Genomic DNA, 115,343 nt, shown 5'->3' with positions numbered 1-115,343 from the left:
TCACCTCCCAATCGTTGCCCTTCAACAATGCCTCCATATTATCGTGGTAGACACCATAGACCATCTCTGAAACGATGTGCTCAGCAGGGCTGTCCGCTAGTCTGTTGATCCATTCTTCGGCAGTCTGCGCTTCTGGATAGGAACAGGCGGATTCAAATAACGGGAAATCCAGTGCATTGTGAAAAAAGTTGTGACGGAAAAAAAACATCAGCTCACGAGTGAAATGAGGTGACAATAACTTTCGGGCATCTTCAAAATAGGTCCCCAGCAGCTCATCAATTTCGATTTTATATTCCGCTGCCAGATCTGCCAGCTGATCCTCACAGGCCAACATTCCCATGGAAACAATAAACTCAATAGCCTCGTTATACGCAAAACGGATATTTTTCATCAGTGTCTCTTGCAAAGAATAGTTCATTTGTTCCTCCTGTTTAAACTCTTTGTTATAAAAATTGAATATTAATTATTAATGATCAACATTTAATATTTACTTAATGTTAAAATAAGCTAAAAACAGGAGTTTGTAAAGTAGGAATTATGTTCGGATGAGAATTGTATGGATGGTGAGCCTTTCAGTTTACGGGTGGAACGCCAAATAACTGCCTCACCGGAAGCCCTAAACAGGACTTTGATGAGCCAGTTCGACCGCTGAATTGCGGCTTTTGGAAGAATTTTAATGGAGGAGACCGGAAATAGTTATGCTAGAGTTACCAGAATATACACCCGGCGTGACAAGGACTATAGTACATTATTGCAGCTTGAACTACTTGAAATGGTCATCCCATTAGAGCAAAAGCAAGATCCCCATGATGATAAAAAATGATCCAATCCACAAGAGTACGGCTCCGGTGAAGCGTCTGGAGCTAAGATAGGCCTCGCTCGGTTCGGCATCCCCCTTCATCTTCCAGCCTTCATTCATCCGCCAGAAGGCGTCGGGATTTCTACGAACAAATAAACCTCCTGCATTCAGTAACAATCCCATCAGTATGGTGAAAACTCCGTTAAATATTTCGATGATAATCAGCTCCTTAGTTAGTGTTATTTCCTCTGGAGATCGATAGTCCTTTAATAAACTACGTACATATTGAGTCATCCGTTGCGGAGAATGCGGCCTTTTCTATGAACAGATCGTGATTTGAGGTAGAATGAAGGGAATATGCGGATTAACGAAATACCTGCTGAGGGAGAGTCCTTTGTGTTCAAAATTATGCTGATTGAAGACGATATTACGCTGTTCGGGGAGATCCGGGAGCGTCTGGCCCAATGGTCGTATGAGGTGTACGGGGTTACGGACTTCGGTAAGGTCCTGCAGGAGTTCTCTGAGGTGAAGCCCGACCTGGTGGTGATTGATATCCAGCTGCCGCGCTTCGATGGCTTTCACTGGTGCCGGATTCTGCGCAGCCACTCCAAGGTGCCGATTATTTTCCTCTCCTCCCGGGACCATCCGAGCGATATGGTGATGTCCATGCAGCTGGGTGCCGATGATTTCATTCAGAAGCCCTTCCATTTCGAAGTGCTGATTGCTAAGATTCAGGCCATTCTGCGCCGTGTCTATAATTACAGCATGGAAGGCACAGAGCTGAAGACCTGGCGCGGAGCGGCGATTGAGTTCGTGAAGAATACGGTTACGGGGAGCGGGGGAACGGCGGTGCTCACGAAGAATGAGATGCTGATTCTCAAAATCCTGCTGGAGCGCAAAAACACCATTGTAGAGCGTGAGGAGATCATCACCAGCCTGTGGGACAATGAGCATTTTGTCAGCGATAATACGCTGACTGTGAATGTGAACCGGCTGCGCAAAAAGCTGGAGCCGCTCGGCCTGGATGCCTATATTGAGACCAAGGTCGGTCAAGGGTATATGGCGACAGAAGAGGCGGAACAATGATAAGGAAATATCTGAGCGAGAAACGGAGCTGGCTGCTCCTGCTGGCCGCCTTCCAGCTGATTATTATGTTCGTAGCCTACATTGACTCTGCCATCCCGCTGCTGCCGATCCTGTACATTGTACTCCTGAATACGCTGCTCTGTCTGGCCTTCGTTTTCCTGCGCTATTCCCGTGAGACCCGGTTCTATAAGAGCCTTGCCTCTTGGGATCAGATCTATGAGCTGCAGGCGGTCCTCGAGCCGGGTAGTCCGATGGAGCGGCTGGTCCATGAGGCGGTAAGCGCCCAGACGGACCGCTACAAGCGCGAATCCTCCATGAATGTCCAGCTGCTGGAATCGGAGAAGGACGAGCTGCTCAGCTGGATACATGAGGTTAAGACTCCGCTGACTGCTATGCAGCTCATGATAGAACGCCTGCCGGATGAGACTCTGCAGAGACAGATGATGTACGAATGGCTGCGTATCCACCATCTGCTTGACCAGCAGCTGCATCAGAAGCGCATTCCCTTCATCCGTAATGATCTGTTCATTGAGAAGGTCGGTCTTGCTCCTATTCTTAATAAAGAGATCCGGGCACTGAAATCCTGGTGCATCTCCAAACGCATCGGGTTCGACATGGAGCTTGAAGCTGAAACGGTACTGACAGACGGCAAATGGCTGGCCTTCATGCTTCGGCAGCTCTTGACCAATGCTGTGAAATACAGCGAAGCCTCCGATATCGTCATCCGGAGCCGTGAAGAGGGCGGCCATGTTGTGCTTATGATTGAAGACAGCGGCCAGGGGATTGATCCCAGGGATCTGCCGCGGATCTACGATAAGGGCTTCACCTCATCGCGCTTCCGCCAGGAGGGGGCAGCTACCGGCATGGGGCTGTACCTGACCCGGCAGGTTGCGGAGCCGCTGCTGATCAGACTTCACGCTGCTTCCGTGCTTGGGCAGGGGAGTGTATTTACGCTGACCTTTCCAAGGGAAAATGACTTTCAGCGCCTGACAGGCATGTGACAATAGTGTCACATGCCTATTCCGTTTGTTCGGCGAAGCGCAGGAAAATGATCATCCACCCGCTTATGATAGAAATATAGAAAAGGAGTGGGGAACAGATGCTTATTATGCAGGCTAACAAAATCTATAAAACCTATGGCAACAAATTCAATAAACAGGAAGTTCTGAGGGGCATTGATCTTCAGGTGGACAAGGGTGAGTTCGTAGGAATCATGGGACCCTCGGGTTCAGGCAAAACGACGCTGCTGAACGTTCTCTCCTCGATTGACCGGGTAAGCAAAGGCACGATCGAAATTGAGGGCAAGGAATTCACGGGGATGAAGGAGAAGCAGCTCGCCGAGTTCCGCAAGCATCATCTCGGGTTTATTTTCCAGGATTATAATCTGCTCGACACCTTGACGGTCAAGGAGAATATCATGCTGCCGCTGTCGATTACAGGCATCTCCAAGAAGGAGGCGCATCAGAAATTCGACCAAGTGGCCGGTGAGCTGGGAATCCATGAGCTGAAGGACAAATATCCGGCGGAAATCTCCGGCGGGCAGAAGCAGCGTACGTCGGCGGCGCGGGCGTTCGTGCATGATCCGAGCATTATTTTTGCCGATGAGCCTACAGGAGCCCTGGATTCCAAATCTGCGTCCGATCTGCTGAACAAGCTGGCCGCCATGAACAGCAAGCGTGAAGCTACCATTGTCATGGTTACGCATGATGCCGTTGCCGCAAGCTACTGCAGCCGCGTGGTCTTCATCCGGGACGGGCAAATCTACACTCAGCTGAACAAGGGGGAGGAATCGCGGCAATCCTTTTTGGGTGATATTATCAGCACGCAGGGCGTACTTGGTGGTGTCGCGCAATGAGTCTGAATTATATTATCCTGCGGAACCTTAAAAAGAATGTTAAGAACTATTATCTCTACGTCTTCGCCCTTATTTTCAGTGTGGCCCTGTACTTCTCCTTCGTGACTCTTCAGTTCGATCCTTCTATGGATGAGGTCAAAGGCTCCGTCAAAGGCGGGGCTGCCATCGGCGCATCCTCCGTCCTGCTGGTTGCGATTGTAGCCATCTTCCTGCTCTATGCGAACACGATCTTCATCAAGCGCCGAAGTAAGGAGATCGGGCTGTTCCAGCTGATCGGACTGACCAAGAGCCGAATCTTCGTGCTGCTGAGTGCGGAGAATCTGATTCTGTATTTCGGGTCGATGTTCGCTGGAATCGGCGCAGGGTTCGTGATGTCAAGGCTGATCCTGATGATTCTGTTCAAAATCCTGGAGGTTGACCAGCTGGCAGCTCTTCACTTCTCACCCGAGGCCTTGCAGCGGACGGTGCTGGTGTTTGCCGCCGTGTACGTACTGATTATGATCATGAATTACACCTTCATCCGTGCCCAGAGCATTCTGTCGCTGTTCAAGGCAACGGCCACTTCCCAGACACGTATTCAGCGAATGTCGCTGTGGGAGGTTGTGATCGGCGTCCTTGGAATCGGCAGTATTTTCGGGGGATATTATATCTCCGGTGAGCTGTTCAGCGGCAAATTCACGGGCATGAACGGATTGATGTATGCGATGATTGCCATCCTCACACTGGTGATTATCGGAACCTATCTGTTCTACAAAGGCTCGGTCAGCTTCCTCTTCAATCTCATCCGCCGCAGCAAAAAAGGCTACCTGTCCATTCGGGAGGTATTATCGCTCTCTTCCATTATGTTCCGAATGAAATCGAACGCCCTGCTGCTGACGGTCATCACTACAGTATCTGCGCTGGCCATCGGCCTGCTCTCCCTAAGCTATATCTCTTATTATTCGGTGGGGGCCTCTGCCAGAGAGAGTTCACCGCATGATTACGGTTTTCTGCAGAAGGCGGATGAGACGGCATTCCGGAAGGTGCTGGATCAGGCTGGCATTGGGTATGCTACTCTGGAAATTCCAACGGTCCAGGTAGAAGTCGATCTTAAGAATGTTTTGGATACTAGAAATACCCCGGGTAATGAAACCATTCTCTCAGCAACTGTGATCAGTGACAGCAGTCTGAAGGACATGGATTTGCAGCCGGGCGAGGTAGAGATTAAAGGGTATACGACTACAAAGCAAACTATGCTGAGGCTCAAGAAGGAGGGGGAGCTCTATTTCTCCACCAAGGATGGTGTGATGAAGCAGCAGCTCGCGGGTTTATCAGAGGAGACTGTGCTGCCGTTCTATTTTGGCGGGGGAGTCTTGGGGGTGTTCGTGGTGGATGATTCTGTCTTCCAGGAATTACTCCAGCATAAAGACCCGGATGAGCAAAAAAGAGTGAAAGGCGGAGGAATCTACTACGGTATCAATCTTACGGGATCTTCGCAGGCCAAGCAGGCGTATGAGATGTATAAGCAGCAAAAGCCAGAGCTGCAAAGCTTCTCACAATATGAGTTTGAGTTCAACCAGCGGACCAATATGGGCCTCATTATGTTCATTGTCGGCTTCTTGGGCCTGACGTTCCTGATTACCTCCGGCTGTATTCTCTATTTCAAGCAGATGGATGAAGGCGAGGAGGAGCGGGAAGGATATACGATCCTGCGCAAGCTGGGCTTCACTCAAGGAGATCTTCTGCGCGGCATCCAGTTCAAGCAGCTGTTCAATTTCGGTATACCGCTGATTGTCGGCCTGTGCCACAGTTATTTTGCGGTAAAATCCGGCTGGTTCCTGTTTGGAACCGAGATGCTGACCCCGATGTTCGTAGTGATGGGACTATATACCGTGCTGTATTCGATCTTCGGCCTCCTGTCGGTCCTGTATTACAAGCGGGTGATCCGGGAGTCACTGTAATTATATGCAACGATGAGGATGGCCTTCGGGCTGTCCTTTTCTATTTTGCTGTCCGGCTCTTGCCTTACGCAAAACAGGCAGCGATAATGGTATAATAAGACTGAATTGGAGGCTGGACTGGCTGAAGCTTTCTACTGAATCCTTACACCGACAAGGACTCTCCTCGGGATAAGCAGTCTATTCTCGACATTCGGGCCAAGACGACTGAGGGCGAAATTATCAATGTAGAGATGCAGCTGTTCAACAAATACGACACCGAGAAAAGGACCCTTTACTATTGGAGCAAACAAAAGTAGCAGACTATCAGATTATAGACAGAAGAGGTGGGGGCGTGTCAGTTACAGTTGGGGAGATTAAATCGATTAACCGTTATCCGGTGAAATCCTTTGCGGGGGAGGCGCTGGAGTCCTGTAAGGTTGTAACTTACGGAGTGGAGGGGGACCGGTATTGTTCCTTTTATGATATGACCAAAAAAGACTGGTCGCAGTATATCACTGCCCGGAAGATTCCCAAAATGATGTCCTATAAGGCTGAATATACGGGGGAAGATATTCGCGTGACGGCTGCAGATGGCCGGGTATTCGGCTGGAATCAGGAGCTGCTGGATGAAATTCAAAGTCTGACTTCCACAGAAATTACCATGTCTGAGTTCATGGCACCACACCCGGAAGAGAAGCACCCGGAGCTGTTATCGGTAGATGGAGCGAGTATTCTGCTGGTGACGGATAAGAGCCTGAAGAAGCTGGAAGCCCTGTGGGGCAAGCCGGTCGATCAGCGCCGCTTCCGGGGCAACTTCCTCGTGGAAGTGACTGAGGACTCGCTCGGGGAGGAAGAGTGGCTCGGCCGCCGTCTGTCGATAGGCAGTACAGTGCTGCAAGTGGATAGCTATTGTGAGCGCTGCGTGATGATTACCACGAACCCGGATACCCTCGAACGGGACAGCTCCCTGCTTAAGCAAGTCTACAAAGAGCTGAAGCAGCAGTTCGGCGTCTATGCTTCCGTCATCACTCCGGGAGAGGTCCGGCTCGGTGATCAGATTGTGATGCTGGATAACTAAGCTGGACAGACGTCCTACGTTCCTGTCAAAGGTGAGCGGTCACCTACATAATGACTTTTGCGACTATAATGTTGTAAGTTTTACAACTTTGATATCTCAGCAGCGGCACCGTTGGGAGAATTGTTGCACAGATTGCAGGAATTGTCCGGAATAGCTGCCTTATGCGAAGGAATTGCTGCATTTTATGCAATATTCTCGGGTTAGCGGGTGTTCGATCCGGGGAATGTTGCAATTAGTGCAGGATTGCAGGATATGTAATTACGGACAGTTAAAGGGGGTGAGCGAGATACTGGAACTATCCATGGAACATGCGGATGAGCTGGTGAAGGTGACACATGCATTGTCTACGGAGCTTAGGTTAAGAATGCTTGCGCTGCTCAACACCCGGAGAATGAATGTGGCGGAGCTGGCGGAGGCGCTTGAGATCCCGGTATCGACAGCGGCCTCCAATGTGAAGGTGCTGGAGCAGGCCGGGCTAATCGTGACTGAGCTGCTGCCTGCTTCACGCGGTGCGATGAAGGTCTGCAGCCGGATCTATGATGATATCAAGATCATCATCAATGCCCCGCAGCGCCGCCTGCAAGCCGATCAAGGCGAATATTGCTATGAGATATCCATGCCGATCGGCAATTTCACAGCCTGTGAAGTGGCACCTACCTGCGGGATGGTCAGTGAGAACGGACCGATTATTACGGAGGATTCACCGGCGGGATTTTTTCATCCGGACAGAGTGCAAGCCCAATTACTCTGGCTGCGCAAAGGTTATCTCGAATACCGCTATCCGCTGGAGATTCCGCAAGGAGCGGTGCTTCACCGGATTCAGTTCTCCATGGAGATCTGCTCGGAGGCACCGAATTACGAGAATGAGTGGCCTTCGGATATCACACTGTGGATTAACCAGGTGGAGGTGGGGACCTGGACCTCGCCCGGTGACTTCGGCGGCAGACGCGGGAAGCTGAATCCCTCGTGGTGGATCGATACGGGTACCCAGTTCGGCGCACTCAAGACCTGGAGCGTAGACAACATCCGCAGCACGATCGACCATCAGGAGCTATCCGCTGTTAATCTGGAGCAACTGCAGCTCACAGGCCAGAACCACGTGGATCTGCGGCTGGGCGTGAAGGAGGATGCCAGGTACAAGGGCGGAATGAACTTGTTCGGCAAGAAGTTCGGCGACCATGAGCAGGACCTGGTGATGAAGATTTTTTATAGTGTGAAGGCCTAACGGGAACACGAATTGGGCTTATTGTGAAGAACCTGCTGCTTCCGGTGGGTTCTTTTTCGTTTTTGATTAGAAATTGGCGATGGCGCAGGCATTTTGTTCTGATAAGCATTGTGCATTGACATTTCGGCGGATTCTGCAATAATCGATACATAATTATTGTATTAAAACAAAATTATAGTTTATAAGGAGCGTGCGCATTTCCATGACAACCCGGCATTATATCAAGGATTATCCGCGGCCGCAGTTCTTACGTGACGCCTGGCAGAGTCTGAATGGGGAATGGGATTTCCGGTATGACGATGACAACACGGGGGAACAGGAGAGATGGCATGAGGAGCTGCACGGCGAGCTGAAGATTCAGGTTCCGTTCACGTACGAAACGGAGGCGAGCGGAATCGGCGAGACTGTGTTCCATCCGTATGTGTGGTATGAGCGGGAGGTACAACTACCTGACAGCTTGGGCAACAAGCGGGTGCTGCTGAATTTCCAGGCGGTGGATTATATCGCAAAGGTGTGGGTGAACGGCAGCTATGCCGGGGGCCACCAAGGCGGGTACGCGGCTTTTACACTGGATATTACCGATGATCTCAACACGGGAGCCGGAGCAGTGAACCGTCTGACGGTCAAGGCAGAGGATAGCCAGAGCTGTACACAACCACGGGGCAAGCAGCGCTGGGTGGATGAGAATTTCGAGTGCTTCTATGTGCAGACCACGGGAATCTGGCAAAGTGTGTGGCTGGAGTATGTATCCCCTTCGTATCTTAAGTCTGTCAAAATCACCCCGGATCTCGATAACCGCTCGGTACATTTTGAATACAATACCCATGGAGCGAGCCTTGATCTCCGGTTGGAGACGCGGATCAGCACCGGGGAGAAGACCTTCAAGCAGGTCTCGCTGCAGGCAGACCGGGCCTCACTACAGCTGGATGTCGAGCTGACGCATGAAGCGAACGGGCCATGGAAGCTCCAGTCCTGGTCGCCTGCCGCACCGGTGCTGTACGAGGTAGAGTTCGTTCTGTACCAGGCGGAGCAGGTAATAGACCGGATCTACTCTTACTTCGGACTCCGCAAAATCTCCATCGAACAGGGCAAGGTGCTGCTCAACAATACGCCAGTATATCAGAAGCTGATTCTGGACCAAGGCTATTGGCCGGACAGCCATCTGACCCCGCCTTCGGAGGAGGCGCTGATTGCTGACATTGACGCGATTCTCGCAATGGGCTACAACGGGGTCCGCAAGCATATGAAGATTGAGGATGCGCGATTCCTGTACTGGTGTGATGTGAAGGGGCTGCTGGTCTGGTCGGAGATGGCGGCCACCTATGAGTTCAATGATGAAGCAGTGGAGCAGTTCACGAAGGAGTGGACAGAGATTGTCCGGCAGCAATATAATCATCCCTCGGTGATCACCTGGGTGCCTTTTAATGAATCCTGGGGCATTCCGCAGGTCTACACGATCAAGCGTCAGCAGCAATTCACTGAGGGCATCTATCATCTGACCAAAGCGATGGACCCGGATCGTCCAGTGATCGTCAATGACGGCTGGGAGCATACCATCAGCGATATTATTACCCTCCATGACTATGAGGAGAGCGGTGCTGCGCTGCTTGCGCGTTATGCAGATTCGGACAGTGTGCTTGGCGGCAGTTCCTCGTTCAATAACTGGAAATACGCAATGGCCCAGGGATACGAATACCGGGGTCAGCCTGTCATAGTCAGTGAATTCGGGGGCATTGCCTTCGACACCGGCGAAGGGTGGGGCTATGGGGAGCAGGTGAGCAGCACTGGGGCGTTTATTGAACGATTCCGCAGCATCACACAGGCGATCAAGGATACCCCGTACATCTGCGGGTACTGCTACACTCAGATTACGGATGTCCAGCAGGAAGTGAACGGACTATTGACGGCGGACCGGACACCGAAGATTTCGCTCGAAGAGATTCGTAAGATCAACCGCTAGCAAGGTCTATCCGCAGAGCGGAGATTAAGTGACCAGCTCCGGGACCGGACAGAACCCGGGGTTCGCAGCGCACAGAGCTGTGGTGAAGTCCGGCCGGGTTAACCTCAGCACAGCGAAATAACTACGGATGACATGGTTCAGCTCAGGGCTGCCATTCTGAAAGGACAGGGATTTCAAAGTCTGTACATGGGTGTAATAGTATTTGGTCTTCTGCTTAGGCAGCTTGTAGACGGTTGGCGGAACATACGTTGTGATGTCAAAAAGATTGGCATAGCGGTAGCTGCTGCGCACATACCGGCTGAAGGCCTTGGAGAAATCCGGGTCCCCGACACGCGGAGACCCGTAGGTATACAGCCGCGGAGCGGTGAAGGCAGAATTGGCGGCAACATCCAGCGCACATAGGGTGGCCAGTGCCCCGCCAAGGCTATGGCCTGTTACATATAGCGTCTTCTCCGGGGTCAGAGTACCAAGCACAGAGAGAATGGCATCCCGAGCGGATGCATAGATATCGGTGAAGCCCCGATGGGTCATGCAGGGCTCTTGAATGTATTTGAATTTCTTTTGCGCGGCATTCATGTTCGAGAGCCAGTCATTGGTGGAGATGCTTCCGCGCCAGGCTATAATGATCTCCTGCGGAGATTCCAGAATGAAGCCGAACAGCTCCCAGACATTGCCCATCGATTTCGCCTGGAAGCTGTGCACGGCCGTGAAGCCATCCGGCACCACGAACGCACCCTCCACATTGGCAAATTGGGTATAGGTCTGTCCGCAGACAGCCGCCAGCACAATCGCCCATTCTTCTTCATTTCTACTGTTACGCATTCCGCATCCCGCCCTTCTTTTCTATCTGTGTATGATTAGAAGGCGGGATTGGTGCAGCCCTAACTCCACCTCAAGCATAAATAAGCCCGGTTCAGGAGATATCTCCCGAACCGGGCTTTGTCCATTTACTCGCTCAGTTCCGTCTCTTCCACCGGGCGGTCCGGCAATTGCGTCACATAACTGTCGGACATGCGCAGCAGCTCCAGCGCCCGGGTAAATTCATCCTCCGTCGATTGAAGCAGATCCATTCCGTCACCGGACAGGGTGTAATGCTGGCCGTCCTCGAACCCGCTGCCTGACAGAAACAGCTCTTCATTATTAACGAAGGACCCCGTAGGGAGATAATAGCGCTGCGGCAGCAGGTTGTATGCTGTCTGATTAAGCAAATCCTGTCCGAAGTGGATATGATAGTCCAGCGGGACCCCGAGCAGATTCGCAACGGTCGGCAGAATGTCTACCTGGCCGCCTAATTGCTCCTTCAGTGCCGGTGTCGTAACACCGGTGGCTGAGATGATCAGCGGAACATTAATCAGATCACGCTCAGTATAATCATGCTCCAGGATTTCCTGCAGCAGGACTTTATCCCCATCCTTCAGTGAGAAGATCGGAAGCCCCCGGTGATCGCCGTAGAGGACTACTACGCTGTTATCCCACACACCGCTGCTCTTCAGCTCGTCGATGAATTGGCCCAGAGCATAATCCGCATAGTTCTCGGCCCGGATGTAGTCGCCGACCAGCGTTCCCTCGTAACGCTCCGGCAAGGTCATCTTGTATTTGCTCTCCGGGATGGAGAACGGATTATGTGACGACATTGAGATGACATGGGCATAGAAGGGCTGTTCACGCTGATCCATCCGCGCAAGCTCCGCAGAGGTCTTCCTGTACAGGACTTCATCCGAGGAGCCGTAGAAGACCGCATCCTCTTCGCCGAAGTAGGCTTTGTCGTAATATTGATTGAAGCCCAGTGCCTTGTACAGCTCCCCGCGGTTCCAGAACTCTACATTATTGGTATGAAAAGTTGCGGTGTCGTAGCCCTGGGCCTCCAGCAGCTTCGGCAGACTGGGCAGAACCTTCGGAGCATACTTATCTGTGGCCGGACCGTCCGGCGGCACATAAAAGGAAGTGTTGACGATGAATTCGGCATCTGAAGTATTGCCCTGGCCTACCTGCTGAAAGAACCGGGGGAAGTAGTAGCTCTCGCCAGCCAGCTTATTCAGGTTAGGCGTAATTTCGGTTCCGTCCACCGACAGGTTGATCAGGAAGGTCTGCAGAGATTCCATTTGCAGGATGATCAGATTCTTGCCCTTGGCAGCCCCGAACAGGACCCGATCCGCCTTCTGCTGGATGCCCTTCGTCATGTCGATGCCGGCCTGGGAGATCTGTGCAGGGTCCATAGGCTCTTCTGCGGGTTCACGCAGCAGGGCGTAGGCTTCATAATTGAGAATGCCCATTTGCTCTGCCTTGACGTTCTCATTCATACTGGCTTTGTTGGGGAAAATATTCATCATGCACAGCATAAGCGAGATGCAGAACAGGACAGCCACCGCCTTGCGGTTGCTGGGGCGGGACATGGAATGCTTCCAGGCGAGTGCTTTTTTGCGTCTGAGCATGATCAGGCTGATGAAAATGATGTCTACGAAGATAAGCATATATTGCGGATGCACGACGGCGAATATACTTTTTTTGACGGCGCCTACCTGCTTGACCTGACCGAAGACTTGGGACGTAGCAATCATTCCAAAATGATTATGATAGACGATGAGAGAGAAGAACAGGACGGTAATGAGCAGATTGACGATCAGATAGATGGCGACCTTATGCTTGGTGGCGAACCATTCGATGAGGCAGAACAGCAGCAGCACGAACGGGATTTCCTTCAGCCAGGTGGTCCAGGTCGGACCGTCCTCGAACAGGTAATACCAGGCGAAATAACTCTTCACGAGCATAATCAGCGAGAAGAACAGAATCGACCTTTTTCGTAGAGAACGTGATTCCTTGTAAGGCATTGCGTATGCGCATCCTTTTCTATATAATCCATTAATTTTATTACAAGGCCGAGTTCAAAATCAATCGGATTTAAGGGCAGTTTGGTGAAAAATAAAGGTGAAAATTCGCCGCATATACGTTATTCTCTAAGAAGCATCCGGGAAGTTGAACCGTTGATAAACGAAGCAGGAGGAACAATGATGACAAAAGAATTCTCGCGCCAATATACAGACAGTGTGAGGCAGGAACTATTGAACAGACTAGGCCTGAAGCAGGTGTATTTCAAGGGACAGCAGGGCGAGGACCTGTTATATGAAGCAACGGGCTTTGACCGCGGTACCTCGCATAAGTTCTGTGTTAGAACGCGGAAGGGCACCATTGACGAATGGGTAGGCGGGAAGTGGATGAAGGTCCGCAGCTTCTCGATCGCCAGCAAACAGGAGGGCTTAGAATGAGCAGCAATTCTCACTTACAGATACAGCCTTTGACAGAGATCAAGCATCTGAAGATCCATGGCAGAACGACCGGAGCGCTGAGCCCTCTGACGTTATTCTGGACGGGCAGTGCGATAGAGGTGAACCTCCAGGCCTCTGAGCTGTGGCTTGAAGTAGAGTCCGGCTACGATCATCACGAGTCCTGGATCAGTATATTGATCAACTCCGTTCCCGTCAGCAGACAGATGGTGAATGCCGGAAGGCACTGGGTCTGCATATTCAGAGGAATGAATCCTGAGCGGGTGAAGAATATCCGGATTGTAAAAGAGGTTCAGGCGATGAGCGGCGACCCAGGCGCCTATCTCCAGTTCCATGCGTTCCGCACAGACGGCAGCTTCCTGCCTGTTGAAGCGAAGCCTTACCGGCTGGAGTTCATCGGTGACAGTATTACATCAGGTGAGGGCGTCATTGGTGCCACAAGTGAAGAGGACTGGATTCCCGCCTGGTTCAGCGGCGTTCATAACTACACAGCGATAACTGCCGAGGCCGTGCAGGCCGAATTCCGGGTGATCTCACAGAGCGGATGGGGCGTGCTCTCCAGTTGGGACAACAATCCTGGAGGCAATATCCCTGACATCTACGAGCAGGTCTGTGGTCTGCTGACAGGTCCCCGTAATGAGGCACTTGGGGCACATCAGGTGAATGATTTTGCTGCCTGGCAACCGGATGTGGTTGTAGTTAACCTGGGCACCAACGATGACGGCGCGTTCAACTCCCCGGAGTGGCTGGAGGAGGACACCGGGCGCATCTATAAGCAGCGGCTAAATGAAGATGGAAGCTATCATGAGGAGGATCTGGCCGCCTTCGAGGCCGCGGTTACGAGGTTCTTGGCGAAGCTGAGAAGCTATAACCCCGGGGCGCATCTTCTCTGGGTGTATGGGATGCTGGGCCTCTCCCTGATGCCGTCGATCTACCGTGCGGTGGATGAGTACATGAAGTCCACGGGCGACAAGAATGTGTCGGTGTTCCAGCTGCCGAATACGACCAGCGAGACAGCAGGAGCGCGGACCCATCCGGGGCTGCCTGCCCATCAGCAGACTGCAGGGGAGTTAAGCGGCTATATCCGGGGACTTTTGTCAGGGTCATGAGTTAGGAGGCAATCCATTGAATGCTTATGTGTTATTATCGTTAGCCATTGTGAGCGAGGTCTTCGGCAGCTCTATGCTGAAGGCATCGAACGGGTTCAAAAAGCTGCTTCCCTCCATTGCGGTGGTCGCCGGTATGGGCCTGGCGTTCTTCAATCTGTCGCTGGCGCTGAAGGAGATTCCTCTCGGGACAGCTTATGCCATCTGGTCTGGCGTAGGAACGGCGTTAACCGCACTGGTTGGCGTACTGGTCTATAAGGAACGGCTGAATGTGCGGAAAATAGCAGGCTTAATTCTCATCATTGGCGGTGTGGTTCTGCTGAAGCTGTCAACGGGGGTGTAGAGATGAGAGGTTACTTCGCGCTAAGCATCGCTATTATTTCGGAAATCTTCGGTACGACTATGCTTAAGCTCTCCGATGGATTCAGCAGTGTTCTGCCGTCGATCGGGGTAGTGCTTGGAATGGGGCTGGCTTTTTACTGCTTATCGATTAGTCTTCGCACCATACCTCTAAGCCTGGCTTATGCCATCTGGTCTGGCGTGGGAACGGCGCTGACGGCACTGATCGGCATCCTGATCTGGAATGATCCGTTCAATCTGCTCACCGGCATCAGTCTGCTGATCATCATCGGGGGGCTGGTGCTGCTGAATTCACCGGATAAGGCCGGCCGGGAGAGCACCCCTGAAGCGGGCGGGAAGGAGTTACCCGAATGAGGAAAATGTACCTGATAGCTGCCGCATGGCTCACCTTGCTGATACTGGCGGCATGCAGTAATGGGGCAGACAGCGGATCAGGCGGGAAGATTGCCGGTACCAGCCTCAGTGAGGGTCCGGCTGAGGAGGCTGCTCTTCCTGCACCTGCTGCCAGATCGGATCAGCCGCAGAGCAGCAGCCAGCCCTACCTGGGCAAAGTCTATAAGGTTGTAGTAGATCCGGGGCACGGCGGGGATGATCCCGGGGCAGTCTCTGTCAGCGGACGTATGGAGAAGGATTTCAATCTGGGCCTGTCAGAGAAAATCGCAGCCAATGTGGAGCAGGACCCGCAGCTTGAGATCCTGCTTACCCGGACCGGAGATGCTTTTATCTCCTCACAAGAGCTGTTCCGGCCCCAGTTCGCCAATAATTTGCCCGCAGACCTGTTCATCTCCATTCATGGCAATACCTATGAGGATGCATCGGCATCGGGTACAGAAACCTTTTATTATCATGAAGAATCCTTGGCTTGGGCCGAGACAATACATAAGCATGTCATTCAAGCTACCGGCCTTAAAGACCGCGGCGTGAAAAAAGGGAATTTCTTCGTCCTGCGCGATACGGTAATGCCGTCGGTGCTGCTGGAGCTGGGCTACCTGACGAATCCCGGCGACGAGGCGAAGATGTGGACCTCCGGGTTCCAGGAGAGCGTGGCCTCCGCTGTTGTAGATGGGATTAGGGAGTATCTGGGGCTGGAATGATGGATCACTATGATGTCATAATGCATAAGGAGAAGCCTATGAACCGGATTTTAATTCTCGGATCAGGAGGATCAGGCAAGTCTACCCTGGCCCGTCAGCTTGGTGCTCTTCTACATCGGAGAGCAGACTGGGGCGTGCGGATGTCATTATTTTTCTGGATTTACCCCGGATGTTATGTATGTACCGGATTGTGAAGCGTCGTGTCATGTACCGTAACCAGACCCGCCCGGATATGAACGAAGGCTGCCCGGAGAAGCTGGATTGGGCTAAGGAGTTGCTTCATCATTTCGCAGAATGCTGATCAGCGCCGCACATACAATCCCTTGCGGTCCAGCTGCAGCTCACTTGAGATCAGAAGCAGGATCAGTTCCTCGATTGCAGATAGAGTGGCTATTAAGCATACAGTCATTGTCCAGATCGCCTGATTCACATAGGGAAGCAGCAACGGTGTAAGGAATAGCAGCAATCCGGCCAGCTTGTTCCCGTAGGTATGAATGCTGCCGTAGGTGCTGAATTTGCGCAGCGCGGTCAGGATGGAGGCTCCCCGGATAACGGCAATCAGCACGATCCACAGGAGAAGGCCGAAGGTCAGACCAAGGAACGGATATAAGGTATAGAGTGCAGTGCCTGCCAGCGTCATATCGGCCACGGAATCGAGCTTGGCACCGAGGCTGCTAACTGTACCGGACATTCGGGCAATAGGGCCATCCAGCAGATCGGTAATTCCGCACAGGAGGTAGACTACAGTGAAGCCCGTGCCCAGCGGCGCCAGGTACAGCAGCAGAAGAGCCAGCCCGATCCGGCTGAGCGTGATGCAGTTGGGGACAAGCTTCATGGCAACCTCCCTTTTTAACCGCGTAATAGGGACTTCCTGTCTCGCTTATTCGTATATATTCTATGCTTCATTATGCCTCTAAATTAGCGGATTGTCTTGAATGATTATGGATTTGGGAATTATTCATGCGGCTATGAAAGTATCCGTTAATATGGTGCAGGAACTGTCGGATGCTGTCCCGGTACAGCTGTTAATCTGATGGTGAGGAAAGGGAGGTACACAATGAATCTGCTGGAAGATATGAATGCTGCACTCTTCTACATTGAAGAGCACCTGGACGACGAGATCGATGTAAAAGTGGCTGCGGGCTACGCGTTATGCTCGGAGTATCATTTTACACGGATGTTCTCCTTCCTGGCCGGTATCCCGCTCTCCGAATATATCCGCCGCAGACGTCTCACGCTGGCTGCCTTCAAGCTGCAGGGGAGCCAGCACCGGATAATTGATGTTGCCTTGGAGTATGGATATACTTCGCCGGATGCATTCACCAAAGCCTTTCAGCAGCTTCACGGCGTAACGCCTTCAGAAGCAAGAACGGCAGGGACACCCCTGAAGGCCTTTCCTCGAATGACTTTTCAGTTGACCATCAGAGGAGGCAGTGAAATGAATTACCGTATTGAGGAGAAAGAGGCTTTCCGGATCGTTGGACTCAAGAAACGGGTAGCCATCCAGTTCAGCGGGGTGAACCCGGAGATCGCTGCCATGTGGCAGAGTCTGAGCATGGAGATGATAGGCGAGCTGAAGGGGCTGTCGAATATCATTCCGGCGGGAATGATCAGCGCATCGGTGAATTTCTCGGAAGGACGGATGGAGGAACGCGGGGAGCTGGATCATTATATTGGTGTTGCCACCACTCTGGAAGCTCCGCCATCCTACGCCAAGCTTGAGGTTCCTGTGTCTACGTGGGCTGTATTTGAAGCAGTGGGGCCATTCCCGGACACACTTCAGAATATCTGGGGCCGGATCTATTCCGAGTGGTTCCCTTCTTCCAATTATGAGCAGGTCGAGGGGCCGGAGCTTCTGTGGAATGAAGGCAAGGATACCGGTTCGCCAACTTTTAAAAGTGAAATATGGATTCCGGTGCGGGAAGCAGGGCGCTCTTAACGGTGCAGGTATCCAGCAGGACCGGGCGCCGCTTGGGTAGAGGTGAAAAATTGGCGGTAGGCATGATATACTAGGCTGGCGGACACAGGTGACTGTGGCCCCGGCTTTTTTGCCAAGTAAGAATTTATATATGTTTTGGGGTCCCTGCAAAGTACCTGAGTCATCATCGAAGCTAAAGCCTCACTTTGTGGGGGTATTTTGCCAGGAGAAGGGCAGGTATACATAACAGGTAATTAACTGAGAGGAAGGATTAGAATGATTGAATTACAGTCTAGTGAGTATAGTAGAATCAAGCATCTTCTAGCGCATAGAGAAGGAGAATTCATCTTTGTATTTGTTCATGGGGTCATAGATCTTGATCAGCCAGGCAGAATATTTGTGAATAACTTAGATCAGCCGACTGCGGGGCTTGTCACAAGCCGAGGCGGAAAATATTATCTGTTCGGGCAGGAAGATGATGAGCAGTTCAATCGAAGCCTGCTTGATTTCTTAGCCAATCCGGCCAATCACGCGAATTTCTATGATTTGTACTTCTCCTCCAGTCAATGGCTAGCGCTGCTGAAAGAACCTTTGAAAGACAACACAGTGGAGCTCAGTAGAACTCATTATAAGATGAACAGTAACGCTAAAGCGCCTGCTGACATTCAGGAGGATTCTGGAGAATTTGTTTTAACTAGAATTGATGAGCAGTTGTTTGAACGCTACATTCAGGAGATGGATGATAGTTACCGGTTACTGTGGACTTCGGCTGAGACCTATCTGGACAGGGCCTTTGGTTATTGTTATTTGAATGAGAGCGGATTTGTAAGCGCTTGTAATACTTTTTATGTGGGTGGCGGCTATATTGAACCGGATATCATCACGCACAAGGAATACCGTAATCAAGGGTTGGCGTTCAGACTGTGTCAAGAATTCATAGCGCTTGGCCGTCAGCGGCAGCTAACAACATATTGGGATTGTGATACCGGCAATACTGGCTCCAATCATCTGGCCGCTAAGTTAGGTCTGGTGAAGGTAGGCGAAGTTCCTATTCTGTGGTGGCATGAGAGTAAGGAAGTCATTGCGAAATATTTAGCCACCTACAACTATACTACCTAAGGAACGAGGAGACAGACAATTCATGGGAGGAACGAATGTATGGGATGCGGAGTGGGAGGTTAGCGAAGAACAGGCGCGGACGCTGATCGGCAGACAATTCCCTCAGCTGTCTTCGAAGCAAGTGAAGCGACTAGGCTGGGGCTGGGACAATACGGTTTTTCTCATCGGTGACGAGTACGTGTTCCGGTTTCCAAGAAGGACGTTTGCAGTTGGCGCGATTCGTATGGAGGGGAAGCTGCTGCCGAAGCTGGAGGCCTATTTGACTATCCCCTATCCGAAACCGTTGTTTTATGGCGAAGCAAGTGACGAATACCCGGCACCATTTCTTGGCTATGCTCACGTGCCAGGCGATTTCCCCATCGGTTTGACGGAAGAAAGCCGGGCTTTATCGGCAGAGACGCTGGCGAAATTTTTGCGGAGATTGCATGAGTTCCCGGTGCAGGCGGCGCTGAAGTGCGGAGTTCAGCAAGATCATCGAAGCTTGACGGACATAGCATCGCGCAAAGTGAAATTGGAGGGCTTTCTATCGAAGGTGGTTGGACACTTGTCGCCGGAGGAGTCCGGTGTGATCGAAGCGTATATTAGCAGGCTGCAAAAGGACCGTGTCGAGGCGGTGAATGTACTGCTGCATGGCGATCTTCATTTCAAAAATATGCTTGTGAATGAGAACGGAATCGTCTCCGGCATCATTGATTGGGGAGATCTGAGCGTAGGCCATCCGGCTTGCGATTTGAGCGTTGCTTATAGCTTTTTACCACCTTACGCCCGCGGCGTGTTTTTCGAAACGTACGGAGGAGCGGACGAGGAAACGAAGCTGCTGGCGCGGCTGATCGCGGTATACATCCCCATGCTGATCCTAATGCAAGCGGTCGATGACGGAAATGAAGCGATTGCGGCAGAGGCGAAATCCAACATCATGCGGGCACTGTCGGATTAGGCTCATTATTTCGTTGCGGCTAGAATTTACCATAGCTCTTTGAAGATAGACATTGTGGAGGTGACCACCCTGAGGCCTATATATTACTTGCTGCTGGCCGTACTGCTCATAGCTGGCTGTAGCACGAATAAGGATGCACAACCCGCTCCGGAACAGCCGGAGGTATTGGGAGAGATGCCTGAGGACATGCCTGCTGATTTCGATTTTTTCGTCCGGTACGGGTATGGGGAGGTCACCAAGAATGAGATTAATACGTATCAGGATACCGTGGTAAAAGATCTGATTATGAACGGAACAGCCACAGCGGATATTACACTGACCGAAGATGAAATGCGTAGCATTTATGAGCGGATGAGAGGCATCGGCATCATGGGGAAGCTTGCGCTTGTGCCCCTCAAGCAGGGCTGTGCGGTGGTTCCTTACCAGGAAGATAGCTGGAGGATCACTGTCAACGGGTTCACACGGAATTGGTCCTGGTCCGGCGGGAAATGTGAGCTTACGGAAGATGCAGAGCAGCTGCTGGAGCTGCGGACCTTCATCGCGGAGATCGTAGCCGGTAAAGAAGAGTACCAGGCATTGCCCGAAGCTGAAGGCGGCTATGACTAAGGAGAACAGCATATAGAGTGTACGACTGCAAGCGTACTCCGCAAGTCCGATCCCAAGGGATCGGATTTTTGGTTTAATGGGATAGGGAAACAGCAACCGGATAGTGGAGGAGGGGGTTTAAATTCAGTTTAAATATGCCGGTTACTATCCTTATAGATTCAGCAATCAAGGAGGAATGAAGCATGAAGCAGACACAATCAGCAGGGCAGAGCAGCAGCTACGCCATTGAAGCGCAGGGATTGGTCAAAATCTACGGGAGCAACCGGGCCGTGGATGGGGTGGATCTCAAGGTAGGCACAGGAATGATCTATGGGGTGCTGGGTCCCAATGGTGCCGGGAAGACAACCGTAATTCGCATGCTGGCGACCCTACTGCGGCCTGACGCAGGTTCGGCGCGTATCTTCGGACATGATGTGGCAAAAGAACCGCAGATCGTGCGTCAGTTAATCGGAGTGACGGGTCAATATGCATCGGTGGATGAATCGCTTAGCGCAACGGAGAATCTGGTGATCTTCTCCAGGCTTCATGGCCTGGGGCGTGCGGAGTCGCGCAGCAAGGCCTCTGAGCTGCTGGAGGAATTCGGCTTGACGGAAGCAGCGAAGCGCCCGCTGAAGAATTTCTCCGGAGGGATGCGCCGGCGGCTGGATCTGGCGGCCAGTCTAATTGCGCAACCGCCGCTCATTTTCCTGGATGAGCCGACAACGGGACTTGATCCCCGGACGCGCAATCAGATGTGGGAGACGATCCGCAGGCTGGTGAATACGGGATCAACGGTCCTGCTGACGACCCAATATCTTGAAGAAGCGGATCAACTGGCGGACAGGATTGCCGTGATTGATACCGGTAAGGTGGTTGCAGAGGGAACCGTTGATGAACTCAAGAGCTCGGTTGGCAGCTCCTCGCTTCACCTGAAGGTGGTCCAACCGCAGCAGTTGCTGAAGGCGCAGCAGATTGTGGAGCAGGTGCTTCAGGTACGCTCTAACCTGTCCGCAGAAGCAGCCAAAATTATTGCACCGATGGGGAACGTGGACCGGGTAACCGATCTGCTGATCGCCCTTCGCGAGGCCAGCATACCGCTGCTTGAGATGAGTGTGCAGAAGCCGACGCTGGATGAAGTATTCTTGACCTTAACCGGTCATGGCGTCAAGGAAGATGCGGGGCTTGTCACGGATAGCGCACAGAAGAAGGGGGTACTAGCATGAGTACTTTAATCAAGCCGGGTGTAGACCGTAATTTAAAAAACCATACCAGCTTCGGCCAAGTGGTACGTAATTCCTTAACGATGGCCTACAGAGGACTGCTCAAGATCCGGCGTACACCGGAGCAATTGTTTGACGTCACGTTTCAGCCGATTATATTCACCTTGATGTTCACATATATCTTCGGCGGGGCGATTGCCGGTGATGTGGCAAGTTATCTGCCGGTAATCATTCCGGGAATCTTGGTGCAGACCGTAATTACGACCTCTGTCGTCACCGGTGTCCAGCTGCGGGAGGATATGGAGAAAGGGGTGTTCGACCGCTTCAAATCGCTGCCGATTGCCCGGATTGCACCTCTCGCAGGAGCACTGTTAGCAGATACTATACGCTACACGATTGCTACGGTACTCACCTTCGTAATGGGCTACATTATGGGCTTGCGGCCGGAAGGCGGCATCGGCGGGGTTGCCCTGGCGGCGGTTCTGGTCATCGGATGCTCCTGGGCCATCAGCTGGATCTTTGCCTTTTTCGGTGTAATCGCCCGCACGGCATCCAGTGTACAGGGGATTTCAATGATCGTGTTATTCCCGCTAACGTTCCTCTCGAATGCCTTCGTGCCGGTTGAAACGATGCCGAAATGGCTTCAGTGGTTCGTGAATAACAATCCGATCTCGCATCTGGTCACTGCTGTCCGTGAACTGGTCAACCATGGAACGGTAGGCAGTGATCTGGTCTACTCCCTGATCGGAGCCGCTGTGATTGTGGCGGTCTTCGCTCCAATTACCGTGCGTGCGTATATGCGCCGGACGTAAGCCTGGTTTAGTAAGACGTCAACGAATGCAGGGATGCATCGGTTGGCGTTTTTTTGTTGTATAGAAAATTATAGTTTCCTGCTGCTGTGGAAAAGGTGAGTGTAAATTTGTGGATAAGAGTTCTTTGAATGATTTGTAGAATAAATAAGATGCTGAATATAATTTAGTGAAAACCCTGTGCTTCAAATAGATAACGGCAGCATTTTTAAACACTGTGTGCCTTGCCCCATAGTTGCATCCCGGATAATCAAGTTCCCTTGTTCCATATACATTTTGTACACCTCCAAGACTCCAGATCAGCATAACTTCATCTTAACATGCCATGATTTCTACGAGAATGGAGAGCATTGTTTTATGGAAATTGTACAAGGGTTAAGAGCACTAGCAGCGATAGATTCAGCAACAGCCCCAGTATAGATAATTTGTTCCGCTTAACAATTCCAAGCACGCTGATGCAAATAGCGATCAGCAGAAGGAAGTATACCAGGTAGAGGGAAGTATCGGCGTAGAGCGTCAAGACCTTGTACCCTACGTCATTTACAAACTCATCATCATACAGATTCTTATATCTGCTGTTAGCATAAATGAATACACTGGTGATACAAACTGAGGAGAATAACACAGGAATAGCCGTTAGACCTCTTGTCTTTTTCTCATATCTGCCTGCTGTAATGGACCATACTCCATAGATGACAAATCCCGCAAGCAGGCAGATGAAGTACATCTGATAGAACATCAGCCCTTCCTCCCGGTCCCCGGTTCCGCCTCCATCCGGTCCTGAAGCATATAATAATAAGTTTGTAATGACCAGCATGAAATTCAGGAGTGCGTATTTAACAGTACTGATTCCTATTCCCTTAAGTTCTCTCATCTTACCTCCGCTAACTTGGGTTACTCTTCAGATGTCTCATTGTCGGTTTGTTTATTAATAGTGACTTCATTTCTATCGATTTCTACTTGATATTTAATCACTTTGCCTTGTTCAAATTTTTCACTAACCTCTTTACTTACAGAATAGTTCTTTTTCGGATTGAGCGTAATCTTGAAACTATGTTTTCCATTCTTGATCCTGAACTTTGCGACTTCTCCAAATTTGATATTACTATCAATTTGAGCATTAATGAGTGTGTCATTTTTTTCATCTACAGTCACAACTACACTTTTCAAAAATAATGGACTGTTGTTAGTAATTGTGAAATTATACGCCTCATTATCTGCTGCCGCGAGATTATTGGAAGGTTCGCCTTCGCACCCGGATAATAAGGTGACTGAAAGTATTAAGAGTATAGTTGGAATTCTGAACGGTTTAAAAGTCATAGGTATCTTCTCCAAATCTGTAATTTATAAATCTGCCGACATCTCTCTAACCAATATAATACAAAATATAGGATATAGTAAGTTTATGATCCAAAATATTACTTTCCAGAAAATCGAACTCTATGAAAAATTGCTTCCATACATGAATGAACAGCTGAGGACAGCCTATTTCAGTCTTTTGACCACAACGCCTCAGTTGTATCCTTATCTGGTTCAAGTAGAGCAGGTAGAGAGGTTGAACGGCTTCCGCAGCTTTGACTTTCAGATTACGCTGAGAGCCTTCCCTACGGTGGGACCGCATATCAGCGTGGGCGAGGATCTGTTTACCTATAGAATCTCATCATCACAAGTTAAGCTAGTAGAATACAAACACCTAAAGGGACCGGAGCGGCATCATTTTCCGCCAAATTACCTGGATATTTTAAGGTGAAATACAAATGAAGCAGGCTTTTTTCAGAAACCTTCTGGAGTTGTGGCGCGTTAGCCTTTATAATATGACGAGAATATAGAATAAAGGAAAAGGTGTAACTTCATGAGCATATTAAATGTAGAAAAGCTTAGTCACGGCTTCGGCGACCGGGCCATCTTCACGGATGTCTCTTTCCGTCTGCTGAAAGGTGAGCATATCGGTCTGATCGGCGCCAATGGTGAAGGGAAATCGACCTTCATGAACATCATTACCGGTAAGCTGCAGCCGGACGAAGGCAAGGTGGAATGGGCGAAGCGGATGCGCGCCGGTTATCTGGATCAGCATGCGGTGCTTCAGCAGGGGCAATCCATCCGGGATGTGCTGCGCGGGGCCTTCCAATATCTGTTCGATATGGAACAAGAGATGAACGACATGTACGGCAGGATGGGAGATGTGACCCCTGAGGAACTGGAGCAACTGCTGGAGGATGTCGGAACGATTCAGGACATGCTGACCAGCCAGGACTTCTATATGATCGATGCCAAAATCGATGAAACCGCACGCGGGCTCGGTCTGACCGATATCGGTCTGGACAAGGATGTCAACGACCTCAGCGGCGGTCAGCGGACCAAGGTGCTGCTGGCGAAGCTGCTGCTGGAGAAGCCGGATATTCTGTTGCTCGATGAGCCTACGAACTATCTGGATGAACAGCATATCAACTGGCTGAAGCGCTACCTGCTGGATTATGAGAATGCCTTCATCCTGATCTCGCATGACATTCCGTTCCTTAATAGTGTGATCAACCTGATCTACCATATGGAGAACCAGTCACTGTCGCGTTACGTGGGCGATTACGAGTATTTCCAGCAGGTGTACGAAGCGAAGAAGTCGCAGCTGGAATCCGCGTTCAAGCGCCAACAGCAGGAGATATCAGAACTAAAGGACTTCGTTGCCCGCAACAAGGCCAGCGTAGCTACCCGCAATATGGCGATGTCCCGGCAGAAGAAGCTGGATAAGATGGAAGTCATCGAGATTGCCAAGGAGAAGCCGAAGCCGCAGTTCAATTTCAAGCAGGGGCGGACCTCCGGCAAAATGGTTTTTGAGACCAAGGATCTGGTCATCGGATATGATTCCCCATTGTCGCGTCCGCTGGACCTCAGTATGGAGCGGGGGCAGAAGATTGCCCTCGTCGGTGCGAACGGTATTGGTAAAACCACGCTGTTGCGCAGCATTCTCGGACAGATTCAGCCTATCTCAGGCACAGCCCGTCTTGGCGATCTGCTGGAGATCGGGTATTTCGAACAGGAAATGAAGGAATCGAATTACAACACCTGTATCGAGGAGATCTGGAACGAATTCCCGTCCTACTCCCAATTCGAGATTCGTGCAGCGCTGGCGAAGTGTGGTCTGACCACCAAGCATATTGAGAGTAAAATTGCTGTCCTGAGCGGCGGCGAGAAGGCCAAGGTACGTCTGTGCAAGCTGATTAACCGGGAGAGCAATTTGCTGGTACTCGATGAGCCTACCAACCATCTCGATGTCGATGCGAAGGAAGAGTTGCAGCGTGCGCTCAAAGCCTATAAAGGCAGCATTCTGCTGATCTCCCATGAGCCTGAATTCTACCGGGATATCGTGACCGATACCTGGAACTGCGAATCATGGACGACTAAAGTCTTCTAGAGAACCGAACCGGCAATAACGCCGGTGTTGAGCTTGACCCGTAGGAGGGGCACTTTGCAAAAAGTGACTCTTACGGGTCATTCGTATTACAGTGGAGTAAGAATGCAGGGGGATCCTATGAACGCAGTGAATGAGGAGACAGTCGTGAAGCCATCCAAACGCAGTCTGGTCAATATTATTATTGACGGCATTTCTGGTATTTTTCTTCCCATAGTTAATATATTGAGCGCGGCAGGAATCATGAAGGGGCTGCTCGCGGGTGCGGTTGCACTGGAGCTCGTCAGCAAGACGGAAGGGACCTACACGGTGCTGAATGCCATGGCGGACAGCCTGTTCCATTACCTTCCGCTGCTGCTGGCGTTTACGGCAGCCCGTAAATTCGGGGCCAATCCTTTTACGGCGGTCGTGATAGGCGGGGTTATGCTGTATCCCAGTCTGACTACATTATTCGCGAACAACGAAATCATTGAGTTTATGGGCATGAGCATTAGGCCGGTGAATTATCCTGCAAGCGCTATTCCCATCATTCTGGCGGTAGGCCTGCTGGTCTATGTCGAGCGATTCTGTGTCAAAATATTGCCGGAGGTCATCAGCGGCTTCTTCACTCCGCTGATCTCTGTGGTTGTGGTCTCGTCGGTGACGCTGCTGGTATTCGGACCGATGGGGGCGCTGGCCGGGGATGCCCTGGCAGACGGGTACCGTACAGTGTACAATTTCAGTTCAGTCGGCGCTGGAATGGTGCTGGGGGCGGTCATTCAGCCGATGGTGATCTTCGGACTGCACTGGAGTCTGGTGCCGCTGGCGATCAACAATATCAGCACAGGCGGATCAGACACGATCCTCGCGCTGATGGGTCCTGCTGCCTTCGCCCAGGCGGGAGCCGCGCTGGCGGTGTTTATCAAAGCCAAAGACAAGCAGTTCCGTACCCTAAGCCTGTCGGCATCCATATCGGCCTTGTTCGGTGTAACGGAGCCTGCCATGTTCGGGGTCAATCTGCCGCTGCGTAAGCCGATGATTATTGTCTGCTGCGCAGGCTCGATTGGCGGCGGGATGGTCGGGATGTTCGGCTCGTCTGCGATTTCATTCGCTTTTCCGGGGCTGGCGACGCTGCCTGCTTATCTGGGGGACGGATTCGGCGGCTTCCTGATCGCATGTACCACCGGATTCCTGATTGCCCTGATAGCCACGCTGTGTGTGAAGCTTGGACCCGAGCCGGCCATCGAACCCCTTGCCAAATCCTAGCTAAGGAGGATTACATATGAGAGCCATTAGAAGAACTAAGACGGTGGAGGGGACTTCCATTCCCGGAATCATCCATAACGGAGGAAGTTACTTCTATATTAATGTAGATGTGTACGAAGACGGCATGGTCAACTGCTGGGAGCTTATAGATCTTAAGGGCTTATCCGGCAAAATACAATCGGGCTGGCTGACGCCGGCAGCCCCGGCAGGAGAGCAGCTGTCCATTCATGGTCTGGGGGCGTATACCGTGGAGTCGGCGAAGTGGACTTATAATGAAGCAAGCTATTATCAGCATATTCAGGATACGGTGGCCCGTCTGAATCCTGAGCTTACGAATATCTATGACATTTCGGAGCGGGAGCAGGAGCGCAATGAGGCGCGCCGGATTGCCCATTCACCTTCCGCTACGGAATTCTATGTCAACAGCGAAATGTTCTACCAGACGACGGAGGGCAAAAGTGTCCATCTGTTCATGAAGTATGGCGGTAAGAATTATTTAGCCGATGTCGTGGTGTACATGGACGGGCGGGTAGCCATTTATAACCTGCCGGATGAAGTGGAGTACAAGCTGGAGGAGCTGGATGCTCTTGTTGCAGATAAGACCTTTTTCACGACAATTGATACTCCTGTAACGGTACACATTCTGCAATTGGGCGAGGTTATGTTAGGCGAAGCCCTATACTCTGCCGATGTGGAAGAGAAGCTCAAAGAGCTGCACAACCTCCACAAGAAGCTAAACGGCGAACAAACGGCCCATGAAGCGTGCCGGGCAGCCTATTATGCTTATCTGGAGAATCCAGGTGAATACTACCGGGAGCAGCTTAGAATCAAATATGAGCTAGTGCCGGAGCATGAACGGATGTATCTGGGCGATATGGATTCGAAGGATTGGGATTACCAGCGAATTCTGTATCATCCTGAAGAGACAAGGGAAGTATGAACGGATTAAAGTAAAGAGATAGAGGTGGCAGGATGGAGACAATCAGCTTTCATTATGGACGGCATATTTCCAAGGTGGCGCGGGCCCTATATTTCCACTCGTGGAAATCTATATTGGCCATTGGAGTTCAAGCGGTATTTATAGCGGTGTGTATGATTCTGTATATTCAGAACCAATCGGTCATTCTGCTCGGCATATCGATCACGCTGATTCTGACCATGGGGATGTCGATCGTGATGCGAACCTTGCTTTTACCGAAGATTTTGTCGGCAGATACAAGGTACAATAAGGAATTTGAATATCTTTTCGATGCAGAGGGAATCAATTTCAGTCCGGAAAAGGATGCGTCCGTGATGACATGGGACTCCTTCACCCGGGTATGGGAGAACCAGAGTTATTATCTGCTGTTCCATGGGCCACAGGAGTATTGGTTCGTTGCGAAGCAATCGTTCGAGGATGCTGCACAGGAGAATAAGTTCAGAGCGTATGTGTCAGATCACCGTAAGATTGTCAGTGGCGTGATTTGGTGACAAGTAGAAACGGCCTTGCCGTCCTTTTAACGGACGGTACCGTTTCAGTGAGAAATAGAAGGACATGCTACCCGCGCATGTCCTTTTCTGTACCTGGAAGCGTGGGAGCGGATGACTAGCCGCAGCTATACCCGCCAAAAGCTTGTGCAATCCGCCTTGTCGGCGATATTGAACTCGATTAACTGTCTCAGCAGGCCGTAATCCACCGGATTCGTCCATTTCATGCGGATCAGCAGCTTGGTGTGATCTACTCCGCCTTGCTTTAGGACCTCCTCGAAATGATCCATGCCCGCTTTTTCCGGGGCGACGGCCATATGCCCTTTGGCTACACTGAAGCCGATAATGTACGTTCCGTGATCGGTGAACATCGGCTGGTTCCAGGCGATTCTAGGTTCAAGTTGCGGGAATTCCTGCAATACCCAAGCGAGTACTTCCTCCACCGTAGCCCGGTGCACCGGATCATCAATCTTCGCCAGATACTCTGCAAACACATCCATGGTTCATCCTCCTGATCTCTGTGAGCCCTTATGCCATCCATGATATCTTCTAGCTGCTGGATAGTCAAAAATTTTAATGAATAAATTTGATTAAGGGGTTAACGGAGTAGGAGATCAATGATTTGCAAAAATAGAGAATGAATGAGGGAGCATCCTTTGGGGGACAGTCCTCTTTCATTGTTGTTTAGAAATTTGCTGCAAGAAGTGCAACAATGCTGTCTATTATAAGCGCCCCATACTGAAATCCTGCATAAAAGGCAACAAAACCAGCTCTAGTTTGCTCTGAATACTGGAATTCCTGCAAAAGATGCAATAATGTACCAAATAAAGTAATTATTCTTAAGGAATCTTGCAAGAAGTGCAACAATGTTGCTCAATACAAGCGGTCGATGGGAGAATAAACACTTAGACTCAGAACATGTTGCTAAAAAAGCACATGGGCCGGTTAAATGTCGTCAGACCCTCATCCCTTCCTCATTCCAGCATTTCCCTGTATGATAGAAGAAGCTTGTTGTTCTTAAGGATAATTAGAAGGGGGTTATAGGATGGATAAGATGATCGTGTTAAAGGGTAAACGTCCTGCTGAATTGCTGGCCACTATAAGCGTGATTGCCCTGATGTTATTCTGGATATGGTATATCCTTGAGTTTGACCGAACTACTCCGCTGGAGCATTTTTTGGTCTATCTCGTCGTCGGAATCGCAATCGCCGTTGCGGGAATTATGATATATCGTTTGTTTACCTTTAGCAGGGCGTTCAACATTGAAATAAGGCCGGAAGCTCTACAGATCAAGGATATAGAGATTGAAGCCTCTACTGTTAAGCGGATTTACATCAAAGGCTACTTCATGCCCGTGATCGCAGTTAAGCCCAGAGCCTATCTGCTGGTTGCTTATAAATATTGTTTTCACTTCCCCGAGCAGGAAGACCAGGGGATACGGGCGCTAACGGAATGGGCAGAGCATCATCAGATCGAAGTGGTACATAAGAAGTTTATGAGATGGTTGTAGTTAACTAAGGGACGGAGAACAGGAGGAGCTGCTCACATGAAAGTCGCCGGATTCAGTCACATCACCCTTCTGGTACAGGATCTTCAGTCTTCATTGAAATTCTATGAAGGGATTCTTGGGATGAGCGTTAGACACCGCGGGAGGTCGGATGCCTATTTGGAGTGGGGCAGCGCCTGGGTATGTCTGGTGGAACGGACGGAGGCCGGGCAGCAGCCGGGAGGATATCCCGGGATGGATCACGTAGCTTTTTATATCGCAGAGGATGATTTCAAGGAAGCTGTCGGCATCTTGCAGAAGCATCACGTTGAGATCGTCAGAGGACCTGTTGAGCGGGGAACCGGCTGGTCGGTGAATTTCCTGGACCCGGACGGAATTCAGCTGGAGCTGCATACTTCCACTCTGGATGAACGGATGAAGGTCTGGCGTTAGGCGGAGCACAGTCAACATAATAATCAGAATCGGGGATGCGGGATGAATAAACCTTTTCATGAAATGCTGACATCGGAAAATGAGCTGAGAGAGCTTCTGGGCTATCCGAGTGAAGTGGTGAAGCGCAAATCGATCCATTATCTGGATCATCACTGCCGTGATTATATAGCGATGTCCCCTCTATTATTCTTGTCCACAGCAGATGAACACGGGTCTTGCGATGTCTCTCCGCGCGGGGATGCGCCCGGTTCGGTGCTGGTGCTGGATGAAGGGCATCTGGTCATTCCGGAGCGGCCGGGGAACCGCAGATTGGACTCTTTGCTGAATATCCTGGCTAATCCGCAGATTGGTCTGATTTTTATTATCCCGGGACTGGAAGAGACCCTGCGGGTTAACGGGCAAGCTTATATCATTAAGGATGAGCCTATCCTGGATCGGATGCGAGCCAGAGGCAAGCGGCCTGCGCTGGGAATTGGAGTGAAGGTGGAGGAATGTTATATGCACTGTGCCAAGGCCTTCAAAAGATCGCAGGTCTGGGACCCCGGCACATGGCCTGCTGAAGCCCTGCTCCCATCTGCTCCGGCCATCATTGCGGCGCATGTGAATACAGCGGAGTTCACGGAGGATGTGGTGCGGCGCGGTATAGAGGAGAGCTACGAGAAGCGGCTGTATTAAGAAGGGGAGGGAATAGCGGGAATGGATACAGAGCGGCTGATACGGATTTTTGACAGGCAGGCCACGGACTATGACCGTAAAAGAGAAGATCCGAAGCAGCGGCGCTGGCGCCAGAAGCTAATCGGTTCTGCTAGGGGTGAGGTGCTGGAGCTTGCCGTCGGAGCCGGGGCGAACTTCCCGTTCTATCCTCATGGCGTCAAGATCACAGCTGCGGACTTCAGTGGAGCTATGGTTGAGAAGGCCAGACGGGCCGCCGGACAGTACCGCCTGGATGCCGAGTGTATATGTGCGGATATCGAAGATATGAGCTTTGCTGCGCATTCGTTCGATACCATTGTCTCCACGCTGTCCTTATGCAGCTATAAGAACCCGCTGAACCTGCTGGAGAAGCTTAACCGCTGGTGTAAGCCGGACGGCACAATCCTGCTCCTGGAGCATGGAATTGGTTCTAATATCATGGTCTCTACGCTGCAACGGGCGCTGAATCCGCTGCTCTATCGAATATACGGCTGCCATCAGACCCGGGATATTCTCGGACTGGTCCGGGAGTCGGGGCTGCAAATCACTAGAGTGGAGAGCTATTCGCTGAATATGGTGCATTTGATCTGGGCGGGGCCGCAGCAGCTTTAAAATCTGTTGGAAGCGATTGCTGTATTCACACAACTAGAGCTGTCCTCCAGCCATTCCATGGCTAGGAAGACAGCTCTTTAGGCTAGAATCAGACGGCTGTCCAGCCCCCGTCCACATATAGCGTCTGGCCTGTCGTGTAGCTGGAAGCATCCGAGGCGAAGTAGAGGACAGCGCCGTTCAATTCATCGGGGTTGCCGGGACGTCCCATGGGGCATAGCATATTATACTGCTCCAGGAAGTGGTCCTGATAGAGCGCGCGGGTCATCCCGCTGGGGAACAGGCTGGGTCCGATCGCATTTACTGTGATTCCGTATGAAGCAAGGGTCGCGCCCATGCCGCGGGTCAGATTCACGACTGCGCCTTTGGAGGCATTATAGGCATGCAGAGCGGCCAGCTTGCTGCCCTTCACACCACAGATGGAAGCAAGGTTGATAATGCGGCCTTGCTGGCGTTCTTTCATGGCCGGGATCACCGCTTTGGACATGAGGAAAATACTTTTCACATTGGTACCCATCACCCGGTCCCATTCCGCTTCGTCCAGTTCCTCGACAGAGCCTGCGGAGGCGACTCCGGCATTATTCACCAGGATATCTAGCTGTCCGAAATGCTCCAGAATGCTTGCTACCGCCGATTCAATCTCTGTTCCGCGGGTTACGTCACATTGGACCGGAAGCACCCGGCGGCCCTGGGCTTCAATCTGTTGCCGCGCCGGTTCCAGCTTGTCTACTCTTACATCCAGCAGGGCGACGTCCGCGCCTTGCCCGGCCAGAGCTTGAGCCAATTCTGCGCCTATCCCCCCGGCTGCTCCTGTCACCACCGCTACTTTTCCACTCAAATCAAATGGATTTCTCACTGGCACACCTCCATTAATTCCACCAGTCCCAGCGCAAGTTGGAGTAAGGAAGGAACTGTACAGGATCTACAGCAGTCAGGACCTCACCGCGTTCAAGGACGGTATTGCTGACCGTGTAGATGCCGCCCAGCATACGAACGACTTCCAGTTCAGCCCAAGGGTCATGCGGAGAGTCATGCAGGTGAATCTCTACTTCTGCCGCTGTGCGCACGCTGACATCCATAGAGGCTGTCTGCCGGATCAGCAGCGGTCCAAGATCGAAGCCTCGGCCATCCGGAGACTTGGAATACTTCATGTTGAAGACAGGCAGTCCGTCACCATAATGCTCGGAGATGATGCGCTGTCCGTTCCCGGCATTCATTTTCCCGCTAAGCGCGGCCTCTACATGGAAGAATTCAGTGCCCCGCCGGGAGACGCTGCCTGCCACATGCTGATCCTCCTTCTGCAGGCTGATGTCGGCCATCTTCTTGGGGAAGCCGTAAATCTCACGCCCCAGGCCCATCGCGATATCATCGCTGATCGGCATGGAGAGGCAGTAGGTGCCCGGTTGCCCATTGTAGGCTGCCAGGACGAAGACCGCGGCTTCCCGGTAAGGCTCGCAGAAGCTGGTGCGGGGATAGTTAGCTACAAAAGCGTGCACAAGCGGCCTTGGACCCGGCGTAAGCGGGGCGGGCAGAATGCTGCGGATCACTTCGGGCGAAGTCTCCCAATAGACGGTTAGGGTCTCGGCATTATAGAAGGTCGTAGGTGTATTGATTCTTTTGGTAATTTCATTCACATCTTTTACGAAGCTGCTCATCTGAATCTCCTCCTGTGTTATAGGGTCACGAATAATGTAACATGACTATTCCAGTGATTATATATATGGAAAATATAAAAATAAATGGGAATCTTGTGCGCGGCGCACTATAATAAGCAGGGGGTGAGAGCGATGAGTGTTACCTTTGAACAGATTAGCAGACATTTTAGTAAGCACGCCGTACATATCCAGTGGAACAAAGCATTAACGACTGCCTATTCAGATACGATGCTGATCACGAAGAGCCTGACGCATTTTGCACCTGAATATATCTATGTGGGCTACCAGTCCGGATTACCGGATGATGCTGAGGGGGTGGATCAAGCCAGCCTGATGCTAATTAATGACATGGTGGAGCCAGCATCAGGCCAGCAGCAGATATATAGCGGACAGAACCGTATGGAATTCGGGGCGGAGGAAGATGTGTTTGAGCTCTATAATCAGATCCGGGAGCTGTTCCTGGAAGAAGCTGAACGGGAGCAGGCTAAGAGCAGGATGCTTGCGGCCTGTGTCGCCGGCAAAGGATTGGATGTAATCGTGTGTGCTGCGGCAGAGCTGATGGGCAATCCGGTGATTATCATCGATGTAAGCTATAAGGTTCTGGCTGCTTCGGATTGTAGCGGGGTTACCGACCCCATCTGGAGCGATAATCTGCACAAAGGCTATTGCTCCTATGATTTCATTGCTGCCGTCCACCAACTGAAGAGCGTGCAGACCGGCATAGAGTCGCTGGAGGCTTATGAAGTGGAATGCAGCGGAAGCCAGGTGACCAAGCTGGTCGCCAAGATTAGGATCGGCAGCAAGCCTGTCGGAAATGTAATTGTGCTGGGCGACAGACGCCCGATTGAACAGAGGGATCATGAGCTGGCGGGTTTTACGGCCGGGCTGGTGGCGGCGGAGCTGGCGAAGAACAGCTTTTACCGGAACTCCAGCCAGGCGGAATATGAAGAGCTAATCTATGGATTACTGGAGAATGAAGAGAACGGACCGCTGCTTATTCAGGAGAGTCTGCGGAGCGGTATGCATCTGCCCAAGGGCAGATTGTCCGTTCTGGTGCTGGATCTTGCGGGGTATGATGCTTCGGTTTCCGGCAAACACACCGGTTATTTAAGAGATCAGCTGCACCTGCATTTCGGGGAGGAGCGGCTGATCTTTTACCATGAGCATATGGTGGGGGTGAGTGATGGTGAGTGTGTATCTTCCAGGTCAAAAGAGGTTGATCCAAGCTTGCGCGAATTTCTCGTCAGCCATCAGATCCGCCTGGGGATCAGCCGGGAATTCAGCGATCTCACGGACTGCCGCAAATATTATCTGCAGGCGCTCAAGGCGCTGGAGATCGGGCGAATTGTCTGGCCTGCGGAGCCGCGTGTGCTATATGCTGATGTGCAGCTGTATGACCTGTTATCCCCGCATGCGCAGCATGATTCCCGGGATGTCAGCCATCCGGCGCTCACAGTCCTGCGTGAATTCGATGAGAAGCATCATGCGGACTTGTACCATACCCTCTATACCTATTTGAAGAACAACCAGCAGCTGCAAAAGACCGCCGACGAACTATTCGTACACCGCAACACTTTGCGGTACCGCTTACGCCAGATCGACGAACTGATCCAGCTTGATTTGAGCCAGATCGATCATGTCCTGAGGCTGTATATGTCCTATCAGATGACGGATTATCTGGAAAAGCTCAGTGGGAGAGGGAGCCCTTGTTGTTCCTGATTCAGGCGTGTTACTTACCCATATTACGGGAATGCATCTTTTTGAATTTTATTTGGAGCAAATGATAAAATATAACAAAATATTAGAAGAATATGCTAAAATAGTTCTATCTTAAAAAAGAGGTGGAAAATAATGATACATCAGATTAGTGGCGGAACATCATCTCTAGAACTCTATGAGGATTATCTAGTAATTAAGCCAAGTAACATACAAAAATTAGGAGGGCATACTCAAACAATTCCATTGGATTCTGTGGTAACAATCAGCATAGTTAAGCCTTTTCTAAAAGTGCCTTATTTACAAGTTATTACACCGGGTCTTCAAACATCCAAATCTGATAATACAAAAGGAGCAAGTGCAAACGTTGTATTGATTCAGCCTGGAAAAATGAAAACCGCCGAAAAAATTCGTGAATATATAGCAAGCTATAAATCTGAGAGAAGCAATCGCCAAGCGCCGCCTGCATCTACTGGTTCGATTGATGATCTGAGACAGCTTGCAGAGCTTCGAGATTCTGGTATCATAACTCCAGAAGAATTTGAAGCCAAGAAAAAACAGATACTTGGTCTATAAAAACAACATTCCTTAACAAGGTACCTCTTTTAATAATGGTACCTTGTTTTTATTTAACTCGATGATAAAACAAACAAAGATTTCGACTCCGGATTAACCACACCATTTATTACGCATCAGCTTCATACACACCAGAGGCTCTTCCTCCACTTCCCTGCAAGGCTCACACCCCTCAAACCCGAACTTTCGCACCGTTGCCATCGAAGCAGCGTTCTGCGGATGGGTCAGGATATAGATACAGTCCACGTCAAGCTGTGTGAAGCACGTATTGAGAAGAATGGGCAGGGTCTCCGACATATAACCCAGTCCCCAATAGTCCTTCCAGATGTCATACCCAATCTCCACTTGCTTCCGCTCTGCGTCCCAATAATGATAGCCGCAAGTGCCAATGAAGGCCTGGGTCTCCCGGTCAAACATCCCATAGCGGTGATGGCCTTTGCCCTCAGGCTGGGAGTAATGCTCAATGATCTCCACAGCTTCGTTGTAATCACAGGGCGGCTCACTGAAGTATCTGCACATGTCCGGGTCCGAGAATTGCCGGTAGACAGCAGCGATGTCGGACTGATTCAGTAGGCGGAAGTGTAGACGTCCGGTTGTAAAAGGTTCGGATAGATTCATTTATGTTCACTCCTATTTATGACAAACTGGCACATACCGTAATTATGTGTATTTGAAATGATATTGTCTATGTAGCAAACTCTTTAATAGACAAATGTATATATGTGGAATAATATGTTATTATATGGATAATAAGGAGGGTTTGAAGTGGGAGAGTTGAAACTAGATAACATAGATAACCTTGATTCACTTGCAAACATGTTAAGACTAACCTTTGCGAATGAAGATTGGCACAATATGATTGGAGTTGCTGAAAGGCTCTACGAAGCGTCTAGTGTTTTGTACTACTATCAGCTTACGCAGTCATCCCGCAAATCATCTCAAGACAGGCCCTTAATCTACTACCTTGGATATTCACAGTTATGTAAGGGCGTAGCTTATCAGAAGCTGAAACGATATTCAGAATCATGAGATTGCATCCTGAAATATAAAGATCTTTCATGGGTCAAGGGCGTAGAGGAGAAAGACAAGTTTATTATACAAGATTTTAGTGTATTTGCCTAGGAAACAAATACACCATTGACTTGATGGAAGGCAAAGAGGAAGTGCTGAAAGAGTATGTTCAGTATTTAAAACAGTATCCTAGAGAAATAATTGCCGGAATGGTCACAATATTCGAAAGTGCTATTAAAAACAATTTATCCATTGAGTGGGCTCTAACAGATTTGTCAGACGAGTTGAACGCTATAGAGACTTATCCGGATAATAAAATAACAGCAAGATATTTGATGAGATATTTGTGCTTATTTTCACTATATAAATTTTATCAGGAAGATTATAAGGATGCGATTGATAAGAACCTGGAAGCTCTGGCTTCAAGTGTAGTTCTTGGAGATAACATATCAATAAAAAAATTGATAGCTCTTTTTGAGTCGTTTAGAGAATTTGCTAATAGTGAGCAGGTTAAACGGTATCAAAAGCAAATGAAAAAATTTCTAGAATGCTGATGATTTAAAGAGACAATTAACAGCTCGCCTTGCAGAGATGCAGGGTTTTTTGCATGAAGTGGATTGTTAATGTATGGTAAAATATAAGCACTACGTCAACTTATTGAAAGGGGTGTACCTATGAGGCCAACCAGATGGACAAGAAGCCTGGCAGCCGCGCTTGCCTCCGCACTATTATTGACAAGTACCGGGATTACCGTTCTTGGCGCTTTCCCGCAGAAGATTGAGGCAGCGGCGGTGAAGCCTACAACAGCCTTTATTTTATTTGAACAGAGATTGCAAAAGCCGTCTTCACTTGGCCTGGCCCAGGCTACGCTGGTTAACCGGATCGGCCAGATGACGCAGACAGAGGCGAATCTGGCTGTGCTGCATCTGGAGAATGCACTGAAGGCTTACCTGCCTGTGGCAACCAAACGTATGAATGCGCCTGTCGTCCAACTGAATATCAAGAACATATATACGACGGGTATGTCTATGGCGCTGGCACGCTCCAAGGTGAAACAGGCCGAGGTCCGAATGGTCCTTCAGGATCTGGAGGGCATGGGCTACAAGCTGGTGGAGGATGGTGGATTCGTGCCTGCCATTCCTTATAAGAGCTTCAAAGTCTTCAAACCTTATGTCAGTAAGGATCTGCAGGTCTATATTGACCTGATGGCGACAGAGTCGGAGCAGCCGATGGTAGCTGCCGAAAAGTTGATGGTGGACTGGTACCAGGTCATTGAGCGGGCCGTGCAATATGAGGATTTTGTGCAGATATATAAGACTTCTAACCGTGCTGCGGTGATGACGGAAGCGCTGGAACGCGCCAAGAGAATTGTGTTCAACGGCACGCCCAAGACACCGCTGTTCGACAAGAAGACACAGGTCATTCTTGAAAAGGCAGCGATCGCTTATGAAAATACACTGTCGGAGGCTGGCCCGGAGAGAATTGAGGGCAGCAGACTGCTGACCCAGCTTGATGATTTCCTGCTGCTTGTAATGAAGAACGGTGATAAGCGCACACAGGCTGTTATTGATTATCTGAAAGCGATGTAAGAGGGACGAACCCTATATACTGTAGTAGAGGAACCGGGCTGCTTACCCATGCAGCTACGGTTTTTTTTTGGTTATTTAGGAAATTGTGATTTACGTCTGCCAGTGGATAAGAGCTCTTTACGGAGGAGGGGACTGGTATGTAATCGGAAAACCGATTAGAATCGGCACCCGCGAGTTGTGAGGACCAAATGTAATCGAAAAACCGATTACAATTTAATGCTCCTCATGGCTACTGCTCCCTCCAGCTAGCAAATTGGCAAATATAAGTGAGGTAAAACTTAAGATGATCAAAGGACAAGTAACCTATCATCCAAGGGTAATTTATGTGTGTGGTCTGGCTGATTAGACCCTGAGTACATATGATCCTATAGGCCTGAAGCATCATTAATCACAGAAAAGGAAAACGATTACAATTATAATGTAAGCGTTATCTAATGATCTTGTTCATTTATACGCAAAAGGAGGAAGACGGCTTGAGTGTCCCGAAGGTTTCCTTTAACATGCTTGTCTTTATCGGTTTTAGCCTTCAGTATGCATTGATGCATCTCTTGTCTGCAGGTGAGGTGATTGTGATTTCATCCGCTGAGCTTATCATTTATATGCTGCTTACCTTTGCCGGGCTCGGCAGGTTCTTTCGGCGCAGGAGGAGGGTTCTGAATGAGAGGGGCTGCGGAAGCACCGGACTTTTTTTCAGCGTGTTATGGACGGTGTCACTTTGCTCCCAGTTCCGTAAGGAGAACTACCCGGATGCGCTGACTATTATTAATTCACTGGGCGTGTCAGCGGCCGGGCTGATTCTGCTTACTGAGATTATTATTCTGTTCAAGGTGTAAGCCAGCTGTACATGAAGAAGCCCCTGTCCTAGGTGAAGGATAGGGGCTTCTTCATGTAACAACGGATAGAATTAATAGATATAATCATGCTTCATCAAGTAGGTGAGAATGAGCTCGGTGGACTGATCCTCGCTATGCTGCTCGGTATCCACAATTATCTCGGGCCGGAGCGGTTCCTCATAGGGGGCAGTCAGGCCGGTGAAATGCGGAATCTCTCCGGAAAGCGCTCTACGGTATAAGCCTTTGACATCCCGTCTTGCACATTCCTCGAAGGAGCATTTGACGTAGATTTCCACGAAAGGCTGGATGCTCTGCCGGATTTGCTCCCTCATGTCCCGGTAAGGGGAGATGAAGGAGGCCAGGACGATGATATCGTTGCGGGTCAGGAGCTGCGCCAGATAGGCTGCGGTTCTTACATTCAGCGACCGGTCTTCTTTAGAGAAGCCTAACCCGCGGAACAGTTGATTCCTCAAAACATCACCGTCGAGCAGTTCTGTCCTCACGTTCATTTGCTGCAATCTCTGACTCAGGCAGCGGCAGAGTGTGGTTTTTCCAGAGCCGGACAGGCCGGTGAACCATAGTGTTACTCCGGTATGCAATGTGCAGCCCCACCTTCCATGTCAAACGATTAGGTTACCAGTTGTAATCTGTCTCATAGCCCATGGGGAAGAGCAGATGGCCTGCCACCTCTTTGAAGCAAGTCTTCACCTCTTCATTGAACTCGGTCCGCCAGTTCCCGGTTGTGCCGGTGCGGAAGGTATAGGAGGCCTTAGGGTTAATGTTCTGCACCATAGCGTCCAGAATTGTGTCTAGCGGTAATGGCAGCGGCTTGTCAGCCCAGAGATAATGAATCAGCTGCTCCATCGTCCGGCGGCGTGAGCTGTGGCTGTCTACCAAATGTTCAAAGGCGATCTGTAAACAGTCCGCTTCCCCGCTCCATCCGGTGAACTGCCCATACCAAGCGGCAATACTCGGGTAATGAAGCTCTGGTATTCCCTGGATTAAAGCAAGAAATTGCTGATTCCTGTCCGGCAGAGAGAGCAGATAGGGGCGCAGCGGATGATTAGGGTATTTGTCTGTTATGAAATACGTATACGAGATTACAATATCTCTTAGGTCACGGTTTAGGAATATCGGCTTGATCTTCAGCTCCCGAAGCATACCTGACCACCGGGGTGAATAGTACACATGCCCTGCTGTGAAATGTCCGCTGCGGACGAACTGCAGCCGCTGGTAGTGTAGGCCGGAATCTTCCGGATAGCCTTCATAGAATTCATGAGGGTTCTGCGTCATTCCCGGAATGCCTTCTAAGATCTGCTTCATCAGATGGGTACCGCTCTTGGGGACCGAGTTCAAAAATACTATAGGATATTCACCCGAAGGAACGAATGTATTCATATTCTTGTGCGTTCCTTTCTCTTAAATAGCTGCTAGTCATACTCCTCTGTTTATCATATGAAGCTCCGACTATTACTGACTAGACATTGTACATAAAAGAGTAAGGGAATCTATCTGCTTTGTATAATTTGCTAGATTAGCTATTGCTGAAAAATATGTATGTCCAAGCGGTGCTCCTGCTGAATTTACAAGTCCTGATAAACAATATTTATGAGTTCAATCTTTAAGGTCTGAATCGCCTCTTCCCGCGGCAGCATAATGAACCGGGATAAATATTCGATGTCCACCGAGAACAGGCTTAGGATATCCTCCATGGACGCTTTATCGCCGCTTTGCGCCTTTTTTACAGTCTCGATGAAAGGGTAAGATTTTCCTTCAGGACTTCCAGTCCCTTGCGCTTCCATTTACTAACCCCCTGTTGAGTCATTTGCAGCTCGGCTGCTACTTCTTGTTCGGGCATTCCTTCTATGACTGTTTTTTGGATGATATATCTGCATTTCTCCCAAGGCAGCATATCCAGAAGCTCATCGACGAACAACTCAGATACGACCATACTTTCAAAGCTGTTGTCGTAGACCTCATTATCGTAGAGCGGATTACTTTCCCGTATCAGCTGAATACGCGTCTTATACTGAATTCTCCATGCTGAGCGTTTTAATAATTTCCTGCAGGTTTCAACTAGCTCGTCATCACAGGTAACCATGAATTTTCCTCCCCATGTTCAATAGTACCTTCATTCTCGGGTCTAGCGGAGCCTGTTCCCCCAGGCCTGACCTAACTCTTCGCTGATCCCCTCACATAACAAGTAAAATATTCCATAGATTCCACAACTGATAAAAACAAATATTTACATGATTACTATATTTCTAGCGAAAGTTGTAAAAATTATTTCCGGATTACCTAGTATTACGAGAACAAAGAACAATAGATTGTCGAATTATCCATTTAGGAGGCGATGGCGATGAGTGACTATGTAACACCTCAGATGATGAGCACCCTGATGAGCGTGCTGATTATTCCACTGCTGGGGCTGCTGGCGAGGTCTGTAATTGCTTATATTAAGCGGGAAATTGCCGGGCTTGAGCAGAGAATCGAGAGTGAGGCATTGAACAGCCTGCTTCAGCGGGCGGGGGATGCTGTTGAATCCGCCGTGATTGCCGTCAATCAGACGTTCGTGGAGACGCTCAAGCAACAAGGTGACTTCGACACGGAGGCGATGAAGAAATCTTTTCTGCTGGCCAAAGAGAAGGCATTAGCGATCCTCGGAGAATCCGCACGGAAGGAGCTGAGTCTTGTGATCGGGGACCTCGAAGCCTGGCTCGAAACGAAAATCGAAGTTTGTGTGAACCGGAATAAACAGTTGTAAAATCCCGTCCGCGGTTCCCTTTGATTAGTAAAGGAGGGCCAGGCTTCACCATGATCAGTATGCTCATTACTAAAAAGTTAGGGGATGTATGATGAAACATTCAAAAAGGAAATGCAAGCTTATGCAGCAAGGACGGTTGGGCATAATCAGCAGATGGCTGTGTCTCTCGCTTCTAATTCTGATGCTGGCGCCGGGCGCTGTATTCGGGTCGGGGAAAATAGTCCATAACATTCTTCCAGGGCCTGAAGCGGACACTGCCTCTGCAGCAGTGTATGAGGCAGAGCCGCCTATACCGCAGCCGCAGCTTCATCGGGGGGTAACGGTTAAGGATTCGGTCTATAGCTCCGTCTATCAATCGGTGTATGAGATAGACCCTACCTTGGGAGTCATCCTAAATCATGGAGCCTATCAGATGAGTCTGATGGCGCTCAGTAATGTCGAGGGGTCGATGAGCCCGGTATCGCCGCTGCTGCAGCAGATCCGGTTGTCGCAAGCCTCGGGTGTAGTTCCAGGGGGGCGCGGCTTCATGCTTCCGCAGGTAGTGGCGGTCAAGGATCTGGCGGGTAATCCGCTGCCGGGTATTCCCGTTACCTTCACCGTCTCGGAGGACAGTACAATTACTGCGGTCATGCGCGGGCTTAACAGTACTGGAATTACAGTGGTGTCGGATGCAAACGGATATGCATCTGCGGCTAACAACTATACAGGTTATATAGGCGAAGGCTATCAGGTCTATTCGAAGGGAACCGGGGTCATTAAGACCATGGAGGTAAAAGCTGCCGTTCCCGGTCTTCAGCCGGTTACCTTCAAGGTAGAGGTCGGTGCCGTAGGCTCTAACCTGATCGATACGACGCCACCTTCCATTAAGGCCACAGCGGTTACGGATAACGGTACTCCTTACATTGCCGGGACCTGGACCAGTCAATCCGTGATTGTACATTATACGGCAGAGGATACGTTGTCAGCGATCAAATCACTGACCCCGGATCAGAAATTCACCGCTGAAGGAGCAGGCCAGACAGCAACGGGCAAGGCTGTTGACAGTGCGGCTACCAGTGATGAGGATAAGAACCATTATTCCATCGCAACCTTCGGTCCCATCCATATTGATAAAAGCGCTCCGGTTACAGAAGTAGCAGTAACAGGCGCTGAATCCGGCAGCTGGAGCCGGGGGAAGGTAGCACTGCATTTTACCGCTGATGATCCATATTCCGGTGTGGATGCTGTGTATTACAAGCTGGGTGAGAATGCAGCAGTGAGAACTTCCGGCTCCAGCGCGGCGCTGGAGCTGGAACAGGAAGGAGCGACTACCGTCAGCTACTGGGCAGTGGACAGAACCGGGAATGCAGAAGCTCCCCGCACGGTAGTGGTGCAAATTGACAAGAGTGGTCCGCTGATCGCCAGTATTCTCAGTCCTGAAGCGAATGAGAAGGGCTGGAACAGCACGGATGTTACGGTCTCTATTACCGCATCAGATGTCCATTCCGGAGTGAAGGAGATCCACTATAGACTCGGAGCGGATGGCGAAGTACAGATTGCGGCGGGCAGCACGGCTGCTTTTGACGTCTCGGTGGAGGGAATTATCCCTCTGGAGTTCTGGGCCGTTGATCATGCAGGCAACCTGACCGCTATACAGAAGACCGAAGTGAAGATTGACAAGACGGTCCCGGTCATTACCGTTCCGGCGAATATTATAATGGAGGCGAAGGCGGTACGTACCCCTGCCGATATTGGAAAAGCCTCCGTTCGGGATATCTCGATTGCGGATATTCTCCTGACGAATGATGCACCTGCAGACTATCCAATCGGGACAACTACCGTAAAATGGACGGCGGTGGACCCGGTAGGACTGACTTCCTCACAGGTTCAGAGAATTACTGTAAAAGACACTACAAAGCCGGTACTAACCGTGCAGGGAGATATGGTTGTGGAAGCTACAGCGGTTAAGACGCCGCTTGTGGTCACCGGAGCGTCGGCTACGGATATTTTCCCGGTTATTGTGGTGAGTGACGCGCCGAAGGAATTCCCCATTGGTCCGACTACCGTTACTTGGACGGCGACCGATGCCAACAGCAATGTGACTACAGCAACACAGAAGGTCACCGTAGTAGACAGAACTAAGCCGTTACTGACGGTTCCAGCGGACATTACAAAAGAAGCTGTAGGCCGAAGAACTGTGGCAGATCCGGGGAAGGCCGCCGCCACAGATATTTTTAAGGTGAATGTTACGAATAACGCGCCTGAGGATTACCCGGTGGGCGTAACCAAGGTAAGCTGGACGGCTAAGGATGAGAATGGAAATATCTCTACAGCAGATCAGCTGATCCGCATTACCGATACCACCAAGCCTGTACTGACAATTCCGAAGGATATTACCGTAGAAGCTACGGCTAGACGGACGAAGGTGAATATTGGGCAAGCCGAAGCCAGCGATCTGTTCGATGTGCTGCTAACCAAGGATGCCCCGGCGGATTATCCGGTGGGTGTAACCATGGTTACCTGGACCGCCACAGATGAACATGGCAACGTCACCGAGAAAGTGCAGAAGATTACAGTTACAGATACAACGCCTCCACAGTTAACTGTGCCTGGAGACATCACCGCCGAGGCAACCGGCATTAAGACTCCAGTGGAGCTGGGGGAAGCGTCTGCCAAGGATATTTTCAGTGTTACTGTAACCAATAACGCCCCGGAACGCTTCATCTTCGGGACAACAGTCGTTACCTGGACGGCTACAGATGAGAATGGCAATACCACCAAGACCACGCAGACCGTTAAGATCGTAGACACGACGAAGCCGCTGGTCACACTGCCAGGAGGGATAACGGCAGAAGCTACGGGAGCAAAAACGAAGGTAGACATCGGCCAGCCGGTGGTTACAGAAATTTTTGCCGTGACAATCAAGAATGATGCTCCGGCGGAATTCCCGCTTGGAACCACCAAAGTGACATGGACGATAACGGACGAGCATGGCAATGCAACTAAGGGAACGCAAGAGGTCAAGATCGTAGATACGACCAAACCGGTCATTACAGCACCGGAGGATCTAACGGTAGAGGCCACAGCGGTCAGATCCAAGGTCGCTCTGGGCGAGCCGGTGGTCTTCGATCTGTTCGAGACTGAGATTATTAACGATGCTCCGGCTGATTTCCCGGTCGGCACCACGCTGGTTACCTGGATGGCCAGTGATCCAAGCGGAAATGTGGCAATTGCGAAGCAGAAGGTGACGGTTGTAGATACGACTGCGCCTAAGCTGTCTGTCCCGGCAGACGTCAAGGCAGAGGCTACAGGAATCAGAACTCCGGTTGTGACTGGAGAGGCCACGGCTACGGATATTTTTCCGGTTACTATAACGAGCAATGCTCCCGAGAATTATGCCGTGGGCGTTACCGAGGTGATCTGGACGGCGAAGGATGCCAACGGTCTGGTAACTAGCGGCAAGCAAAAGGTGACTGTAGTGGATACCACCTTGCCGATTCTGACGGTTCCGCAGGATATCAGTGTGGAAGCTACCGCAGTGAACACTCCGGTTCAAATCGGCAAGGCTACGGCAACGGATCTGTTCCCGGTCACGGTGGTCAGCAATGCTCCGGCCAGCTACCCGCTGGGTAAGACCATTGTCACCTGGAAGGCGACAGATGCGAACGGCAACTTCAGCACCGGCACGCAGACGATTACGGTAAAAGATACGACGGCCCCGGTAATCACTGATATTCCGGACTACATTGCAGAAGCTACCGGACAGACGATGCAGATTAAGCTGCCGGTGCCTGCGGTCACCGATATCTTCGGGATTGCCGCAGTGAGCAGCAATGCCCCGGCTTCCTATCCGCTTGGCGTGACTGAAGTCACCTGGACAGCGAAGGATGTGAACGGCAACGTATCCATGCGTAAGCAAAAGGTTACTATCTTGGATACCACGAAGCCAGTGCTTACAGTACCGGAAGATATTAATGTAGAAGCGGCGGCGGTAGAGACTCCGGTGGAGATCGGAGAGGCCACGGCTACGGATATTTTCAAGGTGACGGTGAAGAACAATGCCCCGGAAGCTTATCCGCTTGGGGTAACAGAAGTGATCTGGACGGCAACCGATGCGAACGGCAATGTGACCACGAAGGTGCAGAAGATTAAGGTTGTGGACACGACGAATCCGACACTTACTGTGCCGGAGGATCTGACAGTGGAAGCAGCGGCTGTTGAGACTCCGGTGGAGATCGGTCAAGCGTCTGCTACAGATATTTTCAAGGTGACGGTGAAGAATAATGCTCCGGAAGCGTATCCGCTGGGCGTAACAGAAGTGATCTGGACGGCAACGGATGCGAACGGCAATGTGACTACGAAGGTGCAGAAGATTAAGGTCATGGACACGACGAAGCCTGTGCTTGCTGTACCGGAAGATATTACTGTAGAAGCGGCGGCGGTAGAGACTCCGGTGGAGATCGGCGAGGCCACGGCGACAGATATTTTCAAGGTGACGGTGAAGAATAATGCCCCTGAAGCGTATCCGCTGGGCGTAACAGAAGTAGTGTGGACGGCAACGGATGCGAACGGCAATGTGACTACGAAGGTGCAGAAGATTAAGGTCGTGGACACGGCAAAGCCGGCACTTACTGTGCCCGAGGATCGGTCCGTAGAAGCAACGGCGGTAGAGACTCCAGTGGAGATCGGTCAAGCGTCTGCCACGGATATTTTCAAGGTGACGGTGAAGAATAATGCCCCCGAAGCGTATCCGCTGGGCGTAACAGAAGTAGTGTGGACGGCAACGGATGCGAATGGGAATGTGACTACGAAGGTACAGAAGATTAAGGTCGTGGACACGACGAAGCCTGTGCTTGCTGTACCGGAAGATCTGTCCGTAGAAGCAACGGCAGTGAAGACTCCGGTGGAGATCGGCGTGGCAAAGGCTACGGATATTTTCAAGGTGACGGTGACATCGGATGCTCCAGCTGCTTATCCGCTGGGAACAACGACAGTTACCTGGAAGGCCAAAGATATCAATGGTAACGAGGTAACCGGGGTTCAGCGGATTACCGTAGTGGATACGACACAGCCCTTGCTGAAGTTCGAAGGACCACTGCAGCTGACCAAGGAAGCAACAGCTCTGGAAACGCCGGTAGAACTGGAAGTGCCAGTGGCACTGGATTTCTTCCCGGTTACTCTAACGACAGATGCTCCGGGAGAGCATGGCGCAATCACCTCAGAGGAGAGCTTAACCGCGAGTTTCCCTATCGGTACTACGATTGTAAAATGGACTGCTATAGATAGCAGCGGAAACTCCGCAGTGGGCATCGTGAAGGTGACCATTGTCGATACGGTCAAGCCTGCTCTTAAGCTTCCGGCTGACATTACTCTAGAAGCATCAGCCCTCAAGACGCCAGTGGAGATCGGCGTGGCAACAGCTACAGATATTTTCAAAGTAACGGTAACAAGTAATGCCCCTGAGAGCTATGGATTGGGAGTGACCGAAGTGGTCTGGACCGCTACGGATGCGAACGGCAATGTTAGCACGGGTGTACAGAAGATTACGGTGGTAGATACCACGAAGCCGGTATTGAAGCTTCCGGCGGACAAGACGGTAGAAGCAACGGCGCTGAAAACTCCGGTGGAAATCGGCGTGGCAACAGGGACTGACATTTTCAAGGTAACAGTAACAAGTAATGCCCCTGAGAGCTATGGATTGGGAGTAACCGAAGTGGTCTGGACCGCTACGGATGCGAACGGCAATGTTAGCACTGGCGTGCAGAAGATTACGGTGGTGGATACGACGAAGCCAGTGTTGAAGCTTCCGGCTGACAAGACGGTGGAGGCATCGGCGCTGAAAACTCCAGTGGAGATTGGCGTGGCAACAGGGACGGACATTTTCAAGGTAACAGTAACAAGTAATGCCCCTGAGAGCTATGCGCTAGGAACCACTGAGGTCACTTGGACCGCTACGGATGCGAACGGCAATGTTAGCACAGGCGTGCAGAAGATTACGGTGGTGGATACGACGAAGCCAGTGTTGAAGCTTCCGGCTGACAAGACGGTGGAGGCAACGGCGCTGAAAACTCCGGTGGAGATCGGCGTGGCAACGGGGACTGACATTTTCAAGGTAACGGTAACAAGTAATGCCCCTGAGAGCTATGGATTGGGAGTGACCGAAGTGGTCTGGACTGCTACGGATGCGAACGGCAATGTCAGCACGGGCGTGCAGAAGATCACGTTGGTGGATACCACGAAGCCTGTGTTGAAGCTTCCTGCTGACAAGACGGTGGAGGCAACGGCGCTGAAAACTCCAGTGGAGATCGGCGTGGCAACAGGAACTGACATTTTCAAGGTAACAGTAACAAGTAATGCCCCTGAGAGCTATGGGTTGGGAGTGACCGAAGTGGTCTGGACTGCTACGGATGCGAACGGCAATGTCAGCACGGGCGTGCAGAAGATCACGTTGGTGGATACCACGAAGCCTGTGTTGAAACTTCCTGCTGACAAGACGGTGGAGGCAACGGCGCTGAAAACTCCGGTGGAGATCGGCGTGGCAACGGGGACTGACATTTTCAAGGTAACAGTAATAAGTAATGCCCCTGAGAGCTATGCGCTAGGAATTACTGAGGTCACTTGGACCGCTACGGATGCGAACGGCAATGTTAGCACGGGTGTGCAGAAGATCACGGTGGTCGACACCACCAAGCCAGTGTTAAAAGCTCCAGCAGATGTTGCTGTTCCGGCAACCGGAACCAAAACGCTTGTGAACCTGGGCCAAGCTACAGCGAGCGACATCTTCGGAGTTGTGCTGAAGAATGATGCTCCGGCTGACGGCTTCCCGTTAGGGAAAACAGTGGTCACCTGGACGGCTACGGATGTGAATGGCAATGTATCGACGGCGGTGCAGAATGTAACTGTCACTCAGACGTTCAAGGTTCAATCGTTTAATGCGAGCCGAAGCAGCGTGACGAATACGATTTTCCCGAGAATATCCTTTGAGAATACCAGCAAGTCGACCCTGCAGCTCTCCAGCATCAAGCTTAGATATTACTACACCATCGATGGAGAGAGATACCAGAGCTTCTATACGGATTATGCCAGAGTATCAGGCTCAAATACCAGGGTGATTCAATCGTATGTCACAGGAAGCTTCCAGAAGACAACAGGCAAAACCGGCAGTGATTATTACCTGGAAATCGGCTTCACCAGCGGTGCGGGAAGTCTTAAGCCTGGAGAAAGTGTAGAAATTCAGTGCAGATTCTGGAAATCGGATTTCTCTAATTACTATCAGACTAATGATTATTCCTTCAATGGACTGGCCACGGGCTTCACAGATACCAGCAAAATTACGGCCTACTCCTATGGCAATCTGATTGCAGGAATGGAACCGTAAGCGGCTAAGTACAGCATTGCACGGCTTCCAGGCTGCTTCCAGATCAGAGGTTGCAGCTTGGAGCTATTCATTAACGGGAGATCAACCAGCTCCATTAGCGGGGGTACGATATGCCAGACGACATGAATGAAATCCTTCAACGGTTGACCCGGGTGGAAACCAAGCTCGACATCATGAACAGTGCAAGGGATATTGCGCTTGAGGCTATGCAGAGCAGCAAATCAGCGCATTTGCGGATGGATGAGATGCGGGATGAGCTGTCCAGATTGAAGCTCAGGCAAGGGGAGAATCAGCGCTGGCTGGTGGGCACGATCATTAGCAGCGTGGGGATGTGTATTGCCGCAGCGGGACTTTTGATGAAAATATTAATCGGGTAGCAGACAGGAAGAAGGAGATGGGGGAATGGCCAAAGGCTTTGATTGCGCAGCACCGCTAACACGCACACTGGCAAAGAAATTCAAGGAGGATGGCTACGAATTCGTATGCCGTTACCTCGTGCCCTCCGGCTGGAAAAGGTTAACCCAGGCGGAGGCGGTTGCTATCAGCGCTGCTGGGCTGCAAATTGTCTCTGTGTATGAAACGACCGCCAGCCGTGCGCTGGGAGGCCGTGCAGCCGGTCTGACAGACGGGGCGATTGCCGCACAGACAGCCCTTGCGGTTGGACAACCTGCCGGGAGCCGGATCTACTTTGCCGTTGATTTCGACGCTTCTGCGAAGCAGATGGACACGGTGATCCAGTATATTACGGCAGCGGGAGAAGCCGCCCGGAATTACCAGTCGGGTGTCTACGGGAGCGTTACGGTTATTGAAGCTGCAATGGGCGCTAAGGCCTGCACCGGTTTTTGGCAGACGTATGCCTGGAGTAAAGGCCGGAAAGCGGAGGGTATCCACCTGTATCAATATGACAACGGTCCCAAGGGACTAGGTCAACCGGTTCACGGAGTGAATGTAGACCTCAACCAGTCCAGCGGAGAAGCCGGCTGGTGGAGCACGCAGTCTGCCGCGGTTCCTGTACCAGGCAATGCAAACGGAGAGGGGAAAGACTATATGATGAAGAAAGAGGATGCGGGCAAGATCATTGCTTTTCTTCAAGCGGCTTATATGGCAGCAGGTAATGCAGAGTCTGGAAAAGAATTTCACCGTCTGGCGAATGAGCTGCGCAAAGCCTCGGGCCAAGCGGCAGACCCGAATAATCGTTAATCAGGAGGAAGGGTTACAGGCTGCCTAAGGGCGGACTTTTTGACATGTGATTATAAGTAAAAATTAGAATAAATGGATTTATTTATAACTCCGGCTGTAAAAAGCGCTATGGATTTTACTTTATCTATAGGATCGATTTTTTACAGAGGGGGGACTCCATTGCAGACCCAAGCAACCGTAAGTAAGGAGAAAGATAAAGCATCCGGCGGCCATAAACCATTCAGCAATCCGCAGGTATTCATTCGTCCGGCAGCCGCGAAACAACCAGACCCGGTAGAGATTATCCGGCGTGTCCGCCAGAATCCGGCTTCCTTAAGCCGTGAAGACAAGCTGGCGCTCCAGCGCACACTCGGCAACCGGGCCGTGGTTCAGTTGTTATCGAGTCTGAAGGAGGATGGGAAGAAGAAAGAGCAGGCAGACAATGGAACACAGGCGGATGGAGCAAGTAAGAGCTTGGCCGCAGAAGCTCAAGTGGAAGAGCATACGGATTCACCGGAACCGGTGCAAGCAGAAGCAGAGCAAGCCAGCACTCCGGCTGAATCCAAGATGCAGCGTAAGGAGGAGCCGGAGGGGCAGGCAGCAGACGCTATTGCGTCTGTCACACAAACTAAGCCTGCTAGTGGCGGCAGTTCTTCAGGTCCCGTAGCCGTCAAAAAGACGCCAGCGCCTGCCCGGACGAAGGGGAGAGCAGAGGCCACTGTAGAGGGGCAAGCTAAAACGGCAGAACGAGAGGAAGACGCTCCGTTTGCGGAAGAAGCAAGAGAAGAGCCGTCTGGGGAACCGTTGAATTCCGGGAAGGCGGAGGAGTCCGCAGCAGCTCAGGGAGAGGATGCGCTGGAGCCAGCCAAGAAGTCCGCCGCCTCCAAAGGAGCAGATGCACCGAAGAAAGCGGCCAAGGAGCCATCGTTTGGAGCAGCACTCGGTGCCTTAGCGGGAGATGGGAAGGAGAAGCCGGCGAAGGGCAAGACGGTGAAGATCAGCGGTGAAGATCCGGGGCAGATTCTGGATCAGCTGACACAGGTTCAGCCCACAGAGCTGGGGGATGCCTATGCCCAGGCTGTGAGTGTATCCTCCGGTGCCTTCACGAAGCAGACACAGAAGACCAAGCAAGGGCTGCCTGCTGTTCCGGTACCGACCGGCTTGAAAGGGAAGGCCTTGCAGGCCCGGAAGAAACCGGCAGCGCTGAAGCACACTGTGAAGGAAGGCTTCAAAGGCGAGCGTACCGGTGGGGCTGTTCCTGCAGGCAAGCTGGATAAAATGAACATTAGTTCATCCGGTTCCGGGGGCAATCCGGAGGCGATGTTAAGCGAGATCCGCTCCGCAGCCGCCCAGCCGCCGGGAATCAGCATGACCGGAGAGGCAGATCCCTCTCAGCTGGAGGGTTTTCATCAGGAGGCCTCCCAGCAGGTGATCGCAGCCAAGCAGGCGGAGATGGGCCAGATCAAGCAGCCGTTCGGGGAGAATGAGATTTATCCCGAGCCGGATGGCACCGTGGTGAAAGCTGCTGCAGGGCTGAAAGGCGGGCAGGCACCCGGGGCCAAAAAACTGCCTGCGCTGGCACTGCCTGCAGATATGACTGCCGGACTGAACCGTAGTCTGGCTCCAGAGATGAAGAAGCAGCTTGGTACCAAGCAGGCGGAATATAAGAAGGAACAAGCGAAATTCGACAGTAAAGTGCTGAGCTCCAAAGCCGACAGCCAGGCGCAAATCCGGCAGGCCGAGACCGAGGCGAAGAACAAGCAGATCAGCCAGCAGACTGGAGCCAAAGCAGAAGTCACCCAATTGCAGGGCGAGTGGAAAAAGGAGCTGGATGCTGCCGAGACGGACTATACCAAACAGGCCGGGTCAGCCGCCCAGCAGAAGAAGCAGGAGATCAACAGCGTCCGTACAGACAAAGAGCGGGAAGCTCAGAAAAAGCAGTCTGAAGCGGAGCGGGAAGCGACGCAGGCCTACAGTAAAGCGAAGAAGGAAGCAGACGGGAAGCATGAACAGGAGAAGGCCAAGGAAGAGAAGAAGGGCGGCTTCCTCGGCTGGGTGAAGGGTAAGCTGGAGGCTGTCGTCGAAGTCGTTAAGAAAGCAGTTAACTTCATTTTTGAGGGTCTCCGCAAAGCAGTTAAGTTTATTTTTGACAAAGCGAAGCAGGCTGTGCTGGGCATCATTGAACTGGGCCGCAAGCTGATTACAACCCTGATCAAGGGACTGGGTGTGCTGCTTAAAAAGCTGGTGTCTGTTGTATTTGCCAAGTTCCCTGGTATCGCCGCAAAAATATGCAGCAAAATTGACGGAGTTGTCAATAAGGCTATTAAAGCGGTCAACCAGCTAGCCCAGAAGCTCAAGACCAAGGTCACTCAGGTGATGGACTTCTTGGCTGCTAAGGTGGATCAGGCGCTGGCAGCAGTGCAGAACTTCTATTCCAAGCTGATCTCCACCCTAGGCAGTCTGCTGATTGCCACGTTCCTGGATGTGTTGTCCCGGATTGGAGCGCTCGGCCAGGCGGCGAAGCGTTCCTTCAGTCATCTGGAAGGAAAGATGTGGGAGTATCTGCTTGGGGTAGATATCTCCAAGCCAATGGGCGCTGGAGCAGCAGAAGGCGGAGCTGTTGAGCAGGCTGAGGGAGCTGGCGCTGGTGCGGCAGCGGATGAGAAGCTGACCGCAGAAGATATCGAGATGGAGTCGGTGGAGCAGGGCGAGATGGACCCTGCACTGGTGCAGGAAGCGAACCTGAAAGACGGAGAAACCAAAGAGATGTCCGGCAGCCGCGACCCGGCTACAATGGACAGCATAATGGCGGAATTCGACACCGGAGCAGCCAATCAGAGCCTTGGCGGCAAAATTGCAGACGGTGCGAAGCTACGCGCAGGCAATGCGAAAATGTTGTTTGACCAAATTAAATCATTTGTAATAAAATGGATGAAGAGTAATGGATTGAAGCTACTGGCTGCAGTCATCGGGATATTGGCTGGGATCGTGGTCGCAGAGATTGTAACAGGCGGAGCGATTACGGCTGCACTTCCGATGATTATTAACATCATCACCGTATACCTGCAGGCAGATGCGATTAAGTCCGTGGCACAGACCCTTGTCCAGGCTTCCGGCTATATTGGCACCTACCTGAGCCAGGGCTGGCAGAAGATGATTGAGCCTGCGGCCATCGCGCTCGCAACCGCACTGGCCATGGGACTCGTTGAGCTCGCTATGGAGCTGGGCTTCAAGGCCATAGGAGCAGGAGTCAAGAAAGCCGGACAAGCTGCCAAGAAGGGCGTCGGCGCTGCAGCCAGAGGGGTCAAGAACGCAGCAGGTGCAGGGGCCAAAGGCATCAAGAGCTTGCTGAAATCCGGAGCCAAGCTGGCCTCCAAGAGCGGCAGCATGATTATACGTAATGGTAAAATCGTGATTAAGAGCCTGCAAAAGGGGCTCATGAAGGGGGCCAAAAAGCTCCGGGACCTGCTGGACCGGATTCTGCAGAAGTTCAAGTTCAAGAAGTTTGAGTTGGAACGCATAAAGAATCATATTATTCTCTATGGGATATTTAATCCGCGTATTAAGCTAATAGACCTTAAAACGAAAGATCCTGATAAATTTCAAAGCGCTTATGATAATGCGATGGAGGATGCTGCCAGAAAACAATCTAAGTATAATAAGAAACCTAACAAACCGAGAAATTATAAAAAAATGGAGCCTCATGAAGATGGAACCACTACCTATACTTTTCTTTCTAAAAAAAGTGGTAAGGAGTATAGAGTTAAATATGATGCTGAAGGATATCCAATACTTGATTCCAAGCATGATATAACTTTACCTGAAAAATATTACCTTGAGTCTGATAAAGTTCAATTCGATTACCTTTCAAAGGAGTTATATAAAGAAATATTAGAAAACCCAGAACTCGCAAAAAAATTTACTGCAGCTGAAAGAAATCTACTAAAAGAAGGCAAAGTACCGGATACTTTTACCTGGCATCATCATCAGGAAGCAGGGCGGATGCAAATTATAGATTATTTTGAGCATCAAGTTTCTGGTCATACAGGAGGCAGAGCCATTTGGGGGGGGGGACGAAAAGGAAGAAAAGGTAAGATAAAAAAGAATATATTGGAGATGATGGTATGGGAGTGAATAAGTGGATTAATGGCGAAGAATTACACGATGAAACACTAATAAAATTAGTTGAAAATAATTTTGGAGTAAAGTTTCCAGAAGATTATAAGAGATGCATTCAACTGTATAACGGAGGTTACCCAGAACCGAATTGCTTCGATATGAACGACGGTGAACAGGGAGTATTAAATAATTTATTAAGCTTCACAAATGATAATTTAAATATAACAATGTTTTATGATTTTGAAGAAGAGACTTCAATTGCCGGACTTGTACCTATTGCAAGAGATCCGTTTGGAAATTTATTATGTTTCGATTATCGCTTAAAGGTTCAGTCACCTGAAATAATATTTTATGATCATGAGGAGATTGGGGAGGATGCAATAATTCCTGTTTGTAGTACATTTACAGAATTACTAAATGGATTATATTCTGCAGAATAGAGGGGTTGTATCTATGGAAATTGAATTTGAGTTTTCATTTGAACCGGTTTTAGAGCAGGAGCTAGTTGTTTTTGAATCAAAGTACAATCTCATTTTGCCAAGTGATTATAAGAGATTTATAAAAAAATATAATGGTGGTAAAAGCGTTTTGAGAAGATTTCAAACGTTGGATGAAGTCGTAACTTCTTCAATTATGCTTTTCTTTCCATTTGATGTAAGAGAAGAGCATAGTATCGAAGGATTCTATCAAAAATATAATCTAACTAATATAATTCCTTCAAATTTTCTCCCTATTGGTAGAGACCCTATGAACAACATCATATGTTTGGCTGTTAGCGGAGAAGATATAGGAAGAGTATATTATTGTGATCTAACCCATTTGGATGAAGATAAAGGTTTAATCAAAGAGTTAGTAAGATTGACAGCATTGAGCTTTACAGAATTTATACAATCACTATATAAAACAGAATAATATTCATACAGAGGCTGTCCCAAAAGTAGTCTTTCTACGAGTAAAGACAAACTCTTCACATTTTTCACATAACCTCTAACTATCAATCCATCAGGTCGATTTCAGTTTAATAACTGAATAATCGACCTTCTTTTTTCTTTATTCTCTCAGTAACTTTTTGGAAAGCTTCCGATGACTATTAAAATCATCACCGTATACCTGCAGGCAGATGCGATTAAATCCGTGGCGCAGACCCTTGTCCAGGCCTCCGGCTATATTGGTACCTACCTGAGCCAGGGCTGGCAGAAGATGATTGAACCTGCCGCGATTGCGCTCGCTACAGCACTGGCGATGGGATTGGTTGAGCTGGCGATGGCGGGTGGCTTCAAAGCTGTCGGAGCTAACCTCAAGAAAGCCGGACAAGCTGTCAAGAAGGGCGTCGGAGCGGCAGCCAGCGGGGTGAAGAACGTTGTAGGCGCAGGAGCCAAAGGCATCAAGAGCCTGCTGAAATCCGGAGCCAAGCTTGCATCCAAGAGCGGCAGCATGATTATACGTAATGGTAAAATCGTGATTAAGAGCCTGCAAAAGGGGCTCATGAAGGGGGCCAAAAATCTCCGGGGCCTGCTGGACCGGATTCTGCAGAAATTCAAGTTCAAGAAGTTTAAGCTGGTGCGTAAGGGCAAGCATATTCGTCTGTATGGCGAGGTTAATCCTTGGGTGTTGCTGGCTGATGGGACTATGAAGGACATCAAGGAGCAGGACTTCAATAAAGAATTTAAAAAATTAAAGAAAGATGGAATGAAGCCGGTTGAACTCGATCGCTTTGCTCATTCCAATCTTAAAAAGCTAGATGATATTGAAAGACTTAAGGTTGCCGAGCTTGCAGGGGGAAATAAAGCTAGCTTAAACAAAATCATTACTGCAAAAAGCAAGCTTGCCAATAAACTTGACGCAACGGATGATATAAGCGAAAAATTTGATCTCAAGCTGGCTAAAGAGCATGAAAGAAAAATTGGTACAACATCAACTGTTTATAATCATGACAAAGGAAACTTTGGTGAAGAGGTAGCGAGAATTGTCGCTAAGCAAAATAATCTCGGCGATGACGTCTCGTCACTATTTCAGAAGGGTAGGAACGGATTAGATGGTGCGTTTTTATCTAAAGGACCACCACCAAAGCTAACTATTATTGAAGCAAAGACTTCGGAGAGAGCCCACTTTGTTTACTCTGATGCTCAGAAGTCAGGTGGAGGACAGTATTTCGAGAAAATGCGATTTAGTAATGATCCCAGATATGCTGGTTTTAATGATAGGTATAAACAGTTAAAGGAGGAAAACTATGAATTAGAGATAGACTTTATCAGGGTTGAAGCTGATTTAAAGAAAACGGATATTGGTTTTGGAGTAGATGAGTTGAAAATCAGGGATTGGTCAAAAAGAATAGAATAATTTTTATGAAGGAGAATCTAATGCTAAATTCTAAAAAATTAAGCATGTCCTATAAAAAATATCGCAAAAACTTTGTCAATGAAAGCTTTATTGAGCATGGGAAAACGGAGTATGAGAGGTGTATAAGTAAAATTGTTGATATTGTTGAATCCAATAATGTAGACAGGGATCATGTCTTGTTAATTAATCTTGGAACGATATACGATAACTATTTAATGACATGGAAAGAGGAAGTATTAGTCCAAAATACAAATCGAATTGAAGGATTAAAACTGATGTACCCCACTGTATTTTATCAATGTATATCGCAGGAGTTATATAGAATCCGATATCCTAATTCGACAGTGGATTATACATTTAAGGAAATAATTTCGACCTTAATTCATTTTACAATGTTCGGTTGGCAGAAAGAAGAAAGAATTCTTTTTGATTTTATTGCTGCATATATATCAGATCGTTTTATTTCATCTAATGATTGGAACAAGCACACGTGGTTTTTGCTGGAGCTATACTTACAGTATAGAAATAAAACTCTTTTAGGGGCTAGCCGGAATGTCTATACTTTTGTCAAAAAGGAGCTTGAGAGCAAAGACCTCAGAAATGATCTTCTACCTGACGATTTGGGGATTTACGATAAAGTACTGAAATGCTGGTCAACTCCTATAGAAGAAGAAATAACCGCTTTGATAGGACAAATGATCAATTATCATTCTGAGTTGGCCTCCGAACTGGGGAAATCTATCGAATTTGGTGACTACCGGTATGGATTCTATCCATATGAAATCTTGTTCCTAATTCATGTAAGGAAAAAGAGTGGGCTGCCAGTTCCTCAACACTTTGAGGATATATTGATGAATACTCCAGAAGCGAAAATGGTGTTTAAAGATCCTGAGCCATATCCGGAGAAAGATCCTCTGCTTGTGCAAATTGATAGCTTTTATCGTAAAAATTATCCGGATTATTTCTTGAATCAATATGGGGAAGAGCTGTTTCAATAATGCATAACGGAGGATAAGCAGATGTTGGATAAAGGAATACTGGAAGTCCTATTTCCGGGCCAGGAGGATGCAGGACCGATTCTGGAAGGGGAGGATCGTACAAGCCATTATGAAAGAGCATTAAAATATGGCTTGTCGAGCGGAGCCTTTCTCTTTCTGGATTATAAAGGAGAGGAAGACAATGAAATTGTAAATTATATTTTGGATTATGAGTTTGAGCGTGGAATAGAGCTTGCAACACAAGATGAACTGGAAGCGCTCGGTGAACTGGAGTATGAATTCTTGCCTGATAAGATCCGGGAAACGAACAGCCTATTAAAAAATAGAAATTACGGTTTATTTGTCTTCCCATCATTAGGAGATTATTATGTATTGTTCATATCCCGATTAGAGAATAAAGTGCTATTAACCGGAACAGAACTGCTGGATAATGAGTTAATTCCGTCTAAAGAAAGATATATTCAATATTATTCCAGTGCAGAGGCATAGCTCACATTTGCTTCTAAGAACAATAGAACAACTTAATCAGGACAGGTTAATCAAATGGATCAAGTATCCGGTGATTAACCTGTTTTTTATTTTCCCCCAGTTGTAATCCCCCTCCCAAAACTTACTTTATATATGAACAAGAAAATATAGAGTGAGGACAGAACTGCCGATGAAATTTATTAAATGGGCTAGAAGCTATCGAAAGGAAACAGCGGAGGCTTCTGATGATGTGGAACGGGTGGAAGCTGCCGAGCTTGGCACAGGCGCTGCTTATGTTGCTGCTCTTGCTTCCGCTCATGAACCAGCACTTCCTGAAGCAAATTCCGAAGCAGCAGCTCCCCGAGAGGAGAGCGGCGAACCCGCTCCGCCCTACAGCTCGAACCAAGAGCATCTCGCAGAAGAGCTGCAACTGCTGGAGCTCCGGCTTAAGCTCAGGTACCTTGAAGGACCGCAGCCGCACGCAGAGCTGGAGCTTGTGGACGAGGAGATCCGCAGTCTGCTGGATGTCCAGCCGGAAGATGAGCGTTACATCAATCTCTTAACAGCGGAAATAGCTCATCTGGAACGGAAGATCGCTGCCAGACTGAGGACTAATTTCCACCCATCAGCAGAGCAGTCACCCAGTCCCGCTCCCCGGCTCATGCTCCCGGAGGTGGCTTCTGCACTTAACCTGTCAGGGCTGGAGGTAAGCATCCTGGTCGCTTGTCTGGCGCCTGAGCTGGACGGCAAGTACGGGCGAATCTATGCCTACCTGCAGAATGATATGTCGGACAAGCGCCCTTCGGTGGGGTGGGTCCTGGAGGTATTCGCCGGGGCAGAGGAGGAGCGGCAGGCGGCCCGCCTGCTGTTCGATGTCCGTGCGCCGCTGATGAAGCTGCTGCTGGAACGAAGAGGGGAGTACGGCGACAGCCGCATTCCGTTAATCGCCCGGCCGCTGAAGCTGGAGGATTGGGCGGTGAATCTGCTGCTCGGCTATGAGGTGCTGGATGAGCGTCTGACGAAGGCGGCGAAGCTTAGCACGGTGCCTCTTCCGCAGCAGATCCATTTTCCGGCTGAGCTGGAGCAGAAGCTGCTGCGGTTCGTGAAGCATTACAGCTGCTGCGGAGCCGGCAGCCCCGGTAGCTCCAGCAGCCTGCTATACGTCAGCGGTCCGGATGAGGCTCTGAAGCTGGGAGGTATCCGCGAGGTCTGCGGCACCCTGGGACTCTCTGTCCTGGTTGCCGATCTGGAGAAGCTGCTGCGCCCTGAGGCTGACTTCAGCGAAATGCTGAGACTGCTTGGCCGGCATGCGCTGCTGATGAAGACGGCCCTCTGCTTCACCGGTTTCGACAGCCTGGTGACAGAGGATGACCGATACAGTCTGCAGAGCCGGCTCCTTATGGAGATGCTGGCAGACTGTGCACCGCTGACGTTCATCCTTGGAGAAGCGCAGTGGGGAATCAGCTTCACCGGAATTCCGCTGAACTTCATGCAGATCGACTTGCCCTTTCCGGATGCGGCGGCCCGCAAGGCTGCGTGGACTGTCTTGGGTCAGGAGTATAAGCTGTCTCCGCAGATGGAACTGGATGAAGTCAGCGGCAGCTTCCGCTTCACGGCAAGCCAGATCCGGGCCGCTCTGAACGGCGGTGAGAACATCGCCGTCTGGAACGGCTTCAGGGAGAACGGGATCAGCACGAAGGATCTCTACGAAGCCTGTTACTTCCAGTCCAGCCGAAGAATCCAGGCACTGGCCTCGAAGGTCCAGGCCATGTATACCTGGGACATGCTGGTGCTTCCCGAAGAGCAGCTGAATCAGCTGGAGGAAATCTGCCGTCAGGTGAAATACCGCGCACTCGTCTATGGAGAGTGGGGCTTTGCAGGACGGCTGTCGCTCGGAAGAGGGCTGAACATCCTGTTCTCGGGGCCGCCAGGCTCCGGGAAGACGATGGCCGCTGAGGTGATTGCAACTGAGCTGAGTCTGGAACTCTACAAGATCGATGTCTCACAGATTGTGAGCAAGTACATCGGGGAGACCGAGAAGAATCTGTCGCGGATTTTTGATGAGGCGGAGACCTCGAATGCCATTCTCTTCTTCGACGAAGCGGATGCCTTGTTCGGCAAGCGCTCTGAGGTCAAGGATGCGCATGACCGGTATGCGAATGTGGAGATCAGCTACCTGCTGCAGAAGATGGAGGAGTATACGGGAATTGTGATTCTGGCGACCAACTTGAATCAGAACCTGGACGATGCCTTCGCCCGCAGGCTGCACTTCAAGCTGGAATTCCCGTTCCCGGAGCAGCAGCAGCGCGGCCGGATCTGGCGGGGAATGTTCCCGGCGGGAGCGCCGCTTGATCCTGATCTGGATTATGGCTTCATGGCGGAGAAGTTCATTCTGGCCGGAGGCAACATCAAGAACATTGCCTTGAATGCAGCCTTTTATGCGGCGCATGAAGGCTGTTCCATCGGGATGAAGCAGATCATGCTGGCAGCCAAGCGGGAGTATCTGAAGCTGGGCAGAACCTTTTTGCAATCGGATTATGCGCCCTATCACACACTGATCGAGGTGAAATAAGCATGGCCGTGGATACAGGTACGGTAATAAGAGATGTCAGCACCAGCCTGAAGGCACTATTGAAAGCACATGTACCTGAGTTGAACGATGACAGCTTCATCAGCTTCGGCTCTCCGAGTGACATTGACAGCTCAACGATGAAGCTTTCAATGTGTTTGTATTATTTGAGCCATAGCCCCAGTATGCGCAACAGTGAGAAGGAAGAGACCGGCAGCAAGAATGAGTTCATGTATCCGCCGGCTTATCTGGATTTGTACTATCTGCTCACGCCATACGCCAAGGACAGGGAGACCGAGCAGCTGATCCTGGGCCGGATCTTTCAGCTGTTCCATGAGCATCCGGTGCTTAGCGGCAGCGATCTGCGGGGGAACCTGGCCGAATGCGGCAATGAGAAGATCCGGATCTCCTATAACAACCTGACGATTCAGGATATCAAGCAGCTGTGGGAGGTGTTCCCCGGGAAGCCGGCTAAGGTGAGCCTGTCCTATCTGGTGTCGCCGGTGCGGCTGCCTGCGGATAAGACGATCCTGATCCCACGGGTTGAGGTGAAAGAGCTGGGCGTTCATCCCATGTAGACCAAGCTGGCAGAGACTGCTTCTGTGAAGGGAGTGATTCATGGAGGGAATGACATGCAAGGCACCCGTACTAGCGGATATTCCGCAGACAAAGGCAGCTGTGCCTAACCGGATTGTGTAAGCTGATCAAACTTTAGTTTATGCTTTCTCAGCCAGTTATGCCGAAGGTTTCTCTCAGAAGCAGAAGCTAATTAAACTTTTTTAGGAGGGTAAGAGATGGCAAATTATTTATCGCCAGGCGTATATGTGGAGGAAGTCTCAAGCGGGGTCAAGCCGATTGCCGGTGTGGGCACCTCAGTCGGGGCCTTCGTCGGAATCGCAGAAAAGGGGGTCATCGGCAAAGCGGTACTGGTCACCAACTGGAGCCAGTTCGTCAATGAGTTCGGTCAGTTTATCCCTAATGGCTATCTGGCTTATGCCGTGTATAACTTTTTTGCGGAAGGAGGCACCTCCTGCTACGTAGTGAGAGCGGCATCCACCGATATCCGGCCGGCTTCGCTTGCGGTTCGTGATACCGATAATCTGGATTTGTTCAAGGTAGTTGCACGTTCGGAAGGGGAGTGGGGCAACCGGATTTCGGTCAAGATCAGCCCGTCCTCCAACAAGCAGCAATTTGGCTTCAAGATGATTGTGCAGTATTTGCTGGACAGTGATTTCAATAATGAATACAGCGGAGAAGACGAAGAGGGCAAAATCGTCGAAATCTTCGACAACATGCTGCTGATCAATTTTGAAGAAAAGGTGAATCAGGTATCCGCCTTTGTCAGTGTGAAGCCGCTGGTGGACCTGACCATTCTGGAGAATATGGAGAAAACGCCGGCGTTCAATGAAGCAGCCCTGTCCCTCAGCGGCGGTGTGAACGGGATGTCCCCGATTGACTTCCTGGGGGATGCGGTCAAGCGGGCCGGTATCCACGCATTCGATACGATTGACGGCATCAACATTGTAGCGGCTCCAGACCTTGCAGATATGGCGTACAGCCGGGGCACCATCCTGGATATGCTGAATTACTGCAAGCTGAGAAAAGACTGCATCTTCATCGTAGATCCTCCGCATGGCTTAAGCCCGCTGGAGGTCAAGGATTTCAAGGAGGGGGCGGGCGATTATTCGGGCAATTCATTCAATACGTCGTACGGTGCCCTGTACTATCCTTGGGTCTACATTAATGATCCGCTGACCGGGAAGCAGAAGCTTGTGCCGCCGTCCGGGGCGATTGCCGGTACGTACGCTTATGTCGATGCTGTTCGCGGTGTCCACAAAGCACCGGCTGGCACCACCGACGGCTATCTGGATTCCGTAGTAGGGATTGAGAAGATCATCACGAAGGCGGAGCAGGAGCTGCTGAATCCCGGCGGCATCAACGTGATCCGCTCCTTGCCGGAAGGCATCTGTGTCTGGGGGGCCAGAACGTTGTCCGCCGATTCGGAGTGGAGTTACGTCAACGTCCGGCGGCTGATGATGTACATTGAAGAGTCGCTGGATGAGGGCAGCCAGTGGGTCGTGTTTGAACCGAATGATCCGAGCCTGTGGGGCAAGGTCAAACGCAATCTCACCGCCTTCCTGACCCGCGTATGGAGAGATGGTGCGCTCTACGGAACCACGCAGGAAGAGGCCTTTTTCGTCAAAGTGGACGAGGAGAACAATCCGCCTGCTGTAAGGGATGCCGGCCAGCTGATTATCGAAGTGGGCGTAGCCCCGGTCAAACCTGCTGAATTCGTAGTCATCCGGGTCAGCCAGAAGACCTTATCCAAATAAGAGATTGAGAGGAGATTTATGCTATGGCAACCGGCAAAAGATTGGATCCCTACCGCAATTACCGCTTCCGCGTTGTAATTGACGGCATTCAGACCGCAGCCTTTGCGGACGCAACGATTCCGGATACATCCACAGAGGCTGTAGATTACCGGGAGGGCATCGATGCCCCGCATGCGCGCAAGCTGTCGGGCTTGACCAAATTCGGGAACATTACCTTGAAAAAGGGACTGACAGACTCCCTGGAACTCTACAACTGGCGCAAGTCGATTGAGGACAAAGGCGCGCTGAAAAACCGCAAGAGCTTGTCCATCATCCTGGTGGATGAAGAAGGCAATGACAAGGCGCAGTGGGATATCCTCGAAGCCTGGCCGATCAAGTATGATGTCAGCGCCCTTAGCGCTAAAGGCAACGAGGTCTCTGTCGAGTCGATGGAGCTGGTGCATGAAGGGGTTCGCAGAGTGAAATAGCCTTCCCGCTTATCGTCATCGTCACTGTGGATGTGATGCAATACGCCAAAACATAAGCTGGACGGTATGGACATCATATTCACGGCCGGGGACGCCGGAAGGAAGCGAAGGCATGAGGATGGTCTTGATGAGGAAGTGAGGGAGAACATGGAACTATTACAAACTGAATTCAGCTTCACCCTGCCCAAAGGGTACGTGGATGAAGCGGGCACGCTGCATAAGCAGGGCACCATGCGTCTGGCTACCGCAGCCGATGAGATTACACCGCTCCGGGATTCCCGGGTTCAGCAGAACCCCGCGTATCTGACAGTCATTCTGCTCTCCAGAGTGGTCACCGGACTAGGTGGACTGGGCATGATTACGCCGAGAGTCATCGAAGAATTGTATACGTCGGATTTTGCTTATCTGCAGGATCTGTACAACCGGATTAACCAGAACGGGAGCAATGCGGTTCATGCGCAGTGTCCCAAGTGTGAGCAGCGCTTCGAGCTTGAACTGGAACCGCCGGGGGAATAGTCGGCTACCCCCTTGACCGCCTCTACGAGGAGGTAGCCTTTCTGACCTACTATCTGCACTGGGACTATACGGCGGTGCTGAACCTGGAGCATGCTGAACGGGACCGCTGGTGCAGTGAAGTCAGCCGGATCAACCAGAAGCTGAGTGGCGGGGAAGAGAAGAAGAACTTCTTTGAGGCTTAGGAGAGGATAACATGAAGGCAAATATGCTAAATATCGGCGCGAAAAGAAGCTGGGTGCCCGGGTACCGGGAAGATCCCTTTCTTGCTTATAACTTCATCGTGGAAATTGACGGGATCTCCGTGGCGGGATTCTCAGAGGTCTCAGGCCTTAGCGTGGAGACACAGGTGGAGCGCAAAACCTTCGGCGGTGAGAATCATAAGGAATTTGTGTTCCTGGGACCGACCAAATACTCGGATCTGACGCTGAAAAACGGGGTCACGAATGATGAGTATCTGTGGAACTGGTATCAGAATGTGGTGAACGGGGTCATCCGGCGGCGCAGCGGGTCCATCTGTCTCTTGGATCATTCCGGCACGCCCAAGGTGTGGTGGAACTTCATCGAAGCCTGCCCCATCAAGTGGGAAGGACCGGCGTTCAACGCCAGCAGCAGCGCGGTAGCCGTTGAGAGCCTGGTTCTGACTCACAACGGGCTGTACAGGTACCGGTAATGAGCCGGAGTATTCGGATGGCGGCAGCTCCTGCGAATCAGAAGCAGACTGAGTTCATTCAATCGATTCTGGCAAAATACGGCTTGACCCGCTGGCGGAGCAAGCTGAAGAGTCTGATCCTGCGGCACGATCCGCTATATGCTGCGCAGCCGGAGACATTGCAGCGTACGGACCTGGTGACCAACCATATCCATCAGACATTCTATTACAAGGTAGTGCCAGAGAAGGTACAGCCGGGACCGGCAAGCCGCATCCTGTTGGTGACTCAAAGCGGCATCAGGCCTGGACTAAGCGCTCCATCTGCTTCTCCTGGTCAAGCTGAGGATCTGCGGAGCGGGCTTCATTCAGCAGCCGGACGACTTAACTCCGTACAGGTGCTGCAAGAGAGAGTCTGGCAGTATAGAAGTAATAAACATCAGGTAACAACGGAGTATCGCATACAGAATGCAGCACTTCATCCGGCTGAACCTGTAACTGTTCAGCCTGCCGGATCAAGACCGGCGCAAGTCTCTGCACCGTCCGGGTTGTCTGTTCTGAAGCCACTGCCTTCAGGCGCTACTGGCGAAAGAAGCCAGAGAGACCGTCAGACCAGAGGCGATCTGCGGACTGCTTCTGTCCTTCCAGGGCAGCAAGACAGGATAACAGGCAGACCGGCACATGCAATTAATCATCATCATCAGCTGGTTCAGGTAATGCAGCTGCTGCGGAGCTATGGCCTTAAGCAAGAACGGGAGACCGGAGCGGAAGCACAGCCCTTGAGGCAGCAGCCAGGGCATACGGTACGGGCACAAGCATTGAAGCATGAACGGGAGACCGTCCCAGGCTCAGCCGGGACCGCTGTGGAAGCACAGCTTAAGACTCCCACGCTAAGCTTCAAGCCCGGTAATCTGTCGCTTCCGCATTCAAGCGTAAGTACCAGCCTTCAGCTCGGCTTAGGTCAGCAGCTGACGGCAACGCTTGAGCAGCTGGAGAGCAGGCAGGAGCTTCTGAGCCCGCTGCCCGCTGCCGTTAGTACGGTTCATCAGAGGCAGCCGATGAAGTCATTTCAGCTGGCGCAGCCGCAGATCCTGCTGCCGATTGGGGGCGCGTCAGGTGCACCAGCTGCGGCTGGGCAGGCAGCTTCTGCGCGAACGGCTGGAGCCGCAGGACGGGCAGCTCCAAGAGGGCCGGGACCTGCGGCTCCGGTGGAGGCCAGCCTGATCTACGCTGCGGACCGGACAGTGCTTCCGTCCGCCCCGCAGCGAAGAAGGCCGGCCAGTCCGCTTAGGGCGGATGGCCCTGCTTATGAACCGGACCTTCAGCCTGCCGCCAGTCTTAGCCGCCTGGTATTGCGGAAGCCTGAAGCACCGCGCGCGGCTCTGCCGGAGCCCATGCAACAGCAGCTGGAGCGGGTGCTGCAGGAACATGCGGCAGAGCCTCCGGCGCAGACCTTCACCAAGGCCGTTCCGCCGCCGGTCATGAATGCAGCAGAGCTGAATCAGCTGGCTGAGCGGGTCTATCAGGTGCTGGAGAAGAGAATGGCCATACGCAAGGATCGGAGGGGGCTAAGATAATGGCGGAGAAAGCGAAGATCATTCCTCTGGATATGCCCGTCGGAGCCATTGAGGTGATGTTTAACCCCAATGAGTACACCGTTTCTTTTGAAGGCAAATATACCGGGGAGAAGAATAACAAGCAATTCCAGATTACAGAGACACCGGAGTTCAAGGTCTCCTTGTTCTACGATACCTATGAGCAGCGCAAGGATGTCCGCAAGAAGACCCGGCAGCTGACCTCGCTGCTTGATCCTAAGGTCAGCGGCAAAAGCACGAAAAAACCGCCGGTGTGCATGTTCGTCTGGGGCGGCTTCACCTACCGCGGCTTGCTGAGCAAGATCGAGCAGAAGTTCACGATGTTCATGGATAACGGCACGCCTGTCCGCTCGCTGCTGGATGTGACCTTCATTACAGATGAGCCGGATAAGTCGGTGGAGGACAGCCAGGGCTTGAATGCCTGCCGGAAGCTGTGGGTGGTCAAAAGCGGAGACCGGCTCGACCTCATTGCGAATGAGGCGCTGAAGGAGCCGCTGGCCTGGCGCAGAATTGCCGAGCTGAACAGGATCGCCAATCCGGTTGGCTTTCCTGGCAAAAATGATATCGGGAGAACTCTGGTTATCCCGGATTAAGGCGGGGATTGCATGGGCACCAGTGTAGCGAATTACAAAATTGAGCTGAACGGAAGCAAGCTGTCCGCTGAACTGACAGCGGCAGTGGAAGGCGTCACGCTGGAGGATGAGCTTAATCTGCCGGCGGTATTCTCTATCCAGATGAATATGGTGAATGCCGGAAGCGGCATGTGGCGGGGAACAGATCTGACGAGCCTGAAGCCGGGCGACCAGCTGAAGCTCTCCCTTGGACTCGACCAGCCGGAGCCGATGATCAGCGGGGAGATTACCTCGCTGGATCTGAACTTTGCGGAGCACTCGGTGCTGGATATCCGCGGATATGATCTGCTGCACCGGCTGCGTATGGGGACGAGAAGCAAAGCTTTTCTGAAGAAGAAGGATAGTGATATTGCGGGGGAAATCGCCAAGGAGCATGGATTGACCCCTGTGGTGGAGGATACCGGAACGGTGTATCCCTACCTCTACCAGAATAATCAGAGCAACTACGAATTTTTGCTGGAGCGGGCAGCCCTGCTCGATTATGAGCTGTTCGCGGCAGATAAGAAGCTGCATTTCGTCAAATCGCGGTCCGTGAAGGCCCCGGTGCTGCCGGAGATGAGCTTCAAGAAGGATTTTGAACGGCTGAACCTGGAGCTGAGGGCCCTTACCCGGGGGAGTAAGGTGACGCTTAAGGGCTGGGATGTGAAGGAGAAGAAGGAGCTTGAGGCTATCGCTAAGAGCGGGGAAGAGACGACCAGAATGGGCGGGAAGGAAGGCGGCTTCACCATCAGCACAGCAGCGGTCGGGGAATCACCGATTGTCATTATGGCCGAGAATCTGCTGGATATGAACGAAGCCAAGGTGCTGGCCGCCGCTGCTTACAACAGCCGCCTGCGCGAGTTCATTGCCGGGGAAGGCATGTGCTGGGGGAACCCGAAGCTCCGGGCAGGACAGACGGTGAAGCTGATGGGTCTGGGCGAGCGCTTCAGCGGAATTTATTACATTGTTGCCACGGTTCACAAGATCGACAGCAAGGGCTATACCACGACGTTCAAGGTGAAGAGGACTGGCCTATGAGTGAAGGACCCGGAATTAGTAATTTTATGGACAGTATCATGAACGAGGGACGGATCTTCGGCGTAATGGTGGGGATTGTCATCAATAATGACTCTACGAACCATGCGGACAAGCCCGGCCCCGGATTGGTGAAGGTGAAGATCCCGCTGATGGGGATGCCGGAATCCAACTGGGCGCGCATGGCGTCCTGGATGGCCGGGAAGGAGCGGGGAGCGTTTTGCCTGCCGGAGGTGGAGGATGAGGTGCTGGTAGCTTTTGAGAACGGGGATGTCAACCGCCCCTATATCATTGGCTCCTTGTGGAATGGCAAAGACATACCGCCGGAGACCAACAAGGATGGCAAGAATAATATCCGCCTGTTCAAATCCCGCAGCGGGCATGTTCTGCAGTTCGCCGATACCAAGGGGGAAGAGAGCATCACGCTTACCTCCGCCAAGGGCCACGTAATCAAGCTGGATGACAAGGGCGGCGCGGAGCAGATCCATATTAGCGACAAGTCAGGCAAGAACCGGATCATCCTGGATACGAAGGCGAATAAGGTATCGGTATCCGCTGGTGCAGATATTGAAATCTCGGCGGGAGGCAAGCTGTCCCTGTCCGCCAAATCCATTGCAATGAAATCATCGGCGGGTACCGCTATCGAAGCTTCGGCCGGGATGGAGGTCAAAGCCGCCGCCAGTATGACGATCAAAGGATCTGTGGTCAACATTAATTAGAGAGGGGGTGCCCTCTATGGGCCAGCCAGCAGCGAAGCAAGGGGACCGGATTCTGGCGACCGATACGCATATCGTCATGCTTCCGGCCGGTGGAGGCCTGGTTCCCACCCCGTTGCCGCATCCCTTCACGGGGATTCTGGACGGTGCGCTGAGCACAAATGTCAAGATTATGGGGCAGCCGGCAGCCACTGTGGATTCTACGGCTACGAATACGCCGGCTCATGTTCCGCAGGGAGGCCCGTTTCAGAAGCCGCCGACCAATAAGGGGACCATCAGCGCCGGAAGCACAACAGTATTCATCAACGGGAAAAAGGCTGCCAGAAACGGTGATCCGGCGGTGACATGCAATGATCCGGCCGACCTTCCGGCAGGGAAAGTGTCTGCTGCGGGGACGGTCTTACTAGGAGGCTGAGAGATGGAAGTTGTAGATTTTTTGGGACGGGGCTGGACGTATCCGCTTGCTGTCCAGCGGGGCAGCGTCCGATCCTCCGGTGGAGAAGACTCCATCCGGGAATCCATTATTCTGATTCTGTCAACGGCCCGCGGCGAGCGGGTCATGCGGCCGGATTTCGGCTGCAGACTGAACGAGCTGGTGTTCTCACCCAATACCATGAGCACTGCAACCTTGCTGCGAAGCTTCATTGAAGAAGCCTTGCAGAACTGGGAGCCGCGCATTGAAGTGGACGACATTACGGTCACCCCGCGCTCAGACCGCTCCGAGCTTGAGGTGTCCATTGACTATTCAATCAGGGCCAGCAACAGCAAATATAATCTGGTCTATCCATTCTTCCTTGAAAGCGTGGGGAAATAATGCCAAACCAAATGCCTATTATTGATAAACGGGAACAGGAACAGCTGGTTCCCGAGCTACGACGCTTAATCTACCAATACTGCAGCCGGGAATGGACGGATGTGACGGAGCTTGAGGCAGACAAGAAGGCAGATGCCCTGGTCCATATCTTCACCGGGATGATGGGCAAAGTAATCAGCCGACTGAATCAGGCGCCTGCGAAGAATTTCACCTCCTTCCTGAATCTGATCGGCATTCATCCTACTCCGCCCCGTGCTGCCAAAGTTCCGCTGCTCTTCCGGCTGAAGCCGGATTCGGGCAGCTATAACACGGTTCCGGCCGGAACCCGGGTATCCGCCCAGCCGGAGCAGGGGGCGGAGGTAGTTTTTGAGACGGATAAGGATTTGACCGTCATTATGGCGCAGCCTGTCCGGGCGGTGAGTCTCGATCCGCAGGAGGACCAGTGGAGCAATCAGGATCATCTGCTAGCCGGGGGAGCTGCCGGCAGACCTGCCCGGCTGTTCAGGGGGGATTCGACAGTTGTCCACAGATTGTATCTGGGACATACAGAGTTGCTCGGATTCCAGGAAGCGGGCAGCAGCTTATCGGTCTATTTCAACAAGCCGGATGCAGCCGCGTTGAGCAAGGCCGCGCCGGAGCAGGATAGAACCGGAGATCTGCTGAACCATATCGACTGGTTCTGTTTCGATGATGAAGGGAATTCTGTGCAGCTGTATCCTTCCTCGATAGCCGAAGCACAAGAGGACGAAGATGCTCTGTGGAGGGCGGTGGTCCGGTTCGACCGGCTGACTGGCGTGCATACGAAGACGCTGGCCGGGTACGAACCGTCCGGGGTGCTGCGGGAATGGCCGGGCAAATGGATTTTCGCTGAGCTGAAGAGGCCCATAACTGCCGGTACGCAAATGCCGGATATCGAAGATATCCGCCTGGAGCTTAACGTGGTGAGTCCGCAGCCGCTCCCGCCGGATGTGACGGTGAATAATGGGAACCTGCTGGATATGGGCAAGGATTATTATCCGCTGGGGGACAAGCCCAGAATCAATGATACGTTCTATATCGCCTGCGGGGAGGCCTTCTCGAAGCCGGGTGCCCGAATTACGCTGAGGGTGGAGCTGTCAGAGCCGGAGATCAGCAAGCTGCCGGACACACCGTATGTGAGAATCGGCTGGGAATATTGGAACGGGCAGGAATGGCTTGCGATCACCGGTCTTGAGGAGAGAACGGACGAAGGCGGTGCAGCTTATGGCGGCGCTGCCCTCCGTGCGGTCAGCAGCCTTACTGCCAGCGGAACGCTGAGCTTCGTCTGTCCGGGTATCCAGAAGCTGACGCTGGGCGGTGAAGAGCAGTACTGGGTCCGGGCCCGCATCACCGGCGGGAATTACGGCGAGGATGCGAAATACGAATATCAGGATGAAGAGGTCAAGCTGGGAGAAGGCAGCATCAATGTAGCCAAGCTAAAGGTGACCCAGGCCACATACGCGCCGCCTTCCATCCGTAAGCTCAGTATAGCCTACAGCTACACACTGGAGGCGCACCCGCAGACCGTGCTTACAGAGAATAACTTCAGCTTCGCTGACAAGTCGGCGGCCTGCCGCAACGAAGGCGAATATTTCAAGCCCTTCTATCCGTGCACCGAGACGGAGCCGACCTTCTACCTGGGCTTTGACCGTGATATCAGCGATCTGCCCGTGTCGCTCTTCTTTCCGCTAACCGGTGAACAGCTGGGACGTCCGGTAGTGGCGTGGGAGTATTGGGACAGCAGAAGATGGCTGACGCTCAGCGTGAATGATGAGATCAGAGGCTTCACCCGCAGGGAGATTCTGCAGTTTGCCGTGCCGGGAGATATTGCGAGACGGCCGCTGTTCGGCACGGAGCAATACTGGATACGTGCCCGGCTGGATGAAGGCCGGTTCGAGATAGTCCCGCAGGTGGACGCTATTCTCGCTAACGCGGTCTGGGCCCGCAATTCCAATACCGCTGCGGGAGAGCTTCTGGGCTCCAGCAACGGTGAGGAGAATCAGACCGTTCAGTTGTCCAAAATACCCGTGCTGCCCGGCCAGCTTCTCAAGGTCCGGGAAGCCACCGGTCAGGGGACATGGATACCGTGGGAGGAAGTCAATACGTTCTCCGTATCCGGTTCAGATTCAAGGCACTATATGCTGGACAGAAGCACCGGAATGATCATGTTCGGGGATGGACGCAGCGGCATGATTCCGCCTATGGGCACAGACAACATCGTGTGTGACTACAAGCATGGCGGCGGAGCGTCCGGGAATGTAGCCGCAGGCTCGGTATCCCGGATATGGGACAGCTACAGCTGGCTGGATTCCGTAACTAATCCGGTGGCGGCGGACGGCGGCTTCGATCAGGAGGAAGCAGAGCAGGCTGAGCTTCGCGGGCCGCATACGCTGAAGAGCTGGAACAGGGGCGTAACCGCTGAGGACATGGAATGGCTGGTGCGCGAGGCGATGCCTCAGATCGCCAAGGTGAAATGTCTTAGTGCTATGAACCGGGAGCTGGATTTCACCCCGGGTAGAGCTACCCTGATCGTGGTGCCGGAGACGGACGATCCGAGGCCGGTCCCGAGCCAGGAATTGCGCAGTGAGATTGAAGCCTATCTGTGTGAACGGATCTCAGCCCCTCTAAACACCGCCGAGCCGCGGATTGAAGTCATTGGCCCGGACTATGTCCGTACTGCTGTGGAGGCAACCGTAGTCTTTACCTCTCTGGACCAGCGGAAGGTAGCTGAGGGACGGATCATTGACAACCTGAAGCAGTTTTTTCATCCGCTGAAGGGCGCAGACGGGAACAAGGGCTGGGAGCTGGGACAGAACCTGTATGTCTCCGAGGTCTATGCCGTGATTAAGAATACGCCGGGTGTTGACTATGTATCGGATGTGCTCGTCAAAGCTTCAGTGCAATGCTTCACGCTGAAGCTGGAGCCGCTTGAGAACGGGCCGTATAAGCCACAGGCCGCTTATCCGAAATACAGTCTGGTCCGTTCTGAGGACAACGCGCTTCAATTTGCTCTTGCCGAGGCGGTGGATGCCGGGGATGAAGTGAAATCGCTGGTGCTCAGAGGGTTCAAGGAGAACGGAATCATCAGGCTCCGCTACAGATCCCGGAAGCCGGTAGAGCTGATTGTCCTCACCATCGACGGTGACATGCTCGAATGCCAGACCCTTGACGAAGAACCGCTTGCAGAGAGCTATCCCGAGGGCAGCGATCTGGAATTTGATCTTACGGATGATCTGACGGTCCGGACGTATATCCTGAGTAGGCTGGATTCGGGGGCGGTAACCTTTGTTGTGAAGACCGCTGTATTCGAGGAGAAGGATATTGTCTTCCTGAGCCGGACGGATGAATACATCAACACCACACCGCTCAAGATCCGTACCCTCACCAGCGGCAATATTCATCTGGAAGAGGATGAGCTGATCTGCGGCGGGCTGCATCTGGTGAACAAGCCGGAGGAACATCCCTTTCCGTATCTTATGGATAAGCGGGCGGGCCTGCTGCATGATTTGACCGCAACCACGGCAGCGTGCGGGCTGGAGACTATCCGCAGGGAAGAGCGGAGGTATCTGACGGGGCTGTCCGGTATTCCGGACACAGTGGTGCGGTGTCCGCATTGTAATACTTTGGAGCCGTAACTACAGAAAGGAGGAAGAACCTATGCCGCTTCCAGTAATGAAGCTGGATGATCTTAGCTTTGACCAGCTTGTGGCCGATGCCACTGCGCTGATTCCGCTCTACGATCCGGATTGGACGAACTATAATCCCTCCGATCCCGGCATTACCCTGGTGGAGCTGTTCGCCTATTTCACGGAGATGGTTCTCTACAGGCTTGACCAGGTGACCGATGAGAGCAGGCAGCAGTTCCTCAAGCTGCTTGGTATCACCCTGGAGGACGGGGAGGAGCTCGCCAGCGGAATATCCCGCGGGGCGAAGCAGTTCTCCGAATGCTATAGGGCTGTGACGGCAGAAGATTACCAGCTGCTGGCGAGGCAGAGCCTGCTGGATATCCCGGGGATTCGGACCACGTATCCAGACCTTGCGGTCCGTACGCTCTGTCTGATTAATACGGATATGGAGAACGGCACCGGGCGGGATAAAGAAGCCTTCGGGCATGTGTCCGTAGTTCTGGTGCTCCAGACCGCGAATCAGCAGGATCTGCGCAGAGACATGACGGAGATCAAGCAACAGGTTAAAGCCATCCTGGAGCAGAGCAAGCTGCTGACGACTCGAGTCCATGTTGTTGAGCCAGATTATCGGGATGTTGTGATTGAGATGACGGTTGCCGCCGGGAATCAGAGCATCGGAAGCATCGTCCATGGCAGCATTGCACAGTTTCTGGACCCGGTTAACGGGGGGGAGCACGGACAGGGCTGGCTTCCGGGGAGGAAGCTGTACGCCTCGGATCTGTATCATCTGGTAGAGGGAATCGCCGGCATTGATCATGTGACCAGCGTGAACCTGGACTCGCCTGACCTGCTGCCGTTCCAGTTATTTAAGCTGAAGGACCTGAAGATTGAGGTGGAAGCATGAGCAAGACAGACGGATACAGTTATGTGGAGTATCTCCCCCGGGTGTTCCAGCAGAAATCGGGGGAGCCGGATGAACAGTTTTTTCTGGGACGGTTCCTGAAGGCCTTCGAAGCCATGCTCTCGGGCAATACGGGGACGGCAGGCGCGGAATCTGCGGGAATGGAGGCTTTGCTGGACAGATTGCATCAATACTTCGATCCGCAGACGGCTCCCTCGCAGTTTCTGCCCTGGCTTGCAGGCTGGGTAGGCCTCCAGTTGGCGGAAGGTGTGGAGTATGACGGTGAGGAGGATAACCAGGAGCGCACGCTTGCCCCTACGCAGATTCTTCCACTTGCGGACACCCGCAGCACCGTTAACCGCAAGCTGATCGGCAGCATCGTCCAGCTCTATAAGAAACGCGGAACCCTGGGCGGTCTGGCCGAATATTTGCAGGTTCACGCCGGTGAAGAGGCGGCCATCCATATCTATAGCTACGAGGAGCCTGTCCGTCTCGGTAATGCCCGGCGTATAGGCATCAATACTATGGTTGGGGCGGCCGAGCCGAGCTACTTCTCCGTCCATATCATTCTCCCGGCGTACAGCCGGAGCCTGCTGCAGCAGAAGGTGCGGAATCTGCAGGAGGTGATCCGGAAGGAGCGGCCCTTTTACACCAATTCCAGCTTGAATATTGAAGTTCCGTCTATGCGTCTGGGGGTCTATGGGCGTGTGGGGATGGAGACCTTAGTCGGGGGTATGACAGAGCAATAGAGATTATAGACCGGGAGGCAAGCGAATCATGGGAAAAGAATTAAGAAGAATGCGCTACTTTGACGGGCTCTTCCTGAACGCTGAGGATTACATGCTCGATCAGGAGTTTCACCTGCGCCTGCAGCGGCTGCATAACCGCTATCTGCATACCTGGGGGATTGTCTGCGGGCTCAAGGTACTGCCCTCTGCGAAGCCGGGGGAATCCATGAAGGTGAACATTGCGGAGGGGCTGGCCCTGAATCTGGTGCTGGTCAAGAATGGTGAGAAGTATGAGAGCATCAGCCAGGAAATCCTGATCTATGAGGGGCATCCGGATAATCCGGTCAACCTCTCCGAGTATAACGCCAATGAGAATATCTACATCTGGGTCAGCTATGAAGAGGTGAAGGCCGACTACAGCATCGAGCGTGGACAAGGGGAACAGATCCATATCTGGGAGCGGGGGAAAATCAGGTATGGGACCACCAAGCCTGAGGGGACGGACACGATCCTTCTGGCCCGGGTGGTTCCCCGTACCGATGGGGCGGGAGTGACCATCGACAGTACATGTATATACGATTACGACAGCGATGCGGCCCGGACGCCCTTAAGAACCTATGCCGGTGCCGCCGGCAAGAAGCTGGTCACGGAGAAGCTGGTAATCCCGGTTCAGAGTGAAGACAGCATGGACAGCGCGGGGCTGAGTGAAGCCGTTCTGGCAGCGATGCCGTCCATGTCTACACTGCAGGCTGGCAAAGTGCTGGAGATCAGAGCTCCCGAGACACGCTTCACCGGGGCTATGAGCGTAGCCGGAGCGCTAACGATTGAGGGCGAGCTGATTCTGAAGAGCAAGGACAAGGCCCAGAGCGAGATGCGGATTATGAACAGCTTCGTCGAGGTGAATAGCCCCAACACGGATGATCCGAACTATGTATTTCCCGGTGCGCGTGATGGCGGTCTGGAGGTATACCGGGGCGACGAGGGCAAGCATGATGCGCGGATTGTCTGGGTGGAGGAGGATAAATGCTTCAAGGCCGGGCTTGGCAACGATCTAAAGACCATTGCCTACGGCAACGAGTGGGACAGCCTGATCAAGTCTGAATTCGCTGATCTGCTGCACCGGCACAGTAAGCTGTCTTCGCCATCAGGCCTGAGCTTAGGCTTCACTGGAGCGGGCAAGCTGTACAGTGATGCTGATCTTGCCCTTCAGGATGACAGAATCCTGCTGCTGAAGGGGACGAACCCGGACACGGTTGACCATTCGCATGGCCTGGGCTGGTTCGGCGCCGGGAAGCCCTTCGCTGCGGCAGAGGTAGAGGGTCCGGTGTTATTCGGCGGCAGCGGCGGGGCACTCGGTACTCGGACGGTTAATGCTGATGGCTCCCGCACAGACAAGCAGGCATTATCCTGGAATAAGAACGGCTATGTCGGCATCGGCCCGCAGAAGGTACTGGAGGATTCGCTGGATGTCGAGGGCAGCGTACGCCTGCTCAGCGGCCGGAACCCGCTCCGCTTCACCTCAGCTTGGACGGGCTTTCCCGACAAACAGACGAACGGTGCGGAGATCTGTAACGATACTACAGACTACAAGGCCCTGATGATAGTCGGCAATAACTCTGCCGGGCAGAAGAGAAAGGTCGCTATCTGGGACCGGCTGGATGTGAACGGATTTCTGTATGTGAACGGGACAATGCAGGCCTCCCAGGAGATTATTCCTAGCGCGGGGAACGGGGAGCACAGCGGCATTATATTCCCGGCCAATCCGGGCGGAGGCGGGTATGATCAGGCTTGGATCAAGTACTATCCCCGTACAGGCGAGGATTGCACACTGGAGATCGGTACCTCCAATGACAGGAGTGACCATATCTCTCTGATAGCTTCCGGTAATGTGGGCATCGGCACACTGGAGCCTGCGGACAAGCTGGACGTGGCAGGGGAAATGCGTATTCTGAGCGGGCAGAATCCGGTTCGCTTCACCTCTGGATGGACAGGCTTCACGGGTCAATCACCCAAGAATGCCGAGATCAGTAACGATACCACGAACTACAATTCATTGATGATCGCGGGTAACGGGATGTCGGGAGTCCGCAGAGTCTCCATCTGGGACAATCTCGATGTCAATGGCTCCCTGCAGGTGAAGGGGGGCGCCTATATTGGCGGTGATCTTGAGATCAAAGGCAGTATCAAGACAGACGTATTTAACTTCGCCGGCAAATTCAAAAAGCTGGATGTGGCTGAGGAATTCGCCGCCACTGTACGCTGCGCTGATTTCTGCATCGGTTATCCCGGACGCCGGGGGGCTCCCGGCCGGGCGCTAGTTGATAATGGCAGCCATCTGGTGCTCAATTACGGCAACGACTGGTCTTATGCTTCTGTCCACAGTAGCCTGGAAGTGAGAAATGCCCTGATCCCGAGCGCGGGCAGCGGCAACAACGGGATTATCTTCCCGTCCGATCCCGGCGGAGGCAGCGGCGACTCGGCCTGGATCAAGTACTATCCGACCAGCGGGGAGAACTGCGTGCTGGACATCGGAGTCTCTAATGATGCCGGCGACCGCATCTATCTTCATGCCAGCGGCGGGGTCTATGCCAACGGCAGCATGTACTGGTGGTCCTCGCGCGAGCTGAAGGACAATATTGCGGATATTCCGGTCAAGGAAGCGAAGCAGCTGCTGGACGGGCTAAATCCGGTCTCTTTTAAATACAAAGGAGGCACCAAGCAAAAGACCCTCGGCTTCATTGCGGAAGAAGTACCTGCTGTTCTGGCCGATCCGGATCAGCGGGCGATCAGCGGGATGGATATCATTGCCGTTCTGACCAGCGTCATGAAGGATCAGCAGAAGGCAATTACAAGAATGCAAAAACAAATCGACACCCTGCAGGGTGCCTAAACCTTAGGAGGATGAACTTATGAAAGAACAATTGGAAGCACGTATGAATGAACTGAAGGCAGAGCTGGAATCCGGGCGGCAGATGATCCAGGAGCTGGACGAGAAGCGTACCAATCTGGGATATACCCTGACACGCATCAGCGGGGCCATACAGGTGCTGGAGGAGCTGGCTGCCGCTGAAGAGGAGTCCGTTCAGGCCTAAGCAAGCTGTAACTATGAAGAGCCGGGAGGAGTGGGATTGTGCCAAAGGATATGAAACGCATGAATTATTTCAACGGGCTGCTGCTGAAGGAAGAGGATCTGACGCTGGATCAGAATTACCATAAGCGTGTGCGGCAGCTGCATAACCGTCATTTCCATGATTGGGGAGTCGTGGATGGGCTTAAGGTCACCATGCGGGACGGGATAACCATTGAGATTGCTCCGGGCTTTGCTCTCAACCGTGTCACCGACCCGGAGCACAATGAGGAGATCAGCCAGGAAATTATGGTCAGTGACGCTCACCCTAATCGGGTGATTAACCTCTCGGGGTACAGCACTTCGGATCAGATCTATATTTACATCAGCTATCAGGAAGAGCTGACGGATAAAGATCTGCTCAAGGGAGGAAATAATCCCATCCATGTGCTGGAGCAGGCCAAAATAGAAGTAAGCTCCCGGAAGCCCGCAGATGTACACCAGAATATCCTGCTGGCCCGGGTGAATCTGAAGCATTCCCAGGACGGGTCCTTAACAATCGGCGGGATCTATGAGACGGATGTTGACGGGTCTCAGCTGGTGACGAAGGCCGCAGGCGGGACGGTGCTTAAGGCGGATCAGATCATTATCGGCAAAGAGAAGAAGCCTGAGACGCCTTTCCTCAGCAATTCGAAGGACCTCGATGGCGAGGAAGGGAGCCGGCTTAATGTTCACGCTGTGCTGACAGAGTTCACGGGTGACATCAAGGCGGGGGCCATCAGCACTTATGGATCAGTGGATATAGACGGCACGTTATCTGTAACCTCGGGCAGCGCAGCGGTGTTCAAGGTGAATGAGTCCGGCGATCTGGAGGTCTCCGGCGCATCGACCATGGAGGGGCCCTTCTCCGCGAAGCAAGGGATTGAAGTCAGCGGTGGGATGGCGATGCTGGATGTTCCCCAGGTTATCATTGGCGGCAGCAAAGTCACCCTGAATCAGAATGTGGCTGAAGATGACCGGATGGGCATCGAGATCCTGCGCAAGGATCATTCCAGCGCCAAGCTGCAATGGGATGAGAAGAATAAGAGCTGGATGATTGGAACCGAAGTGCAGGCAGGTGACGACGCCAGCGGAATGTCCAAGGTGGCTTATGGCGCAGACTGGGAGCAGCTGCATCACGGTGCGAATGCGGATAGTCTGCATAGCCACAGCCAGCTGAAGGCTGCGGATGGCAAGCCGTCACTTCGCACGGACAACGAGGGGACGGTCCTAGTTGACCGGGGGATGAGCGTATCCGGGACGCTGGTATCCCAGAAGGATGGCCTGGAGGTCTTCCGGGGAGCCACGCTGCCCAATGCCAAGATAGCCTGGAATGAAGCTGTGAAATCCTGGCAGACCGGCACCGCTAACGGGGATATGACCAATATTCCTGACGGGAAGCAGTGGGAGGAGCTGACTGGCGGCAACAGGAATGCAGATGCTCTGCATACCCACAGGCAGTTCCATAATGAAGACAAGAGCCTGCTTGCGCTGGAGATCGGTGCGGACGGCAATGTGAATATCCCCCATGAGCTGATGGTCGGCGAGACTCTGACCGTGAACAAGCTGATCGTCCGGGAAGAAGAGGTGGTCATCCGGAAGGTTGAGCAAGAGGTAGCAGACAGCTTCCTTACGGTCAATAAGGCGGAAGACCACTCAGTTCTGGGTAACAAGGGAGGGCTGGATGTCTACCGGGGCAGTCAGCTTCCGGCAGCACGCATGGAGTGGAACGAAGCAGACCGCAAGTGGAGAATCGGGCTTGAAGGCAGCATGTCCGACATTCCCTACGGGAACAAATGGGACACGCTGACCAGCGGGTCCGTGGCGGATGCTTCCCACAAGCACAGCACACTGAGTACACCGTCCGGCGGAACGATTCTCTCGGCAGACGGACAGGGACGGCTGTCGGCATCCGGGAATATGGAGCTCGGCGGTACGCTGCTGGCCAAGGGCAGTACAACGCTGAAGTCGGACCTGAGTGTCGGAGGATCGGCCACGATTGAAGGTAATCTGACGGTCAAGGGCACCACTACCTTCGTCAAAAAGGAAGATCTGGTGGTGGTCAGCAACCGGATTGAACTTAATAAATTCGAGGGGAACAGTTCCTCCCTGAAACAGAGCAGTATTGAGGTCTACCGGGGCAAGCTGAACCCGAGCGCCAAGCTGCTCTGGGACGAGACGGATGGCAGATGGAAGCTGGGACTCGGCGATGAACTGTCCAATATAGCCTACGGAAGTAATTGGGATGCGTTGACCGGAGGGGTCAGCTCGGATGCCGATGGATTGCACCGGCACAATTCCCTGAGCGATAGCGCGGGCAATACGGCTGTCCAGGTTACATCAGATGGTGATTTTGAAATGATCAATGATGCTGAGGTACAGGGCTCCCTGACCGTCAATAACGGGGTGGAAGTCAGCGGCGGTCTGGCGGTTCAGGGTCTGGTTAAGGTAGACGGCAACCTGATCGTCAAAGGCACCACGACCACGCTTAACCGTGAGGATCTGGTCGTCACCAATAACGTCATTGAGATCAACAAATTCGCAGGGGATACCCCGCCAGCCGCCGAGAGCGGCATCGAAGTGTTCCGGGGCGAATCGCAGCCGCCTGCCCGGATGTTCTGGAACGAAAGCGAGCGGAAGTGGAAGGTGGGTATCGGAAATTCGCTGGAGAATGTCGCCAGCGGCAGCTCCTGGGACAAGCTGACACAGATGGCGAGTGCGGATGCTCTTCATCTTCATAGCCAGCTGTACAATCCGAAGAGTGACATTCTGGCACTCAGCGCCAGCGCCGAAGGGGATGTGGATATTCACCATGACTTGACGGTGGGCAGCAATCTGACGGTAGCCGGAGAGCTGGAGATCCGGGGGACCTCGGCCAAAATTGCCACGGATGAGCTAGATATCGGCAGTCCCTGGATTACCCTTAATAAGGATGCTGGAACAGTCAAGTCTCTTGCAGGCGGCGGACTGGAGATCTATCGCGGCCCGGATCAGAATCCGGTCAAGCTTGCCTGGGATGAGGTCAAGGACCAGTGGCAGCTGGCAACACCTGCGGATAGTGCGGCGGTCGTAGTCGATTCATCCGGCAATATCCAAGCCTCCGGTGCAGTGAAGGCTGCGGGTGCAGCAATTACAGGAGCAGTCACTGCCGCCAGCGCGGCAATTGCAGGAACAGTGACGGTCGGAGACGGCATTGAGGTGCTGCAAGGCACCGAGACTAACGCGCAGATCAAGTGGGCCAAGGACCGCTGGAAGCTGGGCACTGCCGGCAGAACGGTACTCAGCCTGACCCGCAGCGGCAAAATGGGTGTGGGCACGGATAATCCGACTGAAGTGCTGGATGTGGCAGGCAAGGCGGTCTTCCGGACGGAGACAGAGGTCTCTGGCGCGGCATCCTTCTCAGGTAAGCTGACTGCTCATAGTGATGCTGTATTCGAAGGCACGGCTTCTTTTAACAAAGGGATAAATGCGGCGGGTGCCGTGATTAGCAATCATGCGGTGGTGTCCGGGAATGTGACTGCCGGAGGGTTCGAAGCTCCTCGCGGTCTGAATAAAGATGGAATTCTCCTACCGAATGCCCGGATCTACTGGAATAATGAGCTGAATTCCTGGTTCTATGGCGATGGGGAGAAGTTCGCTGAGTTCGGCACCGGGAAGGGCGGCCAGCATCAGCTGTTCAATCCGCTAGGCAATGCGGTTACCTTGTCTTCGGATGCAAAGGGTTATATCGGCATCGGAACTACGGCCCCGCTGGCCCTGTTAGATGTTAGAGCAACTGGCGGAGACAGCTTGTTCAGTGTTACCAAAAACGGAGAGGTCGGCATCGGAACCTTAAGCCCTGACCCTAAGTCCAAGCTTGATGTTCAAGGCAATACAGTAATCCGTGGGGAGCTTAGTGCAGTCAGCGCCTCCATCTCCAAGGATCTGACCGTGAACGGGAATCTGACGGTGAATGGCGATGTTGTGACGATCAATGCGGCTCAGCTTGAGGTTGAGGACAACATTATAAGAGTTAACAAATATGACCCTAAGAGTGATCACATTGTCCAAAATGCCGGTCTGGAGGTATTCCGCGGCGGCAGCGCTCTTCCAGCCCAGCTGCTATGGGATGAGACTGCAGATGAATGGCTGGCCGGAGTTTCAGATACCCTGAAGACCATAGAATTCAAGGGACATATCCACCCCGAGTATGCTGCTCTGGCGGAGGCGATCACTGTTGATGGAGGCAATGTCGGGATTGGTACGGATGCCCGGGCCGCTAAGCTGGAGGTCAAAGGGAATGCCGTGGTCAGCGGATCATTGACGGTCACAGAGGCTTCATTAAGCGGTGGCTTGGCAGCAGCAAGTGCAAAGATCAGCGGCCTGGCTGCACTTAAGGAGGTCACCGTCAGCGGAGGTTTCACCGCTCAGGATGCTGCCATCACTGGCGATCTTACGCTCAGTAAGGGAATTGCAGTGGACAGAGGAACGGATCAGAAGGCACAGCTACTCTGGGATGAAGCCCAGGATGTCTGGACGGCGGGAATTGCAGGAAGCATGAAGCAGCTCTCCTACAGCGGCCATACACACCAAGAGCTGTCCGAACTGACAGGGGTGCTGAAGATCGCCTCCGGGAATGTCGGAATCGGCACCGCAGCGCCAACGTCCAAGCTTGAGGTGAACGGCAATGCGGCGGTATCCGGCCGTATGACCGTTACAGACGCAGCAGTCAGCGGCATGTTAACGGCTGCGGATACCGAATTTAGCGGAATGCTCCGCACGAAGGATGCTGATGTTACGGGCAGCCTTACGCTTAGCCGGGGGATTGATGTGGGTAGGGGTACAGGTGCCAAGGCACAGATTGTATGGAACGAAGCGATGGCTGAATGGCAACTGGGACTTGCAGGCAGCCTGAAACAGCTCTCGTACAGCGGTCATACGCATAAGGAGCTTACAGATCTGAACGCTGTGCTTAAGGTGGCTTCCGGCAATATCGGAATCGGCACCGCTGCACCGGCCGCCAAGCTGGATGTGAACGGTAATGCGGCGGTATCCGGGAAGTTAACCGTCACTGATGCTGTTGTGAACGGATCGTTATCCGTGAAGAACGCAGTGATCGATACATTACTAAAGGCAGCGGATACCGAAATTACAGGAATGTTCACGGCGAAGGACGCCGCCTTCACAGGCACATTGTCAGCAAAGGAACTGAAGCTCAGTGATACACTGACAGTGAAGGATGCCAAGATCAGCGGCAGCCTGACGGTTACCCGGGGGATCGAGCTTGACCGGGGCAAGGATAAGAAGGCACAGATTCTCTGGGATACTACGGCAAACGCATGGCAGGCGGGCATTGAGGGAAGTATGCAGAAGCTGGTCTGCCAGGATTCCGTCTATGATCAACTTGTCCAGGTGGCGGGCGCATTAACGCTAGATTCCAGCAGCAATGTCGGGATTGGCAAAGCGCCAGCAGATAACTATAAGCTGGATGTGAACGGCAACCTGCGGGCAACGAACTTCGCACAGACCTCCTCCCGGACCTACAAGGAGAACATTGCCAGTCTGCCGGTGAAGAAGGCGCTGGAGCTGCTGAACAAGCTGAAGCCGGTGACCTTCAACTACAAGACGGAGAACGGCAAGCAGCAGAATATCGGCTTCATCGCCGAGGATGTGCCACAGATTTTCTCTACTGCGGATCACAAGTCTGTAGTATTGATGGACATTATCGGCGTACTGACTACGGTGGTTCAGAAGCAGCAGAAGGAAGCTCAAGACATGCGTAAGCAGGTAAATGAGCTCAAGGTTCAGGTTACGGCCTTGGCCGGCGCTTAATGGCAACAACTCCTCAGCACATAAGGTAACAAAACAGCTCCTGCCGCAAATATGCAGCAGGAGCTGTTTTGTTAGGCAGAGTACCATAGTCATTTCTTGCTGCATGCCATCCACCGGAATGTCTTTCGCTTCTGCAGTCCAGACGGCAAATTGCGGGCAAATCTGACAGAGGCTGTCAGTGAAGTTCATTCACCATCGTTCCTATAATGTCTGCTAATCTCACAGGCCAATTCCTGAATCTGTTCCTTCAGCTCCAGAGGCTCATGAATACGTATGGAAGTGCCGAAGCTCAACAGATATTTGGGAAGGTATTTATTCATAGAGGGAGCATCCAGCAGGAACCTCGCCTCCCGGTCGGTCCGCTCCGTAAGGTAGTGCCGCAGATGCCAGTTGCCGCATAGCTTGTTCAGCGCATCCGGCTCTCCTTCGATACGGATCATGAGCTGAGGAGCATTTTCTTCCGGCTCCAGCTCCAGCTGGGTGCGGAAATAATCAGATACCGAGAAGGGCTCCGGCTTAGGGAAGCTGGCTTCCGTTAACGCAAGCTTGACAATGCGGTCCACACGATAGGTCCGCATGGCCTGTGACCGGTGACAGAACCCAACCATATACCATTCCGAACGGTCGTAAGCCAGACCATACGGATCGACTACGCGCTCCTCGTTCTGTGCTGCATTCACTTTCCGGTAGGTGAGGTGAACCGTCTGGCCCGCCTTCACAGCCTGCTCCAGCTCCCGCAGCAAAGGGACGACTAAAGGGGAACGGGACGGAGCGATCACATCGAGAATGCCTGTGTGCAGCGACAGGTCTTGGCGCTGTTCATCGTGCAGTCCGTTCTCTACCTTTTTGAGTGCGTTTTCCAGCTCCAGGGCGAAGGGATAGCCAGCGCTTTGCGCGAATTTATAGGCATCGAGCAGCGCTCTCAGCTCCATGGAGCTGAAGAACAGGGGCGTCTCACTGAAGCTCTCCAGAATATGTACCCCGCCGTCATGCCCCGATTCGGCGACTACCGGCACCCCACTGGCACATAAGGCATCGACATACCGGTACACCGTGCGGACACTGATCTCCAGCTGATCTGCAATCTGAGCGGCAGTAAGCTTCTTGCCGGACCTCAGCATCCACAGCATTGCGAGCATATTATCCCATTTGGCCATCGGGTTATTCTCTCCTAAGTTCTCAATTCGTTAACGGTTGAGTCGTGTATTTTCCTCAGTCTACCATTTAGTATTCGGCTGTACCATCTGTAATATGCTATGATAGGAAATATGGTATTTTCTGAGAAATGAAGGGGGTACGTTATGATTACATTCAAAAAGCTCATGCAGATCATTGGAATTAGTATTCTTGTCACGAGCGTGGCTCATTCTCCTGCCCCCGCTGTTGCTGCCTCCGGTACAACTCAATCCGCCACTGCTGGGGCACCCGCGATCCAGGTCTATCTGAACAAAGAGCAGATTACTTCAACCGCTGGGGGCGCTACGCTAATCAACAATACAGTCATGCTCTCGCTGGATAAGCTGTATGTGAGAGGGGCGACTATTACATATGACGAGCATTCCAGAATGCTCACCATTCAGAATCTGCTCACGCAGGGCAGCATGAAGATCGGCAGCACTCACGCTTCTGTCAACGGGAAGCAGATCACCTATTCCGCTGCCTTCCAGCAGGTGAATAAGCAGCTCTATATCCCTCTACGCTTCGTGAATGATGCGATTGGCGGGTCACTGGAGTGGGATGCCGTCCACCGTGAAGCGTACATCAGCTATCCTGAATTCGCCGGTGAAGGCCTGACTAACAAGAACGCATATTTCTTGAATGGGGTAGACGGCACCTTGTACAAAAGAGATATCACGGGTAAGGTTCATACGGTGGGAGCTTCTACAGCAAAGCTTGATCCATATTATATTGCAGGCACCCGGATTACTGCCGAGAAGATATCTGATGATGCCGACTTGGTGACCATTCAATATAGCAGCGGGGAGCCATCCATAAACCTGACCGTATACAATCTGTTCGTGAGAAAAGGGGTTGTCCTGCGCCAATCTAAAGCGAATTACTGGCAGTTCTCCCCTGAGGATATCAAGATCTATGAAGGAAATGCCGTGATGAATGACGGTCATTCTGTTCGCTTAATCGCCCCGGATGGTTCCGTCAAGCAGATCTGGAATCACTCCAAGCTGGCAGGGACACCAGAAGCAACCTATACTATCGAAGGGATAAGCGGCAATATTCTGATTGTCCGTTCTTCACAAGACGGCATACTTACTCTAATTGATACAGTAGCTAAGCAGGCGGTTGTTCTTTATGAGGAATTCGGTATCGATCCTACAGAGCTGGCCGGGTTCACATATGACGGAATTCAGTTCACCGGAGTAAGTGCAGATCGGTCTGAATTACAGTTTATGTTCACCAATAACAAGAAGGCGAGCAGCGTATTTACGTATCGGTTGGAGACTTAGTGCTTATATTATCGGTACGGGAAGATTCCAAGTGATCCATCCAGAACTCCTTCAGATAGCCGATAAAAGTATGGGTTGCTTTGGTGATGTAACGGTCTGCCCGGTAGATTAAGCTGAGCTTGCGGATGGGCGGCGAATCCAGGATGGGAATGGAGCGGAGACCGCTGTTCTTTATTGCGTCCATGAGACTGCCCGGCTGCACGGTACCGCCAATTCCGGCCTGCACCAGCTGGATCAGCGAGGTGGCCGATCCGGTCTCCATAATCGGTTCCAGCGCGAAGCCGGCTTCCCGGCAGGTGTTCTCGACCAGCTCTCTGCCGATAAAAGTCCGCGGGTACATCACAAGCTGGATACTCTGAAGTTCAGACAGCTCGATATGGCTCTTGGCAGCGTAAGGGTGATCCCCCCGGACAATCAGATGATACGGCTCCCAGCCCAGATCCACCTTGGTTAACAGTTCATCGCGCGGCCCCTGGAGACAGATCCCGATGTCCAGCTTGTTATCCAGCACCTCCTGTTGAATGACCGTCGAGGCGAATACCTGAAGCCGTATATTTGGATAATCCTCGTGGAATTTAACCAGCAGCGGTGTTAACTGGTAATCAAGGTCGGAAGGCAGCAGCCCGAGCCGGATGGTGCCGCGGTTGTCTAGACGCAGTTCATCCATGGCCGCCTTGGCGTTGTGTTCATTCTGTACCATCTGGACTGCGTACTCCTTCAGGAGTGCACCAGCCTCGGTAAGGGCAATTCTTTTGCCGATCCGGTCGAAGAGGGGGAGCCCCAGCTCACCTTCCAGCACCTTGATCTGCTGGCTTAACGTGGGTTGGCTGATTCCCAGCTTCTCAGCGGCCCGTGTGAAATGCAGTTCTTGACACACAGCCAGAAAATAATGCAAATGGCGGGTTTCCAAATGAATCACTCCGTTCAGAGAATAATCATAGTTATATACTATTATAATAATAGAAATAATAGTATTGAACAATGTATGGCGCATATTTATACTCGAGCTATACAAGAATGACACAAATTATACTACTTGGAGTTGATATCGTTGCCTTTCCTGTTATTATTCATCGCCCTACTGGCTGCCTCATTAAATATGCGTCCGGTTATTACGTCCGTCTCTCCGCTGCTTAGCAATATTCAGGGGGACCTGGCAATGAGCAGCCTGCAGGCGAGTCTGCTGACTACGCTGCCTGTTCTGTGTATGGGCCTGTTCGCACCGGTTGCAGTGAGCATCAGCCGCCGTTTCGGAATGGAACGTACAATCTTTGCATCCATGGTGCTCATCGGGGCGGCAACTGCCGCGCGGGGCGTGTTATCCTCGGCCTCTGGGCTCATTCTGACCGCACTCGCAGCAGGTGTGGGAATCGGAATCGCCGGTCCGCTGTTGTCAGGCTTCATTAAGCGTTATTTCCCAGGGCATACTGCTATGGTAAGTGTGTATTCTGCCGCGTTGGTGCTGGGCGCATCGCTGGCGGCAGGGCTGTCTGTTCCCTTGTTCACCTGGTTGGACAGTTCCTGGCAGCTGTCGCTGGCAGTATGGGCGGTACTCTCCCTGGCAGCTCTCCCGGCTTGGTGGAGAATTACAGCAAAGTCGCTGCAGCCGGAGGCTCAGAGTGTGCACGCCAAGCTGCCCGTGGCGAACAAGCGGGCCTGGCTGCTGACCGTATTTTTCGGCCTGATGGCCAGTGTCTTCTATTCGCTGACAGCTTGGCTGGCCCCGATATCCATGTCTATGGGCTACAGCCGTCATGATGCGGGTAACCTGCTCACATTGTTCACCCTGATTCAGATTCCGGTAAGTATTCTGGTGCCAATCCTTACGTCCAGATTCCAGCGGCGCACCTTATGGCTGGTGCTGTGCAGTCTGTTCGAGCTAAGCGGACTGCTGTTGCTCCTCGGATCAGGCTCTCCATTCCTGAGTGCAGTCCTGCTCGGGATCGGTGCCGGAGGATTGTTCCCGCTGGCGCTCATGCTGCCGCTGCTCATGACGCAGCGGGCGGAAGAGGCCAGCGCCTGGTCCTCACTGAGCCAGGGCGGCGGCTATATTCTCGGAGCCTTGGGTCCCCTTGCAGTAGGCCGCATCCTGGATGCTTCGGGTTCATTCCGGCTTGCCCTGACCGGCCTGGCTGTGGTCACTGTGCTTATGATCGCGGTACAGCTCATGATCGGCAGAAGCTCCCGTGAAGGGCAACGCGCTAAGGAACAGTTAAATTGAGGGTGTGGACTTCCTGATCCATATGCCTGCACGGCAACCTGTATTTAGCTTCCGGTCTTCGCATAAGGCAGAACAACAACCGTTTCGTACTTCCCGGGCTTGACCGTCGTTCTCAGATGCCCGCCGTATTTGCCCGTAACCTGCTGAATAGTACTTAAGCCGATTCCGTGCAGCTCCGGATGGGCCCGGCGGCATGGCGCTGCTGTGCTGGCGGGGGCGGCCATGGAGTTGCCGATATAGATAACGAGGGCATTGTTGTTCGCATGGATATGAAGCTGAATGGATCTGTTCTCAGCCGGCCGGACCTGTCTCGCAGCATCTATGGCATTATCCAGAAGGTTGCCAAGTAATATACACAGATCATAGCGTTCAATGTTAACAGGTGCACCGGTGAGCTGTACCTTATGCTGCATGGCAATATCCAGGCAAGAGGCGTGGTGAAGCGCATGGCTGACCAAGGCATCCACCGCCAGGTTGCCGGTAGTGATGGTGTTGCAGGAAGCCTCGATCTGGTGCAGAATTCCGTTAATATGATCTGCGCCTTTTGCCGCATGGCCTGCTTCAATACAGGTGCGTATGTATACCAATTGCTTATTCATATCAAGAATGATTCGCTTGATGTCCATGAAGGAATGTAAGGTATCCTGATAGCTGAGCTCCTGGGCTTCGAGCTGTCTGTGCAGACGGCTCAGCAGTTCCGCAATATCGGCAAATATTTTCGCGGCAAAAGTGTTGTGCTCATCTCGCACCGGATCGGAATTGCCAAGCTCGCCGACCGGATCATATTTATGAAGCAGGGGGAGATCGTGGAAACGGGCACCCATGCCGAGCTGATGCAGCAACAGGGTGAATATTGCAGCTTCTTCAGGGGTCAGGCCAAATGGTATGATACGGGAGATCAGGTCATATGACTACGAAAATACTGGTTCATGTCCGCAACCTCAAGATGATCGTCAAGCTGTTCTGCACCAAAGATTTGTACCTGTCACTGGTGCTCATGGCGCTCAGTGCACTGCTGGCCCCGCTGGGAGCCTGGCTCTACAAGCTCCTGATCGATGGCCTCGCCTTCGTCCAGTCTGCCTCCGCCGTAACACACAACTGTTAATCCTTGTCGCCGGATATACCGTGCTGAAGATTGTCCTGGAAGGGATAGAGCATATTACGGCGCATGTTAACAATCGTCTGAAATATAACATTAACCGTGAATTCATCAGACAGGTGAACAAGAAGCTGTCTGTTATTGATATGGAAGAGCTGGAGAATCCGGCTGTCTATGATCTGTTGGAGCGGGTCCAGTCCAAAGTGAACAAGGGGATTCTGGCCTACGTCAACAACTCCTTGTCTGTCGTACTTCCTATGTTCTCCATGTTCTCCTTTATCGTGCTGCTGTTGAAGATCAATCTGTATTTTCCCGTTATTGCGGTGCTTGCCACCATACCGTATTTGCTGCTGATGAATGCACAGGGCAAGCGGAGCTACTTCCAGGCGGTTGAACAGAGCAAGCCGCTGCGCCGGTTGAACTATATGTACGATGTGCTGACAAGCCGAAGATATGCCAAGGAGATCCGCATGTTCGGATTAATTGATTATTTCAATGACCGCACGGAAGAGATCCGCAGCGAGGTATGGAGAGAGAAGTTCGGGCTGCTGCTGCATTATACGCTGGGCGGAGCGCTCGTTGATCTCTTGCGGAATATTGCGCTGGGAATCTGTCTGCTCATCACCTGCTTAGGCGTCTTAGAGAATAGAATGAGTATAGGCGATGTTATGCTGGTGATCACAGCGATGCAGGCCATAACGGGCGCACTGAGCAGTATGGTGAATAAAATCAGTTCCATGAACAATTACACACTGTATATGGAAGATATGCAGAATTTCCTGGATCTCCCCGAGAATGCCGGCGGCGGGCATAAGACGCTTGCGGATGCTTCCACCCTTCAGTTCAAGCATGTGGATTTCAAATACCCGGGCAGCGGGAGCCTTACACTTAAGAATATTGAATTAACGATCAACAAAGGCGAGAAAATTGCCTTAGTGGGCGAGAACGGCAGCGGTAAAACGACCTTCATTCATGTGCTGCTCGGCCTGTACAAGCCGACTTCAGGGGAGGTGCTGATCGGTGGAGACCCGTTAGCGGATGTCATTGATTCGTTCAGAAGGAAGACGGTCTGTGTATTTCAGAATTTCATTAAATACCAGTTCTCGGTCGCGGATAATATCCGGGCGGGAAATTTCGGACAAGAGTTCCAGAAGGAGTCGCTGCGGATCTTCCATATGGAGGACTTCATCGATCAGCTGCCGCAAGGCCTGGATACCCAGCTAGGCCAGCTGGAGAACAATGATACAGAGCTGTCGGGCGGACAGTGGCAGCGGCTGGCGATTGCCAGAGCGCTCGGCCGGGCGGACAGCGAGATTCTGATTATGGACGAGCCGACAGCCAGCCTGGACCCCAAGGTGGAGACGCAGATCTATGAAGAATTCTCCGCGCTGTGTGAGAACAAGACGACAATCATGATCTCGCACCGGCTCGGAGTGACCCGGCTCTGCGATATCATCTATGTATTCGACCAGGGGGAGATCTGTGAAGCGGGCTCGCACACAGAATTGATGAACCGGCGCGGGAAATATTATCAGATGTATACGGCCCAGAGCTATTTGTATGCTTAATGACATGGAATAAATAAGGAGTAAAAGGATATAATTGACATCAGATGACTACTGGAGTAGTATTGGAGTATGACTACTACAGTAGTCAAACGAAGGGAGGCTGGTGCATGGAGATTAAGCTGTATGATTCCGAGCTTAAGGTCATGGAGATTCTATGGAGGGAAGGCAAGCTGCCCGCAGGGGATCTGGCCGCAATTCTGAATCAGGAGACAGGCTGGAACAGGAATACGACCTATACAGTGATTAAGAAGCTGATTGCCAAGGATGCTATAGAGCGGACAGACCCCGGCTTTGTCTGCACAGCCCTGATTGCCAAAGAGCAGGTGCAGACGTATGAGACCAAAGAGCTGATTAACAAAATGTATGGCGGTTCGGCGGAGATGTTCTTCTCTGCATTTCTTAATGAGAAGAACCTCAGCAAAGCCGATATCGACAAGCTCAGGCAAATCGTGGAAAGCTTGCGCTGAGGCGAGGGATGATGGATATCTTACAGATAAGTATCTCAGCAAGCGTGCTGATCGTTCTAGTGATCGCGCTGCGCTCTGTGACCCTGCACAAATTACCCAGACAGCTCTTTCTGGTCCTGTGGGGCATTGTCATCGCCAGACTGCTAATTCCGGGTTCTGTGCCGATTCTTCCGCAGCTGTCACCTCAGGCAGAGGTTGCTGCTGCGATTGATCAGGTTAGCACGCACACAGCAGCCGTAGTGCAGTTGCCGGAACGCTCAGCCCTGCACACAGGGATGTTCGCCCGGGATATAGCATTCACGGCCTTTGCGGGCGGGGAGCCGGAGCAGCCGTTCCTAAAGCCGGAGCAGCTGGGTGTCATATGGCTTGGCGGCGCTGCACTGCTGCTTATGATCCTTGCGGTGATCTTCTACAGAAGCAAGAGAGAGCTGCGGACAGCACTGCCTCTGCAGAGACAGGAGCCTGTAATTGAGGCCTGGCGTGCCCGGCATCCCTTGCGGCGTAAGCTTACCATCCTGACATTTGACCGGATGGATACACCGGTTACGTGCGGAACCTGGCGTCCGAAGATTATCCTGCCTGCGAACCTGAATACCGGGAACGCACAGGCTATGGATTATATTCTCACCCATGAATATATGCATATCCGGTATTTCGATACAGTATGGAAGCTAGCTGCGTCCGTGGCTCTATGCCTGCACTGGTTCAATCCGCTGGTCTGGCTGATGGTTTTCTATCTAAACCGGGAGCTGGAGATGGTCTGTGATGCCAGAGTCATCCGTAAGCTGGGTGCAGAGCACAAGGCGGATTATGCGTTATGTCTCTTGGAGGTGGCGGAGCAACAGAGGGGGTTCATGCCCCTGTATATAGGCTTCAGTACAAATGCGGCCAAGGAAAGGATCGTGTCGATCATGAAACTTCAGAAAATGACGGTATTGACAGCAGCCATATCAGTCATTCTGGTGGCCGGAGCGGTATCGGCGTTCGCAGAGCAGTCCAGCGGGGCCGTGAGCGGAGTGCAACCAGACAGCGGCGCTGCGCAAATGAGCGCAATGGAGACTGGTGACAGCAGCGGGCCGGATGCGGCCGCAGCATCGTCGGATGGAAGCGGAGCTCTCACCGATTTCAATTACGATGCATTGAAGGATTATGTAGCCTACGGCTTAACGTATGACAAGGCCCAGGACCGCTTCCTTTACAACAGCAAGCATATCCGCCTGTTCATGGACCCTGACCTTCAGCATGAAGGCAAGTTCAACAAATTCTACTATGACGGGAACGGCTCGGCTGATTTCCGGGTCATCAGAGACAAGGACAACGCTGTTAAGGAGATTAAGCTGCTGGAAGACAGTGAGCTTCAGGCTTTGGCCAAGGCGTATGGCTTTGAACTGGGCAAGGAGGGCCTGAAATTCAGCAACGCCAACTAAGCTTTCGTTAGGATGGCACCTGCAAGTGAGCGCGCTTCCTTGAGCTTCATCTGGGAGTGCGCTTTTGCTATAATAAGAGCGGATTACAGAAGAACAAGTGAAGAGGAGAGGAAACACATGACCACGAAGCAACCCTCCGAGCAACTGGTGGAAATGCTGGGCCAGCCGTATGATCCCAAGCGTATCCAGGCCCTGCTGAAGCCTTACGGTGTCCGGAGACTGCCCACACCAAAAAGCTATTTCAACGACGAAATCGTCTGGACAGCGAAATCATCACTACGCATGGATCTGTACCGCGGACCCAAGCTGGAGAATCTGACCGGACTCCGGCATCCAGACCCGCAAGAATGGATTATCGGTGCTGTTCAATTCCTCGCACCCGGAGCGGATGACCGGGTCAAGACTCCTTATCCCGGGCTGCTTCCCGGGAGCCTTGCAATGAGCTCCTCTCCGGTACAAGCGATGGCGGCATACGGCCAGCCCGCGATGGATGAGGAATGTGAGTGGCCCGGCTTCTCCGGCCGGATTCTCGCTTGGCGGGGGCAGGGCATCAATATCGTCTTAGAGTATGAGGACAGCCTGAGCGGGCGGGTGCTGAAAAGCTGCACAGCCTGCCTGATCGGCTGCATCGGTGCTTGGACGAGCGACAACCCGGAGGTTTTTGCTCCGTGAATAGCATAAGAGGCTCTTAATGCGGACAAGCTCCTGCGAAATCGCAGGGGCCTGCAGGATAGGGGCACAGAAGCCAATCAACAAGGAAACCTAGCTTCGAAAAAAGGCACTTGTTCCTGCCGAATTATACCCCTTTCAAGCACCCCGTTAGTGCTCGAATAGTTGTACTTTTTCCACTAGATTCCCTCCGTGCGCAATAAACAGAACATTCCTTCCACTCTGCAATTCATACCACTGGGCATACTTGCTAATTTGTATTTACAAATTATGGAATACATGCTATCTTTGCTATGAAAGCGCAACCATGATCTGATAGTTTAACCAAGGTTTTACCATTTTGTTCATGGGGAGGAAAGAAGAAAATGAAGAAATGGCTCAAAAGAACAGGAACAATGCTGCTAGCGTGTACGCTGCTGCTTGGAGGGCTTACTGCACCGCCTGCGGCCCGCGCTGACCCTGCACTGATCACCATCGAAAGCGAGAATGCCCAGCTCACCCCGGATCTGCAAGTGACGACCCAGATTTACGGAACGCCGAAGCCCGGATATTCGGGAAGCGGTTTTGTCTGGATGCAGAACTCCGGTACGCTAACCTACACTGTAACTGTCCCGGCAACCGGGATGTATACGATCTCGACCCGTTATATGCAGGAGCTGAGCCCGGATGGCAGACAGCAGGCATTAATCGTTAACGGTGCTGCGAAGGGTTCGTATATGCTGCCCTACACCACTACGTGGAAGGAGTTCAACTTCGGCTATCACAAGCTGAATCAAGGCAGCAATACTATTCAGGTAAAAGCAGGCTGGGGATTCGCTTATTTCGACGCCTTAACGGTGGATCATGCGAACCTGGACCCCCTGATTGTACAGCCCGTTCTCTCTGATGCTCAGGCCACGCCCGAAACCCAGCTCCTGATGAATTATTTGACGGAGGTATACGGGAAGCATATGCTATCGGGCCAGCAGGAGATTTACGGCGGAGGGAATGACGGCAACTCCGAGCTGGAGTTCGACTGGATTCACAATCTGACCGGGAAATATCCGGCAGTCCGCGGGTTCGACCTTATGAACTATAATCCGCTGTATGGCTGGGAGGATGGCACTACCGCCCGCATGATCGACTGGGTGAATACCAAGGGCGGGATTGCGACCAATAGCTGGCATCTTACGGTTCCCCGTGACTTCACCTCCTATCAGCTAGGGGAATTTGTGGATTGGAAGCAGGCGACCTACAAACCAACCGAGACCAATTTCAATACCGCTAATGCTGTGATTCCAGGGACCAAGGAGTACAAATACTTGAAGCAGGCGATCAAGGACTTGGCGGAGCAGCTGCAGATTCTGCAGGACAACAACGTGCCCGTGATCTTCCGTCCTTACCATGAGGCAGAAGGCAACGGCGGGCTGAATGGAGAAGGGGCGTGGTTCTGGTGGGCTTCGGCAGGTGCGGAGGTGTACAAGCAGCTCTGGGATCAGCTTTATACTGAACTTACAGAGACTTACGGCCTGCACAACCTGATCTGGACCTATAACAGCTATGTGTACAGCACTTCTCCGGCCTGGTATCCAGGGGATAATCAGGTGGATATTGTCGGCTACGATAAATACAACACCATCTACAACCGCTATGATGGACTGTCCGGCGTGCCGAATGAGGATGCGATTAGCTCGACCTTTTATCAGCTGGTGGATCTGACTGGCGGCAAGAAGATGGTAGCCATGACCGAGAACGACACCGTTCCAAGCGTGCAGAATCTGACCGATGAAAAAGCAGGCTGGCTCTACTTCCTGCCATGGTACGGAGAGCATCTGATGAGCACGGCGTTCAATTTCCCGGCTACGCTGACCACTCTGTATCAGAGTGATTATGTCATTACGCTAGACGAGCTGCCTGATCTGAAGGGGAATAACCCTCATCCGAGTGCGTCTATTACGCCATCCATGGTGGAATTTGACAAAGCTCAGGCGCATCAGGCCGACCAGACCGTCACTATGAATCTGAACGGCAACACGTTAACGGCCCTTCGTTCCGGCACTACCGTGTTGACTGAGAACGAGGACTATACCTTAAGCGGGAACACACTGCTGCTCACTAAGGCGTTCCTGGCAACGCTGCCGGTTGGCGAGCATTCGATCGTCCTGGATTTCAATCAGGGCCAAGATCCCGTGTTAAAAGTAAAAGTCATCGATACAACGCCAGGTGCTGCCATCTCACCAGACCATGCGGTGTTTGACCGGGCGGCGAATCTTGCACAGGATATTTCCGTAGCGCTTACCTTACAGGGGCATCAGCTGACAAGCCTGAAGAGCGGCAATTACACCCTTATCTCCGGTCAGGACTATACGGCCACAGACACTGCGGTTGTTCTGAGAAAGGCTTATCTTGCCACGCTGCCGCTCGGCCAGCATGCGGTCACTTTTCATTTTAGCGGCGGAGCAGAGGTTGTGCTTACTGTGAACGTAGAGGATAGCAGCGTTCCGCTGCCTTCAGGTGACTTGACCATTCAGGCCTACAACGGCAGCACCGGTGCTTCAACCAATGGAATCGCACCCAAGTTCAAAGTAATCAACACCGGGAATGCACCGGTCCAGCTCAGCGATGTGAAGCTCCGCTATTACTATACAATCGACGGCGAGCAACAGCAGAGCTTCTGGACCGACTGGGCCAGCATCGGAAATGCGAACGTCACCGGGACCTTCGTGAAGCTGGACACCCCGGCCGCCGGTGCGGATTATGCTCTGGAGATTGGCTTCACCAGTGCTGCGGGCACCCTGAACCCCGGCCAGAGCGCCGAGATCCAGACCCGCTTCGCTAAGATCAACTGGTCGGGCTACAATCAGGCCAACGACTATTCCTTCAATGCCACCAGCACCCAGTTCGCCGATCATGAGCAGGTTACGGGTTATGTGAACGGACAGTTGGTGTGGGGGATTGAGCCTTAACTTTAACTGCGCGCAAACGTAGATGTTGACCCATTCTCCGGGTTTCGTTTCGGCTGGATTAACCAATATACCAATACTCTGTTTTATAATGGATATATTTTGATGTTCGGAATGTCTATAGCGATGCTTGTGTCTTGCCTGATAATAAGAATGCAATCCAAGCAATTTCGTCGTCCATAAATAAGCTTGTAACCGTTTTCGTGTGACGCAATTACTATAAGAACGGAGGTTCTAATATGTTAGCCAAAATCAAAAAGTACGGAGTATACAGCGTAGCTCTAGTATTACTGGCTTCCACCTTGCTCGGCAGCACGGGTTCCCGCGCCTCTGCGGAAGAAACGTCAGCTGCGCTGACTTCAGACTTCAGATCGCTGCAGGCTTCACAGATTGTCAGCGAGATGGGGGCCGGATGGAACCTGGGCAACTCGCTCGAAGCTTCGGTGAACGGGATTCCCAGCGAGACCGCCTGGAATAACCCGGCCATTACGCCGCAGCTGATCCAAAAGGTCAAAGCAGCAGGCTTCAAAACCATCCGCATCCCGGTCTCCTACCTGAATTATATCGGGAGCGCCCCCGGCTATACGATCAACTCAGCGTGGCTGGATCGTGTGAAAGCAGTCGTGGATTACGCCTATAATGAAGGCCTGTATGTCGTCATTAATATTCACGGGGACGGCTTCAATTCTGTTCAGGGCAGCTGGCTTCTGGTGAATAGCGGCAACCAGACAGCCATTAAGCAGAAGTATCAGAAGGTGTGGCAACAGATCGCGAATAAGTTCGCTAATTATGGCGAGCGGCTGATTTTGGAGTCGATGAACGAGGTGTTCGACGGCAGCTACAACAATCCGAATCCGGCGTACTACGCCAACCTGAATGCTTACAATCAGATCTTTGTGGATACGGTCAGACAGACAGGCGGCAACAATAACGCCAGATGGCTGTTGATTCCGGGGTGGAACACAAATATCGACTACACGGCGGGCAATTACGGGTTCGTGCTCCCAACTGACAATTACAGATCATCCACCATACCCGGCCCGGAAAAAAGAATCATGATCTCCGCCCACTACTATTCCCCTTGGGATTTTGCCGGTGAGGAATCGGGGAATATCACGCAGTGGGGAGCGTCAGCGACGAACCCTGCCAAAAAATCCACCTGGGGACAGGAGGATTACCTGAACTCGCAGCTCCAATCCATGTACAATAAATTCACGACTCAAGGTTACCCTGTAGTGATCGGTGAATTCGGTTCGATTGACAAATCATCCTACGATTCAAGCAATAATAACTACCGTGCCGCCTATGCCAAAGCCGTAACCGCAACCGCCAAGAAGTACAAGGCCGTACCGGTCTATTGGGACAATGGCTATAACGGCCAGCATGGCTTCGCCCTGTTCAACCGTTATAACAACACCGTCACCCAGCAAGGCATTATCAATGCTATTATGCAGGGGATGCAATAAAGAGGACTCCGCCGGTATACAAGCAAGAAGCTCTTGGGATCATCCCAAGAGCTTTTTGCTGCGCGCTGAACACAAGCTTCCGGCTATGCCGATGCTGTGTACAGCTTAGTGCCATACTGTCGTGCGGTCAACCGCCAGGCGGGTGGAAGGGTGGCCGGCGGCCGCGGCTTTGCCAATGGAGATTAACATAACCGGCACATAACGCTGTGCATCCAGTCCGAAGGCACCGGCAATCTGGTTTTTATCGTATCCGCCTATGGGATTGGTGTCGTAGCCGTGCGCACGCGCAACCAGCATGAACTGCATGGACACCAGACCGGCGTCAATTAATACGGTATCGCGTTTTTGTTCCAACGACAAGCTTTGCAGGAGGGGCAAGTAGGCAGCCATGAACTGCTCCTTCACCTCTTGTGGCATGTAGCCAGATGCAACCGTGTCGCTGAAGATTTCGTCCATATACTCGGGGAAATTCAGGTCACCGAATACAGCCACTACCGCGGAAGATGTCTCCACCTGTTTGCTGTTGGAGCTGGCCAACGGAAGTAGCTTGGCTTTGGCTTCAGGACTTTCGATCACGACAAAACGCCAAGGCTGCAAGTTGACGGAGGAGGGGGCCAGCGAAGCTTCTTCCAGCATTTGCGACATTTCCTCCCGGCTGATGGTAACGGAGGAATCATAAAGCTTGACCGACCGGCGGCTTTTAACCACTTCCATGAAATCTTGAACTTTTTGTATACTGCTCATATTAGACAGCTCCTTCGAGGGATTAGAGGTTCTGGGCATTATGGTGCATCCGTTCCAGCATGTCTGCCAAAGCCTGGCGTTCTTCGGGATCGAAGCCGGCAAACAGTCCTTCCACTACTTCTGAATTAGCCTGCAAAAAATGATTAACATGCTGCCGGCCATTCTCATTGAGACTTACGAGAGTCATGCGGTTATCGTCCGGGCAGGTACGCCGATTGACAAATTGGAGTAACTCTAGCTGCTTTAAATGGCGGGTCACCGCGGCACCGTCAATGCCAAGGGATTTCTGCAGGGCGCTCTGGCTTACTTCCTCGGTAGCAAGAAGTTCTTGCAGCAAACGGAAGCGGGAGGCACTAAGGCCGGTACAGCCGGAAAAAGCGCTGCTGATCCGGGTATTCAAAGACTGCATCCTTTGCAAAATACACTTTTCAGTTAAGCCCTCATTCATCGGTTCCCTCCTTTTGAAATTTAGTTGACTCCTCAATGATTGATGGGTCAATGATTGATACATCAAATAATATAAGGGATGAGATATAAAAAAGCAAGCGCTAATTATCCGTGATTTTGTGCAAGAACCTCCCAGATAGCTCAATCATATACCATTCATGCAATCTTTCGGGTTGTGCCATTGCGGGCTATACAGGTTGTTGGGAAAGTACAGGATATGTTATCGTAGCAGGGGAATTGCTGATTGCTGAAGTGATGAACTATATGAATCTGTTGTCCGTGGAGAAATAGAACCTGGAAGACAAGGAGAGAAGCTATGCTATGAATCGTGCTACTGGGACCCCGCCACCAGGCAAAAAAGAATTCAATCCGAAAGACGCTGTACTGGTTTTCCTCGCCTTCGCCCTGATCAGCGCAGCCGTTATCTTTGCCCTTGTTATCTACGAAGTCCTGAACCTGAAGGACCTGTTATCCTTTGGAAATCCGCTGCAACTGGCAATGTATGTTGTCCTTCCCCCAATCAGCTTGCTGCTGTTCGGAATCATCCTGACTCTAATTACGCCTGCCAGCTATATTGATGAAACGAATAAGAGCTATCAGAATTACTCGCTCACGGCAATCCTTGCCTTCACTTTTGCCGGTGCGTTATTTGAGGAGCTGCTCTTCCGGGGAATTATACAAAATGTACTCACCCTCTACCTTCCCAACCTCCGGGTCGCTATCGTAATCACTACGGTGCTGTTTGTGGGAATGCATGTCCAGTACTACACGAAGCCGCTAATGCTACTGAACATCACTATCCCGAGCCTGGTCTTCGGGTGGGTCTATGGGCAGACGGATAATTTGCTGGTCCCGATCCTTGTGCATTTTCTGATGAATCTCGGGATTACGCTGCTGTTCAAATATAATATGATTCAGATGAGAGGGGAGAAAAATAGTGAATAAACTGACAGGAATTTGGTCGGTGGACTGTATGTACGGGCCTGGGGCGCAAGGGGATGAACGGATTATTTTTCAGGACAATGGGTTTGGTTGGATTGAGATCATGAATTGGGACTCGATATTGATTGAGACCTTCCATTGGACGGCGGAAGGGAACCAGTTACAACTTCGGGGGGAGCGGGTCTTGAGTAATTATGAGGCACCCCAATCTTCTGATCTTAATCTGGAGGGAGTGGGATTTGTAATTGAAGATGGGGATACACCCTCAGGTCGAACAATGCCGCGCTTACGCTTTTCCATACCTCTAATTGTGGATATTACGACATTGGGGTTAATGGAGAATAAGGTTGCAGAGGACTACTATTCACAGCGGTTGAAATTCGTAGAGAACAAGGTGGGGGAGTAGAATGGATTCCCTATCTGTCCGCGCAGAGATCGAAGAATTAATCAAGTCGCTGAAGCTGGACCGGAGAGGGCTACATGAAGTTCGCAAAGACCAGTGGAGGCGCATTTTGAGTGAAATTGAGGAACGGTTTCTGGTAAAGACCCATCATACGCAGGGCTTACACTGGGGCTGGAACCGGCTGCAGGAACCCCAGTATAGCGCCAGCTTCGTAGACAAAGACTATGCCAAGCAAAGAGACATCATCCAAGATGAATCCATCTGGTTCATTGCCGAGGATCGGTATGATAAGCTGTGGCTTTATGAGGGGAAGACGGTGGCGATTCTCCAGGTGATCCCTGAGTTATGCCACCTGAATGAGTATTACCTGATCTCCAAAAAGCTTCAATGGCTCCTCTGCGAAGATCACCATGACATGCTCCACCTGAGCGGCCAGCCGGTCATTGACCGGTGTATGAGATATGAAAGCTCTAACCCTTAGGGGATAAAGCTTTCTTCATGCAGATTATAAATTCCAATCCCGCCAGGAATGGCATTTAACCAAGATTCTTCGATATGATGATTTTCCCCCGTTTGGTTGACTCTTCACTTTTGCGATACGCCTGAAGAAGGCCTTGGGCAGTGAAGGGATAGGCCTCATTTATATGGATATTCAGTTTATTCTCTTGCATTTGGCGGACAATGGATTCAAAATCGGTACGGTTAGCTCTTGCCTGGAAGAAGTAGGCGTGAATACCGCGGACCTTCGGTTGTTGATTGAGCGCGAATGCCACCAGTGAAATAAAGGTTCCGCCATCCTTGATGACCGAGTAGTTCTTCCTTCCGATGTCTCCCGGTAACCCGGTACCGAAAGTGGCGGGGTCCATAGCAGAATCCAATACAAAATCAACAGACTCTGTGATTTGGGTGGTGAAGTCGGTTTTCGAGTAATCGATCACCTCGTCAGCACCGAGTCCTTTGACGAAATCGTGATTATAGTCCCTCGCAGTTGCGATTACATATGCTCCATGTTGCTTCGCTAACTGGACTGCAGCATGTCCTACTCCTCCAGCGCCAGCTTGAATAAGGATGCGTTGTCCCGGTTGAAGATGGCCATGCTCAAACAGCGCTTGCCAGGCTGGCAAGGCAACGGCAGGCGCAGCGCCGGCCTCTTCGAAGGAAAGGCTCTCAGGAATAACGGCCAGGAGATCTTCCTCCACGGCAACATAGTCCATGTAGGAACCTCTCGGAATCATTCCCATGACACGATCCCCCGGCTTGAAATGCCGGACTTTCCCGCCAACCTCTTTAACAATGCCGGCTACTTCATTACCAAGAACAAGCGGTAATTGAAATAGATCCTGGAATTTATCGGCCATCGGACTCTCAAGAATTGCGCCGCTGCGAAATAGAACATCTGCGGGATTGATGGATGAGGCGCGCATTTCGACGAGAACCTGTGTGTCGGTGAGTGCGGGAACGGGTACTTCCAGTTCTTCTAGCGCTTCGGGAATTCCAAAGCTTGTCAAAGCAATAGCTTTCACGATTAAATCCTCCTCTTAAATTAAACATAAGAATGATTCACAGATTGTTTAAGCAACACCTGTTTGATATGATAATAATATTGCCTGCTTGAGAGTTCAACCGGCAGAGTTAGAGGAAAGTTGCATAGGCAACACATTAAGATAATTGATGTTTAACAAGGAGATATAGGGATGGTAAATCAGGAAGATCCGAGGGTATTGCGTACACGAGAGTTAATTAGAACAGCGTTCAGAGATTTGCTGCAGAGAAAAGGATTTGATGCAATCACCATCAAAGATATCGCTCAGGAAGCAACCATTAACCGCGCCACTTTTTATGCCCATTTTGAAGATAAATATGCTTTGCTGGACGAAGTCACAGAACAGGCTTTTCATGAGAGAATTCCTGAGCAAGTGGTGAATGCACAGGAGTTCACGGATGATATATGTGAACAGTTGATCATAATGACGCACCAATACATCGTGGATTTTTATCGGATCTGCAGAATAGATTCCAATCCGATGGCTAAGCTGGTCGATGACAAAATAAAAAAACTGCTGCAGCAAACCATAGAAAACATTTTTCTGCGAGGGGATGACCGTTATAGGGCGGACGTTCATCATATCAAAATGATGGCGGCCATGACAGGTTCAGCCATCTATGGCGCTGCACATTATTGGTTAAATGCCGGGGAGAAGAGCGGGACCGGTGTGCTTACAGACATTGCTCGTCCCTATGTAATGAACGGTCTGGGCAGGGAAATACTCAGGAGGTGAACCATGGAATGGATCAGTTAAATCAACAACTATGGGCTGCTGTTCAGCAAGGCGATATGGATCGTGTGACCCGTTTACTGGAAGAGGGGGCTGATATCGACGCTACAGATTCCTCAGGCAGAACACCTGCAATGATCGCTGTACACACGAATCAATTAGAGCTTTTCAAATTGTTGATTGAACAAGGGGCGGACATCGATATTCGCGATAACCGCTTAGACAATCCGCTTCTTTATGCGGGAGCAGAAGGGATGCTTGATTTCGTTAAGGTGGCTATTGCCGCAGGTGCGGATACATCCATCCTGAACCGGTTTGGGGGAACGGCACTGATTCCTGCTGCTGAACGCGGTCATGTGGACGTTGTGGAAGAGCTGCTGACCACTTCTGACGTCGATGTGAATCATATCAACAATCTTGGCTGGACGGCACTGCTGGAGGCGGTTCTTCTGGGTGATGGTGGAGAGGCACATCAGGCTATTGTACAACTGCTGATCGATCATGGGGCAGACGTGAATCTTGCCGATTCCGAAGGCGCTAGTCCGATTGAGCATGCCCGAAGAAGCGGTTATCTGGAAATCCTGGAAATGTTGACGAAAAGAGCAGGGAAGAGCGGTTGAATACTTCGTATATAAGACATTCTAAAGCTCTAATAACCTGGCATCGAGACCCCGGCAAATTTTCAAGAAATGAATGGATACGTGATATCGTTGTTGACTATGGGGAGATCAGACGGGGTCATGCAAGGGGGTACCTGGACCGTATTGGTCTGGATTACTCTATAACGCTATTTTCATATACTTTACTCATACTTGTTCCACAGAATTCCCGCAATCGCCTGCTAAGATGAAGATACTTTCAAAGAAGAGGTGATTGAAATGATCAAATGGACAAGAAGAGTAATCGCAGTGTTGGCAGTAGTGAGTGTAGTGGGCGGCTCAACAAGCGCATTCGCAGCAACGGCACCTGTTGTGAAATCAGTGAAAGAGGTGAAGGTGACTGCACCAGTGGTGAAATCTTCCACTCCAGCCAAGATAACTCCAGTGAAAGCTTCGACTCCTGCTAAAGCAGTAACCTCTGTGAAGAGTACAGCAGCCACTAAAAGTCCGGTCAAGTCTACAACGCCAACCAAGCACAAAGCAGCAGGAAAGACAGTAGCCTCACATGCCAAACACAAAACAGTATCCAAAGCTGTGACACCTTCCAAATCGGCCGGCAAGATCATCGTGACACCAAAGAAGAAATAATGCTAATGCATCCATTGCAGTCTTCCGCAGCAACATACTTATAAACACAGAAGGCGGGGCTCATGAAGAGTCCCGTCTTTTGATCTATACATCTAACTAACTCTAACCTCCGTCTACGGCGTGTCCAAAAATAGCTTCAGACAAATGGTTGTCCTCGATGAACTGTAAGATAAGCTTCGAACTGGTGGCAAAGGAACGGGGTTCACCAAGGATCGTGGAGGAGATTACGCCGACTATTTTATCGCTCGAATCTATGACAGCACTGCCGCTGTTTCCGGGCCAGGTCTGCACATTGAATTCCATGGAGTGCGTGTACACATCGGGTGTTGACGCATTTTTCGATTTGCGGATTACGGCCACATCATCGGCGGTGAATGTTCCGTAGAGCGGTGTCCAGGGGTACCTCTTGGTATTCCCAGTCTCCGAATTTCCTATTGGCTTAGTAGGGTGCCCGATGACCGTCACCTTTTCATTGGCTGTTGGCACAAGCTTGAACTCCTTGAAATAGCTGTCCTGATAGGTTTTTGGGATTTTGTTAGCGTCAATCTTCAGCAGGGAGAGGTCATCCTTAAGATTTGTTGCCACAAGTGTGCCTAGCAGATACCCGTCCGATTTTTGCGCATAAAAAGTGATTTGGAAGCGCAATTTCTTTCCATTATAGCTGGCGGGGGCCACGTGATTATTAGTGATAATGTATCCGCCGGGTAACATGAAGCCTGCACCAATACCAATCTTTGTCTTGCTCCCTTGACCGGACATTACATACTTGTCTATCATAACGACACGTGTCAGATTCTTATAATTACGATAGGCTTCGGCTTGCTCTTCTTTGGATAATGCGGCGTTGCTAGTGTAAGGCCCGACCTTGATCCCGGATTGGATGACCGTCGTGGATGTAATGGAGACTTTGCTGACAGCAGAAGCTGCGGCGATGTGGATGCCCAATGTTAGAACTGCAACAGCCAGTAGGCATGAGAGGAATCTGCTAACCCTGCGAGTCATAATCACTCCCCCTTTAGTTGTATACTATTGAGGAGTGAGACATGTTGTGACGGTCAGTCTGCGGATATGTAAGAACAGAGCTTCACATTTTTTTCGAAACAGGGGAAGGCGAGGATTAAGACGAGTCCTTTCTTTAATCTACCTATATAACCCTGTATGATAGAGCTAGATTAGGACGGTAAAGGGGTATACATAATGGCCAAAATAGTAGTCGTAGACGACGATCTTTTCATTTTACAGCTGCTCTCTGAATATTTGCGTAAGGAAGGGTATGACGTAACTTCGTTCTCTAGCGGCCGCACGCTGATCGAGCATGTCCGTGTAGAGCACCCGGATTGCCTGATTCTCGATATTATGATGCCCGGGATTGACGGTCTGGCGCTGCTCACCGAACTACGTACCTTCACCGAACTCCCTATTATTATGATCTCTGCACGCGGCGAAGAGAGTGACCGGATTCAGGGGCTGGAGCTGGGCTGTAGTGACTTCCTGAGTAAGCCGTTCAATCCGCGTGAGCTGGTGGGCCGGGTGAAGTCTATGCTGCGTCTGGCTAGAGCGGGCAATGCTGCTGCGGAGGAGATCTCCCAGGTGGTGACGGCGAAGCAAGTCTGCAAATCCGGGAATGTGGAGATTGATGCGGATTACCGGACAGTGAAGGTGAATACGGAGGATGTGAGTCTGACCTCCCGTGAATTCGATCTCCTGCTCTTCCTGGCCTCTCACCTGGAACGGCCTTTCGGGCGCGAGCATCTGATTCAGCAGGTGTGGGAATATGACTTTTTCGGGGATGTCCGGGTTGTAGATGATGTGGTCAAAAGAATCCGTAAAAAGCTCGCCGAGCACCACTCCACGCTTCTAATTGATACGGTGTGGGGCTTCGGATACCGTGCATCCGTGCGGAAGGTGTAGCCATGCGGACCATTCGCGGTAAAATGTTGTTCTCGCTCTGCATTGCCATGCTCGTCACTGTAGCGATTACGGTGATGCTGTTCGTGCATCTGATCGACGACATCCTGATGAATCAGGTGAAGGCTGAGCTGCATGGACAGGTAGGGAAGGCGCAGAAGCTGCTAAGCGATGGTGACCTCAACAATCTGAACAGCACGCAGTTCAAGTATGTCGTCAAGGGACTGATGATGAACGCGGACTATATGATTCTGGATGCGGATCAGAAGATTATTGACGCCAGCAATGAGAAAGAAGAAGGGAAGCAGCTGCATTACACGCCTACGGGAAAAAATGGAATAGCCCTCCTGCACGGCAGGAAGGTATTATATGCGCAAGAAAAGCTTAGAGGGCTGTCCGATGAAATCTTCATCTATTCGCCGCTATCTTCGCTTAGAGCCTTATACGGCTCACTAATGCGAACTACTTTGCTGTCTATCGGAGTCAGCTTTGTGGTGATTCTTGCGATCGGGTTGTTCGCCGTCTCACGGGTGGTGCGGCCGCTGAACCGGTTGAAGGAAGCCGTTGGGCGATATGAACCTTCCTATGCGCAGGGCAATCCATTTCCGCAGGGAGACCGGACCGAGATCGGGGAGCTGATGACCACCTTCCAGTCCATGTCGGGGCGTATCCAGCAGCATCAGCGCAACCAGCTTGAATTCCTGCAGAATATCTCACATGAGCTAAAAACCCCCCTGATGTCCATCCACGGCTTCGTGTTCGCCATTCAGGATCAGGTGGTCACGCAGGAGGAAGGCCTGGAGGTAATCACCACCCAGTCGCAGCGCTTGATTGATATGGTAGACAAGCTGCTCCAGCTCTCCCGGCTGGAAGCCGTAGACGAGCATTGGCCTGCCGCCACCGTTGACCTGCGAACCATGGCCGAAGAAGCCGCCATGCTGCTCATGCCGGAGGCCAGCCGGCGGGACCTGAAGCTCACCGTGGAAGGGGAGAGCCTGCAGGTTACGATTCCCGGTGAGCAGCTGTTCCGTATCCTGGTCAATCTATTGCAGAATGCGGTTAGGCATACCACAGATCAGGTGGTTATCCGGGTGGACCCGGAGGTTCCTGGAGCAGCGTGGGCGATCCATATTGAAGATAACGGCCCGGGTCTGGCCGAGGAGGAGCGTGAAGCCGTTTTCGGGCGTTTCTATACCGGAGCTAATGGAGTAACTGGCCTCGGGCTAGCCATCTGCCGCCAGATTGCGGCACGGCTGAACGGGGAGCTGACCTATTCCCGCTCGGAGCTGGGCGGGGCGCGGTTTAGTTTTAGGAAGAAGATTGGGTAATAAGTTGCCGCGTGTGTAAAGTAACAGCAGCAGAATTAGACTAAATAAGTCTTAGACTGCTGCTGTTGTCGTTCAACTAACCTTACCTGTTTGCGTAATGTTTCGTTTGTAAATTATGATACGGTTCACCGCGCTGTCTGTAACGGCAAGTTTTAATTCTTTTCAGGCAGATTGACTTTTATGTTCAAAAGTCTGGTTGTTGTTATCATACCCGCGTTTTCCAAAGTTCTTTTGGAAGCCTCGTTATAATACCAGCATCCGCAAATCGGCGAAAGGTCATGGCTATAACACCATTTTTTTAATTTAAGAATAATACTTTTTCCAATTCCTTGCTTGCGATACGCCTCGTTTGTAAACATGCCAATACTCGCCAGGCCATGAAGCATTTTGCTCTTTTCCAAAACCCCAATTCCCAGTAGGGTAGCGCCCCGGTAATACGTAAAGAGTTCCCCGTTAACTATCCTTTTTTCATATTGATCAAGGAATTCCCCGCACATATGTTGAATGGGGAGGAGTTCGTCCAATGTTGCCGGAGCAAAAACGTCGCTTTTATAAGATTCATTTTCCGGAATTTTTAGCTGGCTATCCTGAAAGAAGTAAGCCTGTTTGGTGAGTTGAAAGTCTTTATCCAAAGCCAAACTAAGAAACAACTCATCACAAGTGGGAACAAAGAGAGACTTCACCCTATACTGTTCAATCACTTGGCTGAATAACGTTTGGGCATCCTTAACATATGAGGGCTGAATGTAAAATTGCGTAAGCAGTTGGCCATCATGAATCGCAAAATAGCCAATCTCTCTTATTTCATCACAGATTACGTAAAAATCAGATGCAAGAATGTGTTCCTCCAGAAAAGAGTCAAATGGCGAGGATAAGGTATGAGTATAATCATGGATGAGATGCTGTACTTCGTGCAGCAGGCACTTTGTAAATATCACGTTAATCACCTTCTCGAAAATTGATCGACCTTTCTTCATTTTAGTTCCTTTTCGTTGGGTAACAGCATTATTTTCATCGGCACTCTTCATACCAATCATCTTCAAGATTTTGAATAGTATCCTGTAAAAGACCTGAAAATGTTGGAGCTATAAAATATACAAAATCAGGGTCATGCACATAAAAGATAACTTGCCCAACTGTACCATGTTCTGTTGGGTCAAAGTCTATCATTAAATACATTGCCCCACCTACAACCTGTGCAAAAGGAAACCAACGCTTGTTAAATAAATAGGGCTTAATACGAGAATCTAACTTACTAATTTCCTCATCGCTATAATATTCGCTCATTAAATTATCACGATCGCAGAAAAACTTTTTCGTGTCTCTAATATCATCTAAGGAAAGCAAGGTGAATGGAATAACACTATCTCCATATGAAGTATATAAAAGATTAAGCGGATAACCGCTGCCATCCTTAATTGCATAAAACGCCTTGAAATCTGTTGGTAATAAAATGTTAAAATCTCTTTCAAAGTCGTCAATCTGTTTATCCATTACTCCAGTAATCTTCTTGTAATCTTCAAAGTACTCAATGTCTTCATCCACAACTTTTTCAGCTAATAAATCCTCTATTTTTGTGTATAATTCATCGATTTGAGAAATCTTACTCACCTCCAAATAGATTACACCTTAGAATACTAATCGCCGGGCATGTGCCAACCCGTTTCCTCATCCCAAATAACATCCGTATCATCTAGATGCACATGCCAATCCCCATTAGAAATACTTCTTCTAATATCCGTCAAACAGGTCAACCAATAAAACAGCGCATGCAATGTATCTTCAAAATTGTCTGATAGGGGCAGCTTTGTTGCACCTGCAAAGATTACTGTTGGTTCCTCCTGATCATAGTCATAAACAGAAAATGTTTCTCCAATATCCTTCATTTCAAAACCCACATTGTATTTATCAATGATGGCCGTGATCTCTTGTTTCTCGCTGTTGGTAAGGTTATGATTTCTCGTACAAGTGTAATAAATAGAAATCCCCATGCTACATTCCTCCATTATAAAAAATAATCACTCAAGAACTTATATTCTCTTTATTATGCCATATTAATCCAATAGAAGTAAATTCTCAGTGCTTTAAATAGCCCGCTTTATCAAGTAGACTATCTTTAGTTGTAATGGTATTCATGATGAATTTAAGTCAATTTCGGCATGCTTGATGTCACGTTCTCAAGGTTTTGTAAGGGCTATTCTAAAACCAAGATCATCTATCTTGAAATCGGGCATGCTTTTCCTTCTACTGGTAGAACCACAGTTGTTCTCAACTTCAGCCCAGCTACCTCCCCGGAAGACTCTATAGTTCCCATATCGTTCAGTATCATATAGATCCCAGCACCATTCCCAAACGTTCCCAATCGTATCAAAAAGTCCCCATGGATTAGGAAGCAGTTGTCCTACTTGATGGACGGAACCATTGGAGTTTTCTTGATACCATGCAATTTGATCAATTCTTGCATATCGGTATCCCGTAGTTCCCGCTTTGCACGCATATTGCCATTCAGCATCTGACAGTAATCGAAAGCCATTGGCTGTCTTGTTATATATTGTGTTCTCACTTTCATTTGTGAATGTGTAGCATTCTGTCCTTCCAAGCATTCTGGACAATTCATTACAAAAGACAAGCGAATCCATCCACGAAACTTCCGTAATTGGAAGATTATTCACATTCGGTTCTACTTCTTCTTCATCCATGACAAAATGATACAACTGCCGGGTTACCGGATACTTCATTACATGGAAAGGTTCGATCGTTTCAGTCCATGTAATAGCTTTTTTATTACTACCAGGGTCTGATAACGTGTAGTCAGAGCTAAGCCATTTATTTGTGTTAATATAATCGCGTAATTCAATGGTTCCCCCTTTTACCGGCACCATCAAATTCATTAAATCCATTAGAAAGCGCTCTCTGTCACTTCCATATTTTTCGATAATCTTATTGACCTCCCTTGCTCATTTATCGCCAGAAAGTTTCTTTTATTAACTGTATTATCCTGTTTAATAGCTCTGAAATGTATCCGCAAAAAATTTGCCGCTATTTATGATACGGTTCACCGTATTGTATGTGCACCGATTTAAGCCAGTATTCAATGTACTTCACTACTAGACGCTGTCATTGCTACGGGCTTCCCGCATGATCCAGCTCAAGTGCAGCCAGCAATAGAAAGAGTGAACCGGCTTAGAAGCAACTGTCGTGACATCAGACGTTTTGCCGCACCAACAGTAGACATTTGTTATGTGGCTTCCGGAAAACACCTGGAATCTGCGAGGATTTCTTGACGTTATTGCGTATGAAATCTGAATAACATATTTGTACGTGGAAAGCGGTAAACCTTGACGCAGGGGTAAGGTTTTTTTACCGAATAGGTACTGCTAAAATGACATGCAACAATCGATTTACTTTAAGATGTTTCGTGATGTATCCGCTATCCTCTAATAAATCAATGAGCTTGGGGAGTAGAATAGAATCCTCATCACTTTCATGGACTGTGCTTTCTTCCCCGTCAATCATCAAATCCGCGATGCAGATCCGTCCGTGAGGTTTTAATACCCTGCGAATCTCCTGAATAGCGAGCGGCATTTGGTCACTCGTCAAATGATGCAGAGCAAAGCTCGAAACAATAAAATCAAATTTCCCGTCAAGGTACGGCAATGCCAGGAAATTGCCAAGCTTGGTCTCCATCTCTGGAAATTTGCGCTGACACTCCTTTAACATTTCGTTGGACTGATCCACTCCAGCCATCACCGCGCCTTCATGGATCAGTCGGCCAGCCAAATTCCCCGTACCCGTTCCAATATCCAATCCTCTTTCTCCATGAATGGCTGATACCCACTTTACGACAAGGCGCAGCGCCTCATCATAGTCCCCATATTTCCGAGTGTCCACTTGAACCAACTGATCGTGAACGCCTGCCAAGCGGTCATACCCCCACTTATCCTTCCATGTCCGTTGTTCCCTCAGTCTTCTCGAACCCTCCGCCAGAATGTAAATGTCGTCTAGTGGAAGTGCATGGTCCTGCTTGAGGGTTTCAATCATTTGGTCTGTTGTCTCAATAATCTGCTGCATTTCGACCCACTTAGTGAACATGACAGATCGCTGGAGTTCCAACAAATATCGTAATTGACTGTTTCCTTTGGCTTCAATATCCAATAGTGCAGTCCTAATGTCACTAACCGGCATTCCTAATTCCCGGAGTGCAATGATCGTCTGCAAGCGCCAAATATCTTCTTCGTCAAACATCCGATACTGATTGTCATCTTGTTTGGAAGGAGCAATAAGACCTTTTTCTTCGTAAAACCGAATCGCGCGCTGAGATATTTTCAGCATATCAGCGACTTCTTTTATTTTCATGAGATAGACCCCTTTATGTTCTTGACCCTCACTCAACGTCAAGGTTTAGTATAAACCCTAGAAAAGGAGGCTGTCACGATGAAGACGTTAATCAAAGGAGCGACGATCTTAACCATGGGAAACGAGGAACCCTATATTGGAGATATTCTCATCGACGGAGACCGCTTAGCGGATATTCAGTCCATCATATCCACTGGGGCAGATGTGGTTATTCATGGCGAGGGTATGGCAGCAATGCCTGGGCTAATCAACGCCCACCAACACACACCCATGAGCTTGTTGCGGGGGTTTTCCGACGATTTGAAACTTATGGATTGGTTGAACCAAAAAATGCTCCCTGCTGAAGCACGAATGACTCCAGAGGACATTTATTGGGGAGCGAAGCTCGCGATGGCGGAAATGATTAAATCGGGTACTACTGCTTTCGCCGACATGTACATCCACATGAATGAAATCGCTGCAGCGGTAGAAGAGGTTGGTATGCGGGCTTCTTTAACACGGGGGCTCACTTTCCTCGAAAATGACAAAGGTCGGCGAATGTCCGAGGCACTCCATCTCATCCGTCACTGGAACGGTAAAGCAGAAGGCAGAATTACGACGATGCTGGGCCCACATTCCCCTTACACAGTTCCTCCGCAGCCCTTTAGAGAGGTTATCGATTTGGCGGAGCAGGAGAACATTCCGTTACATACTCATTTGGCCGAAACGAAGGAGGAAGTCATTACGATTCGGGAAAAGTATAATCAGACCCCAACCGAATATTTGTATCACCTCGGTTTGTTTGAAAAGGCGCATGTGCTCCTCGCACATAGCGTGCATCTAAATCGTCGTGATATCGGTTATCTGAAGAGTATGCGGGGTGGCGTGTCCCATAATCCAGTAAGCAATCTCAAACTTGGCTGCGGCATAGCGCCGATTAAGGATATGGCTGAGCAAGGGATTACTATAGGTTTAGGCACGGATGGGGCGGGCAGCGCCACTACGTTAGACATGTTTGAGGAGATCCGGGCAGCAACATGGCTGCAAAAGTTGGATTACGGCGATCCTACGAAGCTTCCCGCAATGGATGCTCTTCGCATGGCGACGGCTGGAAGTGCGGAATTGCTCCGCATTGCCCATGAGGTGGGCACATTGGAAATTGGGAAGAAGGCAGATATCATCTTGATTGATATGAGAAAACCCCACTTGCAGCCAATACACAACCTCCATTCACTGCTCGCATACTGCGCTAATGGTGCAGATGTGGACACCACCATTGTTAACGGAAAAGTGTTAATGCAAGGCCGTCAACTGCTCACCATTGATGAAGACGAGTTATTGGAGCAAGTATCGCTGCGCTCTAAGCGTATCGTTAAAGACATCTAATATTCCTGAGTACTTTATTTTCTTTAACATCGCCACAGAGGCTTGTTTTTGTTGAGGTTGTGATCTATGCTAATACTGCATAAAAAACAATATATTCCAACTTTATCAGTTACACTTGATTGGTAGGGGGCACTATGCTCCACAAGTATACGGATCACATTCAAATGGAGGCCTGATAATCATGATTTTGGAGGATTTGTATTATGGGAGTTTGCATCCCAATGAGCGGATTAAACCAAACGATCCGGAATTGCAAAGCTACAAAGTGAATCCTGTTCGTTGCATTCGGCATTATCTTTTGTCCAAGACTACAAAATAGGTGCGTTAATGATGATTGAGGTTTTTGGTGGGGAGAGAAGTTAACTAAAATAAAAAGGAGGGCCACACGATGAAACTAGGAGCAACCTTATACATCAAAAATACCATTGAAGCTGTAGCATTTTATTCAGAAGCCTTCGGACTTACCTTGGGCTACCATGAGAAATTCCCGGATGGCACATTTATGCATGCGTCTTTACTTAGAGACGGACAAGAAATATTTGCTGTCAGCGAATCACACAATGATAACTTGGTTAGAATTATGCTCTCATCATCATTAGAGGGATCACGCCCAACGATGAGTTATGGGATTAATTTTGAGCGTGAAGAAGAAGTGAAGAGAGCTTACGAAATGCTAGCGAAGAGCGGTACGGTGTTATTTCCGTTAGGCTCCCTTCCATGGAGCTCCTGCTGTGCAGAAGTCGTAGATAAGTATGGTGTGTACTGGTATATCGCTGTATAGATCTAGCCTTCAAGCTCCCTCTGCTCAATGAAGCTCACCGTATTTCCATCCGGATCAAGGAACCAGAACGAATAGGCACCCCACGGTCTACGCTCAGGTGGAGAGGTAATCCCGATACCGGGGATGGCTTGCTTTAGTCGAGCATATTCAGCCAAGACATCATGGACGTAGAACATTAGAGACATATTCTTGTCATTGACTACGTTCACTTGGCCCGGATTATAGACCGCAAGCTGAGCACTGTCAAATCCGTAATGCTGTCCTTCAGCAACATTTTGGATGAAATGGGTTACGCTCATTATCCTAACGGGCCAGTTCTGTCCATGTCTCGTTCAACCACTGAGCAAACTTTTCTTTCTCTTCGAAATGCGGATAATGCGCCGATTCTTGGAACACTACAAATTCCTTTTGTGGTGCTTTCAGTTCATCCAGATATTTACGTGCCTCGTTCACCGAAGTTAATTGGTCATATTTCCCCATCACAAAATAGACAGGGATCTGAATAGTATCCACCAGTTCCGTGAGATCACGATGTGTTACTTCTGTCATAAGTATAGGTTCTGAAACCGAGATGCCTCTGAAAAAGCGGACGGCATCCAGTAAATTATATTCCGTCCCCCAAAACAAGCCTTTAACCAAATCCGCCTTATCGTCAATCTGCCTTACTGATCCTCCATATTTTCTAATGGTGTCACGGGGAGTGATCGAGTCTCCAGTCGTAATTGGCTCTCTCAATAGTTCCAGATTTTCCGCCTCAGTATTATTGCCGGCAAGCCTCGCTTGATCAATTGCAAACTTCAAACTCTCCAACTCGCTATTAACCCAATTCCCCATCTGCCCGATTCCAATGTAGGCACTGAACTTGTCAGGCGCCTTGTTTGCAGCCTGCGCCGCAATGTATGTTCCAAAGGAGTGACCGATCAGCAATACTTTCTTCTGCCCAAATTCCTTCTCAATATAATCCGTAAGAGCCAGCAGATCATTCACTAACGTATCAGATGATAGATTTGAATAATCCTCTGAGAAAAGATAAGATTTCCCGCTGCCCCTCTGGTCATACTGAACAACAGTGAAATTCTGCTCTAGTACATCCTGGTATTTCCTCACATACGGAGTCTCTGGTACCCCAGGCCCACCATGCACGAAAATCACTAGCGGATTTCTCCGATCCCTTCCCCGGATCATTACCTCCTGCCTCGTACCATTAATCTCAATCTGCTGTAAAGTACTTACACTGTTATTTCCATTAATGCTAGGAGTCCATGTTGGAAAAACCAGCCCCACTCCAACAAGCGCCACCATCAGAAGTAGACACAACATGAACACCCGCAAGGCTATCTTTACTTTTGATCTCTTCTTCTTCACTTTCGTACTCCTATCTACACTTATTTCAATTGTTTGTGTCATTCGATCTCATA

The 115,343-nt window shown here is 51.1% G+C and carries 111 protein-coding genes and 2 pseudogenes (2 of these 113 cut by a window edge); 83 read left to right on the top strand and 30 right to left on the bottom strand.

Features of this window, described 5'->3' with window-relative positions; translation table 11 throughout:
* Together MKZ07_RS10740 and MKZ07_RS33560 are read right to left on the bottom strand one after the other, a co-directional pair.
* Window positions 1-418, bottom strand: the beginning of a protein-coding gene (locus MKZ07_RS10740; protein ID WP_036700875.1) for an ArsR family transcriptional regulator. 689 nt of this gene lie to the left of the window's left edge; only the first 418 of its 1,107 coding nucleotides appear in the window; its start codon is at window positions 416-418; its stop codon lies beyond the left edge, outside the window.
* Window positions 419-784: 366 nt separating this feature from the next.
* Window positions 785-982 carry a DUF6199 family natural product biosynthesis protein gene (locus MKZ07_RS33560; RefSeq protein WP_036701006.1) on the bottom strand — a complete coding sequence of 66 codons (198 nt, stop codon included), beginning with the start codon at window positions 980-982 and terminating at the stop codon, window positions 785-787.
* A gap of 213 nt (window positions 983-1,195) precedes the next feature.
* On the opposite strand from MKZ07_RS33560, the gene MKZ07_RS10735 reads away from it, so the two are divergent.
* The 8 genes and pseudogenes from MKZ07_RS10735 (at window position 1,196) to MKZ07_RS10700 (ending at window position 9,922) form a co-directional block, all read left to right on the top strand.
* Complete coding sequence (locus tag MKZ07_RS10735; protein WP_076156952.1) at window positions 1,196-1,885, top strand: response regulator transcription factor; 690 nt, start codon at window positions 1,196-1,198, stop codon at window positions 1,883-1,885.
* A complete protein-coding gene (locus MKZ07_RS10730) occupies window positions 1,882-2,886 on the top strand; it encodes a sensor histidine kinase (RefSeq protein ID WP_076156872.1) in 1,005 nt (334 codons plus the stop codon). The genes MKZ07_RS10735 and MKZ07_RS10730 overlap by 4 nt, the downstream gene beginning before the upstream one ends.
* A 98-nt stretch (window positions 2,887-2,984) precedes the next feature.
* A complete protein-coding gene (locus tag MKZ07_RS10725) occupies window positions 2,985-3,740 on the top strand; it encodes an ABC transporter ATP-binding protein (RefSeq protein ID WP_036700878.1) in 756 nt (251 codons plus the stop codon).
* On the top strand, window positions 3,737-5,680 hold the full coding sequence (locus MKZ07_RS10720) for an ABC transporter permease (RefSeq protein WP_036700880.1): 1,944 nt from the start codon (window positions 3,737-3,739) through the stop codon (window positions 5,678-5,680). The genes MKZ07_RS10725 and MKZ07_RS10720 overlap by 4 nt, the downstream gene beginning before the upstream one ends.
* 131 nt (window positions 5,681-5,811) lie before the next feature.
* Window positions 5,812-5,970, top strand: a pseudogene (locus MKZ07_RS10715) (PD-(D/E)XK nuclease family transposase); the annotation flags it as partial.
* A gap of 41 nt (window positions 5,971-6,011) precedes the next feature.
* Window positions 6,012-6,737: an MOSC domain-containing protein gene (locus MKZ07_RS10710; RefSeq protein WP_036700882.1), complete on the top strand. Its 726-nt coding sequence runs from the start codon at window positions 6,012-6,014 to the stop codon at window positions 6,735-6,737.
* A gap of 277 nt (window positions 6,738-7,014) precedes the next feature.
* Window positions 7,015-7,962 carry an ArsR/SmtB family transcription factor gene (locus MKZ07_RS10705; protein WP_327196399.1) on the top strand — a complete coding sequence of 316 codons (948 nt, stop codon included), beginning with the start codon at window positions 7,015-7,017 and terminating at the stop codon, window positions 7,960-7,962.
* Between the two features lie 202 nt (window positions 7,963-8,164).
* The gene (locus MKZ07_RS10700; RefSeq protein WP_341025764.1) at window positions 8,165-9,922 is read left to right on the top strand and encodes a glycoside hydrolase family 2 protein; all 1,758 of its coding nucleotides are present in this window, start codon (window positions 8,165-8,167) and stop codon (window positions 9,920-9,922) included.
* Between the two features lie 24 nt (window positions 9,923-9,946).
* Here MKZ07_RS10700 and MKZ07_RS10695 read toward each other — a convergent pair whose 3' ends face one another.
* Together MKZ07_RS10695 and MKZ07_RS10690 are read right to left on the bottom strand one after the other, a co-directional pair.
* Window positions 9,947-10,744 (bottom strand): lipase family protein, encoded by a 798-nt coding sequence (locus MKZ07_RS10695; RefSeq protein ID WP_036700885.1) that lies wholly within the window; start codon window positions 10,742-10,744, stop codon window positions 9,947-9,949.
* Window positions 10,745-10,869: 125 nt separating this feature from the next.
* Window positions 10,870-12,750: an LTA synthase family protein gene (locus MKZ07_RS10690; protein ID WP_341025763.1), complete on the bottom strand. Its 1,881-nt coding sequence runs from the start codon at window positions 12,748-12,750 to the stop codon at window positions 10,870-10,872.
* Between the two features lie 177 nt (window positions 12,751-12,927).
* On the opposite strand from MKZ07_RS10690, the gene MKZ07_RS10685 reads away from it, so the two are divergent.
* The 6 genes and pseudogenes from MKZ07_RS10685 to MKZ07_RS10660 form a co-directional block, all read left to right on the top strand.
* A complete protein-coding gene (locus tag MKZ07_RS10685; RefSeq protein ID WP_341025761.1) occupies window positions 12,928-13,185 on the top strand; it encodes a hypothetical protein in 258 nt (85 codons plus the stop codon).
* Window positions 13,182-14,312 (top strand): SGNH/GDSL hydrolase family protein, encoded by a 1,131-nt coding sequence (locus MKZ07_RS10680; RefSeq protein ID WP_036700893.1) that lies wholly within the window; start codon window positions 13,182-13,184, stop codon window positions 14,310-14,312. The genes MKZ07_RS10685 and MKZ07_RS10680 overlap by 4 nt, the downstream gene beginning before the upstream one ends.
* Before the next feature lie 16 nt (window positions 14,313-14,328).
* Window positions 14,329-14,652, top strand: coding sequence for a DMT family transporter (locus tag MKZ07_RS10675; protein ID WP_036733186.1), 324 nt, complete (start codon window positions 14,329-14,331; stop codon window positions 14,650-14,652).
* 2 nt (window positions 14,653-14,654) lie between these two features.
* Window positions 14,655-15,023 carry a DMT family transporter gene (locus MKZ07_RS10670; protein ID WP_036700896.1) on the top strand — a complete coding sequence of 123 codons (369 nt, stop codon included), beginning with the start codon at window positions 14,655-14,657 and terminating at the stop codon, window positions 15,021-15,023.
* The gene (locus MKZ07_RS10665; protein ID WP_036700898.1) at window positions 15,020-15,763 is read left to right on the top strand and encodes an N-acetylmuramoyl-L-alanine amidase family protein; all 744 of its coding nucleotides are present in this window, start codon (window positions 15,020-15,022) and stop codon (window positions 15,761-15,763) included. Before MKZ07_RS10670 ends, MKZ07_RS10665 begins: the two co-directional genes overlap by 4 nt.
* 38 nt (window positions 15,764-15,801) lie before the next feature.
* A pseudogene (locus tag MKZ07_RS10660) lies at window positions 15,802-16,025 on the top strand (AAA family ATPase); the annotation flags it as partial.
* 39 nt (window positions 16,026-16,064) lie between these two features.
* Here MKZ07_RS10660 and MKZ07_RS10655 read toward each other — a convergent pair.
* Window positions 16,065-16,598: a CDP-alcohol phosphatidyltransferase family protein gene (locus tag MKZ07_RS10655; protein WP_341025758.1), complete on the bottom strand. Its 534-nt coding sequence runs from the start codon at window positions 16,596-16,598 to the stop codon at window positions 16,065-16,067.
* 222 nt (window positions 16,599-16,820) lie between these two features.
* Here MKZ07_RS10655 and MKZ07_RS10650 point away from each other — a divergent pair, with 222 nt between their 5' ends.
* The 6 genes from MKZ07_RS10650 to MKZ07_RS10625 all read left to right on the top strand — a co-directional run bounded on the left by MKZ07_RS10650 (window position 16,821) and on the right by MKZ07_RS10625 (window position 22,354).
* Window positions 16,821-17,702: an AraC family transcriptional regulator gene (locus tag MKZ07_RS10650; protein WP_341025756.1), complete on the top strand. Its 882-nt coding sequence runs from the start codon at window positions 16,821-16,823 to the stop codon at window positions 17,700-17,702.
* A 255-nt stretch (window positions 17,703-17,957) separates the two neighbouring features.
* Window positions 17,958-18,800, top strand: coding sequence for a GNAT family N-acetyltransferase (locus MKZ07_RS10645; RefSeq protein ID WP_036700902.1), 843 nt, complete (start codon window positions 17,958-17,960; stop codon window positions 18,798-18,800).
* A 22-nt stretch (window positions 18,801-18,822) separates the two neighbouring features.
* On the top strand, window positions 18,823-19,737 hold the full coding sequence (locus MKZ07_RS10640) for a phosphotransferase (RefSeq protein WP_036700905.1): 915 nt from the start codon (window positions 18,823-18,825) through the stop codon (window positions 19,735-19,737).
* Window positions 19,738-19,911: 174 nt separating this feature from the next.
* Entirely contained in the window at window positions 19,912-20,343 is a 432-nt protein-coding gene (locus MKZ07_RS10635; protein ID WP_156949740.1) for a hypothetical protein, read from the top strand.
* Between the two features lie 182 nt (window positions 20,344-20,525).
* Entirely contained in the window at window positions 20,526-21,545 is a 1,020-nt protein-coding gene (locus MKZ07_RS10630; protein WP_036700908.1) for a daunorubicin resistance protein DrrA family ABC transporter ATP-binding protein, read from the top strand.
* A complete protein-coding gene (locus MKZ07_RS10625) occupies window positions 21,542-22,354 on the top strand; it encodes an ABC transporter permease (RefSeq protein WP_036700910.1) in 813 nt (270 codons plus the stop codon). The genes MKZ07_RS10630 and MKZ07_RS10625 overlap by 4 nt, the downstream gene beginning before the upstream one ends.
* A gap of 352 nt (window positions 22,355-22,706) precedes the next feature.
* Here the strand turns inward: MKZ07_RS10625 and MKZ07_RS10620 are convergent, their stop codons facing one another.
* Window positions 22,707-23,225 (bottom strand): hypothetical protein, encoded by a 519-nt coding sequence (locus tag MKZ07_RS10620; RefSeq protein WP_341025751.1) that lies wholly within the window; start codon window positions 23,223-23,225, stop codon window positions 22,707-22,709.
* Window positions 23,226-23,245: 20 nt separating this feature from the next.
* A complete protein-coding gene (locus MKZ07_RS10615) occupies window positions 23,246-23,671 on the bottom strand; it encodes a hypothetical protein (protein WP_341025749.1) in 426 nt (141 codons plus the stop codon).
* An 85-nt stretch (window positions 23,672-23,756) separates the two neighbouring features.
* Here MKZ07_RS10615 and MKZ07_RS10610 point away from each other — a divergent pair, with 85 nt between their 5' ends.
* The 5 genes from MKZ07_RS10610 (at window position 23,757) to MKZ07_RS10590 (ending at window position 28,472) form a co-directional block, all read left to right on the top strand.
* A complete protein-coding gene (locus MKZ07_RS10610; RefSeq protein ID WP_076156893.1) occupies window positions 23,757-24,101 on the top strand; it encodes a DUF3888 domain-containing protein in 345 nt (114 codons plus the stop codon).
* A 102-nt stretch (window positions 24,102-24,203) separates the two neighbouring features.
* On the top strand, window positions 24,204-25,760 hold the full coding sequence (locus MKZ07_RS10605) for an ABC-F family ATP-binding cassette domain-containing protein (RefSeq protein ID WP_036700916.1): 1,557 nt from the start codon (window positions 24,204-24,206) through the stop codon (window positions 25,758-25,760).
* Between the two features lie 117 nt (window positions 25,761-25,877).
* On the top strand, window positions 25,878-27,002 hold the full coding sequence (locus tag MKZ07_RS10600; RefSeq protein ID WP_036700918.1) for a PTS transporter subunit EIIC: 1,125 nt from the start codon (window positions 25,878-25,880) through the stop codon (window positions 27,000-27,002).
* Between the two features lie 16 nt (window positions 27,003-27,018).
* On the top strand, window positions 27,019-27,942 hold the full coding sequence (locus MKZ07_RS10595) for a DUF7638 domain-containing protein (RefSeq protein ID WP_341025747.1): 924 nt from the start codon (window positions 27,019-27,021) through the stop codon (window positions 27,940-27,942).
* Between the two features lie 32 nt (window positions 27,943-27,974).
* Entirely contained in the window at window positions 27,975-28,472 is a 498-nt protein-coding gene (locus tag MKZ07_RS10590) for a YcxB family protein (RefSeq protein ID WP_036700923.1), read from the top strand.
* Window positions 28,473-28,597: 125 nt separating this feature from the next.
* On the opposite strand, the gene MKZ07_RS10585 is transcribed toward MKZ07_RS10590, so the two are convergent.
* Window positions 28,598-28,969: an iron chaperone gene (locus tag MKZ07_RS10585; protein ID WP_036700926.1), complete on the bottom strand. Its 372-nt coding sequence runs from the start codon at window positions 28,967-28,969 to the stop codon at window positions 28,598-28,600.
* A gap of 545 nt (window positions 28,970-29,514) precedes the next feature.
* Between MKZ07_RS10585 and MKZ07_RS10580 the strand changes: the two genes are divergently transcribed.
* The 4 genes from MKZ07_RS10580 to MKZ07_RS10565 are packed head-to-tail and all read left to right on the top strand — an operon-like array spanning window position 29,515 to window position 31,713.
* Window positions 29,515-29,979, top strand: coding sequence for a hypothetical protein (locus MKZ07_RS10580; protein ID WP_036700929.1), 465 nt, complete (start codon window positions 29,515-29,517; stop codon window positions 29,977-29,979).
* A 36-nt stretch (window positions 29,980-30,015) separates the two neighbouring features.
* The gene (locus tag MKZ07_RS10575; RefSeq protein ID WP_036700931.1) at window positions 30,016-30,408 is read left to right on the top strand and encodes a VOC family protein; all 393 of its coding nucleotides are present in this window, start codon (window positions 30,016-30,018) and stop codon (window positions 30,406-30,408) included.
* 42 nt (window positions 30,409-30,450) lie between these two features.
* The gene (locus tag MKZ07_RS10570; protein WP_036700933.1) at window positions 30,451-31,083 is read left to right on the top strand and encodes a pyridoxamine 5'-phosphate oxidase family protein; all 633 of its coding nucleotides are present in this window, start codon (window positions 30,451-30,453) and stop codon (window positions 31,081-31,083) included.
* A 21-nt stretch (window positions 31,084-31,104) separates the two neighbouring features.
* Window positions 31,105-31,713: a class I SAM-dependent methyltransferase gene (locus tag MKZ07_RS10565; protein ID WP_341025743.1), complete on the top strand. Its 609-nt coding sequence runs from the start codon at window positions 31,105-31,107 to the stop codon at window positions 31,711-31,713.
* Window positions 31,714-31,801: 88 nt separating this feature from the next.
* Here MKZ07_RS10565 and MKZ07_RS10560 read toward each other — a convergent pair whose 3' ends face one another.
* A complete protein-coding gene (locus MKZ07_RS10560) occupies window positions 31,802-32,566 on the bottom strand; it encodes an SDR family NAD(P)-dependent oxidoreductase (protein WP_036700937.1) in 765 nt (254 codons plus the stop codon).
* A gap of 13 nt (window positions 32,567-32,579) precedes the next feature.
* Window positions 32,580-33,365, bottom strand: a complete 786-nt coding sequence (locus MKZ07_RS10555) for an acetoacetate decarboxylase family protein (protein ID WP_051494037.1) — start codon at window positions 33,363-33,365, stop codon at window positions 32,580-32,582.
* Window positions 33,366-33,497: 132 nt separating this feature from the next.
* Between MKZ07_RS10555 and MKZ07_RS10550 the strand changes: the two genes are divergently transcribed.
* Together MKZ07_RS10550 and MKZ07_RS10545 are read left to right on the top strand one after the other, a co-directional pair.
* Complete coding sequence (locus tag MKZ07_RS10550; protein ID WP_036700938.1) at window positions 33,498-35,084, top strand: PucR family transcriptional regulator; 1,587 nt, start codon at window positions 33,498-33,500, stop codon at window positions 35,082-35,084.
* 132 nt (window positions 35,085-35,216) lie between these two features.
* Window positions 35,217-35,657 (top strand): SHOCT domain-containing protein, encoded by a 441-nt coding sequence (locus MKZ07_RS10545; RefSeq protein WP_051494038.1) that lies wholly within the window; start codon window positions 35,217-35,219, stop codon window positions 35,655-35,657.
* A gap of 93 nt (window positions 35,658-35,750) precedes the next feature.
* Here the strand turns inward: MKZ07_RS10545 and MKZ07_RS10540 are convergent, their stop codons facing one another.
* The gene (locus MKZ07_RS10540) at window positions 35,751-36,275 is read right to left on the bottom strand and encodes a GNAT family N-acetyltransferase (protein WP_051494039.1); all 525 of its coding nucleotides are present in this window, start codon (window positions 36,273-36,275) and stop codon (window positions 35,751-35,753) included.
* Between the two features lie 147 nt (window positions 36,276-36,422).
* Here MKZ07_RS10540 and MKZ07_RS10535 point away from each other — a divergent pair, with 147 nt between their 5' ends.
* The 4 genes from MKZ07_RS10535 to MKZ07_RS10520 all read left to right on the top strand — a co-directional run bounded on the left by MKZ07_RS10535 (window position 36,423) and on the right by MKZ07_RS10520 (window position 39,090).
* Complete coding sequence (locus MKZ07_RS10535; protein ID WP_341025739.1) at window positions 36,423-36,686, top strand: hypothetical protein; 264 nt, start codon at window positions 36,423-36,425, stop codon at window positions 36,684-36,686.
* Between the two features lie 134 nt (window positions 36,687-36,820).
* Window positions 36,821-37,222, top strand: coding sequence for a hypothetical protein (locus MKZ07_RS10530; RefSeq protein WP_341025737.1), 402 nt, complete (start codon window positions 36,821-36,823; stop codon window positions 37,220-37,222).
* Between the two features lie 120 nt (window positions 37,223-37,342).
* Window positions 37,343-38,257, top strand: coding sequence for a hypothetical protein (locus tag MKZ07_RS10525; RefSeq protein ID WP_341025736.1), 915 nt, complete (start codon window positions 37,343-37,345; stop codon window positions 38,255-38,257).
* Between the two features lie 473 nt (window positions 38,258-38,730).
* Window positions 38,731-39,090, top strand: coding sequence for a hypothetical protein (locus MKZ07_RS10520; RefSeq protein WP_036700948.1), 360 nt, complete (start codon window positions 38,731-38,733; stop codon window positions 39,088-39,090).
* A 71-nt stretch (window positions 39,091-39,161) separates the two neighbouring features.
* Here the strand turns inward: MKZ07_RS10520 and cysC are convergent, their stop codons facing one another.
* From cysC to MKZ07_RS10500, 4 genes are all read right to left on the bottom strand, one after another.
* A complete protein-coding gene (gene cysC / locus MKZ07_RS10515) occupies window positions 39,162-39,689 on the bottom strand; it encodes an adenylyl-sulfate kinase (RefSeq protein ID WP_076156917.1) in 528 nt (175 codons plus the stop codon).
* Between the two features lie 34 nt (window positions 39,690-39,723).
* Window positions 39,724-40,488, bottom strand: coding sequence for a hypothetical protein (locus MKZ07_RS10510; protein ID WP_076156920.1), 765 nt, complete (start codon window positions 40,486-40,488; stop codon window positions 39,724-39,726).
* A 185-nt stretch (window positions 40,489-40,673) separates the two neighbouring features.
* Entirely contained in the window at window positions 40,674-40,802 is a 129-nt protein-coding gene (locus tag MKZ07_RS10505; RefSeq protein ID WP_235192101.1) for a hypothetical protein, read from the bottom strand.
* Window positions 40,803-40,831: 29 nt separating this feature from the next.
* Window positions 40,832-41,191, bottom strand: a complete 360-nt coding sequence (locus MKZ07_RS10500) for a sigma-70 family RNA polymerase sigma factor (protein WP_036700953.1) — start codon at window positions 41,189-41,191, stop codon at window positions 40,832-40,834.
* Between the two features lie 258 nt (window positions 41,192-41,449).
* On the opposite strand from MKZ07_RS10500, the gene MKZ07_RS10495 reads away from it, so the two are divergent.
* The 29 genes from MKZ07_RS10495 to MKZ07_RS10355 all read left to right on the top strand — a co-directional run bounded on the left by MKZ07_RS10495 (window position 41,450) and on the right by MKZ07_RS10355 (window position 83,807).
* On the top strand, window positions 41,450-41,854 hold the full coding sequence (locus MKZ07_RS10495) for a hypothetical protein (RefSeq protein ID WP_036700959.1): 405 nt from the start codon (window positions 41,450-41,452) through the stop codon (window positions 41,852-41,854).
* 121 nt (window positions 41,855-41,975) lie between these two features.
* Complete coding sequence (locus MKZ07_RS10490; RefSeq protein WP_341025732.1) at window positions 41,976-49,211, top strand: HYR domain-containing protein; 7,236 nt, start codon at window positions 41,976-41,978, stop codon at window positions 49,209-49,211.
* Between the two features lie 110 nt (window positions 49,212-49,321).
* Window positions 49,322-49,588, top strand: a complete 267-nt coding sequence (locus MKZ07_RS10485) for a hypothetical protein (RefSeq protein WP_036700963.1) — start codon at window positions 49,322-49,324, stop codon at window positions 49,586-49,588.
* A gap of 25 nt (window positions 49,589-49,613) precedes the next feature.
* Window positions 49,614-50,411, top strand: coding sequence for a DUF1906 domain-containing protein (locus MKZ07_RS10480; RefSeq protein ID WP_036700964.1), 798 nt, complete (start codon window positions 49,614-49,616; stop codon window positions 50,409-50,411).
* 159 nt (window positions 50,412-50,570) lie between these two features.
* On the top strand, window positions 50,571-54,524 hold the full coding sequence (locus tag MKZ07_RS10475; RefSeq protein ID WP_341025729.1) for an HNH endonuclease: 3,954 nt from the start codon (window positions 50,571-50,573) through the stop codon (window positions 54,522-54,524).
* Window positions 54,515-54,949, top strand: coding sequence for an SMI1/KNR4 family protein (locus tag MKZ07_RS10470; protein ID WP_036701029.1), 435 nt, complete (start codon window positions 54,515-54,517; stop codon window positions 54,947-54,949). The genes MKZ07_RS10475 and MKZ07_RS10470 overlap by 10 nt, the downstream gene beginning before the upstream one ends.
* Window positions 54,950-54,962: 13 nt before the next feature.
* Entirely contained in the window at window positions 54,963-55,421 is a 459-nt protein-coding gene (locus tag MKZ07_RS10465) for an SMI1/KNR4 family protein (protein ID WP_036701032.1), read from the top strand.
* A 171-nt stretch (window positions 55,422-55,592) separates the two neighbouring features.
* The gene (locus MKZ07_RS10460; protein ID WP_341025727.1) at window positions 55,593-56,849 is read left to right on the top strand and encodes a hypothetical protein; all 1,257 of its coding nucleotides are present in this window, start codon (window positions 55,593-55,595) and stop codon (window positions 56,847-56,849) included.
* 20 nt (window positions 56,850-56,869) lie between these two features.
* Entirely contained in the window at window positions 56,870-57,847 is a 978-nt protein-coding gene (locus MKZ07_RS10455) for a hypothetical protein (RefSeq protein ID WP_036701034.1), read from the top strand.
* Window positions 57,848-57,868: 21 nt separating this feature from the next.
* A complete protein-coding gene (locus MKZ07_RS10450) occupies window positions 57,869-58,336 on the top strand; it encodes a hypothetical protein (RefSeq protein WP_341025726.1) in 468 nt (155 codons plus the stop codon).
* Window positions 58,337-58,505: 169 nt separating this feature from the next.
* A complete protein-coding gene (locus MKZ07_RS10445) occupies window positions 58,506-60,887 on the top strand; it encodes an ATP-binding protein (protein WP_341025724.1) in 2,382 nt (793 codons plus the stop codon).
* Between the two features lie 2 nt (window positions 60,888-60,889).
* On the top strand, window positions 60,890-61,462 hold the full coding sequence (locus MKZ07_RS10440) for a DUF4255 domain-containing protein (protein ID WP_036701045.1): 573 nt from the start codon (window positions 60,890-60,892) through the stop codon (window positions 61,460-61,462).
* Between the two features lie 216 nt (window positions 61,463-61,678).
* Complete coding sequence (locus MKZ07_RS10435) at window positions 61,679-63,217, top strand: phage tail sheath family protein (protein WP_036701046.1); 1,539 nt, start codon at window positions 61,679-61,681, stop codon at window positions 63,215-63,217.
* Window positions 63,218-63,240: 23 nt separating this feature from the next.
* On the top strand, window positions 63,241-63,684 hold the full coding sequence (locus tag MKZ07_RS10430; protein WP_019910188.1) for a phage tail protein: 444 nt from the start codon (window positions 63,241-63,243) through the stop codon (window positions 63,682-63,684).
* 147 nt (window positions 63,685-63,831) lie between these two features.
* A complete protein-coding gene (locus MKZ07_RS10425; protein WP_036701224.1) occupies window positions 63,832-64,200 on the top strand; it encodes a hypothetical protein in 369 nt (122 codons plus the stop codon).
* Window positions 64,197-64,382 carry a DUF6760 family protein gene (locus tag MKZ07_RS10420; protein ID WP_076083189.1) on the top strand — a complete coding sequence of 62 codons (186 nt, stop codon included), beginning with the start codon at window positions 64,197-64,199 and terminating at the stop codon, window positions 64,380-64,382. Before MKZ07_RS10425 ends, MKZ07_RS10420 begins: the two co-directional genes overlap by 4 nt.
* A gap of 11 nt (window positions 64,383-64,393) precedes the next feature.
* On the top strand, window positions 64,394-64,870 hold the full coding sequence (locus MKZ07_RS10415; RefSeq protein WP_036701048.1) for a phage tail protein: 477 nt from the start codon (window positions 64,394-64,396) through the stop codon (window positions 64,868-64,870).
* On the top strand, window positions 64,870-66,423 hold the full coding sequence (locus MKZ07_RS10410) for a hypothetical protein (protein ID WP_341025721.1): 1,554 nt from the start codon (window positions 64,870-64,872) through the stop codon (window positions 66,421-66,423). Before MKZ07_RS10415 ends, MKZ07_RS10410 begins: the two co-directional genes overlap by 1 nt.
* Window positions 66,423-67,034, top strand: a complete 612-nt coding sequence (locus tag MKZ07_RS10405; protein ID WP_036701053.1) for a CIS tube protein — start codon at window positions 66,423-66,425, stop codon at window positions 67,032-67,034. Before MKZ07_RS10410 ends, MKZ07_RS10405 begins: the two co-directional genes overlap by 1 nt.
* 12 nt (window positions 67,035-67,046) lie before the next feature.
* Complete coding sequence (locus MKZ07_RS10400; protein WP_036701056.1) at window positions 67,047-68,090, top strand: phage late control D family protein; 1,044 nt, start codon at window positions 67,047-67,049, stop codon at window positions 68,088-68,090.
* Window positions 68,087-68,806 (top strand): phage baseplate assembly protein V, encoded by a 720-nt coding sequence (locus tag MKZ07_RS10395; RefSeq protein ID WP_051494044.1) that lies wholly within the window; start codon window positions 68,087-68,089, stop codon window positions 68,804-68,806. The genes MKZ07_RS10400 and MKZ07_RS10395 overlap by 4 nt, the downstream gene beginning before the upstream one ends.
* A 16-nt stretch (window positions 68,807-68,822) precedes the next feature.
* Window positions 68,823-69,218 (top strand): PAAR domain-containing protein, encoded by a 396-nt coding sequence (locus MKZ07_RS10390; protein ID WP_036701058.1) that lies wholly within the window; start codon window positions 68,823-68,825, stop codon window positions 69,216-69,218.
* Window positions 69,219-69,221: 3 nt separating this feature from the next.
* On the top strand, window positions 69,222-69,617 hold the full coding sequence (locus MKZ07_RS10385) for a GPW/gp25 family protein (protein WP_036701060.1): 396 nt from the start codon (window positions 69,222-69,224) through the stop codon (window positions 69,615-69,617).
* Window positions 69,617-73,270, top strand: coding sequence for a putative baseplate assembly protein (locus tag MKZ07_RS10380; protein ID WP_341025715.1), 3,654 nt, complete (start codon window positions 69,617-69,619; stop codon window positions 73,268-73,270). Before MKZ07_RS10385 ends, MKZ07_RS10380 begins: the two co-directional genes overlap by 1 nt.
* Before the next feature lie 22 nt (window positions 73,271-73,292).
* Window positions 73,293-74,165 carry a hypothetical protein gene (locus tag MKZ07_RS10375; protein ID WP_341025713.1) on the top strand — a complete coding sequence of 291 codons (873 nt, stop codon included), beginning with the start codon at window positions 73,293-73,295 and terminating at the stop codon, window positions 74,163-74,165.
* Window positions 74,162-74,911, top strand: coding sequence for a phage tail protein (locus MKZ07_RS10370; protein ID WP_036701066.1), 750 nt, complete (start codon window positions 74,162-74,164; stop codon window positions 74,909-74,911). The genes MKZ07_RS10375 and MKZ07_RS10370 overlap by 4 nt, the downstream gene beginning before the upstream one ends.
* Before the next feature lie 28 nt (window positions 74,912-74,939).
* Window positions 74,940-77,780: a tail fiber domain-containing protein gene (locus MKZ07_RS10365; protein ID WP_036701068.1), complete on the top strand. Its 2,841-nt coding sequence runs from the start codon at window positions 74,940-74,942 to the stop codon at window positions 77,778-77,780.
* Window positions 77,781-77,799: 19 nt separating this feature from the next.
* Complete coding sequence (locus MKZ07_RS10360) at window positions 77,800-77,982, top strand: hypothetical protein (RefSeq protein ID WP_036701070.1); 183 nt, start codon at window positions 77,800-77,802, stop codon at window positions 77,980-77,982.
* Window positions 77,983-78,020: 38 nt separating this feature from the next.
* On the top strand, window positions 78,021-83,807 hold the full coding sequence (locus tag MKZ07_RS10355) for a tail fiber domain-containing protein (RefSeq protein WP_341025708.1): 5,787 nt from the start codon (window positions 78,021-78,023) through the stop codon (window positions 83,805-83,807).
* Between the two features lie 185 nt (window positions 83,808-83,992).
* On the opposite strand, the gene MKZ07_RS10350 is transcribed toward MKZ07_RS10355, so the two are convergent.
* Window positions 83,993-84,964 carry a helix-turn-helix transcriptional regulator gene (locus MKZ07_RS10350; protein ID WP_341025707.1) on the bottom strand — a complete coding sequence of 324 codons (972 nt, stop codon included), beginning with the start codon at window positions 84,962-84,964 and terminating at the stop codon, window positions 83,993-83,995.
* A gap of 144 nt (window positions 84,965-85,108) precedes the next feature.
* Here MKZ07_RS10350 and MKZ07_RS10345 point away from each other — a divergent pair, with 144 nt between their 5' ends.
* The gene (locus MKZ07_RS10345; RefSeq protein WP_341025706.1) at window positions 85,109-86,269 is read left to right on the top strand and encodes a copper amine oxidase N-terminal domain-containing protein; all 1,161 of its coding nucleotides are present in this window, start codon (window positions 85,109-85,111) and stop codon (window positions 86,267-86,269) included.
* Here MKZ07_RS10345 and MKZ07_RS10340 read toward each other — a convergent pair.
* Window positions 86,247-87,188 (bottom strand): LysR family transcriptional regulator, encoded by a 942-nt coding sequence (locus MKZ07_RS10340; RefSeq protein ID WP_327196400.1) that lies wholly within the window; start codon window positions 87,186-87,188, stop codon window positions 86,247-86,249. The genes MKZ07_RS10345 and MKZ07_RS10340 overlap by 23 nt on opposite strands.
* A gap of 132 nt (window positions 87,189-87,320) precedes the next feature.
* On the opposite strand from MKZ07_RS10340, the gene MKZ07_RS10335 reads away from it, so the two are divergent.
* Window positions 87,321-88,490, top strand: coding sequence for an MFS transporter (locus MKZ07_RS10335; protein WP_036701076.1), 1,170 nt, complete (start codon window positions 87,321-87,323; stop codon window positions 88,488-88,490).
* A gap of 44 nt (window positions 88,491-88,534) precedes the next feature.
* Here the strand turns inward: MKZ07_RS10335 and MKZ07_RS10330 are convergent, their stop codons facing one another.
* Complete coding sequence (locus MKZ07_RS10330) at window positions 88,535-89,314, bottom strand: ATP-binding protein (protein WP_341025704.1); 780 nt, start codon at window positions 89,312-89,314, stop codon at window positions 88,535-88,537.
* A gap of 83 nt (window positions 89,315-89,397) precedes the next feature.
* Here MKZ07_RS10330 and MKZ07_RS10325 point away from each other — a divergent pair, with 83 nt between their 5' ends.
* The 7 genes from MKZ07_RS10325 to MKZ07_RS10295 all read left to right on the top strand — a co-directional run bounded on the left by MKZ07_RS10325 (window position 89,398) and on the right by MKZ07_RS10295 (window position 98,128).
* The gene (locus MKZ07_RS10325; protein WP_036701080.1) at window positions 89,398-89,595 is read left to right on the top strand and encodes a hypothetical protein; all 198 of its coding nucleotides are present in this window, start codon (window positions 89,398-89,400) and stop codon (window positions 89,593-89,595) included.
* 20 nt (window positions 89,596-89,615) lie between these two features.
* A complete protein-coding gene (locus MKZ07_RS10320; RefSeq protein ID WP_036701081.1) occupies window positions 89,616-91,157 on the top strand; it encodes an ABC transporter ATP-binding protein in 1,542 nt (513 codons plus the stop codon).
* Window positions 91,158-91,264: 107 nt separating this feature from the next.
* Entirely contained in the window at window positions 91,265-91,624 is a 360-nt protein-coding gene (locus tag MKZ07_RS10315) for a BlaI/MecI/CopY family transcriptional regulator (RefSeq protein ID WP_036701083.1), read from the top strand.
* Window positions 91,625-91,632: 8 nt separating this feature from the next.
* Window positions 91,633-93,051 carry a M56 family metallopeptidase gene (locus tag MKZ07_RS10310; protein WP_341025700.1) on the top strand — a complete coding sequence of 473 codons (1,419 nt, stop codon included), beginning with the start codon at window positions 91,633-91,635 and terminating at the stop codon, window positions 93,049-93,051.
* 117 nt (window positions 93,052-93,168) lie between these two features.
* Window positions 93,169-93,723 carry a hypothetical protein gene (locus MKZ07_RS10305; protein ID WP_036701085.1) on the top strand — a complete coding sequence of 185 codons (555 nt, stop codon included), beginning with the start codon at window positions 93,169-93,171 and terminating at the stop codon, window positions 93,721-93,723.
* Window positions 93,724-94,085: 362 nt separating this feature from the next.
* On the top strand, window positions 94,086-96,665 hold the full coding sequence (locus MKZ07_RS10300; RefSeq protein ID WP_036701088.1) for a glycosyl hydrolase: 2,580 nt from the start codon (window positions 94,086-94,088) through the stop codon (window positions 96,663-96,665).
* A 236-nt stretch (window positions 96,666-96,901) separates the two neighbouring features.
* The gene (locus MKZ07_RS10295) at window positions 96,902-98,128 is read left to right on the top strand and encodes a glycoside hydrolase family 5 protein (RefSeq protein WP_051494046.1); all 1,227 of its coding nucleotides are present in this window, start codon (window positions 96,902-96,904) and stop codon (window positions 98,126-98,128) included.
* 105 nt (window positions 98,129-98,233) lie between these two features.
* Here the strand turns inward: MKZ07_RS10295 and MKZ07_RS10290 are convergent, their stop codons facing one another.
* Window positions 98,234-98,911 (bottom strand): nitroreductase family protein, encoded by a 678-nt coding sequence (locus MKZ07_RS10290; protein WP_156949745.1) that lies wholly within the window; start codon window positions 98,909-98,911, stop codon window positions 98,234-98,236.
* On the bottom strand, window positions 98,895-99,320 hold the full coding sequence (locus tag MKZ07_RS10285) for a MarR family winged helix-turn-helix transcriptional regulator (RefSeq protein ID WP_036701092.1): 426 nt from the start codon (window positions 99,318-99,320) through the stop codon (window positions 98,895-98,897). The genes MKZ07_RS10290 and MKZ07_RS10285 overlap by 17 nt, the downstream gene beginning before the upstream one ends.
* 320 nt (window positions 99,321-99,640) lie before the next feature.
* On the opposite strand from MKZ07_RS10285, the gene MKZ07_RS10280 reads away from it, so the two are divergent.
* The 3 genes from MKZ07_RS10280 to MKZ07_RS10270 are packed head-to-tail and all read left to right on the top strand — an operon-like array spanning window position 99,641 to window position 101,145.
* Window positions 99,641-100,264: a CPBP family intramembrane glutamic endopeptidase gene (locus MKZ07_RS10280; RefSeq protein WP_036701094.1), complete on the top strand. Its 624-nt coding sequence runs from the start codon at window positions 99,641-99,643 to the stop codon at window positions 100,262-100,264.
* The gene (locus tag MKZ07_RS10275; protein WP_341025695.1) at window positions 100,257-100,667 is read left to right on the top strand and encodes a hypothetical protein; all 411 of its coding nucleotides are present in this window, start codon (window positions 100,257-100,259) and stop codon (window positions 100,665-100,667) included. The genes MKZ07_RS10280 and MKZ07_RS10275 overlap by 8 nt, the downstream gene beginning before the upstream one ends.
* Before the next feature lies 1 nt (window position 100,668).
* The gene (locus MKZ07_RS10270) at window positions 100,669-101,145 is read left to right on the top strand and encodes a DUF6756 family protein (RefSeq protein ID WP_036701097.1); all 477 of its coding nucleotides are present in this window, start codon (window positions 100,669-100,671) and stop codon (window positions 101,143-101,145) included.
* 55 nt (window positions 101,146-101,200) lie between these two features.
* On the opposite strand, the gene MKZ07_RS10265 is transcribed toward MKZ07_RS10270, so the two are convergent.
* Complete coding sequence (locus MKZ07_RS10265; RefSeq protein WP_036701100.1) at window positions 101,201-102,187, bottom strand: NADP-dependent oxidoreductase; 987 nt, start codon at window positions 102,185-102,187, stop codon at window positions 101,201-101,203.
* 171 nt (window positions 102,188-102,358) lie between these two features.
* On the opposite strand from MKZ07_RS10265, the gene MKZ07_RS10260 reads away from it, so the two are divergent.
* The 3 genes from MKZ07_RS10260 (at window position 102,359) to MKZ07_RS10250 (ending at window position 104,187) form a co-directional block, all read left to right on the top strand.
* Window positions 102,359-102,943: a TetR/AcrR family transcriptional regulator gene (locus MKZ07_RS10260; RefSeq protein ID WP_036701102.1), complete on the top strand. Its 585-nt coding sequence runs from the start codon at window positions 102,359-102,361 to the stop codon at window positions 102,941-102,943.
* Between the two features lie 8 nt (window positions 102,944-102,951).
* Window positions 102,952-103,560 carry an ankyrin repeat domain-containing protein gene (locus tag MKZ07_RS10255; RefSeq protein WP_036701104.1) on the top strand — a complete coding sequence of 203 codons (609 nt, stop codon included), beginning with the start codon at window positions 102,952-102,954 and terminating at the stop codon, window positions 103,558-103,560.
* A gap of 258 nt (window positions 103,561-103,818) precedes the next feature.
* Entirely contained in the window at window positions 103,819-104,187 is a 369-nt protein-coding gene (locus tag MKZ07_RS10250; RefSeq protein ID WP_036701106.1) for a hypothetical protein, read from the top strand.
* A 102-nt stretch (window positions 104,188-104,289) separates the two neighbouring features.
* On the opposite strand, the gene MKZ07_RS10245 is transcribed toward MKZ07_RS10250, so the two are convergent.
* Window positions 104,290-105,189, bottom strand: a complete 900-nt coding sequence (locus MKZ07_RS10245; RefSeq protein WP_036701108.1) for a S1 family peptidase — start codon at window positions 105,187-105,189, stop codon at window positions 104,290-104,292.
* A 195-nt stretch (window positions 105,190-105,384) separates the two neighbouring features.
* On the opposite strand from MKZ07_RS10245, the gene MKZ07_RS10240 reads away from it, so the two are divergent.
* Both MKZ07_RS10240 and MKZ07_RS10235 read left to right on the top strand, forming a co-directional pair.
* Complete coding sequence (locus tag MKZ07_RS10240) at window positions 105,385-106,098, top strand: response regulator transcription factor (RefSeq protein WP_036701110.1); 714 nt, start codon at window positions 105,385-105,387, stop codon at window positions 106,096-106,098.
* A 2-nt stretch (window positions 106,099-106,100) separates the two neighbouring features.
* Window positions 106,101-107,423: a sensor histidine kinase gene (locus tag MKZ07_RS10235; protein ID WP_341025690.1), complete on the top strand. Its 1,323-nt coding sequence runs from the start codon at window positions 106,101-106,103 to the stop codon at window positions 107,421-107,423.
* A 152-nt stretch (window positions 107,424-107,575) separates the two neighbouring features.
* Here the strand turns inward: MKZ07_RS10235 and MKZ07_RS10230 are convergent, their stop codons facing one another.
* From MKZ07_RS10230 to MKZ07_RS10210, 5 genes are all read right to left on the bottom strand, one after another.
* Entirely contained in the window at window positions 107,576-108,460 is an 885-nt protein-coding gene (locus MKZ07_RS10230) for a GNAT family N-acetyltransferase (protein WP_341027963.1), read from the bottom strand.
* Window positions 108,435-109,034: an SMI1/KNR4 family protein gene (locus tag MKZ07_RS10225; protein WP_341027960.1), complete on the bottom strand. Its 600-nt coding sequence runs from the start codon at window positions 109,032-109,034 to the stop codon at window positions 108,435-108,437. The genes MKZ07_RS10230 and MKZ07_RS10225 overlap by 26 nt, the downstream gene beginning before the upstream one ends.
* Window positions 109,035-109,060: 26 nt before the next feature.
* Entirely contained in the window at window positions 109,061-109,414 is a 354-nt protein-coding gene (locus tag MKZ07_RS10220) for a hypothetical protein (protein ID WP_341025689.1), read from the bottom strand.
* A gap of 186 nt (window positions 109,415-109,600) precedes the next feature.
* Window positions 109,601-110,323, bottom strand: a complete 723-nt coding sequence (locus MKZ07_RS10215) for a formylglycine-generating enzyme family protein (RefSeq protein ID WP_341025686.1) — start codon at window positions 110,321-110,323, stop codon at window positions 109,601-109,603.
* Between the two features lie 460 nt (window positions 110,324-110,783).
* Window positions 110,784-111,779: a MerR family transcriptional regulator gene (locus MKZ07_RS10210; protein ID WP_076160437.1), complete on the bottom strand. Its 996-nt coding sequence runs from the start codon at window positions 111,777-111,779 to the stop codon at window positions 110,784-110,786.
* A gap of 78 nt (window positions 111,780-111,857) precedes the next feature.
* Between MKZ07_RS10210 and MKZ07_RS10205 the strand changes: the two genes are divergently transcribed.
* Together MKZ07_RS10205 and MKZ07_RS10200 are read left to right on the top strand one after the other, a co-directional pair.
* Window positions 111,858-113,144 carry an amidohydrolase gene (locus tag MKZ07_RS10205; RefSeq protein ID WP_341025685.1) on the top strand — a complete coding sequence of 429 codons (1,287 nt, stop codon included), beginning with the start codon at window positions 111,858-111,860 and terminating at the stop codon, window positions 113,142-113,144.
* Between the two features lie 388 nt (window positions 113,145-113,532).
* Entirely contained in the window at window positions 113,533-113,925 is a 393-nt protein-coding gene (locus MKZ07_RS10200) for a VOC family protein (protein ID WP_341025683.1), read from the top strand.
* 2 nt (window positions 113,926-113,927) lie between these two features.
* Here MKZ07_RS10200 and MKZ07_RS10195 read toward each other — a convergent pair whose 3' ends face one another.
* The 3 genes in view from MKZ07_RS10195 to MKZ07_RS10185 are tightly spaced (at most 38 nt apart) and all read right to left on the bottom strand, a layout consistent with a single transcriptional unit that may run on beyond the window.
* Entirely contained in the window at window positions 113,928-114,224 is a 297-nt protein-coding gene (locus MKZ07_RS10195; protein ID WP_051494047.1) for a VOC family protein, read from the bottom strand.
* Between the two features lie 4 nt (window positions 114,225-114,228).
* Window positions 114,229-115,290: an alpha/beta fold hydrolase gene (locus MKZ07_RS10190; RefSeq protein WP_341025681.1), complete on the bottom strand. Its 1,062-nt coding sequence runs from the start codon at window positions 115,288-115,290 to the stop codon at window positions 114,229-114,231.
* A gap of 38 nt (window positions 115,291-115,328) precedes the next feature.
* A protein-coding gene (locus MKZ07_RS10185; RefSeq protein ID WP_036701128.1) for an AAA family ATPase crosses the window boundary here: on the bottom strand, window positions 115,329-115,343 show its end. Its footprint extends 516 nt past the window's final position; only the last 15 of its 531 coding nucleotides appear in the window; the start codon falls outside the window, past its right edge; it ends in the stop codon at window positions 115,329-115,331.

The sequence above is a fragment of the Paenibacillus sp. FSL P4-0338 genome (genome assembly GCF_038002365.1).
In the GTDB taxonomy this organism is placed as follows: Bacteria; Bacillota; Bacilli; order Paenibacillales; family Paenibacillaceae; genus Paenibacillus_AQ.
Note: the sequence above shows the minus strand (reverse complement) of the source record. Positions and strands in the feature narration are given on the sequence as shown.

Coding starts and splice junctions, on each gene's coding strand:
- MKZ07_RS33560 (WP_036701006.1), bottom strand. CDS start 982: ATGGGATTGTTACTGAATGCAGGAGGTTTATTTGTTCGTAGAAATCCC.
- MKZ07_RS10730 (WP_076156872.1), top strand. CDS start 1,882: ATGATAAGGAAATATCTGAGCGAGAAACGGAGCTGGCTGCTCCTGCTG.
- MKZ07_RS10725 (WP_036700878.1), top strand. CDS start 2,985: ATGCTTATTATGCAGGCTAACAAAATCTATAAAACCTATGGCAACAAA.
- MKZ07_RS10720 (WP_036700880.1), top strand. CDS start 3,737: ATGAGTCTGAATTATATTATCCTGCGGAACCTTAAAAAGAATGTTAAG.
- MKZ07_RS10700 (WP_341025764.1), top strand. CDS start 8,165: ATGACAACCCGGCATTATATCAAGGATTATCCGCGGCCGCAGTTCTTA.
- MKZ07_RS10695 (WP_036700885.1), bottom strand. CDS start 10,744: ATGCGTAACAGTAGAAATGAAGAAGAATGGGCGATTGTGCTGGCGGCT.
- MKZ07_RS10690 (WP_341025763.1), bottom strand. CDS start 12,750: ATGCCTTACAAGGAATCACGTTCTCTACGAAAAAGGTCGATTCTGTTC.
- MKZ07_RS10685 (WP_341025761.1), top strand. CDS start 12,928: ATGATGACAAAAGAATTCTCGCGCCAATATACAGACAGTGTGAGGCAG.
- MKZ07_RS10680 (WP_036700893.1), top strand. CDS start 13,182: ATGAGCAGCAATTCTCACTTACAGATACAGCCTTTGACAGAGATCAAG.
- MKZ07_RS10670 (WP_036700896.1), top strand. CDS start 14,655: ATGAGAGGTTACTTCGCGCTAAGCATCGCTATTATTTCGGAAATCTTC.
- MKZ07_RS10665 (WP_036700898.1), top strand. CDS start 15,020: ATGAGGAAAATGTACCTGATAGCTGCCGCATGGCTCACCTTGCTGATA.
- MKZ07_RS10655 (WP_341025758.1), bottom strand. CDS start 16,598: ATGAAGCTTGTCCCCAACTGCATCACGCTCAGCCGGATCGGGCTGGCT.
- MKZ07_RS10650 (WP_341025756.1), top strand. CDS start 16,821: ATGAATCTGCTGGAAGATATGAATGCTGCACTCTTCTACATTGAAGAG.
- MKZ07_RS10645 (WP_036700902.1), top strand. CDS start 17,958: ATGATTGAATTACAGTCTAGTGAGTATAGTAGAATCAAGCATCTTCTA.
- MKZ07_RS10640 (WP_036700905.1), top strand. CDS start 18,823: ATGGGAGGAACGAATGTATGGGATGCGGAGTGGGAGGTTAGCGAAGAA.
- MKZ07_RS10635 (WP_156949740.1), top strand. CDS start 19,912: ATGCCTGAGGACATGCCTGCTGATTTCGATTTTTTCGTCCGGTACGGG.
- MKZ07_RS10630 (WP_036700908.1), top strand. CDS start 20,526: ATGAAGCAGACACAATCAGCAGGGCAGAGCAGCAGCTACGCCATTGAA.
- MKZ07_RS10625 (WP_036700910.1), top strand. CDS start 21,542: ATGAGTACTTTAATCAAGCCGGGTGTAGACCGTAATTTAAAAAACCAT.
- MKZ07_RS10620 (WP_341025751.1), bottom strand. CDS start 23,225: ATGAGAGAACTTAAGGGAATAGGAATCAGTACTGTTAAATACGCACTC.
- MKZ07_RS10615 (WP_341025749.1), bottom strand. CDS start 23,671: ATGACTTTTAAACCGTTCAGAATTCCAACTATACTCTTAATACTTTCA.
- MKZ07_RS10610 (WP_076156893.1), top strand. CDS start 23,757: ATGATCCAAAATATTACTTTCCAGAAAATCGAACTCTATGAAAAATTG.
- MKZ07_RS10605 (WP_036700916.1), top strand. CDS start 24,204: ATGAGCATATTAAATGTAGAAAAGCTTAGTCACGGCTTCGGCGACCGG.
- MKZ07_RS10600 (WP_036700918.1), top strand. CDS start 25,878: ATGAACGCAGTGAATGAGGAGACAGTCGTGAAGCCATCCAAACGCAGT.
- MKZ07_RS10595 (WP_341025747.1), top strand. CDS start 27,019: ATGAGAGCCATTAGAAGAACTAAGACGGTGGAGGGGACTTCCATTCCC.
- MKZ07_RS10590 (WP_036700923.1), top strand. CDS start 27,975: ATGGAGACAATCAGCTTTCATTATGGACGGCATATTTCCAAGGTGGCG.
- MKZ07_RS10585 (WP_036700926.1), bottom strand. CDS start 28,969: ATGGATGTGTTTGCAGAGTATCTGGCGAAGATTGATGATCCGGTGCAC.
- MKZ07_RS10580 (WP_036700929.1), top strand. CDS start 29,515: ATGGATAAGATGATCGTGTTAAAGGGTAAACGTCCTGCTGAATTGCTG.
- MKZ07_RS10575 (WP_036700931.1), top strand. CDS start 30,016: ATGAAAGTCGCCGGATTCAGTCACATCACCCTTCTGGTACAGGATCTT.
- MKZ07_RS10570 (WP_036700933.1), top strand. CDS start 30,451: ATGAATAAACCTTTTCATGAAATGCTGACATCGGAAAATGAGCTGAGA.
- MKZ07_RS10565 (WP_341025743.1), top strand. CDS start 31,105: ATGGATACAGAGCGGCTGATACGGATTTTTGACAGGCAGGCCACGGAC.
- MKZ07_RS10555 (WP_051494037.1), bottom strand. CDS start 33,365: ATGAGCAGCTTCGTAAAAGATGTGAATGAAATTACCAAAAGAATCAAT.
- MKZ07_RS10550 (WP_036700938.1), top strand. CDS start 33,498: ATGAGTGTTACCTTTGAACAGATTAGCAGACATTTTAGTAAGCACGCC.
- MKZ07_RS10545 (WP_051494038.1), top strand. CDS start 35,217: ATGATACATCAGATTAGTGGCGGAACATCATCTCTAGAACTCTATGAG.
- MKZ07_RS10540 (WP_051494039.1), bottom strand. CDS start 36,275: ATGAATCTATCCGAACCTTTTACAACCGGACGTCTACACTTCCGCCTA.
- MKZ07_RS10525 (WP_341025736.1), top strand. CDS start 37,343: ATGAGGCCAACCAGATGGACAAGAAGCCTGGCAGCCGCGCTTGCCTCC.
- MKZ07_RS10510 (WP_076156920.1), bottom strand. CDS start 40,488: ATGAATACATTCGTTCCTTCGGGTGAATATCCTATAGTATTTTTGAAC.
- MKZ07_RS10505 (WP_235192101.1), bottom strand. CDS start 40,802: ATGGAGGATATCCTAAGCCTGTTCTCGGTGGACATCGAATATTTATCC.
- MKZ07_RS10500 (WP_036700953.1), bottom strand. CDS start 41,191: ATGGTTACCTGTGATGACGAGCTAGTTGAAACCTGCAGGAAATTATTA.
- MKZ07_RS10495 (WP_036700959.1), top strand. CDS start 41,450: ATGAGTGACTATGTAACACCTCAGATGATGAGCACCCTGATGAGCGTG.
- MKZ07_RS10490 (WP_341025732.1), top strand. CDS start 41,976: ATGCAGCAAGGACGGTTGGGCATAATCAGCAGATGGCTGTGTCTCTCG.
- MKZ07_RS10485 (WP_036700963.1), top strand. CDS start 49,322: ATGCCAGACGACATGAATGAAATCCTTCAACGGTTGACCCGGGTGGAA.
- MKZ07_RS10480 (WP_036700964.1), top strand. CDS start 49,614: ATGGCCAAAGGCTTTGATTGCGCAGCACCGCTAACACGCACACTGGCA.
- MKZ07_RS10470 (WP_036701029.1), top strand. CDS start 54,515: ATGGGAGTGAATAAGTGGATTAATGGCGAAGAATTACACGATGAAACA.
- MKZ07_RS10465 (WP_036701032.1), top strand. CDS start 54,963: ATGGAAATTGAATTTGAGTTTTCATTTGAACCGGTTTTAGAGCAGGAG.
- MKZ07_RS10460 (WP_341025727.1), top strand. CDS start 55,593: ATGACTATTAAAATCATCACCGTATACCTGCAGGCAGATGCGATTAAA.
- MKZ07_RS10455 (WP_036701034.1), top strand. CDS start 56,870: ATGCTAAATTCTAAAAAATTAAGCATGTCCTATAAAAAATATCGCAAA.
- MKZ07_RS10450 (WP_341025726.1), top strand. CDS start 57,869: ATGTTGGATAAAGGAATACTGGAAGTCCTATTTCCGGGCCAGGAGGAT.
- MKZ07_RS10445 (WP_341025724.1), top strand. CDS start 58,506: ATGAAATTTATTAAATGGGCTAGAAGCTATCGAAAGGAAACAGCGGAG.
- MKZ07_RS10440 (WP_036701045.1), top strand. CDS start 60,890: ATGGCCGTGGATACAGGTACGGTAATAAGAGATGTCAGCACCAGCCTG.
- MKZ07_RS10435 (WP_036701046.1), top strand. CDS start 61,679: ATGGCAAATTATTTATCGCCAGGCGTATATGTGGAGGAAGTCTCAAGC.
- MKZ07_RS10430 (WP_019910188.1), top strand. CDS start 63,241: ATGGCAACCGGCAAAAGATTGGATCCCTACCGCAATTACCGCTTCCGC.
- MKZ07_RS10425 (WP_036701224.1), top strand. CDS start 63,832: ATGGAACTATTACAAACTGAATTCAGCTTCACCCTGCCCAAAGGGTAC.
- MKZ07_RS10415 (WP_036701048.1), top strand. CDS start 64,394: ATGAAGGCAAATATGCTAAATATCGGCGCGAAAAGAAGCTGGGTGCCC.
- MKZ07_RS10410 (WP_341025721.1), top strand. CDS start 64,870: ATGAGCCGGAGTATTCGGATGGCGGCAGCTCCTGCGAATCAGAAGCAG.
- MKZ07_RS10405 (WP_036701053.1), top strand. CDS start 66,423: ATGGCGGAGAAAGCGAAGATCATTCCTCTGGATATGCCCGTCGGAGCC.
- MKZ07_RS10400 (WP_036701056.1), top strand. CDS start 67,047: ATGGGCACCAGTGTAGCGAATTACAAAATTGAGCTGAACGGAAGCAAG.
- MKZ07_RS10395 (WP_051494044.1), top strand. CDS start 68,087: ATGAGTGAAGGACCCGGAATTAGTAATTTTATGGACAGTATCATGAAC.
- MKZ07_RS10390 (WP_036701058.1), top strand. CDS start 68,823: ATGGGCCAGCCAGCAGCGAAGCAAGGGGACCGGATTCTGGCGACCGAT.
- MKZ07_RS10385 (WP_036701060.1), top strand. CDS start 69,222: ATGGAAGTTGTAGATTTTTTGGGACGGGGCTGGACGTATCCGCTTGCT.
- MKZ07_RS10380 (WP_341025715.1), top strand. CDS start 69,617: ATGCCAAACCAAATGCCTATTATTGATAAACGGGAACAGGAACAGCTG.
- MKZ07_RS10375 (WP_341025713.1), top strand. CDS start 73,293: ATGCCGCTTCCAGTAATGAAGCTGGATGATCTTAGCTTTGACCAGCTT.
- MKZ07_RS10370 (WP_036701066.1), top strand. CDS start 74,162: ATGAGCAAGACAGACGGATACAGTTATGTGGAGTATCTCCCCCGGGTG.
- MKZ07_RS10365 (WP_036701068.1), top strand. CDS start 74,940: ATGGGAAAAGAATTAAGAAGAATGCGCTACTTTGACGGGCTCTTCCTG.
- MKZ07_RS10360 (WP_036701070.1), top strand. CDS start 77,800: ATGAAAGAACAATTGGAAGCACGTATGAATGAACTGAAGGCAGAGCTG.
- MKZ07_RS10350 (WP_341025707.1), bottom strand. CDS start 84,964: ATGGCCAAATGGGATAATATGCTCGCAATGCTGTGGATGCTGAGGTCC.
- MKZ07_RS10345 (WP_341025706.1), top strand. CDS start 85,109: ATGATTACATTCAAAAAGCTCATGCAGATCATTGGAATTAGTATTCTT.
- MKZ07_RS10330 (WP_341025704.1), bottom strand. CDS start 89,314: ATGGGTGCCCGTTTCCACGATCTCCCCCTGCTTCATAAATATGATCCG.
- MKZ07_RS10325 (WP_036701080.1), top strand. CDS start 89,398: ATGACTACGAAAATACTGGTTCATGTCCGCAACCTCAAGATGATCGTC.
- MKZ07_RS10315 (WP_036701083.1), top strand. CDS start 91,265: ATGGAGATTAAGCTGTATGATTCCGAGCTTAAGGTCATGGAGATTCTA.
- MKZ07_RS10310 (WP_341025700.1), top strand. CDS start 91,633: ATGATGGATATCTTACAGATAAGTATCTCAGCAAGCGTGCTGATCGTT.
- MKZ07_RS10305 (WP_036701085.1), top strand. CDS start 93,169: ATGACCACGAAGCAACCCTCCGAGCAACTGGTGGAAATGCTGGGCCAG.
- MKZ07_RS10300 (WP_036701088.1), top strand. CDS start 94,086: ATGAAGAAATGGCTCAAAAGAACAGGAACAATGCTGCTAGCGTGTACG.
- MKZ07_RS10295 (WP_051494046.1), top strand. CDS start 96,902: ATGTTAGCCAAAATCAAAAAGTACGGAGTATACAGCGTAGCTCTAGTA.
- MKZ07_RS10290 (WP_156949745.1), bottom strand. CDS start 98,911: ATGCCCAGAACCTCTAATCCCTCGAAGGAGCTGTCTAATATGAGCAGT.
- MKZ07_RS10285 (WP_036701092.1), bottom strand. CDS start 99,320: ATGAATGAGGGCTTAACTGAAAAGTGTATTTTGCAAAGGATGCAGTCT.
- MKZ07_RS10280 (WP_036701094.1), top strand. CDS start 99,641: ATGAATCGTGCTACTGGGACCCCGCCACCAGGCAAAAAAGAATTCAAT.
- MKZ07_RS10270 (WP_036701097.1), top strand. CDS start 100,669: ATGGATTCCCTATCTGTCCGCGCAGAGATCGAAGAATTAATCAAGTCG.
- MKZ07_RS10260 (WP_036701102.1), top strand. CDS start 102,359: ATGGTAAATCAGGAAGATCCGAGGGTATTGCGTACACGAGAGTTAATT.
- MKZ07_RS10255 (WP_036701104.1), top strand. CDS start 102,952: ATGGATCAGTTAAATCAACAACTATGGGCTGCTGTTCAGCAAGGCGAT.
- MKZ07_RS10250 (WP_036701106.1), top strand. CDS start 103,819: ATGATCAAATGGACAAGAAGAGTAATCGCAGTGTTGGCAGTAGTGAGT.
- MKZ07_RS10245 (WP_036701108.1), bottom strand. CDS start 105,189: ATGACTCGCAGGGTTAGCAGATTCCTCTCATGCCTACTGGCTGTTGCA.
- MKZ07_RS10240 (WP_036701110.1), top strand. CDS start 105,385: ATGGCCAAAATAGTAGTCGTAGACGACGATCTTTTCATTTTACAGCTG.
- MKZ07_RS10235 (WP_341025690.1), top strand. CDS start 106,101: ATGCGGACCATTCGCGGTAAAATGTTGTTCTCGCTCTGCATTGCCATG.
- MKZ07_RS10230 (WP_341027963.1), bottom strand. CDS start 108,460: ATGATTGGTATGAAGAGTGCCGATGAAAATAATGCTGTTACCCAACGA.
- MKZ07_RS10220 (WP_341025689.1), bottom strand. CDS start 109,414: ATGGGGATTTCTATTTATTACACTTGTACGAGAAATCATAACCTTACC.
- MKZ07_RS10215 (WP_341025686.1), bottom strand. CDS start 110,323: ATGGATTTAATGAATTTGATGGTGCCGGTAAAAGGGGGAACCATTGAA.
- MKZ07_RS10210 (WP_076160437.1), bottom strand. CDS start 111,779: ATGAAAATAAAAGAAGTCGCTGATATGCTGAAAATATCTCAGCGCGCG.
- MKZ07_RS10205 (WP_341025685.1), top strand. CDS start 111,858: ATGAAGACGTTAATCAAAGGAGCGACGATCTTAACCATGGGAAACGAG.
- MKZ07_RS10200 (WP_341025683.1), top strand. CDS start 113,533: ATGAAACTAGGAGCAACCTTATACATCAAAAATACCATTGAAGCTGTA.
- MKZ07_RS10195 (WP_051494047.1), bottom strand. CDS start 114,224: ATGAGCGTAACCCATTTCATCCAAAATGTTGCTGAAGGACAGCATTAC.